The sequence below is a fragment of the Dyadobacter luteus genome, from assembly GCF_003383615.1.
GTDB lineage: Bacteria > Bacteroidota > Bacteroidia > Cytophagales > Spirosomataceae > Dyadobacter > Dyadobacter luteus.
Genome location: NZ_QNUL01000015.1, coordinates 1 through 115,343, shown reverse-complemented (window position 1 = coordinate 115,343; position 115,343 = coordinate 1). Strand labels below are relative to the sequence as shown.

Annotated in this window: 100 protein-coding genes (1 of these 100 running past the window's edge); 66 read left to right on the top strand and 34 right to left on the bottom strand. The window is 43.0% G+C overall.

The genetic code is table 11. The features are described from left to right. Positions 1–1,426, bottom strand: the start of a protein-coding gene (locus tag DSL64_RS17890; protein WP_115832291.1) for a two-component regulator propeller domain-containing protein. The gene continues 2,783 nt to the left of window position 1, outside the view; the window shows 1,426 of its 4,209 coding nt (coding positions 1–1,426); the start codon lies at positions 1,424–1,426; the stop codon falls past the left edge of the window. Positions 1,427–1,603: 177 nt separating this feature from the next. Then, positions 1,604–4,000, bottom strand: coding sequence for a TonB-dependent receptor (locus tag DSL64_RS17885; protein ID WP_115832290.1), 2,397 nt, complete (start codon positions 3,998–4,000; stop codon positions 1,604–1,606). A gap of 254 nt (positions 4,001–4,254) precedes the next feature. Between DSL64_RS17885 and DSL64_RS17880 the strand changes: the two genes are divergently transcribed. Further along, positions 4,255–5,619 (top strand): DUF6055 domain-containing protein, encoded by a 1,365-nt coding sequence (locus tag DSL64_RS17880; RefSeq protein ID WP_115832289.1) that lies wholly within the window; start codon positions 4,255–4,257, stop codon positions 5,617–5,619. A gap of 269 nt (positions 5,620–5,888) precedes the next feature. On the opposite strand, the gene DSL64_RS29300 is transcribed toward DSL64_RS17880, so the two are convergent. The 4 genes from DSL64_RS29300 to DSL64_RS17860 form a co-directional block, all read right to left on the bottom strand. Continuing rightward, positions 5,889–6,215: a transposase gene (locus DSL64_RS29300; protein ID WP_229217133.1), complete on the bottom strand. Its 327-nt coding sequence runs from the start codon at positions 6,213–6,215 to the stop codon at positions 5,889–5,891. Positions 6,216–6,488: 273 nt separating this feature from the next. Then, positions 6,489–7,922, bottom strand: a complete 1,434-nt coding sequence (locus DSL64_RS17870; RefSeq protein WP_229217130.1) for a TolC family protein — start codon at positions 7,920–7,922, stop codon at positions 6,489–6,491. Beyond that, on the bottom strand, positions 7,922–9,259 hold the full coding sequence (locus DSL64_RS17865; protein ID WP_199539429.1) for an HlyD family secretion protein: 1,338 nt from the start codon (positions 9,257–9,259) through the stop codon (positions 7,922–7,924). The genes DSL64_RS17870 and DSL64_RS17865 overlap by 1 nt, the downstream gene beginning before the upstream one ends. 2 nt (positions 9,260–9,261) lie before the next feature. Further along, positions 9,262–10,926 carry a peptidase domain-containing ABC transporter gene (locus DSL64_RS17860; RefSeq protein WP_229217129.1) on the bottom strand — a complete coding sequence of 555 codons (1,665 nt, stop codon included), beginning with the start codon at positions 10,924–10,926 and terminating at the stop codon, positions 9,262–9,264. 145 nt (positions 10,927–11,071) lie between these two features. On the opposite strand from DSL64_RS17860, the gene DSL64_RS17855 reads away from it, so the two are divergent. Continuing rightward, the gene (locus DSL64_RS17855; protein ID WP_115832287.1) at positions 11,072–11,743 is read left to right on the top strand and encodes a TetR/AcrR family transcriptional regulator; all 672 of its coding nucleotides are present in this window, start codon (positions 11,072–11,074) and stop codon (positions 11,741–11,743) included. A gap of 31 nt (positions 11,744–11,774) precedes the next feature. Here the strand turns inward: DSL64_RS17855 and DSL64_RS17850 are convergent, their stop codons facing one another. Then, a complete protein-coding gene (locus tag DSL64_RS17850) occupies positions 11,775–12,251 on the bottom strand; it encodes an SRPBCC family protein (protein WP_199539427.1) in 477 nt (158 codons plus the stop codon). A gap of 156 nt (positions 12,252–12,407) precedes the next feature. Here DSL64_RS17850 and DSL64_RS17845 point away from each other — a divergent pair, with 156 nt between their 5' ends. Then, a complete protein-coding gene (locus tag DSL64_RS17845) occupies positions 12,408–13,016 on the top strand; it encodes a gluconate 2-dehydrogenase subunit 3 family protein (RefSeq protein WP_115832286.1) in 609 nt (202 codons plus the stop codon). 10 nt (positions 13,017–13,026) lie between these two features. Then, a complete protein-coding gene (locus DSL64_RS17840; protein WP_115832285.1) occupies positions 13,027–14,742 on the top strand; it encodes a GMC oxidoreductase in 1,716 nt (571 codons plus the stop codon). Between the two features lie 67 nt (positions 14,743–14,809). Here DSL64_RS17840 and DSL64_RS17835 read toward each other — a convergent pair whose 3' ends face one another. Beyond that, on the bottom strand, positions 14,810–17,299 hold the full coding sequence (locus DSL64_RS17835; RefSeq protein ID WP_115832284.1) for a glycoside hydrolase family 95 protein: 2,490 nt from the start codon (positions 17,297–17,299) through the stop codon (positions 14,810–14,812). Positions 17,300–17,856: 557 nt separating this feature from the next. On the opposite strand from DSL64_RS17835, the gene DSL64_RS17830 reads away from it, so the two are divergent. Together DSL64_RS17830 and DSL64_RS17825 are read left to right on the top strand one after the other, a co-directional pair. Continuing rightward, positions 17,857–20,421: a TonB-dependent receptor gene (locus tag DSL64_RS17830; RefSeq protein WP_115832283.1), complete on the top strand. Its 2,565-nt coding sequence runs from the start codon at positions 17,857–17,859 to the stop codon at positions 20,419–20,421. A gap of 89 nt (positions 20,422–20,510) precedes the next feature. Next, positions 20,511–21,389, top strand: a complete 879-nt coding sequence (locus DSL64_RS17825; RefSeq protein ID WP_115832282.1) for a DUF1684 domain-containing protein — start codon at positions 20,511–20,513, stop codon at positions 21,387–21,389. Between the two features lie 701 nt (positions 21,390–22,090). Here the strand turns inward: DSL64_RS17825 and DSL64_RS17815 are convergent. Together DSL64_RS17815 and DSL64_RS28835 are read right to left on the bottom strand one after the other, a co-directional pair. Further along, the gene (locus DSL64_RS17815; protein WP_115832280.1) at positions 22,091–22,588 is read right to left on the bottom strand and encodes a hypothetical protein; all 498 of its coding nucleotides are present in this window, start codon (positions 22,586–22,588) and stop codon (positions 22,091–22,093) included. Further along, the gene (locus DSL64_RS28835; RefSeq protein ID WP_147300383.1) at positions 22,546–22,800 is read right to left on the bottom strand and encodes a hypothetical protein; all 255 of its coding nucleotides are present in this window, start codon (positions 22,798–22,800) and stop codon (positions 22,546–22,548) included. Before DSL64_RS28835 ends, DSL64_RS17815 begins: the two co-directional genes overlap by 43 nt. Positions 22,801–22,988: 188 nt before the next feature. On the opposite strand from DSL64_RS28835, the gene DSL64_RS17810 reads away from it, so the two are divergent. Next, the gene (locus DSL64_RS17810; protein WP_115832279.1) at positions 22,989–23,681 is read left to right on the top strand and encodes a DUF3800 domain-containing protein; all 693 of its coding nucleotides are present in this window, start codon (positions 22,989–22,991) and stop codon (positions 23,679–23,681) included. 47 nt (positions 23,682–23,728) lie between these two features. After that, a complete protein-coding gene (locus DSL64_RS29415) occupies positions 23,729–24,112 on the top strand; it encodes a cysteine-rich CWC family protein (protein ID WP_115832278.1) in 384 nt (127 codons plus the stop codon). Between the two features lie 167 nt (positions 24,113–24,279). Here DSL64_RS29415 and DSL64_RS17800 read toward each other — a convergent pair whose 3' ends face one another. Further along, positions 24,280–24,882, bottom strand: a complete 603-nt coding sequence (locus DSL64_RS17800) for an RNA polymerase sigma-70 factor (protein WP_115832277.1) — start codon at positions 24,880–24,882, stop codon at positions 24,280–24,282. 186 nt (positions 24,883–25,068) lie between these two features. Here DSL64_RS17800 and DSL64_RS17795 point away from each other — a divergent pair, with 186 nt between their 5' ends. The 5 genes from DSL64_RS17795 (at position 25,069) to DSL64_RS17775 (ending at position 32,902) form a co-directional block, all read left to right on the top strand. Then, positions 25,069–26,049, top strand: a complete 981-nt coding sequence (locus tag DSL64_RS17795; protein WP_115832276.1) for a FecR family protein — start codon at positions 25,069–25,071, stop codon at positions 26,047–26,049. 231 nt (positions 26,050–26,280) lie between these two features. Next, the gene (locus tag DSL64_RS17790; protein WP_158547942.1) at positions 26,281–29,577 is read left to right on the top strand and encodes a SusC/RagA family TonB-linked outer membrane protein; all 3,297 of its coding nucleotides are present in this window, start codon (positions 26,281–26,283) and stop codon (positions 29,575–29,577) included. Between the two features lie 12 nt (positions 29,578–29,589). After that, positions 29,590–30,981: a RagB/SusD family nutrient uptake outer membrane protein gene (locus DSL64_RS17785; protein WP_115832274.1), complete on the top strand. Its 1,392-nt coding sequence runs from the start codon at positions 29,590–29,592 to the stop codon at positions 30,979–30,981. Positions 30,982–30,988: 7 nt separating this feature from the next. After that, complete coding sequence (locus tag DSL64_RS17780; protein WP_115832273.1) at positions 30,989–32,134, top strand: cytochrome-c peroxidase; 1,146 nt, start codon at positions 30,989–30,991, stop codon at positions 32,132–32,134. Between the two features lie 33 nt (positions 32,135–32,167). Further along, complete coding sequence (locus DSL64_RS17775) at positions 32,168–32,902, top strand: formylglycine-generating enzyme family protein (protein WP_158547941.1); 735 nt, start codon at positions 32,168–32,170, stop codon at positions 32,900–32,902. A 5-nt stretch (positions 32,903–32,907) separates the two neighbouring features. On the opposite strand, the gene DSL64_RS17770 is transcribed toward DSL64_RS17775, so the two are convergent. Both DSL64_RS17770 and DSL64_RS17765 read right to left on the bottom strand, forming a co-directional pair. Next, positions 32,908–33,831: a cation diffusion facilitator family transporter gene (locus DSL64_RS17770; protein ID WP_229217128.1), complete on the bottom strand. Its 924-nt coding sequence runs from the start codon at positions 33,829–33,831 to the stop codon at positions 32,908–32,910. A 98-nt stretch (positions 33,832–33,929) separates the two neighbouring features. Then, positions 33,930–34,424, bottom strand: a complete 495-nt coding sequence (locus tag DSL64_RS17765) for a YdeI/OmpD-associated family protein (RefSeq protein ID WP_115832271.1) — start codon at positions 34,422–34,424, stop codon at positions 33,930–33,932. A 137-nt stretch (positions 34,425–34,561) separates the two neighbouring features. On the opposite strand from DSL64_RS17765, the gene DSL64_RS17760 reads away from it, so the two are divergent. Further along, entirely contained in the window at positions 34,562–35,353 is a 792-nt protein-coding gene (locus tag DSL64_RS17760; RefSeq protein WP_115832270.1) for an alpha/beta hydrolase, read from the top strand. Between the two features lie 49 nt (positions 35,354–35,402). Here the strand turns inward: DSL64_RS17760 and DSL64_RS17755 are convergent, their stop codons facing one another. After that, on the bottom strand, positions 35,403–36,488 hold the full coding sequence (locus DSL64_RS17755; protein ID WP_115832269.1) for a WG repeat-containing protein: 1,086 nt from the start codon (positions 36,486–36,488) through the stop codon (positions 35,403–35,405). Positions 36,489–36,519: 31 nt separating this feature from the next. Continuing rightward, positions 36,520–37,875 carry a M24 family metallopeptidase gene (locus tag DSL64_RS17750; RefSeq protein ID WP_115832268.1) on the bottom strand — a complete coding sequence of 452 codons (1,356 nt, stop codon included), beginning with the start codon at positions 37,873–37,875 and terminating at the stop codon, positions 36,520–36,522. A gap of 90 nt (positions 37,876–37,965) precedes the next feature. Between DSL64_RS17750 and DSL64_RS17745 the strand changes: the two genes are divergently transcribed. The 3 genes from DSL64_RS17745 (at position 37,966) to DSL64_RS17740 (ending at position 39,525) form a co-directional block, all read left to right on the top strand. Further along, complete coding sequence (locus tag DSL64_RS17745; protein ID WP_115832267.1) at positions 37,966–38,352, top strand: VOC family protein; 387 nt, start codon at positions 37,966–37,968, stop codon at positions 38,350–38,352. A gap of 178 nt (positions 38,353–38,530) precedes the next feature. Continuing rightward, complete coding sequence (locus DSL64_RS29180) at positions 38,531–38,797, top strand: YncE family protein (protein ID WP_199539423.1); 267 nt, start codon at positions 38,531–38,533, stop codon at positions 38,795–38,797. Between the two features lie 26 nt (positions 38,798–38,823). Continuing rightward, positions 38,824–39,525 (top strand): YncE family protein, encoded by a 702-nt coding sequence (locus DSL64_RS17740; RefSeq protein ID WP_199539421.1) that lies wholly within the window; start codon positions 38,824–38,826, stop codon positions 39,523–39,525. Positions 39,526–39,636: 111 nt separating this feature from the next. Here the strand turns inward: DSL64_RS17740 and DSL64_RS17735 are convergent, their stop codons facing one another. Both DSL64_RS17735 and DSL64_RS17730 read right to left on the bottom strand, forming a co-directional pair. Further along, positions 39,637–42,138 (bottom strand): PIG-L family deacetylase, encoded by a 2,502-nt coding sequence (locus tag DSL64_RS17735; RefSeq protein ID WP_115832266.1) that lies wholly within the window; start codon positions 42,136–42,138, stop codon positions 39,637–39,639. Positions 42,139–42,157: 19 nt separating this feature from the next. Beyond that, a complete protein-coding gene (locus DSL64_RS17730) occupies positions 42,158–42,784 on the bottom strand; it encodes a 4'-phosphopantetheinyl transferase family protein (protein ID WP_115832265.1) in 627 nt (208 codons plus the stop codon). 145 nt (positions 42,785–42,929) lie between these two features. On the opposite strand from DSL64_RS17730, the gene DSL64_RS17725 reads away from it, so the two are divergent. The 15 genes from DSL64_RS17725 to DSL64_RS17655 all read left to right on the top strand — a co-directional run bounded on the left by DSL64_RS17725 (position 42,930) and on the right by DSL64_RS17655 (position 56,842). Next, a complete protein-coding gene (locus DSL64_RS17725) occupies positions 42,930–44,624 on the top strand; it encodes a C45 family autoproteolytic acyltransferase/hydrolase (protein WP_229217127.1) in 1,695 nt (564 codons plus the stop codon). An 18-nt stretch (positions 44,625–44,642) separates the two neighbouring features. Next, positions 44,643–45,893 (top strand): flexirubin biosynthesis putative acyl-CoA ligase FlxY, encoded by a 1,251-nt coding sequence (flxY, locus tag DSL64_RS17720; RefSeq protein ID WP_115832263.1) that lies wholly within the window; start codon positions 44,643–44,645, stop codon positions 45,891–45,893. Between the two features lie 30 nt (positions 45,894–45,923). Next, positions 45,924–46,538: a hypothetical protein gene (locus tag DSL64_RS17715; protein WP_115832262.1), complete on the top strand. Its 615-nt coding sequence runs from the start codon at positions 45,924–45,926 to the stop codon at positions 46,536–46,538. Between the two features lie 30 nt (positions 46,539–46,568). Continuing rightward, positions 46,569–47,198, top strand: a complete 630-nt coding sequence (locus tag DSL64_RS17710) for a hypothetical protein (RefSeq protein ID WP_115832261.1) — start codon at positions 46,569–46,571, stop codon at positions 47,196–47,198. A 193-nt stretch (positions 47,199–47,391) separates the two neighbouring features. Beyond that, entirely contained in the window at positions 47,392–48,039 is a 648-nt protein-coding gene (locus tag DSL64_RS17705; protein ID WP_115832260.1) for a YdcF family protein, read from the top strand. A gap of 20 nt (positions 48,040–48,059) precedes the next feature. Further along, complete coding sequence (locus DSL64_RS17700; RefSeq protein WP_115832259.1) at positions 48,060–49,124, top strand: methyltransferase; 1,065 nt, start codon at positions 48,060–48,062, stop codon at positions 49,122–49,124. Positions 49,125–49,168: 44 nt separating this feature from the next. Then, positions 49,169–49,651, top strand: a complete 483-nt coding sequence (locus DSL64_RS17695; RefSeq protein WP_115832258.1) for a hypothetical protein — start codon at positions 49,169–49,171, stop codon at positions 49,649–49,651. Between the two features lie 27 nt (positions 49,652–49,678). Then, positions 49,679–50,581 (top strand): hypothetical protein, encoded by a 903-nt coding sequence (locus tag DSL64_RS17690; protein WP_115832257.1) that lies wholly within the window; start codon positions 49,679–49,681, stop codon positions 50,579–50,581. Positions 50,582–50,629: 48 nt separating this feature from the next. After that, the gene (gene darB / locus DSL64_RS17685; RefSeq protein WP_115832256.1) at positions 50,630–51,772 is read left to right on the top strand and encodes a dialkylresorcinol biosynthesis protein DarB; all 1,143 of its coding nucleotides are present in this window, start codon (positions 50,630–50,632) and stop codon (positions 51,770–51,772) included. A 66-nt stretch (positions 51,773–51,838) separates the two neighbouring features. After that, the gene (gene DarG, locus DSL64_RS17680) at positions 51,839–52,237 is read left to right on the top strand and encodes a flexirubin biosynthesis protein DarG (RefSeq protein ID WP_115832255.1); all 399 of its coding nucleotides are present in this window, start codon (positions 51,839–51,841) and stop codon (positions 52,235–52,237) included. A 4-nt stretch (positions 52,238–52,241) separates the two neighbouring features. After that, positions 52,242–53,273, top strand: coding sequence for a BtrH-related acyltransferase DarH (darH, locus tag DSL64_RS17675; protein ID WP_115832254.1), 1,032 nt, complete (start codon positions 52,242–52,244; stop codon positions 53,271–53,273). Positions 53,274–53,282: 9 nt separating this feature from the next. After that, a complete protein-coding gene (locus DSL64_RS17670) occupies positions 53,283–54,032 on the top strand; it encodes an ABC transporter ATP-binding protein (protein WP_115832253.1) in 750 nt (249 codons plus the stop codon). A 4-nt stretch (positions 54,033–54,036) separates the two neighbouring features. Then, the gene (locus tag DSL64_RS17665) at positions 54,037–55,314 is read left to right on the top strand and encodes an ABC transporter permease (protein ID WP_115832252.1); all 1,278 of its coding nucleotides are present in this window, start codon (positions 54,037–54,039) and stop codon (positions 55,312–55,314) included. A gap of 69 nt (positions 55,315–55,383) precedes the next feature. After that, positions 55,384–55,650: a phosphopantetheine-binding protein gene (locus DSL64_RS17660; protein ID WP_115832251.1), complete on the top strand. Its 267-nt coding sequence runs from the start codon at positions 55,384–55,386 to the stop codon at positions 55,648–55,650. Positions 55,651–55,654: 4 nt separating this feature from the next. Further along, positions 55,655–56,842, top strand: coding sequence for a beta-ketoacyl-[acyl-carrier-protein] synthase family protein (locus DSL64_RS17655; protein WP_115832250.1), 1,188 nt, complete (start codon positions 55,655–55,657; stop codon positions 56,840–56,842). 2 nt (positions 56,843–56,844) lie between these two features. Here DSL64_RS17655 and scpA read toward each other — a convergent pair whose 3' ends face one another. Then, positions 56,845–58,929: a methylmalonyl-CoA mutase gene (gene scpA, locus DSL64_RS17650; protein WP_115832249.1), complete on the bottom strand. Its 2,085-nt coding sequence runs from the start codon at positions 58,927–58,929 to the stop codon at positions 56,845–56,847. 9 nt (positions 58,930–58,938) lie between these two features. Beyond that, positions 58,939–60,285: a methylmalonyl-CoA mutase family protein gene (locus DSL64_RS17645; RefSeq protein WP_158547940.1), complete on the bottom strand. Its 1,347-nt coding sequence runs from the start codon at positions 60,283–60,285 to the stop codon at positions 58,939–58,941. Between the two features lie 265 nt (positions 60,286–60,550). Between DSL64_RS17645 and dnaA the strand changes: the two genes are divergently transcribed. Both dnaA and DSL64_RS17635 read left to right on the top strand, forming a co-directional pair. Then, positions 60,551–61,978, top strand: coding sequence for a chromosomal replication initiator protein DnaA (dnaA, locus tag DSL64_RS17640; protein ID WP_115832247.1), 1,428 nt, complete (start codon positions 60,551–60,553; stop codon positions 61,976–61,978). A gap of 50 nt (positions 61,979–62,028) precedes the next feature. Further along, entirely contained in the window at positions 62,029–63,021 is a 993-nt protein-coding gene (locus DSL64_RS17635) for a GNAT family N-acetyltransferase (protein ID WP_147300382.1), read from the top strand. Here DSL64_RS17635 and DSL64_RS17630 read toward each other — a convergent pair. The 3 genes from DSL64_RS17630 to DSL64_RS17620 all read right to left on the bottom strand — a co-directional run bounded on the left by DSL64_RS17630 (position 62,978) and on the right by DSL64_RS17620 (position 65,658). Next, positions 62,978–63,772, bottom strand: a complete 795-nt coding sequence (locus DSL64_RS17630; protein WP_115832245.1) for a DUF3108 domain-containing protein — start codon at positions 63,770–63,772, stop codon at positions 62,978–62,980. The genes DSL64_RS17635 and DSL64_RS17630 overlap by 44 nt on opposite strands. A 15-nt stretch (positions 63,773–63,787) precedes the next feature. Continuing rightward, entirely contained in the window at positions 63,788–64,825 is a 1,038-nt protein-coding gene (locus DSL64_RS17625; protein WP_115832244.1) for an aminopeptidase, read from the bottom strand. A gap of 86 nt (positions 64,826–64,911) precedes the next feature. Further along, positions 64,912–65,658 carry an acyl-CoA desaturase gene (locus DSL64_RS17620; RefSeq protein WP_115832243.1) on the bottom strand — a complete coding sequence of 249 codons (747 nt, stop codon included), beginning with the start codon at positions 65,656–65,658 and terminating at the stop codon, positions 64,912–64,914. A 393-nt stretch (positions 65,659–66,051) separates the two neighbouring features. Between DSL64_RS17620 and recA the strand changes: the two genes are divergently transcribed. Continuing rightward, positions 66,052–67,122, top strand: a complete 1,071-nt coding sequence (recA, locus tag DSL64_RS17615) for a recombinase RecA (RefSeq protein ID WP_115832242.1) — start codon at positions 66,052–66,054, stop codon at positions 67,120–67,122. Positions 67,123–67,200: 78 nt separating this feature from the next. On the opposite strand, the gene DSL64_RS17610 is transcribed toward recA, so the two are convergent. From DSL64_RS17610 to DSL64_RS17585, 6 genes are all read right to left on the bottom strand, one after another. Next, entirely contained in the window at positions 67,201–68,736 is a 1,536-nt protein-coding gene (locus tag DSL64_RS17610) for a sigma 54-interacting transcriptional regulator (RefSeq protein WP_115832241.1), read from the bottom strand. Between the two features lie 14 nt (positions 68,737–68,750). After that, positions 68,751–70,322, bottom strand: a complete 1,572-nt coding sequence (rny, locus tag DSL64_RS17605) for a ribonuclease Y (protein WP_115832240.1) — start codon at positions 70,320–70,322, stop codon at positions 68,751–68,753. Positions 70,323–70,472: 150 nt separating this feature from the next. Continuing rightward, positions 70,473–70,784 carry a cell division protein ZapA gene (locus DSL64_RS17600; protein ID WP_115832239.1) on the bottom strand — a complete coding sequence of 104 codons (312 nt, stop codon included), beginning with the start codon at positions 70,782–70,784 and terminating at the stop codon, positions 70,473–70,475. Next, entirely contained in the window at positions 70,781–71,125 is a 345-nt protein-coding gene (locus DSL64_RS17595; RefSeq protein WP_115832238.1) for a hypothetical protein, read from the bottom strand. Before DSL64_RS17595 ends, DSL64_RS17600 begins: the two co-directional genes overlap by 4 nt. A gap of 120 nt (positions 71,126–71,245) precedes the next feature. After that, positions 71,246–73,660 carry a phenylalanine--tRNA ligase subunit beta gene (pheT, locus tag DSL64_RS17590; protein WP_115832237.1) on the bottom strand — a complete coding sequence of 805 codons (2,415 nt, stop codon included), beginning with the start codon at positions 73,658–73,660 and terminating at the stop codon, positions 71,246–71,248. A gap of 217 nt (positions 73,661–73,877) precedes the next feature. After that, complete coding sequence (locus DSL64_RS17585) at positions 73,878–74,525, bottom strand: DUF1684 domain-containing protein (RefSeq protein ID WP_115832236.1); 648 nt, start codon at positions 74,523–74,525, stop codon at positions 73,878–73,880. 189 nt (positions 74,526–74,714) lie between these two features. Between DSL64_RS17585 and DSL64_RS17580 the strand changes: the two genes are divergently transcribed. The 7 genes from DSL64_RS17580 (at position 74,715) to rodA (ending at position 84,056) form a co-directional block, all read left to right on the top strand. Beyond that, on the top strand, positions 74,715–75,092 hold the full coding sequence (locus DSL64_RS17580; RefSeq protein ID WP_115832235.1) for a response regulator: 378 nt from the start codon (positions 74,715–74,717) through the stop codon (positions 75,090–75,092). A 5-nt stretch (positions 75,093–75,097) separates the two neighbouring features. Beyond that, positions 75,098–75,859: an MBL fold metallo-hydrolase gene (locus DSL64_RS17575; protein WP_115832234.1), complete on the top strand. Its 762-nt coding sequence runs from the start codon at positions 75,098–75,100 to the stop codon at positions 75,857–75,859. A 58-nt stretch (positions 75,860–75,917) separates the two neighbouring features. After that, positions 75,918–77,888, top strand: a complete 1,971-nt coding sequence (locus DSL64_RS17570) for a glycosyltransferase family protein (RefSeq protein ID WP_147300381.1) — start codon at positions 75,918–75,920, stop codon at positions 77,886–77,888. Positions 77,889–77,987: 99 nt separating this feature from the next. After that, positions 77,988–79,070, top strand: a complete 1,083-nt coding sequence (locus tag DSL64_RS17565) for a PLP-dependent cysteine synthase family protein (protein WP_229217126.1) — start codon at positions 77,988–77,990, stop codon at positions 79,068–79,070. A gap of 51 nt (positions 79,071–79,121) precedes the next feature. Continuing rightward, the gene (locus DSL64_RS17560; protein WP_115832232.1) at positions 79,122–80,699 is read left to right on the top strand and encodes an NFACT RNA binding domain-containing protein; all 1,578 of its coding nucleotides are present in this window, start codon (positions 79,122–79,124) and stop codon (positions 80,697–80,699) included. Positions 80,700–80,851: 152 nt separating this feature from the next. Then, positions 80,852–82,744, top strand: coding sequence for a penicillin-binding transpeptidase domain-containing protein (locus tag DSL64_RS17555; RefSeq protein WP_115832231.1), 1,893 nt, complete (start codon positions 80,852–80,854; stop codon positions 82,742–82,744). Between the two features lie 19 nt (positions 82,745–82,763). Continuing rightward, the gene (rodA, locus tag DSL64_RS17550) at positions 82,764–84,056 is read left to right on the top strand and encodes a rod shape-determining protein RodA (protein WP_115832230.1); all 1,293 of its coding nucleotides are present in this window, start codon (positions 82,764–82,766) and stop codon (positions 84,054–84,056) included. A gap of 165 nt (positions 84,057–84,221) precedes the next feature. Here the strand turns inward: rodA and DSL64_RS17545 are convergent, their stop codons facing one another. Further along, positions 84,222–84,602 carry a DUF423 domain-containing protein gene (locus tag DSL64_RS17545; RefSeq protein ID WP_115832229.1) on the bottom strand — a complete coding sequence of 127 codons (381 nt, stop codon included), beginning with the start codon at positions 84,600–84,602 and terminating at the stop codon, positions 84,222–84,224. Between the two features lie 161 nt (positions 84,603–84,763). Between DSL64_RS17545 and DSL64_RS17540 the strand changes: the two genes are divergently transcribed. Beyond that, positions 84,764–85,807, top strand: coding sequence for a glycosyltransferase family 9 protein (locus DSL64_RS17540; RefSeq protein ID WP_115832228.1), 1,044 nt, complete (start codon positions 84,764–84,766; stop codon positions 85,805–85,807). A gap of 14 nt (positions 85,808–85,821) precedes the next feature. Here the strand turns inward: DSL64_RS17540 and DSL64_RS17535 are convergent, their stop codons facing one another. After that, on the bottom strand, positions 85,822–86,484 hold the full coding sequence (locus tag DSL64_RS17535; RefSeq protein ID WP_115832227.1) for a YggS family pyridoxal phosphate-dependent enzyme: 663 nt from the start codon (positions 86,482–86,484) through the stop codon (positions 85,822–85,824). Positions 86,485–86,624: 140 nt separating this feature from the next. On the opposite strand from DSL64_RS17535, the gene DSL64_RS17530 reads away from it, so the two are divergent. The 4 genes from DSL64_RS17530 (at position 86,625) to rplI (ending at position 88,846) form a co-directional block, all read left to right on the top strand. After that, positions 86,625–87,566: a DUF8428 domain-containing protein gene (locus tag DSL64_RS17530; RefSeq protein ID WP_115832226.1), complete on the top strand. Its 942-nt coding sequence runs from the start codon at positions 86,625–86,627 to the stop codon at positions 87,564–87,566. A 156-nt stretch (positions 87,567–87,722) separates the two neighbouring features. Next, a complete protein-coding gene (gene rpsF / locus DSL64_RS17525; RefSeq protein ID WP_115832225.1) occupies positions 87,723–88,118 on the top strand; it encodes a 30S ribosomal protein S6 in 396 nt (131 codons plus the stop codon). A gap of 3 nt (positions 88,119–88,121) precedes the next feature. Continuing rightward, positions 88,122–88,373: a 30S ribosomal protein S18 gene (gene rpsR / locus DSL64_RS17520; protein ID WP_015811483.1), complete on the top strand. Its 252-nt coding sequence runs from the start codon at positions 88,122–88,124 to the stop codon at positions 88,371–88,373. A 20-nt stretch (positions 88,374–88,393) separates the two neighbouring features. Continuing rightward, a complete protein-coding gene (rplI, locus tag DSL64_RS17515; RefSeq protein ID WP_115832224.1) occupies positions 88,394–88,846 on the top strand; it encodes a 50S ribosomal protein L9 in 453 nt (150 codons plus the stop codon). A 170-nt stretch (positions 88,847–89,016) separates the two neighbouring features. Here rplI and lysM read toward each other — a convergent pair whose 3' ends face one another. Next, positions 89,017–89,475 (bottom strand): peptidoglycan-binding protein LysM, encoded by a 459-nt coding sequence (gene lysM / locus DSL64_RS17510; protein ID WP_115832223.1) that lies wholly within the window; start codon positions 89,473–89,475, stop codon positions 89,017–89,019. Positions 89,476–89,688: 213 nt separating this feature from the next. Here lysM and DSL64_RS17505 point away from each other — a divergent pair, with 213 nt between their 5' ends. Beyond that, positions 89,689–91,320 (top strand): glycerol-3-phosphate dehydrogenase/oxidase, encoded by a 1,632-nt coding sequence (locus tag DSL64_RS17505; RefSeq protein WP_115832222.1) that lies wholly within the window; start codon positions 89,689–89,691, stop codon positions 91,318–91,320. Positions 91,321–91,360: 40 nt separating this feature from the next. Continuing rightward, positions 91,361–92,413, top strand: coding sequence for a beta-ketoacyl synthase chain length factor (locus DSL64_RS17500; protein ID WP_115832221.1), 1,053 nt, complete (start codon positions 91,361–91,363; stop codon positions 92,411–92,413). A gap of 29 nt (positions 92,414–92,442) precedes the next feature. On the opposite strand, the gene DSL64_RS17495 is transcribed toward DSL64_RS17500, so the two are convergent. From DSL64_RS17495 to DSL64_RS17485, 3 genes are read right to left on the bottom strand one after another with little or no spacing between them, the layout of a single operon-like run. Beyond that, the gene (locus DSL64_RS17495; RefSeq protein WP_115832220.1) at positions 92,443–93,684 is read right to left on the bottom strand and encodes an NAD(P)/FAD-dependent oxidoreductase; all 1,242 of its coding nucleotides are present in this window, start codon (positions 93,682–93,684) and stop codon (positions 92,443–92,445) included. A gap of 2 nt (positions 93,685–93,686) precedes the next feature. Next, complete coding sequence (locus tag DSL64_RS17490; protein ID WP_115832219.1) at positions 93,687–95,216, bottom strand: phytoene desaturase family protein; 1,530 nt, start codon at positions 95,214–95,216, stop codon at positions 93,687–93,689. A gap of 16 nt (positions 95,217–95,232) precedes the next feature. After that, positions 95,233–99,093 (bottom strand): trifunctional MMPL family transporter/lysophospholipid acyltransferase/class I SAM-dependent methyltransferase, encoded by a 3,861-nt coding sequence (locus DSL64_RS17485; protein ID WP_115832218.1) that lies wholly within the window; start codon positions 99,091–99,093, stop codon positions 95,233–95,235. A 148-nt stretch (positions 99,094–99,241) separates the two neighbouring features. Between DSL64_RS17485 and flxA the strand changes: the two genes are divergently transcribed. The 17 genes from flxA (at position 99,242) to DSL64_RS17400 (ending at position 115,170) form a co-directional block, all read left to right on the top strand. Continuing rightward, complete coding sequence (flxA, locus tag DSL64_RS17480; RefSeq protein ID WP_115832217.1) at positions 99,242–100,771, top strand: flexirubin biosynthesis tyrosine ammonia-lyase FlxA; 1,530 nt, start codon at positions 99,242–99,244, stop codon at positions 100,769–100,771. Next, positions 100,768–101,499: a flexirubin biosynthesis SDR family reductase FlxB gene (flxB, locus tag DSL64_RS17475; protein WP_115832216.1), complete on the top strand. Its 732-nt coding sequence runs from the start codon at positions 100,768–100,770 to the stop codon at positions 101,497–101,499. The genes flxA and flxB overlap by 4 nt, the downstream gene beginning before the upstream one ends. 3 nt (positions 101,500–101,502) lie before the next feature. Then, positions 101,503–102,720: a beta-ketoacyl-[acyl-carrier-protein] synthase family protein gene (locus tag DSL64_RS17470; RefSeq protein ID WP_115832215.1), complete on the top strand. Its 1,218-nt coding sequence runs from the start codon at positions 101,503–101,505 to the stop codon at positions 102,718–102,720. Positions 102,721–102,933: 213 nt separating this feature from the next. After that, positions 102,934–103,179 carry a phosphopantetheine-binding protein gene (locus DSL64_RS17465; RefSeq protein WP_229217125.1) on the top strand — a complete coding sequence of 82 codons (246 nt, stop codon included), beginning with the start codon at positions 102,934–102,936 and terminating at the stop codon, positions 103,177–103,179. A 3-nt stretch (positions 103,180–103,182) separates the two neighbouring features. Then, a complete protein-coding gene (locus DSL64_RS17460) occupies positions 103,183–104,097 on the top strand; it encodes a lysophospholipid acyltransferase family protein (RefSeq protein WP_115832213.1) in 915 nt (304 codons plus the stop codon). Further along, positions 104,094–104,513, top strand: coding sequence for a hotdog family protein (locus tag DSL64_RS17455; protein ID WP_115832212.1), 420 nt, complete (start codon positions 104,094–104,096; stop codon positions 104,511–104,513). Before DSL64_RS17460 ends, DSL64_RS17455 begins: the two co-directional genes overlap by 4 nt. A 96-nt stretch (positions 104,514–104,609) precedes the next feature. Continuing rightward, positions 104,610–105,023 (top strand): acyl-CoA thioesterase, encoded by a 414-nt coding sequence (locus DSL64_RS17450; RefSeq protein WP_115832211.1) that lies wholly within the window; start codon positions 104,610–104,612, stop codon positions 105,021–105,023. A 60-nt stretch (positions 105,024–105,083) separates the two neighbouring features. Next, the gene (locus DSL64_RS17445; RefSeq protein ID WP_115832210.1) at positions 105,084–106,163 is read left to right on the top strand and encodes a beta-ketoacyl synthase N-terminal-like domain-containing protein; all 1,080 of its coding nucleotides are present in this window, start codon (positions 105,084–105,086) and stop codon (positions 106,161–106,163) included. Further along, positions 106,160–106,774: a hypothetical protein gene (locus DSL64_RS17440; protein ID WP_115832209.1), complete on the top strand. Its 615-nt coding sequence runs from the start codon at positions 106,160–106,162 to the stop codon at positions 106,772–106,774. Before DSL64_RS17445 ends, DSL64_RS17440 begins: the two co-directional genes overlap by 4 nt. A gap of 30 nt (positions 106,775–106,804) precedes the next feature. Beyond that, positions 106,805–107,074: a phosphopantetheine-binding protein gene (locus DSL64_RS17435; RefSeq protein ID WP_115832208.1), complete on the top strand. Its 270-nt coding sequence runs from the start codon at positions 106,805–106,807 to the stop codon at positions 107,072–107,074. A gap of 25 nt (positions 107,075–107,099) precedes the next feature. Further along, positions 107,100–108,284, top strand: coding sequence for a beta-ketoacyl-[acyl-carrier-protein] synthase family protein (locus DSL64_RS17430; RefSeq protein ID WP_115832207.1), 1,185 nt, complete (start codon positions 107,100–107,102; stop codon positions 108,282–108,284). Positions 108,285–108,298: 14 nt separating this feature from the next. Then, on the top strand, positions 108,299–109,264 hold the full coding sequence (locus tag DSL64_RS17425) for a beta-ketoacyl synthase chain length factor (RefSeq protein ID WP_229217124.1): 966 nt from the start codon (positions 108,299–108,301) through the stop codon (positions 109,262–109,264). A 19-nt stretch (positions 109,265–109,283) separates the two neighbouring features. Next, positions 109,284–110,024: a polysaccharide deacetylase family protein gene (locus DSL64_RS17420; protein ID WP_229217123.1), complete on the top strand. Its 741-nt coding sequence runs from the start codon at positions 109,284–109,286 to the stop codon at positions 110,022–110,024. Continuing rightward, positions 110,011–110,640, top strand: a complete 630-nt coding sequence (gene lolA2, locus DSL64_RS17415; protein ID WP_115832204.1) for a flexirubin biosynthesis/transport protein LolA2 — start codon at positions 110,011–110,013, stop codon at positions 110,638–110,640. The genes DSL64_RS17420 and lolA2 overlap by 14 nt, the downstream gene beginning before the upstream one ends. 87 nt (positions 110,641–110,727) lie before the next feature. Next, positions 110,728–111,084 carry an ApeI family dehydratase gene (locus DSL64_RS17410; protein WP_115832203.1) on the top strand — a complete coding sequence of 119 codons (357 nt, stop codon included), beginning with the start codon at positions 110,728–110,730 and terminating at the stop codon, positions 111,082–111,084. Positions 111,085–111,121: 37 nt separating this feature from the next. Next, positions 111,122–112,285 (top strand): DUF2062 domain-containing protein, encoded by a 1,164-nt coding sequence (locus DSL64_RS17405; RefSeq protein WP_115832202.1) that lies wholly within the window; start codon positions 111,122–111,124, stop codon positions 112,283–112,285. A gap of 260 nt (positions 112,286–112,545) precedes the next feature. Then, positions 112,546–115,170, top strand: coding sequence for a sodium-translocating pyrophosphatase (locus DSL64_RS17400; protein WP_115832201.1), 2,625 nt, complete (start codon positions 112,546–112,548; stop codon positions 115,168–115,170). Positions 115,171–115,343: the final 173 nt, after the last annotated feature.

Sequence of the window (115,343 nt, the reverse complement as noted above, 5' to 3'; positions counted from 1 at the left end):
CACGGACATCATTTACCGGCGGGCTTCCCGGTTGGGTAGTATTACCGGGAAATCGGGTAAAGGAATCGTTATCAGCATTGTATAGAAATAAACCTTTGGAATAACTTCCAAACCAAAGATTGCCTTGCCTGTCGCGATGAGCTGCAATGATTGCTCCATCCGTGAGGCTGCCAGGCCGACCGTCCACCTTGTAATGTTTGAGTAACTGCCCCGAAGGAGTTGTTTTGTATATGCCATCACCGTCTGTCCCCAGCCAGAGATTTCCCTGTTTGTCAGTACACATTCCGTAGAACCTCAGATAGGCCTCCGCCCGTGAATCGGCAATTCTTTTCTGGAAAAGGGTGAATTTCTCGGGAATGCTGCCTATCATGTACACGCCTTCGCCGTATGTACCCAACCAAATATTCTGATATTTATCAAGAAACATGGTCTGAACCGAGCGCTGCGTAATTCCTTCGTTCTGCGTGTTTTTGACCAGAATGAATTCATACTGAGACACAGGTTTACTATGGAACTTGTTCAGGTCAACACTGTAGACACCTCCATCCTGCACGCCCACAAAGAGTATACCTGCCTTATTTTCCAACAGAGACAGATAAATGTTGCTTTTGTGGAAAGTAGAAATGTTGATCTGATAAAATCTGCTTTCCTTTCGCTGGTATACAAATAATCCTTTTGCGGATGCAATCCATATATTTTTGAAATGATCCTCAAAAACCTGATGAATACGTGTTTTGGGAAGAATGCTGAAATCTATCCGGGATTTCTTCAGATTTCTCTGAGCGTCGGTTTCAAAGAGTTCAACACCGGTTTCTCTGGTACCCAGCCAAAGCAATCCATGAGAATCCTCAAAAATATTCAGAATGGAATTGGTTTGTAATCCGGGCAGATTCTTTTGGTCATAAAATCTATACTTTTTGTTTTTCTTGTTAAAAGAAGCAAATCCGGATCCGTTTAATGATATCCATAAATCTCCGTTTCTTGCCTTTGATATATCGCTGACATCATTATTGATTCCCCTTTTCTGGGAAGAAGGAAGGTATCTGACAAATTTTTCCCGGCTGGTAATGAACTCGCTCATACCATTTCTGGAGGAAATCCAGAGGGTACCGTCCGGATCTGCAAGAATGGACTTTACATAATTTCCTGCTATACTGTTGGTATCCTGTGGATTATGTTTGTAAACCTTGAAGTCGTGTCCGTCGAACCGGTTGAGTCCATCGCCGGTAGCAAACCATAAAAAGCCCTTATTTCCCTGGGCAATGTCATTTACAACGCCATAGGAAAGCCCCTCCTGAATACCGTAGCGCGATACTTTTCCTAATCCCTGTGAGAAGGACTGGCAGAGCGTATGAAGTAGAATGAAGGTAATCCAAATGAATCTGTTAAAGCGCCCCGTCTTCCTCGTCCTGTTATTGTTTGTCATTGAAGCTGATACCGGCCTTGCGGCCCTCAATATAAATACGATACAAATTTATATACGTTTTCATATAACGAGGCGGATCGTAGAAGAATTCTTAGAGCGTTAAAAATATGTTTAAAAAGCAACAGGCAGCTACCAAGAGCTGCCTGTTGTAAAGTCTTATTTTGATTTCATAATGAATCAACCGTTGCCTTCTCCGGATTTCTTATCATCATTGCTGATTTTCTTTTTCTGACGTGGTGATCCGTTCATTTTACCGAATTCATATTTGAGATTAACTCTCCAGCCCCGGCGGTACATGGCTACATCCTGAGTTTGCCGGAAATTGGCACCGTTAAAGTCATTGCGCCACTTGATAGTATCGTTGAACGGATTGTCATAACCGACACCGATGGTGGCTTTTTTCTTCAATATTTCTTTTTGTACGACCATATTGTAAAATCCGAATGCGCCGAACCTGCCCTGAAGATTCACTTTCGCAGAATTATAGAAGCCAAAGAATTGCGCTTTGAAACCTTTACCCAGATCAATGGTGGAATTCAGGTTGATGCGGTACATCCAGTCTGCATTACGGGCTTGTAATTCTTTGCTCTCTAAAATGTTATAAAAGAGGTTTAGCGAGCTATTCACTGACCATTTTTTCGTGATTTTTGTATTGGCACTCAGGTTTACTCCATAAGCCGAATTTTGCGCAACATTCTGGAACAACTGCAACAATACCCCTTCACTGTCTACCGTACTCACACTCTCGATGGCATTGTTGGTTTGTCTCAGGAAAAATGAAGCATTCAGATTGGTTTCCTTGATGTTAACCGTGTAATTGGCTTCCAGAGAGTGCGTTAGTTCCGGTTTGAGATATGGATTCCCTCCATATTGATTTTTAGAATCCGACTGATTGATATAAGGATTCAAAAAGAAAAACTGGGGACGCTGAATACGCTGTGTATAGCTGAAACGAACCTGCTGGTCTTTGGGAAGGCTTTTTGAAAGACTGATATTGGGAATGAAGTTGCCGTATGAGTTTGAGAATGAGCTGGTCTGATTCAAAAAGTTAGCCTGTATGAAAGTTTGCTCATAGCGCGCGCCGAGATTAATTCCCCATTTCTTTTTGGGCGTACGGCTGTAAACGAAATAGGCGGATGCCACTTGTTGTGCATAATCAAAAACATCTGCCAGTGACGGAATATTAACAAAGTCCGTGGAACCGTCCTCTGCCCTGGCAATACGGTAGTCGCTGAGAATGCCTCTGAATATGGCTTTTGAACCCATTTCAATCGTGCTGATGCTGTCGATCGGATTGGTGAAATCCAGCTGAATAGTCCCTTCCTTATTATTGCTGATATTGTAGCTCTTTTCCCTGAAATAGGTCAGATTAGACTCATTTGCCAGATCTGACCAATAGTCGCTGTCTTCCTCTTCAAAAGAGTACATCATCAGCAGATTAAGCTCCTTTTTAGGTTTCTTAAATAATCGGGTATAATCCAGATTTACAGTAGCTCCGGCCCAGTCATAAGTACGGCTCATATCGCGTTGGAAAAACTGAATCAGGTTTCCCTGGCTGATTTCCCGGAAGTTGATATCAAACCCATTGGTATTGATACCATTGTAGTAATTGAGCCCTGCACCAAGGCGGTTCAGGGTGTCGATATCCCAGTCCACATTCAGGTTGCCATAAAAATTCTTTCCTGAGCCGGCAACAAGTTGTCCCTGATTCTGATTGCTGCTGACACCCTCACTTTCAAAGTTTCGGATAAGGTCGATTGTCCTTTTATTTTTCCAGTCGCTGAAACCACCGTTGGCAGCGATAGAAATACTTTTCATTCGGTGATTAATAGAACCATTGTACCAGTTATTCCAGCGGCTGAAGTTGGGGCTGATCGATCCATTGGTTCCCTGCAAGCTATTCTTTTTGGTGATGATATTGATAATGCCGGCAGTCCCTTCTGCATCATATTTTGCAGAAGGCGAGGTGATTACCTCCACTTGTTTGATGATGTCTGCGGGGATCTGTTTCAATGCATCCGAAACACTTCGTGCTACAATGCTTGAAGGCTTATTATTGATCAAAACTTTGATGTTACCGCTACCGCGAAGCTGCACATTGCCTTCTATATCCACGGCTATAGAGGGGATACGTTTCAATACATCAGTCGCATCACCTCCTTTGATACCAATATCCTTTTCCGCATTGTAGACCATACGGTCGGAGCGTTCTTCGAAAAGACCTTTTTGTTCGGTTACGGTTACTTCATCCAGTTTTTTTGTATTGGACACCACCAGGATTGTGCCCAGGTCGAGGTCTTTGGTTACATGAACTTTTTCAACGATTTTGGTGGTGTAGCCCAATAATGAAATCTGAAGTGCATAATGGCCAGGCTCCACTTTGTCGAAGTGGAATCTGCCTAGGGAGTCGGCAGTTGTTCCTTCAAGGATTTTGTTGTTTTTCATCAAAGCAACTGTCGCGAATTCAGCGGGTACTTTGCTGGAGGAGTCGGCTAAAATGCCGGTTAATCGGGACTGTTGGGCGAATGCCACAGAAGTAAAAAGCGCCAGAATTAGGGCTGGTAGAAATTTCATGGTAACATGGTGATTAGGGGTTAGTTTAACGAAATGGTGCGTGTGTGTCCAATTGATGGAGTAAGGACACTTTAGTTTCTCGAATGTTGCAGACTGTGTGAAAAAAACCTATAACCGGAAATTTGAACCCTCGCAATTGGCTGAGATTAACCGATATAACGCGGATTTTAACCTATCCGCCAGCGGTTAAAGTGAGAGATATTGGAAATGCTATATTTATGAGATTAAATCATTTATTTCTCTATATAGCACAAATGGAAAGTAAAATTTTTCTGAAAGCCGCCGCCGTCCTATTTTATATTGGTGGGTTAGTCGTCACGCCTGTGACGTCTTTTGCAGATGGCCATGACAAGTCGAAAGAGGTAACGAAAGAAAAGGAATTGTATATTCCTGCAAAAGTAATGAAGGTGCCGGACGGTAATGACTATACCAATGATGCCAGTGAATATAGTTTCAAGCGTATGGTTCAATCTGATAATATAGCGATTTTCTGGAATAAGGAATTTGGGCAGGACCCCACAAAAAATCCGAACGAAAAAGCACGGTTTGATCCGAAGGCTGCGCTCAGAGAGTGCGAACGCTTCTATGATTATTACGTGAATGATCTTAAAATTGTTCAGAAAGGCAAATCGCTGACGGATCAGTACAAGATGATTCTTTATGTGTTCGGAGGGGAAGAACAAACAGCATTTGGCGGAGGTGTTGAGAATAAAATAGGAATTCTGTGGACGCCGGCTGTGCGTATGTCAAAAGCACCTTATGGGGCGCTGGCTCACGAACTGGGTCACGCTTTTCAATATATGGCGAGTTCTGATAACAAAAAGGGACCTCGTGGGCCTATCATGGAAATGTCTGCTCAGTATATGCTCTGGCAGGTTTATCCGGAATGGATGACATTTGAAAATTACCACCTTGTGAACTTCATGAAGAAAACGCATTATGCCTTTCTTCATCCTACCAATATGTATCACTCCCCATATGTACTTGAATACTGGTCGGAGAAGCATGGGAAGGAGTTCTTTGGGAAATTGTGCAGAGAAACAGAACAGGGAGAGGATCCTGTGGCAACCTATAAGCGTATTACTAACACAGATCAGGACAAGTTCAATGATGAAATTTTTGATGCTGCCCGTAAATTCATGACCTGGGATTTGAAGAGGGTCGAAAAAGTGGCCGCTCAATATGCAAATCAGCATACAACCAAATTGAACGAGGTTGGAGACGGATGGTATAAAGTGGATTCTACCAACTGTCCGCAGAATTATGGGTATAATGGTATCCCATTGCAGGTTCCGGCTGGGGATGCAAAGCTTCATCTGAATTTTAAAGGAATGGCCGGTGCCCCTGGATATGCGAATGTGAAAACAGATAAAGCGGGATGGCGTTATGGTTTTGTGGCGCAGAAGAAGAATGGAAGCAGGGTATATAGTGATGTATACAAAAATGCAGAAGGAGAGGCAGAGTTTGCAGTTCCTAAGGATACTGAGCATCTGTGGTTAGTTGTAAGCGGAGCTCCTGCAGAACATTGGGCGATACCGTTTGGGAGACAAAAATCGCCATCACCGGAAGAGCAGTGGCCGTATCAGTTTAAGTTGACGGGGACGAAAGTTTTGCGCTAACCCTGATTTGTAATCGGGGTTGCATGGTTTAGCGTTTGCAACGCGTATATAAAAATTGGCATTGCAAACGCTGAGCCTCAGCCGACCCGATTATAAATGGTGTCAAGGTGAATCTCCAGCGGCTCTATATCAACTTTACATCTAAATATCCTTTTTGACCACAGTAGTTTTTTGCTGAACTAAAAAGGTAATGCTCTGCCTCTTCAATAATCAGTGCCCGAACCGGATTCTGATGAATGTAGTAAAGTTTTTGCATAGCAAACTCATAATTAAAGCATTCGGTAGCATGATTCCCATCTTGCCAAAATTTGTACTCTTTGACATTGGTTTTGAACTTTCTGGCATATTGAAATCTGTAAAGCATCCAATCTCTCCTGCTTTCTGATTCTTTTCGATGTAAATTTCTTGAAATCCCGGATGATGTCTGAAAGTTGAAACCCCTCCTTTGCGGCTGTGAGCATATGCAGATGATTGGACATAAGGCACCAGCCATGTATGATCAAGCCCTTGTTATTCTGACAATACCTGAGAGCTTCAACAATGATGAATCGGTATTCTTTTCTCGAAAAAACGTCTACCCAATCAACTGCTGTCATTGTGAGGAAGTAATTTCCATTTTGATTTCGTATAAAATATTGAGATGAGGCCATGATGGGAATTTTAGGTTCATGGCTATGACGTTACGTCGGAGGATTTGTAACTCGCTAACCCCGATTTGCTATCGGGGTTAGCTGGCTTAGCGTTTGTAACGCTTTTATAAAATTTGCATTGCAAACGCTGAGTCATAGGCGCCACGATTGCAAACTGGGTTAAGTCGCGTTACAAACGCTAAGCCTTGTCCGACCCGATTACAAATCGGGCCGAGCGCGCTACAATGCCAGCAACCCCGCGCTCCATTGCAAGGCGTAAATTGTTTTGAAATACTTTGTCTTCAATTCCAGCAATTTTTGTTGCGCTTCGAGCGCTTTATTTTCTCTGGTATTGATCAGGAACAGCGAACTTTCTCCACTCTCCAATTTCGCTTCTTCTGCTTGTACCAGGCGCTGATAGTTGATATAGTTATTGCTTTGCAGGGCGATCTGGTTGCGCAGGTTAGTGAGTTCGTTGTAATAGCTTTTTACCTTAACCTGCACACTTAGCCTTTTCTGATCAAGGTCGAGTCTGGTCGACTCAATTTTGATCTTCGCTTTTCTGTATTCCCCGCGTCCTTCAGAAAGACGGAGAGGCAAGGCAAACTTAAATCCGTAGCGGTAGTTGTTATCAAAAAATGGCGTCAGATATTCACTGCTGACAATGCCGTAATCTTTACTCAGGTGATTGTATGTGAAGTCAGCTTTAGGCAAAAGCATTTGAAATTTCAGCTTCTTTTCAATATCAAGTGCATCCAGTTTAAAATCATATATCTGAAGCTCCGGATGACTTTTGTTGGCCACACTCAGCAGTTCTTCCAGACTCGTATTGAAGTTTTTGACGGCCTCTTCATTTTCCCAGCCACCTTGTGGAATAACTGTGACCGGCAGGTCATAAGGCTCAGTATCTTTTGTCCATAAAAAGGCAGATAATTCAAGGCCGGTATTCTGAAATTCCAGCCATCGTTCATTTTGCTGATACTGAAAACTTTGTAGCTGGGCCAATGCTTCTACGGTATCAATTGCGGCAGTTTCGCCATTTTGAAAAGACTGGCGTACGAGGTCAAGCCTTCTTTGGTTGATTAGTACCGTATTTTCTACAATTTTAAAGATTTGGTAGGAGCGGACCCATAGCCAATACGCGTCCATAGCGTCCATCAGCAGGTTGTTGACTACCGCCCGTTGTTCCGTCACGGCCATGGTGTTGAATATGCGCGCTTGTTTCAAAGCAGCTCTTCGCTTATCCATTAGTAAATCTTTGGCTAATGGCACGGTTACGCCTATGTAACTTGATTTTCCGGCGGTCATGGTAGGATCCAGCCGGCTTCCACGCAGATTTTCGAGTCCGCTTTGTATTTCAATCCCAAACCAGGTGGGGATGGTGATTTGGGGGGAAGTTTGCTGGTAATAGTTGGTCCCGGCAAATCTCTTGCGGGAAAGGTAAGCGCTGATTACCGGATCAAATGCGCCGCGGGCCACGAGCAGTTCAGCCTTGGCTTGATCAATATGTAAGTCGGTCTGCCTTGCAACCGGATGATGCTTCCGTACAATTTCCAATACCTCTTCTGCATTCAGTTCCGGTATGGAATCACGGGTCTGGCCTGCACTACGCGTATATAGCATGCAGGCTAGCAGCAGCACGACCGTAAAGACAATTTTATGAATATGTAACATTACTTGATTTTCACTTTTTCGTTAGCCTTCTGCTCCTGAAGGTTGTAATAGTCGGGCGGGAAGCCATTGATATTCCGCCATAGCTCGTACCAAACCGGTACGTCTTTTAGCAAGGCAATGCCCTGAGCTCCTGTTCCCAGTTTGAGTTGAGCGGGCCATTTTTTGTCTTCTGTATCGTCTTCTTCTACCAATACGCGGAACATACCGTTTGGACTTATCGTGTTTTCATAAGCCACAATTTTCCCACCAAAGGTTCCGTAGCTGTTGTTGGGCCATCCACTGAATACAATTGCCGGAAAACCGTCAAACATAAACCGTACTTTTTGTCCGACGCTGATCAGCGGTAAGTCCACCGGCTCGACATACATTTCTACAGCGTAGTGTACACGTGTTGGTACTATAACAGCAATGCGTTCTCCGTCTTTAAGTATTTCGCCGATCCCCGCTTTATTAGCCTGTACGATCTGACCGTCCTGTGGAGCCAGAATCGTGTACATATCGTTACGAATGATATAATTGCTTACCTGATTTTCAAGTTTTGCCACTTCAGCTTCTCCTGTCGTAACATTACTCATACTCTGGAAACGATCTCCTTCTGTTTTGCTTATTTTTTCCGCGTACTCCTGTTTTACACTGTTCTGCTCAATACGTGTATTGATGACCTCCTGCTGGGTTTGTGCCAGTTTGTTATCTACCATTACACGCTTGGCCAAAGCATTCTGGAAAGCCAGGTTACGCTGTTGCAGCTGGGTTTGAGATACCAGCCCATCTTCATACATCTTCTGCTGGCGCTCGTACTGGTTTTTGGCTAGTTCGTATTCATTTGTAACAGCTTCCAGTTCTGCTTTCTCTGATGCGAGTTTGTTGTCCAGCTGTTTAAGTTTGTTATTTAGCTGATCAATTTTTAGTTTCTCTGATTCCCTCAGCGCTTCCATCTGAACCGATGCCGTTGCTGCTTTCCTTTCATAAAACTCAATCGTACCTTTTTTCGCTTCAAGCTGTTCACGTGTCCGGCCAATCAGGTTGGGATCAAGGTAATCTTCCTTAATCTCGGAAATGTGCATGATGGTATCACCCTTTTTTACGAATTCACCTTCCCGCACAGCCCATTTTACAATTTTCCCCGGGATAGGAGAGTTGATATTCTGTGCTCTGTGTTCCTGGTAAAGCGTTGTGATATTTCCCTTTGACTTGATGTTCTGTGTCCACGGCAGAAACAAGATCGCCAACAGGAACACGAGAAAAGCAAAGGACCATTTCGCTACTTTACTATCTTCGTTGATACGATATATCTGATCGAAGGACCTCAGAGGAATCTGATATTTTGCCTGATCCATTCTTAGTTGTTTTTAGTGATGTTTACAAATCCAGCCTGAAGAGAAAGTGTGTAATCGCTTTCTTCTACGAAATCTTTGTCCTGTGTGGCAACGATTACGGTCACATGCGGAGGTCTGTTTTTTAGATACGAAATCAGGTGCTCTCTGGTTTCCGGCCCCATGTGATCCCATGGTTTTTCCAGGATCAGCACGTCAGGTTCGGTAACGAAAGCACGAAGTAGCAGAATGCTTCTCAGCGTACGCCCCACCAGTTTCTTACCATTCGGATTCACGATGGTGTCGAGTCCTTTAGGTAATTGCTTGATGTATTCGATAAGACCGGTTTGCTGAGCCAGGTCAATGATGTGTTCGTGCGTTACCGCCTTGTTACCCATGCTGATATTTTCGAAAACACTGCCTCCGAATATTTCTTTCTGGTTCAGGTACAGACCAAAATGCCCGCGAAGCGACTTGTTCTCATAGTTGGTCAGCGGTATATCGTTAACATTAAATATACCCTCAAAATCCCTGTAAACGCCGGCGAGTAACTTAAGGAGTGTCGATTTTCCTGTAGATTCTCCTGTCGCAATGGCAATTTTGCTACCTGCCGGAATTTTCAGACTAAGATTCTGTACGATTTTTCGCGTGCCAGGGAAACCAAACGTAAGATTGTCTAATTCGATATTCAGTCCGTTTTTTACCTGGCTTATATCCAGTCCGTTATTGGACTCTGTCAGCCCTTCCGTTACAGATGCCAGTTTTTCAAGGCCAGTTACTACGTCATAAACGCTTTCAAGGCTTACGATCAGTTTTTCAACGGCTCCGATCACCGTAAGTACGACGATCTCGGCGGCGATGAATTCACCAATATTAAGTTGCTGGCTCAGCAAAAGATAAGTACCTACCGAAAGCATGGCCAGGGTTATCGCTACCTTGAAGAAAACCAGTGTCTTGAATTGAAACAACAGTACCCTGAAGTGATCCGTACGCGAGTTCAGGTATTTGGTGACATAATTGTCAGTGTTGGTCAGATTGAGATAAGAATTCCGGTTTACTTTGAAAGGCGTAATCACACGTGCCATTTCTGTAAGCCACTCAACGGTCTTGTATTTGTACTTACTTTCTTCCAGACTTGAATCCAGACCGTCCTTACCTGTCATGTAAAAGATAAGCCATAAGATCAGCAAGAGGAATAAGCCGAATATGATAAAGAATGGGTGGTAAATGCCCAAAAGCAACAGGCCGAACACAATCTGAATACTGGCAACTGGCACATCTAATAATAATTTCGACAGCCCCTTCTGAACATTCAGGGTATCAAAAAACCTGTTCACCTTTTCGGGGAGATAAAGGTTATCTGTTTTGATGAGATCAAATCGCGGAATGATATCGGCAAATTCGAAAGCATTTCTTGCAAAGATCTTTTGCTGGATTTTTTCGATAATCTTCATCTGATTAATCTGGAAAATACCTACCGCTGCTACGCCAAGTACAACAAGAAAAATCAGTACATATATTGAAGTCACCATAGCTGCGCCCAGTACAAAGCCGATAATGGCTTGAATTCCTACGGGTACGCTGAGTTGTCCGAGTCCACTCAGTATGGCATAAAAGTATATCGATACTATTTCGGGTTTCTCCAGCTTTATGAGGCTCCAAAGCCTTTGTAAGGGAGTCATTTTTTTCATGAAGCGGTTTTTTTCTACAAATATAACATTAGTAACGAAAAACAATAGTAATACTATTGCATAAAGTAGTTATAATATTTCTAATGATATTTTAACTTTTGTCCGTAGAATTTTTGCAACTTTGCAGAAACATTATTCACGCGGCATGGAATTTCAACTTACTTTTCACCTTAATGAGAATATCTATCTTCGGGATCCAGAGAAGAGCGAGATAGGTAAACATATTGTAAAAAGTGCGATTGATTTAATTTATGATCTTGGTTTTGAGCATTTTACATTTAAGAAGCTGGCGGTAGAAATTCATACAACGGAGGCTACTATTTACCGCTATTTTGAAAACAAACACAAATTGTTGCTGTATATCCTTAACTGGTATTGGAGCTACATGGAATTTCTGCTGGTGTTCAAATTGCAGAATGTGGAGGATAAAAAAGTAAAATTAAAAACCATTGTAGAGCTCCTGACGCATGAACTACCTGAGAGTTCGGGGCAGCTTGACTACAACAAAAAGTTTCTTAACCATATCGTCATTTCTGAAAGCAGCAAGGTGTATCTGGTGAAGGAAGTGAGCGAGTACAACAAAAACGAGGTTTTTAAACCCTATAAAGATCTTTGTGCAAAAATTGCCGGAGCTATTACGGCTTATGATCCTGAATACGCATATCCTTATTCTCTGAGCAGCACGCTCATAGAGACGGCACATCATCAACAATTTTTCTGTCAGTTTCTGCCCAAACTTACGGATGTCAATCCGCAGAACAAGAGTGAGTTTACTTCTGATTTTCTGACCGATCTGCTTTTTAAAGTTTTGCACTAAACCGTTTTATCGGTTATTACACCATCTTATATTAAGCTCCATGGTCGGATACTTCCTTCGGGAATTTATCTGCGATGAGATTCAGATTGATGTTAAATTCCAGCCATGCTTTTGCTCCATCCAGTACTGTTGTAAATCCGCCCGTACTATCATTGATAACAGCCCAAAGCTCAGATCCTTGCTGAGAAAAACCAGTGTTGGTGATGCTTACATAAGTGGAGTTGTCAGACAAGGATTGGAATGAGAAAACCACTTTGGTAGCAGGTTCACCCCAACTGATGACGATTTCTTCGTCCGGTTTAATTTCTTCGATATGTACCTCTGTCGACACATTGTACATTTCCCATTCCCAGACTATTATTTTACCTGCCTCCAGTTTACCACTTCCTTTTGTAAACCAAAAATTCCTGGTGATTTCAGGATCGATGAACGCATTGAACACTTCATGCACAGGTTTTCTGATGCGCATCTGAGCTGTTACGGTCGGAGTTTGATCTGTGCTGGGCATCCTTCGGAGCAGGTTATGTTAAATTTCGTGTAATTATAGTCAAAATTCAGTAAATGAATCGGTAGAATCGGGAATACTTGTGTTTTATACAATTATTAAAACACAAAAGTATTTTGCTTTAATACCATTTGTTGTAATCACCTGAACTATACAATCATGAACAGACGGGAAGTACTTAAAAGCGTCGCAATAATGCTGGGAGGTGCCTTTTCGGCTCCTACCTTACAGGCGATGGATGCATGGGAGCAACGAAACCACCACTCGGGAAAGAGCTCCGGAGCCGAATTTTCTAAAGCACAAGAGCAGATTATTGCTGAAGTAGCGGAGATTATCATTCCCCGCACGGATACGCCGGGTGCTGCCGACGCAGGTGTACCCGTATTTATAGTGATGATGTTGAAGGATTGTTACCGCAAACCTGAACATGAAAGCTTTGCGTCAGGTTTACAGGATCTTGAAAAGAGTCAGTTTCTGTCGCTCAACAAACAACAGAAGGAAACAGCTATTCGCGATCTGGAAGCCAGAACCGTTGAGTTGATGAAAGAATATCAGGTACAGCAGACCAAAATGGGCGATAATGAAGACCGTGAACAAATGAAAGAAGTGGCAAAGGGTTTGCCGTTCTGGAGACTGATGAAGGAACTTACCTTGCTCGGGTATTTCACTTCGGAGGCGGGAATCAAGGGCTCCTTCGAGTATGTGCCTATTCCCGGAAAGCTGGAACTTATCAAACTGAAACCTGGTCAAAGGGCTTACGCTTATTAAACTCACCACCATGAACTTAAATTTACAAGTTAATAAAACGCACACCTTTGATGCTATTGTAGTAGGGTCGGGGATGACAGGCGGCATGGCTGCCAAAGAACTTACTGAGAGAGGGCTAAAGGTTTTGATGATTGAGCGGGGGCGGGAAATCAAGCATATTGAAGATTATGAAACTGCCATGAAGGCTCCCTGGGATTTTGAGCACAGGGGAAAGGTTTCTATTCATTCGGCGGAGGAATATTGGGCTAATAATCGCTTCGGCTCATTGGCGAATGAAGAAACCTCTCCGTTTTTTACAGACGACAAAAAGAATCCATACATAGAAAAACGTCCTTTCGACTGGATCAGGGCTTATCATACGGGAGGGAAATCGATGCACTGGGGACGTCAGTCATACAGGATGTGCAGGGAAGATTTTGAAGCCAATGCGAAGGAGGGAATCGCTGTTGACTGGCCGATCCGCTATGATGACCTGGAGCCATGGTATACCCACGTTGAAAAATTTGTCGGTATCAGCGGACAAAAGGAAGGCTGGGATGTACTGCCCGACGGCCATTTTCTTCCTCCCATGGCTATGTATGCACCTGAGCGCCATTTTCGGGATCAGATGAAAAAGAGCCTTAACCGACCGGTCACCATAGGTCGTATTGCCAACCTGACCCAGCCACAATCCTGGCATACCGAACTGGGGCGTGCTGCTTGCCAGTACAGAAGCAAATGTGCCAGAGGATGCCCTTACGGAGGATATTATAGTTCTATAGCCGGCTCAATACCGGCAGCAAGGAAAACGGATCGGCTGACGGTATTACACGATACCATCGCCACAGAGATCTTGTATGACGAAAAGACGCAAAAAGCAAAAGGTGTGCGCGTAATCAATCAGCATACAATGGCGGTGGAAGAATTCTTTTCCAAAATCGTTTTCCTGAATGCAGGCTCCATGAATACAGCCGGGCTGATGTTGAATTCGGTTTCAAACCGCTTTCAGAATGGTTTCGGGAATGACAGCGATCAGGTGGGCCGTAATATTATGGATCACCATTTGGGGGTAGGAGCTAACGCAACGGTGGAAGGGTTTAACGATGATTATATATTCGGTCAAAGACCTACTGCCTTGTATATTCCTCGTTTCCGGAACTGGAAAAGTGATAAACAGGATTTTCTTCGTGGTTATGGTTATCAGGGAGGAGCGAGTCGTGCGGATTGGAAAAGGGGGATAGGTCAGGATGGCTTTGGTGCATCCTTTAAAGAAGATCTTACGCGACCGGGAAATTGGAACATCGGTTTCGGAGGTTTTGGTGAAGTACTGCCTAATCCTGAAAACAGGATGTTTCTGGATAAAGAAAAGAAAGACAAATGGGGAGTACCGATGATCGTCTTTGATGCTGCTTTTGGCGAGAATGAAATCGCCATGCGAAAAGACATGATGCGCTCAGCGATGGAGATGCTGGAAGCGGCTGGTTTTAAAAACATTACTGGCAACAACAGACAGGATACGCACCTGGGATTGGGTATTCACGATATGGGTACTGCCCGTATGGGAAAAGATCCGAAAACATCCGTCCTCAATAAATACAATCAGGTTCATGCAGCCAAAAATGTGTTTGTAACGGATGGCGCTGCAATGGTTTCATCAGGTTGTGTGAATCCTTCTATCACCTATATGGCTATGACCGCACGTGCGGCGGATCATGCTGTGAAGGAGCTGAACCGGAAAAATTTGTAAGTGGATATAAAGTAAAATCCCCGCCGTCCTGATAAAGGAGTGGCGGGGATTTTTGTATATCTTGAATTTAAAGTGCTGTAACCTGATAAGTCTTTCCAGCTTGCGTTTTGAAGGTATATACAAATCCCGAATCCGTCTTTTCTTCCTTCGCAGTTACTCCGGTAAATTTGACAGGCTGCAAAGTTTTGATTACACACTGATCACCATTCAGTGATTTGATGGAAGATGAAACCAGTTTCCCGCTTTTCCATTTCATATCGACTTCAAATCCGCCACGCGCTCTGAGTCCTTTCACAGAACCTTCTCTCCAAACTGAAGGCAATGCAGGTAAAAGCTGTATTTCTTTCAAATGGCTCTGAATCAGCATTTCGGACATACCTGCGGTTCCGGCAAAGTTACCGTCGATCTGGAATGGCGGGTGTGCGTCAAAGAAATTAGGATAAGTTCCGCCACCTTTTGAGCTGCCGTCAGCGTTCACATATTGCATCAATTGGCGAATCAGTGTATAGGCGTGATCTCCATCCAGGAGTCTCGCCCAGAAGTTGATCTTCCAACCTTTACTCCATCCCGTTCCGGCATCACCCCTGATGGCAAGCGTACGTTTGGCCGCATTGAAGAATTCAGGTGTTGCGGGCGATATCTGGCGTCCGGGATGTAATCCGAACAGGTGAGATACGTGGCGATGCAGCGTATCTGTTTCAGGGAAATCCTTATACCATTCCAGTAACTGTCCTTTACTTCCAACCTTTAATGGATAAAGTTTTGCACGTTTGTCAATCAGTAATTTTCTGAATGCATCGTCATTGCCCAACACTTCAGCCGCATCAATCAGGTTGGAAAACAAATCATAGATAATGGACATATCCATAGTGGTCGCTACCGATACTGCCGCTGGTTTTCCATTTGCATCGCGGAAAAGGTTTTCGGGAGAGGTGGAAGGAGCAGTGACAAGGTATCCGTCTTTATCTTCCACAAGCCAGTCGATGCTGAACAAGGCAGCCTCCTTCATTACAGGATAGGCTTTTTGCTGTAAAAATGTCTTATCTCCAGTATAACGGTAATGCTCCCACAGATGCTGGCAAAGCCAGTTGCCGCCCATATACCAGTTGGCCCATACAGGATCACCGGCACCAACATCACCTACAGGATTGGAAAGTCCCCATATATCCGCATTATGATGTGCTACCCAACCTTTTGCGCCGTAAAATTCCTTTGCAGTTACTTTGCCAGTCTCCGAAAGGTCTTTGATCCAGCTCATCAGCGGCAGGTGCATTTCTGAAAGGTTAGTCACCTCTGCCGGCCAGTAGTTCATCTGGGTATTGATATTGATTGTGTAATTAGAGCTCCATGGCGCGCGAAGTTCCTTGTTCCATATACCCTGCAAGTTGGCTGGTGGTGTTGCCGGTAGGCCATATTGCGCGGGTCGTGATGAGGAGATCAGTAGGTAGCGGCCAAACTGATAATACAGCATCTCAATACCGGGATCGTAATCTCCTTTTGAATATTGCTGCAAGCGTACATCGGAAGGAAGTTTGATATTCGGGTTGTTTGCCGTGGTGTCGCGTACATTCAATACCAACCGGTTGTAGTAGGATTGATAGTCGGAGGTGTGCGATTTGAGCAGGACTGGGTAGGTCTTTTTTAAGGCTTTATCCAGAAAAGATTTGGCCAGCGCATTCTCGTCTTTTCCTTCCTTGCCAGGACATTTATCAAAACCATTAAAACTGGTGGCTGCAGCTACATAGAGTAATACTTCTGTAGCACCATTTACTGTGATTCCACTTGTATCAGTAGAGATCTGTCCACCCTTGTTTACGGCTTTCATACGGAATTGAAATCTGGGCCCATTACAGCCAGATGGATCTTCGTAAATGATGGGTTGCTGATCCTTCGGATTGTAATAACTCGGGTTCACGTGCGCAGGCGCTTTTCCTTTCAGAACCAGCTCTTTGGTTTGAGAGGCTTCCACTGTATACTTCAGCTGGCTTGTTGCTGCCACTTTAAAGTTTAGTTGTCCGGGTTTGGATGCTGTAAACCGAACCAGCATTACGTTGTCGGGTGCAGAAGTGAAAATTTCTCTTTTATATTCTATACCATTGATTGTAAAGTGAGTAGTTGCCGTTGCATTTGCAATATCCAGGTCGCGGTAATACGCAGTTGGTTTTGCATCTTTGAAATCCTGAGTGATGGAAATATCACCCATCGGCATATAAGATTCCGTATATAAGCCCTGCATCTTTTTGGTAAGCTCATTCGCTTTCTGGTAATCCTGGTCTTCCAAAAGTGCTTTGCGTACCTGCGGGAGATAATCTACAGAAGCTGTGTTTACTTTGGTTTTCACCGGTCCACCCGACCAAAGCGTACTTTCATTCAATTGAAGTAATTCTTTCTCCACGCCTCCGAAAACCATAGCGCCGATGCGGCCGTTCCCGACCGGAAGTGCTTCAACCCAGTGTTTTGCAGGTTTGTCATACCAGAGTTTGGCATTGTTACTTTCTTGTCCGAAGGCTGTCAGGCAAGCGGTAAGCGACGCAGCCAGCATTAAAGTTATTTTCATACAGGTAAGTTATGTAAGGTCGTTCCTTTCGGAATATTGTCCGAAAGCGGATTGAATTGAAGGGCAAATTACCGTATTTCTTTCAACCTGATGTGTAGTAACAGGAAAGAATTTGCCTCTTAGTTCCTGTTTTTTTCGGTTAATAAATGTAACCGTTTAAAGAAAAGTAACTGTCTCTTTTTTCCTCAAATATGATTTTAATGCTATCTTATCTGAAGGTGAAGTCTTATGGAAACAGGCATTTGTTAGCATTTTGGTGAAAATTTATAAATTATTTTTAAAATTTAATTATCTGTAAATCAATTAATTGATTGTTAAAATTTTCAATACCTATAAAATCTACCAATTTTATATAGTATATATAAAAACAGATTGTACATTTGCATGAGAATCAAGATAAATTAGCATTTATGAAAAAACAGTTACTTCACCCTGCTTCCTGTTGCTGTTGTTAGCACCACATTCAAAGAATTGCGTCGAGGCGTGATTCTGCCGGTTGACACCAAAGCCGGTCAACACAAACAGAGAAGAAAAACACCACCAAAAAAATCATCCTAATGAAACAAGTTCTTAAGTCGGCCTTCCTCCTGACGGCATTGATCTTTCCGCTATTACTGTCTGCACAGGACAGAACTTTGATTAATGCCAACGTTACCGGTAAAGTATTGGATTCACGCAGCAACGAACCTCTTATCGGAGCGACTATTACCATTAAAGGAACTACCAACGGCGACGTAACTGATGCCAACGGGGAGTTCGAACTCGTTACAGGACAGACACTTCCTTTTACTTTGATCGTAACGTATGTAGGTTATTTGAAAAAAGAGGTTCTGATCAATGACAAGAAAGTAGAAATTCGTCTAGATCCTAACAATACACAACTGGAAGACGTTGTAATTTCATCACGTCGCCGCCAGGAATCGGCACAGGATGTACCAATTCCTATTTCCGTGATTGGCGGTACGCGCGCAGAAGACGCGGGTGCTTTCAACGTAAACCGTTTGAAAGAGCTTGTACCAACTGTACAGCTTTACGCCTCCAACGCACGTAACACAACTCTTAACATCCGTGGTTTGGGATCTACTTACGGTCTTACTAATGACGGTATTGACCCGGGTGTAGGATTCTATGTGGACGGTGTTTATTACGCTCGTCCGGCGGCAACAGCCTTGGATTTTATTGATATTGAGCGCGTTGAAGTACTTCGTGGTCCACAGGGAACACTTTTTGGTAAAAATACAACAGCAGGTGCGTTTAACATTACAACCCGTGGAGCTAGTTTTGATCCGGGTGCCAGCTTTGAGCTGAGCTATGGGAATCTAGGTTTTGTTCAGGCAAAAGCTTCTTTGACAGGGCCGATCAGCAAAAAACTGGCTGCACGCGTTTCTTTCACAGGTACACAACGTAACGGTACTTTCTACAACGAGCATACGCAATTGCCGATCAATGATATCAATAATATTGGTGTAAGAGGTCAGTTGCTTTATAAGCCAAATGACAACATAAATATTACATTAATCGGAGACATTTCTGATCAGAAACCAACTGGTTACGGATGGCCGGTAGCAGGGGTGGTAACCACACAAAGAGCTGCTTATCGTCAGTTCAACGCGATTATCAAGGACCTTAATTACGAGATTCCTTACAAAAGTGCATTCGAACGTAAGTTAGATCTGGATACGCCTTCGAAAGCAGATAACCAGCTTGGGGGTGTCTCTGTAAACGCAGATATCAAAATCGGAAACGGTACACTTACTTCTACCACAGCATGGAGATATTGGAAATGGGTTCCTTTGAATGACCGTGACTACATTGGTTTGCCGGTATTTACGATTTCTTCTGGTAACTCCAAGCATGACCAGTGGTCTCAGGAGATCCGTTACTCAGGAAAGATTTCTCCGAAATTGAGTGGGGTTGTGGGAGTATTTGGTTTATGGCAGGATCTTACTTCTGATCCGGTTCAGACAGAAGAAGCAGGTTCTGCTCAATGGAGATTTGCTCAGAGTTCAACAAGTGCATTGTGGGCAACTCCGGGATTGTTTGACAACTTCGGTATTCGCACTACCAACCGTATCAAAAGTACTTCAGTGGCTGCTTTCGCACAGGCTGACTGGGCTATTACTGACAAACTTCATGTACTACCAGGTGTTCGTTATAACTACGACAAAAAAGTGGTTGACTACAGCCGTGTAGCTTATGGCGGTTTGCAAACAACTGACCCTGCACTGTTGGCATTGAAAAACGGTGTTTATTCTAACCAGGCATTCAATACGGATTACGCAGAAGGAAATTTCTCAGGACAGGTTTCTGTTCAGTATAAAGCAACAAACAAGGTAAATGCTTATGCAACTTACTCGATTGGTTACAAGCCAATTGGTGTGAACGTGGGTGGATTGCCAAGTGCAAACGGACAGGTTTTGATTGATCTTGCAAGAGTGAAGCCTGAGTACGTAGCGCACAAAGAAATTGGTATCAAAACCAAACCGTCTCCTAACTCGGTGTTGAACCTTACGTTCTACCGTTCTGACATCGACGATTTCCAGACGCAGGTGCAAACTCCGGAGCCTGGTGTGAACCGTGGATACCTTGCTAATGCTGAGAAAGTACGTGTGCAGGGAGCTGAATTGGATGGAAATATCCGTTTTGGTGCTTTCACCTTCAATGCTGCTGTTGCATATACAGATGGTAAATATGTGAAATTCACGAACGCGCCTGTTCCTCTTGAAGAAGTAGGTGGGGCTGCAGCATTCAAAGACATTTCAGGTGGTCGTCTGCCAGGTATTTCGAAATGGTCGGGATCTGCAGGAGGTGAAGCTGTTGCAAAAGGAACTTTCCTTGGATTGAAAGGTAACTACTTCGTAGCTGCCGATGTATTCTACCGCTCAGGTTTCTCATCGAGCCCGTCACCATCTCAATATCTCAACATTGACGAATATTCTCTGACGAACGGCCGCATTGGTTTCAGAGCATCGAACGGAGTTTCTTTCTTCCTGTGGGGCAGAAACCTGTTTAACAAAAATTATTACGAACAACTATTGGCTGCTCCTGGTAGCTACGGACAATATGCCGGAATCGTAGGTGACCAACGTACCTACGGTGTAACAGTAAGATATTCATTCTAATCCAATGAGTAAAGACTGATGTCAGACCGGGAACCATGACTTCCCGGTCTGACTATTTGTCAATTAAAAATCAACTGACTTCTATTACTATGAAAAAATCAATCTTTGCAGTTTCCTGGCTGTTGCTTGGCGTTGTGTTATTTAGTTTCAGAGGAGATGCTGCTTATGAGAATCAGATCAAAGAGTGGCATAAAAAACGGGTAGAGGGTCTGAAAGCAGAAGAAGGCTGGCTTAATCTTGCGGGTTTATTCTGGCTGGAAGAAGGTGTGAATACCTTCGGAGGAAGCTCAGAAAATGACATTATTTTTCCGCAGGATCACAGTAAACCAGCTCTGGGTAAAATTATCCTGCAAAACGGACAGGTAACGCTTGAAGCTGATAAAGATGCTGAGATTTTCAATGGTACAGAGCCTGTTGAGAAAATAACGCTCTTCCCGTATCAAAAACCCGTGGTGGTAAAACATCAGTCACTGCGCTGGTTCATCATCAAAAGAGGTGATAAATATGCGGTGCGTCTTCGGGATCTGGAAAGCCAGACATTGAAGGATTTCAAAGGTATTCATACCTATCCGATCAATGAAAACTGGAAGGTAAAAGCGAAACTGGAAAAGACAGAAGGGAAAAAAGTTGCGATTACGGATATTACCGGACGACTTTCACAAGAGGATTCTCCAGGTACTTTGGTTTTCAATATCAAAGGAAAGGAATACAGACTGGATGCAGTTGGAACCGAAAAGAACCTTTTCATCATTTTCGGGGATGAAACAAACAAGAAAGAAACTTACGGTGCAGGTCGTTTTGTATATGCTTCTGAAAAAGCGGAGGACGGTTCCTACTGGTTGGATTTCAATAAAGCGACCAATCCTCCATGTGCGTTCTCACCGTATGCAACCTGCCCGTTACCTCCCAAGCAAAACAAACTTGCCGTGGCGATTACAGCAGGCGAGAAGCGGTTCGGAGATCATTGAGCAGATATTTAAAACTTAGTATAGGAGAAAAGGGGTAACAGCTGGTGATCAGCAGTTATCCCTTTTCTGTTTTTTACAGGAAGCAATAAGCGCATCCATCTGTTGCAACGTAAAACCTTGCGGAATAATGGGGTTGTAAATTAGTGAAAGTATCTCTCTGAACTCAGGTTTTCAGCTGATATTGCCTTGATCATTGACTCGGCAACTTCCAGCTTTCCGCTATTGAAGGCTAAAAGACAGTAAAGAGAATTGAATGCCTTGTTGTTAAATTGGTTCTTGAGTCGATGATCAGATTTTTTCGGAAATCTTATTTCTCCTTTAAAACGCCCGACAAATAGCTTAGGATAAAAGGTCATATTTGTTTTAATATCGATTTCTTTGATATCTGAATTGTTGTAAAGAATATCAATCGAGGGGACATGAGATGATAGGGAATGCGATCCAATCGCAAGTTTTAAGTTTTGCCCAGTAATACTATTTAAGTTTTTGATAGCGATGTTCCAGAAGTTAAGATCTTCCTCTTACCCCTGAATATTGACGAAAACTTCCGTAGGATACTTCTTTAATGATTTGTCGATAAAGCAATGATCCCGAATGAATTCCACAGTCTGCTAATGGGTATTTTATTCTCCTGCACGTAATGCATCAATTTCAGTTCACTGTCAACGGTGTAAAGAATATCGCCGAAGTAACTTTCAAAATCAGCTCTGTCCAGATTGTCCGGAGTGGAAGAGTGGTAAAGGAAGTACGCTTTTATCTATATCCGATAATGTAGCAGTAACATTGTCTCCCGCATAAAATCTTTTGTGATACACATTCCAGCTACCTCCCAATATCCCCAAACTTTTTGTCAGATCCTTGATAATATTGCTGCGCCTTATGGTGGCAACATCCACATTGCCAGACAATTGATTGTTTGCAATACCGTCAACAATGCCTATAGAAACGTGTCCGATATCTTCCCGCCAGTTTACAATGATTGGATTATGCTTTTCACCTATTTGGTCAATTTCCAGTTTCTCCTGAACGTATATTTTATTTCCAAAGAAGATACGGATATTGGCAAATAAGGGATTGTCTGTCAGCGCTATGTTAATTGGAAGCCCTATTTGGTCCAATTCCCTCAAAGCGGCTGTAATGTCAGCTGAATCATTTTTCAGTAAATTTCCATCCAGGGATACAGCAACATCATTTTCCATTTCTGAACTGTACTTCGCTTGTCGTTTGTATTCATACGAAACGCTGTTTCATAGAAGTAGTTAATGGTTTCGAGAGAGAATGATTCCTTTATTTTCTGAAAATCATTTGACTTTATATCCTGCTTGCACTGAGATAGGAGCAGGAATACCAGATAGGGTAGTAACTTTTGAATGACGAACTGGGTCAGATGAGGACGTGTATAAGAAAGCAAAAGTTTTGGTTTAAATACTTAAAAGGAATTGATATGAAGAAGTTATCATGTTGAAAATCAGTATGTAGTTCTATCTGTCATACTTTTGCTTTTGAATACAATTTGTATATTATTATCTTTGTATCGCAGTTGGGAGGTTTGACTTAATCAGATCGTGAGAACATGGTTTCTCCTCGGCTGCCTTTTTTATGCACCTACTATACCTTGATGAAGCTGGGAGTGCAGGAGACGCTGGACAAACTCATTTTGTTTTAGCGGGGGTCTCTCTTTTTGAAAGACAAGGATATTGGATTGCTAATGAGCTTGATAAACTTGTTTCAAGCATTAATCCGGCAGACCCAGCGCCACTGGAGCTTCATGGAAGTCCGATGTTTGGCGGCAAGAAAATATGGAGACAGTATCCAAAAGAGCAGCGTTGGCATATCATAAAAGAGGCGTTAGAAATTTTGGCGCGTTCTCACCACTCAAATAGGATTTTTGCCTGCGTTGTTAACAAACAAAACATTTCACCTGCGGATCCTGTTAATTATTCTTTTGAACAAGTAGCAAGTCGCTTTGACCAGTATCTTTCCCGATTACATAAAAATAATGATTCACAAAGAGGAATAATCATTTTTGATAAGTCTACTTATGAAAGTACCATTCAGGGCCTTGCCACAGACTTTCGAACCATTGGTCATCGTTGGGGGGTATTGAGAAATCTGTCAGAAGTTCCTCTTTTTCTGGATTCGAAAGCATCTCGTTTGATACAACTTTCAGATCTGATCGCATATTCGCTTTTTCGGAAGTATGAGTTCGGGGATGATCAATTTTATTCAATTATTCAGGATAGATTTGATGAGGTGGGTGGGATAAAACATGGACTTTGTGAAAGAATATAGAGTTAGCTTATGTTGCTTTTGTGCGTCAATTTGCGATATTCAATACCATGGGAGCAGCTAAAACAATTACAACCAGCCACGCCACAGCTGCTTCCTGCTCTCGCTGCCAGCAACCCATTCAATGCCTCGCCTCCGACATCGCTCAATGCGAATGCTCCAAAATTCGTCTGCAACCGGAGACCATCCGTTTTTTGGGAAAGACAAATTATGGTTGCTTATGTAATAGTTGTTTGTCTGATGTGAATCAGCTAGTTACTGCTTCGAAAGACATTGCTATTTCCAAAAGTGGATCTGAATTGATTGAAGGCGTCCATTACTATATGGAAGGACCTTATCTTGTATTTACCGAACTGTATCATATTCAAAAAGGCTATTGTTGTCGCAATGGTTGCAGGCATTGTGCGTACGGTCATGTTCAGGATAAGTCGTAGCAAGGATCCAATCACCATTTCACAGGACTTTAACTTTCAGGTAAGATTGGGGTAATACTGTATAACGACCTTTGCGCTCAGGCATTGGAAATAATAGTAAGGCTTCTAGTGGATATTGAAGTTACAAACAGGGAGCAGTTTTGCTCTCTTTTTGTTTGTATGGAGTTTCATTCTACGATCGACCACAGTATAATAGCGATGGGAAGATATTCACCCAAAGAAATTCTCAGCAAACGCAGTGCCTTTCTCATGTGCTGCTCTACGGTATTTTCCGAAATCTGCAGCTTTTCGGCAATCTGGCTATTGGATAAAAACTCCTGACGACTCAGTTTGAAAACGTGCCTGCACTGCGGAGGTAAGGTCTCTATAGCCAAAACCAGTTGTGTTTCAAGTTCTTTGGCATGTAGCTGATGGAGCAATGTGTCGTCGGTGCCGGTGGCCGTGGTCACCGCAAATTCTTCATACCGTTTACTGACCAGTTCACGCCGGTAATAATTGTAAATACTGTGTTTCAGACTGGTATGTAAATAAGCTTTCGGCGAATCTATTTCAGGAAGCTTATCACGGTTGCTGATCATTGAAAGAAACATTTCCTGAACAATGTCCTTTGCTGCTTCTTCGTCATTTATTTTTTTACATGCTACACCCAGCAACTGCACGATATGTCTTTTATAAAAAGTTTCAAATGCAGCATCATTCCCCTGTTTCCATTGCAGGAGCAACTCTGAATCTTCGTGTCTGGTAAGTGTATTGATAATCTCTGAGTGCAAAAATGATTTTACAAATGTAGCTTATTTAGAAAATGTCTAAAAAAATATTTTGATTTTTCTGATTTAATATAACTATTCCAATTTTTAACATGTATAGGTAATGATATTTGGAAAAAGTCTAAAAATAATCAAGCCGGGAGTAACGGTAATAGAAGCAAAAAGTGTCTTGTATTTAAAAGCCACAAAATGGAGCACAGCAGACTCGTTTACTTATTGGAGCAATATGACCGGGGCGATACCACGGAGCAGGAGCTGGACGAGCTGGAAAACTGGTATGATCAATTAGGAGCGTCGGATCATTCTTTCAGGGAATGGCTGCGAAAGGCAGGCAGCGAGGCAGCGCTGGCAAGTGAGCTTTATGATGATCTGATGAGTCGTAAGGTGCCATCCGGAAAAATAGTTCAGCTCAGGCCACTTCGCAATTGGTGGAGACTGGTGGCTACACTGGCAGGAGTTGTGTTTTTACTTGGCATTGGTTACCGGGTATTGCAACATAACAAGACTGACATAAATACCATATCCTTTGTCACTCCGCAGTCGGCAAGCGATTCGCGCCATTTTATGCTACCCGATAGCAGCCGGATTCTGCTTCAGGCAGGAAGTGAAGTTCAATATGAAGACCATGAAAATGAAAGGACAGTAGCTCTGGAAGGCGAAGCTTATTTCGATGTTCAGCATAAACCGGAAAAACCTTTTGTAATACGTGCAGGTGATATAACTGTCAGAGTAGTGGGCACTGCTTTCAACGTGAAGGCCTATCGGGATCAGAATAAGGTAACTGTAGCCGTAACAAGGGGAAAGGTAAAAGTGGAAAAAGGAGACGAGCTTTTAGGAATATTAATACAGGATCAGAAAATCGTATATGATGCCAAAAGCCGGAATGCAGAAACACATACTAACGAAGAAGAACAGGATCCGGTAAAACGAAGGATGGAGTTTGAGTCAGTATCGTTTAAAACCATAGCCAGGCAACTGGAGCAACGTTATGGTATAACCATCAGATTTGGAAATAAGGAGCTGGAAGGTTGTCCGGTGACTGCCTCTTTTCAGGGAACAGAAACTATTCAGGAAATATTGGATGTACTTACCGCAACCAGAGGAGCCACTTACAAGATTGAAAATAAAGGAAAACTGATTGTGGTGGAAGGCAAAGGATGTGGTCTGTAAATGACAGATGCCTAATGAAATACGATAATGCGAATTACAAATAAACCCAAATAAAAACAAACCCTTCCGCCGGCAAGCATTGAAGGGTTCGAGCTAAATAAAATCTCTCAATTCTACTAACTTTTACAAAGTATGCAAAAATCCCATGCGTATGCAAGGCGATTGCTCCTTATGTGGCATTCGTCGGCTAGTCGCCTGCGCTTTTCATTACGCTACAACCTGGTGTCGATTATGAAATTAACTTTTTACTGGTGTGCAATTGTTTTGGTAACGAGCCAAACCTTGTTCGCAGCAGCAACGGCAGCTCAAAGTATCAAAGAGACCGCTATATCCATGGAGTTAAAAAGCAGTTCGCTCAAAACTGCATTGAAAAAACTGGAGAATGCTTCTGGTTTTAGTTTGGCCTATCCGTCTGAAAAAGTGGGACAATACAGGTCAGTAACGCTCAACAGGGAAATGAGATCCGTACATCAAACTTTGAAGGAGTTGTTGGCTGACACAGATCTTGACTTCCGGCAGATTAATAGAAGTATCATTCTTTTCGAAAAAGTAAAGGAAGGAGCTCATCTGGTAAATACATCAGAAAATGCGGTACAATATGTATTGCAGGGAAGGGTGGTCGCGGCTGAAAACGGGGAAGTTTTGCCGGGAGCAACAGTTTTGGTTAAAAATGAAGAAAACGGTACTACTACAAATAAAAACGGTCATTTCAGTATTTCTGTAGCCGGAAATCGTGCGAACCTGGTTGTGTCATTTATAGGTTACCGTTCAGTGGATACATTGGTAACGCTTCCGTTGCAATTCGAATTGGTGATCAGGCTGAACAGAGATATTACAGTACTGAGAGAAGTGGTAGTATCTACCGGTTATTTCGAGACTACCAGGGCGATGAGTACCGGAAATATCAGTAAGGTCACAGCCGAAACCATTGAAAGACAACCACTAGGGAATCCGCTCGCTGCATTGCAGGGAAGAATGGCAGGTGTTTTTATCAATAATACTTCTGGTATACCGGGCGCCGCTGTGAATGTGCAGATCAGAGGTACGAATACGATTGAATCAGGTAGAAACCCACTTTATCTGATTGATGGGGTGCCCGTGACAAATACGGCATTGAACCGTTTTCCCGCAGCACAGGGACCTGTTGCTTTTGGAGGCGGGATGAACCCTTTGAGTGCGATCAATCCGGCGGATATAGAAAGCATCGAAGTCCTGAAAGATGCGGATGCTACCGCTATATATGGTTCGAGAGGTGCAAACGGAGTTATTTTGATCACGACAAAAAAGGGGAAAGCCGGAAAGACAAAGGTGGAACTTGATTTCTATACGGGCTTTTCCAAAGCTACGCGCACGCTGAATGTGTTGAGTACTTCTGAATATCTCGATTTAAGAAGAGCTGCTTTTGCTGCAGATGGTATTACGCCTAATTCCACGAATGCACCGGATCTGGTGGACTGGAATCCTAATCAGCATACAGACTGGCAAAAGGAATTGATGGGAAATAAAGCACCTGTTCACAATGCACAGTTGAACATCTCAGGAGGAAATGAAAATACAAGGTTTTTGTTTGGAACCAGTTTCCGCAATGAAGGTGCAACGCTGATCGGAGATAACTTTGATAAACGCGGAAGTGCGCATTTGAATCTTCAGCATACATCTCCGAATAAGAAATTCAACCTGAACACGACACTTACGTACGGGGTGGATCATCTGAAAACAACTGGTTTTAATCCATTTTCGTATCTGCTGACAAGCCCGAACCTGCAGATGTACGACAGCACCGGAACCAAACCTTTTTGGTTTTCAACTTCTACCAATCCATCTTCATACAAATTCGTGGATGTACAGACCAAAACGGATAATTTTATTGGAAACACTACATTACGCTATCAGCTACTCAATGGCCTGGAGGCTAAAGCGGATATTGGTTATACGCGGATGAATGTGCGCCAGACGCAGAAGATTTTTTCGAATAATGTCAACCCTTTTTCCAGTTCTTCTTATACCAATGAATCCTATTTGGCGAGCACACAAATGGGTACCATCAGCGTGGAGCCTCAGCTGAATTACACTGTGCGGATGAACCGCAGCTTGTTTTCTGCCTTACTGGGGTCAACTTATCAGCACACCACTACCACGCTCGACTATTTCACAGGTCGGAACTTTCCGAGCGATGCATTGATGGGCAGTTTTGCAGCGGCAGCAGTGATAGCCGATAAAGGGTCGAACCGGGAAGAATATAAATATCAATCCGTGTTTGGAAGGTTGTCTTATACCTGGGATGATAAGTATATCCTGAACGGAACGGTAAGAAGGGATGGATCGTCGCGATTTGGTGAAGGTAACAGGTTTGGTAACTTCTGGGCAGTAGGAGCGGGCTGGATATTCTCGAACGAGGTTTTCATCGCACAATTGCTTCCGGTAATGACTTTCGGTAAACTTCGTGCGAGTTACGGAACTACGGGTAATGATCAGATCGGGAATTACCGTTATCTGGAGACGTATTCAGCAACTGGAATTTCTCCGTATATGGGCGTAACAGGCATTGTGCCAAGTCGCGTTGCTAACCCGAATTACAGCTGGGAAGTGAACAAAAAGATGGAATTCGGATTAGAAACTGCATTTCTGAAAAACCGTCTGGGGGTAAATGTTTCGTGGTACCGCAACAGATCAAGTAATCAACTGGTAAGTTATCCGCTTCCGAGCCAGTCGGGATTTTCGTCTTACCAATATAACCTGCCTGCTTTGGTAGAAAACAAAGGATGGGAGTTTGAGATAACATCTCAGAACATCACACACGGCGCACTGAAATGGACAACCAGTTTCAACCTTACAACATTAAAAAATACGCTTCTCGAATTCCCTGGATTAGCTTCTACAACCTATGCCAATAAGTTTGAAATCGGCCAGTCTGTGAATGTTTTCAGAGTCTATAAGTTTAAAGGAATCAACCCTGACAACGGCTTGGCGATGGTAGAAGACAAAAATGGCGACGGAGTATTTAATGCCGGAAATGACTATTTCTCAATAGGAAGTGACGATCCCAAATTTTATGGAGGATTGGGTAACAATTTTAAATTCAAAGGTTTGGAACTGGACGTCTTCTTTCAGTTTTCCCGCAAGCCTGTCGACTATGGTTATCTGTGGTCGTATTATACTCCGGTGGGAGGAAGAGAAAACGTGAAGCGTGAACTGGCTCAGGATTACTGGACTACACCGGGACAAATCGCGACCCGTCCGAGACTTACGAATTCTACCTCAACAGAAGCAGGAAGGAATTACACCGGACAATATGCCTACTCTGATGCAGCCTTTAGTGATGCTTCGTACATCCGTCTGAAAAACCTGTCGTTGTCGTACAATTTGCCTGCGAAATGGTCGAATACGTTGCGGATGGAGAACATTAAGTTTTATGTACAAGGGCAAAATCTGCTGACGATCACGAATTACGATGGTCTGGATCCCGAGACACCGAGGCTGACACCTCCAAGCAAAACCTTCATTGCAGGTATTCGTCTGACACTTTAAAAATCGGCTATCATGTTATTTCAAAATATTAAAAATACAATTTGTAAGGGAGCACTTTCGCTGGTTTGCCTTACGTTCACGGTTTCATGCGAAAGTTTCATTGAGATAGATCCGCCTGCTTCGGATCTTACTGTAGATGTGGTTTTTGCAGACCCTAAAACCGTGGAAGCGACGGTTACGGGACTATATAGCAGCGCTTTTATTTCAGGGAATTTCTGGCATTATGCCCCACATTTTTATGGCGGGATGATTGCCGACGAGATCTATGCAAGAACGGCAACGGTTTTTGATGACCTTCGATATAATACTTACAATCCAAATATTGCTACCTATGGTTTGTTCTGGTCCAATGGTTACAAAATCATTTATCAGGCCAATAGCATCATCAATGGATTGGAAAAAAATACAGTGGTAAGTGAAGCTCTAAAGCAGCGTTATACTGCTGAGGCCAAATTTATCCGGGCATATATGTACATGCTCATCGCTGGTTATTACGGCGATGTTCCTCTGATACTGACAACAACCATGAGTGAAACTTCCGTAGCTCCCCGAACTCCCAAAGCCGAAGTGATGGCACAGGTGATTAAGGATATTCAGGAGGCCGAAACAGTACTGGCAACGGTTGCTATGCCGACAACGAAGGTGAATAAACTGGCGGCATCCGCTTTGCTGGCAAGAGTATACCTGTATGAAAGAAACTGGGATCTGGCGATACTAAAGGCGACGGAAGTACTTGCCGGAAGTGCAAAACTGGAATCAGATCTGAACAAAGTATTTTTGAGAACCAGCACTGAAGCAATCTGGAAGATCAGTAGCCAGAACAGTAATCCCTCACTGATTGATCGAACATCCTACGCACAAATGATTGTGCCATCGGAAACGGGTTTGCCTACGTATCCTAATTATACTTCCTTGTACAGAAGTTTCGAAAAGGGCGATAAGAGGAAAGAGAAATGGATTGGCTACCGAATCAGCGGTACTGATACGCTTACTTTTTCCAATAAATACAAACAACGGGCTACGCCGGCTGACGCAAGCCTGGCAGAGGATGCGATCATCCTCAGGTTGGGAGAACAATATCTGATCCGTGCAGAGGCAAATATTCAAAAGGGGAATCTGAAAGAAGCGGTTGCAGATATCAATGTATTGAGAAAACGGGCCGAATTACCCAATCTTCCTGAAACGATGACACAGGCACAAATGATTCTTCAAATAGAAAAAGAAAGACGTGCGGAGTTGTTTGTAGAAGGTCATCGCTGGTTTGATATCACAAGAACTGGTCGGGCAGATGCCGTATTCGGTGCTGAGAAGCCAACCTGGAAATCACACGCAGCCTTACTGCCTATTTCCCGTGCCGATATGGAAAGCAATCCGAAGCTGATTCAGAATCCGGGTTACAATTGATAGTAGTATGACTTCAAAATTCATTCTTACAATGGCAGCTATTTCGGTGGCTGCCATGTTTGTTGCCACTGTTTCGGATAAGCCCTATTTTGCCGAAGACCGGTATCTGGATTCGTTGAGAAAGGTTTATTCACGCTCTTCCGATCGCTGGCCTGCGCCGCATATCGACTCAGGAATTGTGTTCAGAGAACTGGGTATTTTGCCTGAGCCACCATTGAGAGTAGATCTGGATTCAGTCAGATATCTGGTTGATTTGGGGCGAACGTTGTTTTTTGATCCGCGTCTGTCCGGCTCCAACCAGATATCATGCAGCAGTTGTCATAATCCGGATCTTTTCTGGACAGATGGGCGCAAGCTGGCTCTGGGGCACGATCATCAGCGCAATATCCGAAGTACACAAACGATCGAGAATGTATGGTTTCAGAAGAAATTATTCTGGGACGGTCGGGCTGCAACCTTGGAAGAACAGGCGCGTTTGCCCATAAGCGCTGATGTGGAAATGCATCAGGAAATCAAAAAGATACCAGGCAAACTGAGAAAGATCAAAGGTTACAGACCATTGTTTACGCTGGCTTACGGAGATGCCGGCATTACCGAAATGCGTATCCTGAAAGCTTTATCCATATTTCAGCAAACGGTATCCAGCAACTACACTTCCTTCGATTTTTTTCTGGCAGGTATGAGTAGCCGGCTCACAGACCAGGAATTATTTGGCTTGCACTTATTCAGAACCAAAGGGCGTTGCATTAACTGTCATAACGGCCCACTATTGACTGATGGACAGTTTCATAATTTGGGACAAACCTTTTATGGTGATTCTCTAAAGCAGGATTTGGGCTTGTATAACACTACCAAAAATCCGGAAGACGTAGGCAAGTTTCGGACGCCTGGCTTGCGTAATGTCATGCGTACACATCCATGGTTTCACCGCGGGCAGTTTACGCATTTGGTACCGATGATGGTTTTTTACAACGCAGCTTTCAACATAACGCCGCCTACTGTTGAGCAATTGAAAGATCCAATGTTTCCCAAACTCTCACCACACATCAAACCGCTTGGACTTACCGGTGCCGAGCAATCCGCGATTATTGCTTTTCTGGAATCGCTCACATCCAATCCGGATGATACAGACCCGCCGGTATTGCCTAAATGAAAGGCTTGTTATTGATCTGAAAAAATGAAGAAAATGAGAAATTTTATATACCGCTTATTTCTCTTGCTATTTGTAACTGAGCAGGGTTTTGCCCAGCACTATCCGAACATGGTGGATGTTGCCGGTGGTAGTTTTTGGATGGGCGATTCCTTACAGGATGCAACCTCAGGCAGGCACGAAGTGGTACTCAGTCCATTCCGGATCGCTGCCACAGAAACAACCGTTGCACAGTGGCGGGTCTATTGCGAAGCTCTAAAGATAGCCATGCCTTCACCTCCCGGCTGGGGTTGGCAGGAAGACCACCCTATTGTAAATGTCAGTTGGAATGATGTCGGCAAATACATGGAGTGGCTTTCAAAACAAAACGGAAAGATATACCGGCTGCCTACAGAAGCTGAATGGGAGTTTGCAGCAAACGGCGGCAATAGTACCGTTTTTAGCGGTTCTGACGATATAGAGGAAGTGGCCTGGTTTGTGAAAAATGCGGGGAATCAAACACATCCTGCAGGGAGTAAAAAACCGAATGCATTGGGACTTTATGATATGAGTGGTAATGCTGCAGAGTTTTGCCAGGATAGGTTTGGAAGTTACACAAGCAGGAAAGTGACGAATCCCAAAGGAAATCAGACGAGCTTTTTCAGAATGGTACGTGGCGGGAGCTGGTACAATACAAGCACATTTTGCACTAATAAACATCGTGAAAAAGTGGCTGCTACGCCACGGTTTGACTATATTGGTTTCAGAATCGTGGAGGAAATTTCAAAATAACCGGATCATATCATCCACTTCCGTTCGGTTGTGAAGGAGATCGTCAGCCACATCGGAAAACTGCCTTTGATCTGATCATACAATTCCTGGCGGAGTACGTCTAGCTCCGCCACTTCCATAGCAGACAAGGACATGGGAAGTAAAAAATCGATTTCTACAGTATAGCTGCTGCCCGTTTTGGCCACGCGGACGAGCGAATCAAGAAATCCCTGATCAAGCACCATTTTTTCGGCTGCGTTATGAATCCGTTCTTCCACTTCATCATCCGGAGCAAACTGAAGCAATTCTCGTATATTTTTGATGAAAGTCTGAGCCGGAATCCGGAGGAAAAGTATGGAGATAATCAGAACCATGCCTGGGTCCAGGTAGGGAGTGATATAGTCCAGAGAAGTATCTTTGAGAAAATACCCGAGCGACAAACCGATCAATACACCCAGACTCAGCAGTGCATCCAGCTGCCATTCCGTAGATTCAATACGCACATATTCTGATTCCAGTTTTGCTGCTTTGTTTTTAAAGAACAACCACAATCCGAAACACCCGAGAATTGAAGTTATCAGATAGGGGAGAGCAACGCCGAGTTCCACTACTTTTCCACCATCAGTAATGTCCATAATGGATGTTGCCAATGAATAGAGGCAAAGAAAAATAATGACTGATGATTGCACTGTGATGGCAAAAGGCTCGAACTGAGACCGGCCGAATGGCAGATTTTCGTCGTCAGGTTTGCGGATAAAATTGCTTACAAACAGTGAAACTCCCGACAAACTGATACCGACCATGGAGAAGAGCGCATCAAAAATGATCGATTTGGAATCTCCGAGAATACCTGTGATAATCGCCCAAATTGTAAGAACGGAACCAATAGACATAGAAATCTTGATAAGCTTACGCTCTTCCAGCCTTCTGTATCTTGCATTCAGTTTCATGATGATGTTGCCCTGTTCCGGATATCCGGCAGTACAAAGCTAACGGAATGTATACCGATTCTAATATTAAGTTTTCAGGGCTGAATTCGAAATCATGATCACGGTTTAGCCTTGTGAAGTGTCTGTCCGAGCAAAGCCATATTCACAGTTTTGGCAAGACGTTCAATTTTGGTTTCCTCCTGTTTTGCATTGTAAATCCATTCGATAAACTGGCGCTGAATGGCTTCGCTGTACGACATGAAGTTTTTGTAAGCTTCCGGTTCGTCGGCCAGGCAAAGTTTCAGCTCTTCGGGAATATCCATCGGAAGGTCATCCGCGTAAAGCGTAATATGTACCTGATCACCTTCTGCTTTCCCGATCTTTTTACGGATCTCCGCTTTCACCGGGAGAAATAGCTTGCCATTTCCCATCTGCATCAGGTTGTAAGATTTGATTTCATAGTCATCAATCGTACCACGTACTCTTACCAAACCGAAATACTTATGTTTATCCGGAGCGATTTCAGAAATGACTACGTACGTCCAGCCACCTTTGCCTGCCTGTTTTTCGAGCATGTATAATTTATCGACTAATGGTTTATCCGGCGCATTCATAACAGGATCGAAAATATGATAATCAGGGTAAAGAAGTAAACCACAACTCAGAGCTATAACCCCAAATATTGGCTTGGTTTTTATATAATCGACTCAAATTTATCAAAAACTGATTGTCAAAACTAAAAACCAATGTTATGAAAAAGACGATTGTTTTTATCCATGGAATGTTTCAGAATTCGCGCAGCTGGGACAAATGGGTAGCGTATTTTAACGAAAGAGGCTACAACTGTATAGCACCGTCATGGCCCGATCATGAGGGCGATCCGGCAACATTGAGGGCGAACCCTCCCGCAACTTTGGGTGACCTGATGCTCGAAGATGTGATCAGCGCTATCGAGCAGGTTGTGATCAGCGCAGGTGGCGGGGAGGTTGAGGTAAAAGACAAACCGATTGTAATAGGGCACTCCGTTGGCGGATTGCTAACGCAGATCTTCGTAAACAGAAATCTGGTGAGCGTAGGTGTACCGATTTGCTCCGTGGCTCCGAATATGATGATGACGCTCGACTGGCCATTTTTCAAAAATGTTGCCGCTATTACGAATCCGTTTAAAGGAGATGAGCCATTTAAGCAGACACCCGAAAGTTTCCACGAAGGGTTTTGCAACACACTGGATGAAGCGGCTGCACGGCGTGCTTATGACGAAACCGCAACGCATGATAGCCGGAATGTCTTACGCGGATGCCTGGGTTCTGCCGGACAGGTCGATTTGGATGTTCCGCATTCGCCATTGCTTTTTATAGGTGCAGAAGAAGACCTGATCGTACCTACCGAACTGGTGGAAAAAAACAGCAAGGCTTACACGGATGATATAAGTGGCGGTTCATTTTTTCGTGAGTTTGACAACCGTTCTCATTATATATGTGGAGAGCCGGGTTGGGAAGAAGTGGCGGCCTACATTCATAACTGGTTGGAATCGCAGCAATAAAACTATAGTTGTCACACAGGAACAGTTCTACACGGGAACTGTTCCTGTTTTATCTAAGTCTTTCAGTGCTGAGAGATACACTTATCAATTTGTAACCTGAATCCGTACGAAGGAATGCGAGATGATCTTGCTTTACTCCGACTCCCTTACCATGACTGATTACTATATTTTTAACAGGATACCGGTTTTCGAGCGCCTCGTTGCAATTATTGAGGTAAGATGAAAACAATTCAGATTCGAACAGAAAGGGGTTCAGACTTTCATTGAATATATCATACTGGCAATCAGGTGCGTTCAGTCGCGCCAATAGTTTTTGCAGTATATTAAAGTTCTGCTCTATAAAAGTCTTTCCGTTTTCTGAAATCCAGCCAGAGGACTCATCCCAATATTTTATTTCCTCGAAAGTTGCTTTGTGAAAGGATGATTCACTTCTCTCAGTCAGCAGGGTGGTTTTAAGCCATAATTTGAATTCGGCATCGGTATCAATGAATCCGTAATATTTGCCATTCAATCCTTTAAAGTATTTTCTTTTATGATCATTTCCCGGCTTGTCTGAAACCTGTAAGGTATGTAAGCTGATTGGATCTTCGACTTCAAAATTATCAATCAATAGCTGGTTGGTGGTGTCAATCAGTATATACTTTCCGCCTTCCCACATCGTGTGCTCACCATCAGGAGATTGCTTCTTATTGGCTCCTGAAAGTGCGATAATCAATCCGTTTTCAACTCGGGATAAATCATTGTACACGGCTGGAATCGCTATGTTTCCTGATTTGTTCAAAAGACCAGCTCTATCCGTTTTCTGATCACGAAAACGGATAAATCCTTCACTTTCACAATCAAGCGTATTGTCGAAAACGTACATGCTATCGCGGGCTGTAACCCTGCCGGATTTGCTCAGATAATAGCTGCTTATTTTCCCCGAAACCTGCTCGTGCACAGCAATAATATCGTCAAACTTTCGAGCAGGAGAGTAGGTTTCAAACCTGGGAGGAATGCGAATATGGTCATTCTTATCTTTGTATCCTATCAGAGAGCTGTTCGCATTCATGAAGGCAGTCCAGTAACTTTGTTCCTGAGCCAGCAGTGTTCCGGGTGACAAAAAAAACATACAAATGATATACTGCAATTTCATAACAGGCAATACAGAGTTTCTTTTTCCAACGTCATTCTACACCATGAAGTTGTCGGGGGATGGTAAAAATCTCCTTTTGCCGGCCATTAATATAGCGAAAACCGTTTTTGTCAAAATAGCCGTCTTCTTCCAGCATAATCCTGATGGTTTTATTCCATTCTTTAAGCTGAACGGCGACATTCAGCTCAATCGAATAGGCTGTATTTTCATGCAACGGATAGTCGCCTGTACCTTTTACGGTTTTCTGGTTATCCCACATACCTATGGCAGGTCCGGCGGCGTGTCCGTGTGAGCCAATGGGATGTGAGTATATAGAGCCTGTAATGCCTTCGCTTTCGGCTTGTTTGAGCGCTTCCGCCAGCATTTCGTTACCTGTTTTACCTGCTTTAAAGCGTTCAGTAAGAATGTCCTGCAAGCGGTTTCCTTGTGCAAATGCTTTTTTCAGGTACTCAGGAATCTCTTTTTCACCAGGTTTTAAAATGTAAGCATGTTGCTGCTGGTCGGTGTTAAGCCTGAGATAAGTAATCCCAAAATCGACATGAATGAGATCGCCCGGCATAATTGGCTGCGAGCCGGGGCGCTTGGCAAATGTTCTCAAATGATCAAAATTCTTGTCATCTGCCCGCTGAATATCAACCGTAGGATGAAACCATGTTCCCAATCCCAGATCAGTCACACGCTGGCGGAGGTACCACACCACATCATCGGTGGTAGTAACACCCGGCTGAATTACTTTTTCAGAGAACGCTTCATTGATAATCTCATGAGAAATACGGCATATCATAGGGTATATGGTCATTTCTTTTTCTGTGCGCGTTTCAAGCCACCCAATAGAAAGCTTTTCTCCTGACGTAACTTTTGCATGGTACTCTTTGGGAAGCTTCTGCATAAACTCCTCCCGTTCGGTAAAGGTGAGTCCATCGGCATGTGCATACGTAGCAGAATAGTTTAGTCCGATCTTTTTTGGATTTTTAGCTTTAATCACTTTCATCAAAGCATCCCATTGGTCGGGATTAGAGCTGATATCCCATTCGCCTGTCAGGAGTGTGCCAACGTCGTAACGTGCTATAGCAAGTTTGTCCAGCGGTTTTCCGTTTCCGGGATCATAAAAAACCATTATGGTTCTTCTTCGTGCCGACAACCATACACTGGGTAGCATCGTTTTCATGACCGGGTCTTCATTGTATTCTCTTGAAATAATAATCCACATGTCAATTCCTTCCCGTCTCATCAATGCGGGTAAAAGATTTTCGAAGCGGTCTTCCAGAATATTATCGATTACTGCAGCGCGTTCCCTTTCAGGAAGTACAACCGGAATTTTCTGAGAAAAGGAATGGTAAAAAGGCAGGATGGCAAACAGAAGTGAAATACGTAATGCTTTGATCATAATAGGAGTAGTTACATTGAGTATTTCAATATAGGTAAAAATGGGTTGACAGATTACGTTTAGTTGCAGATATTGAGGCAAAAAGATGATATGAAAGATAAAAAGAGATCTAATCCCGTCGTGTATTTTGAGATTCCTGTGCAGGATATGAGCCGTGCTGTTGCATTCTATTCCAAAGTATTCGGATTTGAATTTGAAAGTGAGGTCATAGACCACAACGAGATGTCTGTATTTCCTTTTTCAGAAGATAGCTCCGGTATTTCGGGAGCTTTGGCAAAAGGAGAGATATATAAACCTACCATTGATGGTGTACTGATTTATTTTAAAGCAGAAGATATTGATACGCTACTGGACCTTGCTGTGGCAAACGGGGGAGAAGTGTTGTATACCAAAACATCCAATGGAGCCTATGGATTTGTGGCTGAGTTCCGGGATAGTGAAGGAAATCGTATTGCGCTGTTGATGGACGCCGTATAGATAGCATTAAGTCAGAGTGTGGATCCGGTTTTAATTATATGTGATAAAAAAAATGCGGCAATGCTTCGGGTAAAGCGCTGTTTAAGCTACTACCTGTAAAAAAGGAGTTTTTAATTTTTAAAACATTCATAAGGCAATTCGCAAGATATTTATCACTGCATGCCTGGCAGCGTTCGTGATGGCTGCAAATGCTCAAAAGAAACCTGAGCCTACTTATAAAATCGAAGGGGTACAAAAAATTAATGCTGAAGTGTATCAGTTGGTACATAATCCTACCAACGGAAATGTGTACGTGGTAGGGCCAAAAGCTGGCTTCAATAAGAATGCTGAGAATTTTGTGTATGTGCTGAACGGTTCAAGTCTGGCGGTGATCGATTCGATTAGTCTGGGTAAAAAACTGCCGTTCGGTATTGCCATCAACAACAAGAAAAAACACTTTATGTAGGTCATGCTACGCAAAATGCTGTTAGTGTGGTAGATATTAAATCGAAAACACAAAAGGTTATTGAAGGAGGCCATGAAAAAGGTAAAATCCGGGAGCTGGCGGTAGACGAAAAACGCAATCTGGTTTACGTTTCGGATCATGGGCACTCTTCCGTATGGGTGATCGACGGCGCTACGAACTCGCTCAAAGCACCTCTCGAATATCCTGATTCTTATTTGTTGGGTTTGAATGTAGATGCTGATCGCGGCCAGATCTACACAACGGACAGCAACACGATGGAAGGAAATATTCTGGTTTTTGATTCAGAAAAAAATCAGTTGGTCAATAAGTTTAAAACATGGTCGTATTGCCCGCTCAATATCGCAATTGACTATAAAAACAACCGCCTTTTCGTAAGTCAGTCTAACGACAATAACGTGACGGTTATAGACGGAAATACAGGAGAAATCATCAACAAAATATATCTGGGTTATGACACATCGCCAATCGGGCTGGTGTATGACGAGAAACTGAATGTGGTCTATACCGCAAACAGAAGTAAAAAGGAAGTAGCCGTAATCGACGCGAAGGAATATAAAGTCATTGAAAGAATTCCGACGCTGGGGCTTCCGAATACAATCAGCCTGGATAAAAAGACAGGGGCTATTTATGTAACCAATAAAACAAGCCGTACGCCCGACGAAAAATTGACCAACACCAATGCCGTAGTGAAGATCACTAAGATTTGATGTTGTTGATTTGTGATAGTTAATGTGTTTAGTAATGTAAAGAGACCGTCACCTGCTCAATGGTGACGGTCTCTTTTTTGGTATTGAGGAATGGATTTTAGGAATAGAAAACTATTTTTTCCCCACAGAAATCATGTTGGCAAACAATCGGTAAGCACCTGTAACACCGGAAGGCAGTTCGCGGAAAAACGAAAGTCCTGTGTAGATGTAGTGCCCTTTTCCATATTGCGCGTAAAGCAAACTTCCTTCTTTGATCGTTTCGTCTGTATCGTTTCCAGCCAGCAGAGCCTGATATTTGGTTTTATCCCAATCCTGACCAAAATACAAACCTCTCTCCTGAATCCAGCCATCGAAATCTTTTTGCGTGATTTTGTTGGGATGATTCAGCAAGGTGTGATTTGGAATCAGGAATTTGATAGCGGCATCTTCTTCTGTAATTCTGTCACGGCCTGTTGTAAGCGGATACGGTCCGATATTGGCGACTTTTACGCTGCCCGGGATCGTGTACTGAACAATCATCGTTCCTCCGTTTTTGACATATTCCATCAGTTTGGACTGGTAATGAGATAAATAACCAACCGTGTTGTAAGCACGTACCCCAATAACAATTGCCTCATAGGAAGAAAGATCTTTAGCCAGTTCAGAAGCGTCGAGCATGGTTACCTGGCAACCGATCTGACGCAATGCTGTCGGTACATCGTCGCCTGCGCCGGCAATGTATCCGATGTTTTTGACTGTGGTACGTACATCTATTTTGGCCAGTTTGGCTTCGGCATCGGGGAAAATCGTTTGGCTTGGAATGTGATGATAAGAAATGGTTCTGATGGATTTAGTGTAAGTTTGTCCGCCTACTTCTGCCGACGCCGTCATACCTACTTCCTGATCTTTGGCAGGCGGAATCACTTTAAAACTGAAATTCTTAACCTGGTTTTTATCCTCAATACTGAATGGTGTAGAGGCAGGCTCTGTTTTCCATCCTGCAGGAACATTCAGTTTTACGGTTCCGCTTACCTTGCCTTTCTGTGCTTCAACTGTAACATTCACGGTTTTGGCAGCTGCTGAGGCGAAAATATATACAGGTTCACTGATGTTGACGGTAACAGCCGGACGTATTTCGAACGGGCGATATATCTCGCCTTCTGCCGGGTCGGTAAATTTGTACAACCAGGGTCGGGTATATGAAAATTGTTGTCCGTCGATGTCAAATACAAAAGTGGTGACCGTTTCAGGACGATTCTCCGGATAGCCTATGTCGCGTTGGTCGTCAATTTGAAACATACCTTTCACGATGGGTTTTTCAAGCCAATAAGGTTGAGAAATCTTCAGATTTTTGGGTATCAGCGGATTCACCGCAAACCGGTTTTCGTCTCCCTCTTTTAAGCTCAGATTCAGTGTACTGTCTTTGCTACTGCCTGTCCAGCGAACGGAAACCAGTTTCACCGGATAACCGCTTCTGTTGACTACACCAATGTTGACCTTCTCATAATCGCCAGGCGTTGCCGAAAAGCTTACCGGATTACTTTCAAACCACAAACCTGCACATTGTATGATCAGATCCTGAACTTCCTGTATTTTAGATTTGACATTGATGTCAGAGCTGTCGAGTTTAGCCAGTTGCCGGTTCAGTTGTAAAAGAGCAGGAAGTGACGCCTTAGGATCATTTACACTATAATTTTTGATCAAAGCAGAAACCGTTTCCTGTACTTGTCCGCTGCCTGGAATCCGTTTCCAGGTCAGGTCGATTCCGTCGAAAACGCTTTTGGATGCAGGTTCTCCCGCTTTATGCAGAAAGTAATCAATCCGCTCTCCGCGTGCAGGTGCGCTTCCGAATCCCTGACTTTTATGCTGACTGCGGCTCAATGCTGAAATCTCGGAATACGATGTTCCTAACAATGCATTGTAACCATTTATCGGGATCGATATATAGGTGCTTTTCTCATCGGCAGGTGCTTTGTTTGTGAAACCCGGCGAGAATGTATTCCAAACCAACCTTTTCGCCTGCCATGTTTTTACATATTTTAATTGATCAGGAAAGGCTTTTTTATCTGCAGCCATCTCAAACGCTTTTTCTCCCAGATAAGCAGATGTCTGATGATGACCATGGCCTGCACGCGGATCCGGCGGGAAGCGGGTAATGATCACATCCGGCTGAAATTTACGAATCAGCCATACTACATCGCCCAGCACTTTGTTTTCATCCCAGAAATTGAGCGTTTCTTCCCTCGTTTTGGAAAATCCAAAATCATAAGCGCGGGAGAAATATTGCTGAGCACCATCTATTTTACGTGCTCCCAAAAGCTCCTGCGTTCTGATCACACCAATATTATAACCCTGCTCTGCGCCGATCAGGTTTTGCCCGCCGTCGCCACGGGTAAGCGCCAGATAACCGGTTCGGACCAGCTGGTCTTTGGACATGTAAGTCAGCAACAATGTGTTTTCATCATCCGGGTGGGCGGCTATGTGGAGCACGGAGCCTACCACATTCAGTTTTTTGATATTCTGAAAGATTTCCGCGGAAGAGAGAGAAGGAACCTGCGCCAGCGTGGGCCATGCTGCAAGTAAGGAAAGTAAGTTGAGGATAGGTTTTACAAAGGTTTCAGGAATGTACTTCATAGGGATAAATGATGCTGTTTCAGAGTGTTCTGGTGAGTATATAGTCGCCGAATTCTTCGTATTCCACGCGTATACTTTGTTTCTGACTGTAATGTAAAATATTAACCTGAATTGTGCCAGATTGGTTGCGGGCAAAAGGTAACAAAGTCACATCTTCCTTGAAATTAAGCTCCGGATCGCCGAGGTATTTAAACACCGCCTCCTTCACCGACCACACAATATGGAGCAGGATGTTGTCCGTGATTTCAAAATAGCTCAGTTCGGTATCATTCATGTAAAAAGCAACGCCCTTGCTGATATCAGGTTTCAATTTCTGAATATCAATGCCAACCGGTTTTATGCTGTCGATGTAAACTACGGCGTACCCGGCAGAGTGTGAAATGGAAATATACGCTTTACTATTCACTAAGTAAGGTTTTCCATGAGCGTCATAGCTTAGTCCGGTATTGTAAGGAAACATGGTTTGCAAAAGATTTCTGGTCGCAAGCCATTCTTTTTTCTTCCTTTCGCTCCGTTTGTTCACCAGCACCGTCTCCTCTTCGCCTGTCAATGTCAGCTGTTGCCGGAGAACATCTTCAGCTTCGGTAATTTCCCAAAGACCCAGCCGAGCAGTTTTCGATACTTTTTTTATATAGACAAGACCCATTTATTTCTAATTTTGACCACCGTAGGAGACCGGAGTTACTGATGTAAAGTTATTCCCAGAGCTCGTATATGAAAAAGTTTTTCGTGTAAGAGATTTATTCGGCGCCCGGTGCGTTTGTTTGGAAGTGTGTTTCTGTATTTGAAAAATGATGTTGATCAAAAATAAAGTAGTCAGGAAAGCCGGAAAGATCCTATTGATTTTCCTGCTGCTTATGGCTTTTCTTTTCGCTCTGTTTATCTGGTGTATCCGTATTCCGGCACCGGAAATAGGTAGTGCCAAAACTGTCGCAAGCTATAAGCGTATCCAGGTAAGTGAAAATCATTACCAGGTCGATAATTGCTGGCTGCGCAAAAATGAACACGGGATTTGGGAAATGTACCTGGAAGGCTCACCGTACGAGAGGGGACTGATATACGGAATCCTGGCAAGGGAACTGATGGAAAAGCAGGAGGTACATTTCGTGAATCAGATCAATGAAATGATACCGAATACTTTCTTTTTGCAGATATTGAGAGGATTCGTAGGGTGGTTCAACAGAGACATTTACAAATACATTCCTGAAGAAAACCTGCAGGAAATATATGGCGCTTCCCAATCTTTTTCAGACAAATACAACTACATCGGTCCTAAGTATTACCGCATACTGAACTACCACGCAGCGCATGATATTGGTCATGCACTTACGGACCTGAACATGGTGGGCTGTACTTCTTTTGCTGTGAAGAACCAATTCTCTGCTGACTCATCCTTGCTGATCGGAAGAAATTTTGACTTCTACATGGGCGATGCATTTGCTGAGGATAAGCTGATCGTATTCATGAATCCTGATAAGGGCTACAAATTTGCTTCTTACGCCTGGGCAGGGCTAACAGGCGTTGTGTCCGGCATGAACGAAAAAGGGATCACTGTCACACTTAACGCTTCAAAATCTGACATCCCGTTTGCAGCCAAAGAGCCTATTTCTTTGTTAGCACGGGAAATTTTGCAATATGCCGGAACGATAGAAGAGGCGAGAAAAATTGCTGCAAAAAGTGAGACCTTCGTTTCTGAATCATTACTGATTGGCTCAGCTGCTGATCACGATGCGGCGATTATTGAGAAGTCTCCCGGCAAAATGGACGTTTACCAGCCCGCAGGAGATCAGCTGGTATGTGCTAATCACTATCAGAGTAAAGCTTTCGTGAAAGATTCGGTCAATATAAAAAACATACAATCGAGCGATTCACGCTATCGTTTTGAGCGTATGAACGAATTACTTTCCCGTTCTTTTCCAATAGATATCAAAAAAGCTGCGGGAGTTTTGCGGGATAAAAATGGTGTGAATGATAAGTTTATCGGGTATGGGAATGCCAAGTCGCTGAACCAACTCATTGCACATCATGGTGTTTTGTTTAAGCCCGAACAAGCTAAAATCTGGGTTTCGACGCCACCGTATCAGTTAGGGGTATTTATTTGTTATGATCTCAATAACGTTTTCGGAAATGCGAAGACATTTCATGCGATTGATTCGCTAACTGTAGAAAGCGATCCTTTCCTGAATACGGCAGATTACAAAAAGTATGAGGCCTATAAAGTCACCAGGCAGCATATTAATAAGTTTGTAATGCTGGGCATTCCGTTTGACCTGAGTGCAGCAGCGGAAAAGGATTTTATAAGTAATAATCCGGAAAGCTATGTGACCTATATGGCATTAGGGAATTACTTTGAAGCGCGAAAGGAATATCCGAAGGCAATTGCCTATTATAAGCGCTCGCTGACGCACGAAGTGGCTTCGGAAAACGAAAAAAAGATTATACTTGATAAAATAGAGGCTTGTAAAAACTCGCTGGCCAAAGCATAATTACATTACAGTCAAGTCATGAAAAACGAAATACCTGATACACGATTACCATCACTTATCGAATACGTTGCCGGGCACTCGCCTTATTACCAGCGAATATTCAGTGAACATACTATTGATTACAAAACGATTCAGTCGGCTTCTGATCTGATACAACTTCCGTTTACTACGAAGGATGATCTGGCGCGTGAGAATGATGCTTTTTTATGCGTCCCTAAAAGCCGTATTGCTGATTTTGTAACGACTTCTGGAACCATGAGCGATCCGGTTGCTTTTTATCTGACGGATTCGGATATTGAACGACTGGCAACTAATGAGTCAGAATCTTTCCGTTGTGCTGGTGGCGGTGCGGATGATATTTACCAACTGATGACCACCATCGACAAGCGTTTTATGGCCGGATTGGCCTATTGGATGGGTGCGCGGAAAATAGGAGCCGGAATGATCCGCGTAGGGCCGGGGGCACCGTTTCTACAATGGGAATCAATCCAGCGTTTTTCTCCGACGGTGTTAATTGCTATTCCTTCCTTCATTCCCAGATTGCTGGATTACGCCGAGGCCAACGGAATAGACTTTGCAGCTTCAAGTGTGAAATCCGTAATCTGTATCGGAGAACCTATCCGGAATGCCGATTTTACCTACAACGAGTTGGGGAAGCGTATCACTTCTCAATGGGATATCAAATTATACTCTACTTATGCATCCACGGAAATGGGGGCAGCCTTCACGGAATGTGAATATGGAAATGGCGGTCATGTTAATCCTGACCTGTTGATACTGGAAGTGGTGGATGAAGACGGAAATGCAGTGGGGGAGGGAGGATTAGGTGAAGTGGTCGTTACAACGCTTGGCGTGGAAGGAATGCCTCTGATCCGTTATAAAACAGGAGACCTTTGTCATGTATATTATGAACCGTGTAAATGTGGGAGAACCAGCGAGCGTTTGGGCCCGGTGGTGGGAAGAAAGCAGCAGATGATCAAATTCAAAGGAACGACGATATTTCCACCAGCCATTTTCGATGTGCTGGATATGGTGAAGGAGATAGAATTGTATCAGGTTGTGATTTCGAAGAACGAATACGGTAACGACGAAATTACGGTTCTGTTACCACTCAATTTATCCAACCCAACTTTCAGAGAAATGCTGCATTCGCTGTTTAAATCTAAGCTTCGGGTGTCGCCGCAGCTTGAATTTATTACCGCTCAAGAACTCAATTTCAGAATATACAAACAGGAAAAACGCAAACCTGAAAAATTGATATATATTTGATTTGTCTCTAACTCCTAACAAATTCACAATATGAAATCTTTGGTGTTTGCTGCCTCTGCGGTGGTATCTTTGTGCCTGTCTGATGTTTCCTTTGCTCAGCGTGTTGATTTGAAATCGGGGAGTGTGGATGCACTTTCTGGTGAAAAAAATGTGAACATTGAGTACGATTATTCTTCCTTCGGTGTAGGGAAGTTTGCTACGGAAAAGGAGTACCTCGACAAGAAAGCTGCGGAGTATAATGCCAAGGAAGCCGGCAAAGGAGATGCCTGGCAAAAAGACTGGGTAGATGATCGTAAAAATAAATATGAGCCCAAGTTCGAGGAGTTGTTTTCGAAAGGATTAGCGGACAAAGGCCTCACGGCTGTGCATGGCCGGCCGGATACAAAATACACCTTTATAGTGAAGACCAAGTTTGTGGAGCCGGGTTTCAATGTAGGCGTTGTGCGTAAAAATGCTTCTGTCGATTATGAAATAGAATTGGTAGAATCTGCTAACAAATCCGCAAAACTGGCGGAAATTGTTCTGGCAAAAGTGCCGGGCGGTCAATTTGGCGGATATGACTTTGATACCGGCGTTCGCATAGCGGAATCTTATGCGAAAGCGGGCAAAAGTTTAGCGGCGTTTCTGGATAAAAAATTAAAATAGCCATCTGATTAATTGAATTAAACACATAAAATGAAAAAGTTCTTTATTGCAGGCCTTCTGGTTTTAAGTTTCGTGCAGAGTTACGCACAAAACACTCTTGCTGATGTTTTCAATGGAAAAGCAAAAGTTGTTTTTCTTGGATTGGATTTTACGCATGCGAAGTATATTGGTAGTCCGGGCTTTACAGATCCGAATGCGATCCAGAATCAGCATATGGTGAGCTGGAATACGCTGATTGAGGCTGAACCCAAGAAGTTCTCTCTTGAAAAGCCGCTTAAACTGAGAGCCGATCAATACAGCGCAAAAGTTGCGGACATGATCAAACAGAACAAGAATGCGAACGTAGCTGATAACATCATCAACGAATCTTATACCTTGACCGAGGATCAGGCCAGAAAGGCGGTTTCTAAATATGCGTTGAGTGAAAAAGAAGGTGTTGGTGTTGTGTACGTTGTAGAGAGCCTGAATAAAACCCTGGAAAAAATGACTGTTTGGGTTACATTCATTGATCTGTCAACACGTAAAGTGTTGCTGATTGAGAAAGTAGAGGGTAAAGCAGCTGGTTTTGGCTTCCGTAACTACTGGGCCGGAGCTGTATACAAGATCAACGGTAACATAGGTTCGGACTATTACAAGAAGTGGAGCCAGGCTGCCAAATAATGAGAAATAGGAAATAGTTTTCTATTTTCAGGTTTTCAAAACTGATACGAACAATAAGTTTTCCTGTAAGCTGTGAAACGTTCTTCTTTTTTGGACGTCTCACAGCTTCCTTATTTTGAAACCAATCAGCGTGAAATTCCGATATTTAGGTTTACTGCTCTTACTTATTCTGCTCTCAACCGGTTGTACGAAAATGATGTTTCGTTCGGCAGAAAAGGCATTTAAAGAAGGAATCGGTCAGCAACCTTACGATGTAGTAATAGTGCCTGGCTTTCCTTACAATGGGCAAAACTGGGACAGAGTCGTAAAAATGAGAGTGCATTGGGCCAATTTTCTATACAGGAAGGGCTATGCTAAAAATATTATTTTTTCAGGCTCAGCGGTTGCGACTCCCTATATTGAAAGTAGAATTATGAAGCAATATGCTGTTGCTATGGGTGTTGCCGAAGACAGGATTTTCATAGAAGAAAAAGCAGAGCACAGTACTGAAAATGTGTATTACTCGTTTTGCATGGCACGCGATATGGGGTTTACCAAAGTAGCGCTCGCCACCGATCCGTACCAAAACAGTTATATGTCTAAATTTGCACGCCGGTTCGAATTACCTATTGGTTTTTTACCCACGGTTTTGGATACTTTGCGGTCGTTGAAGATGGATGAACCAGGAATAAATCCTGCTCTTGCGATGAGGAAAGATTTTGTGAGATTGTCGGAACGGGAACATTTTTTTCAGAGATTCAAAGGAACGATGGGAGGTTATATCCAATGGTATGAATCCGACTTAAAGACGAAAAAGCTAAAAAGAAGATATAAAAACAGAACCCTGCCTGCCAAGGAATAAGGGAACCATAAATACAGCGAATGAAAAAGGAATTGTCGGCGATTGAAGCCAAATATGAAGCGCAAAAAATAGCTTTTGGCCCCATGTTCTTCCAGTCTGTGATTGCACTTCGCGATCTGGGTATTCTGGAGTTTATCAACAAGCACCGTAAAGGAGTAAGTATTGATACCATTGTAGAAACACTGGATGTAAGTGAATACGGAATCAATTTGCTGATTGAAGCAGCCGCAGTAATAGGCGTTCTGGAGGTTGAAAATAAGGTAGTTAAAATTACGAAAATAGGATTTTTTCTTCTGAAAGATGAAATGACGCGCATCAATGTGAACTTCATGAACGACGTTTGCTATATGGGTGCCAAGGCCATGACGGATAGTATTGTGAAAGGAAAACCGGAAGGATTGAAAGTGCTGGGTGACTGGCCTACGATTTATGAAGGACTTTCTATTTTACCGGAGCCTGCAAAAAAATCGTGGTTTGATTTTGATCATTATTATTCTGACGGAGCATTTCCGGAAGCTTTAAAAATCGTGTTCAGAAATCAGCCTAAACTGATATTTGATGTGGGCGGTAATACAGGTAAGTGGTCTTTTGCCTGCTGTGCTCATGATGCTGATGTGAGGATAAAAATACTTGATTTGCCGGTTCAGTTAAAAGTGGCGCGGCAAAATGCCACAGAAAAGGGACTGCTGGATCGTATCGATTTTCACGCAATTGACCTTTTAAATACAGAACAAAAAATTCCTCAGGGTCCCGATGTCATCTGGATGAGTCAGTTTCTGGACTGTTTTTCAAAAGAAGAAATTGTTCAGATACTCAAAAACGCCTATCAGGCGGCTTCTGAAACCACTACTTTGTATATCCTGGAACCATTTTTTGACAACCAGGCGTACCCTGCTGCCGAGTACAGTTTGGTAGCTACATCTTTGTACTTTACCATTATGGCCAACGGAAACAGCAAAATGTACAGCATTGATGTGATGAAGGAACTTGTGAAGGAGTCGGGATTTGAAGTGGTAGAAACCTATCCATTAATCGGGGACAGCTACCATTCGATTCTGGAGTGCCGGAAAAGGGCTGATGTATAGTGTCGGGTAATTTCTATCTTTGTAGTATTGATTCAGGACGGAGAATGAAAGGAAGGATTAGTTTGACGATTGTGCTATTGACTCTATTTTGTGCCTTGCAAAGTATAGGAAGGGACAGGAGTTCTTTTTTTAAGGCATTGTCGGGTCACTCCGAAGCTGGTATAAACCTGGAACTTGAAAAGCTGGAGTCGGAAGGTTTGACTTCTCTGGAGAATGCCAGGAAAGGTGCACTTTTGATGAAGAAGGCGGAGTTTTTGAAAGGGGCTGGGAATAAGGTGAAAACTTTCAAGTCGGGAGCAAAGTTGCTGGAAGCAGAGATTAGCCGGAATCCTGATAACGTAGAGTATCGTTTCATTCGGTTGACTATCCAGGAGCACGCGCCGGGAATTTTAAAATACAATAAGGATATACAATCTGATAAACAATTGATCATAAGCAACTTTAAGAAGCTTGATGAAGACTTAAAGAAGGTGATCAGGAATTATGCAGAAGATTCAAAAATTATTAAAACAGTAGATTTGCGGTAGAGGCATCTGAAATATTAGCTTGTTCAAATGAAAAAGGTGCTAGTAATAAATTATTCTCAATCGGGACAATTGAACGAAATTATCGACAATTTTTTGATCCCTTTTGAAAATGCAGAAATTGAAAGAGTTGCCATACAACCAGTGCAGCCCATTGCATTTCCGTGGACGAGTGAAGTTTTTTACAATACCATGCCTGAGTGTGTGAATGAAGAACCGGTAGCTCTGAAGCCTATTCAGTATGGATCTGAAAAATATGATTTGATCGTGTTCGGATACCAGCCATGGTTTTTATCACCATCGCTTCCGGCAACATCAATTTTACAGGATCCTTCTTTTCAGCAAAAGCTGAAAAGAACACCGGTTGTTACGGTAATAGGCGGAAGGAATATGTGGCTCAATTCTCAGGAAAGTATCAAAGCGTATATTCGCAATGCAGGTGGAAAGCTCGTTGGGAACGTCCCTCTTATGGACCGCGAACCGAATTTGATCAGTGTTCTTACCATTTTTCACTGGATGCTTACGGGCAAAAAGGAGAGAAAATGGGGTGTTTTGCCCGTTCCGGGTGTAAGCGACCAGGATATCAAAAGCGCTGATAAATTTGGCGTAATTGTAAACAAGGCACTGAGCGAGAATAATTTTGACGGGCTTCAAAAGAAAATCCTTTCTCTTGGACTGATCGATATCCCGACGGATATCTGGTTTATCGAAATGAGAGGAAAGAAGATATTCAGAATATGGGCGAGCCTGATCAAGAAAAAAGGTGTTACTGCTGAAAAGCGTGCGTTCTTCGTTAATCTGTTTAAATACTATTTGCTGATTGCGCTGTTTGTCGCGTCGCCGATCATTTTGACCGTGTATTTTATACTGATTGCCCCGTTCAGTCAGAAGTCTATAAAGAAGTCGAAAGAATATTATTATGGTGTAGACTGAGCCAGTGATCAGCAAATCATCAACCTATTAATTATTACCATTATTAAAATGTCAGAAGCATACATAACCAGAGTTTCCAAATTTCTTCCTAACGAAGGCGTTGCCAACGAGGAGATGGAAGAATATCTGGGATTCATAAACGGTAAGTCATCCAAATCGAAGGCAATTGTTTTAAGAAACAATAAAATAAAGAACCGCTACTATGCATATACCCGTGAGGGACAGCCTACTCATACGAACGCTGAAATGGCTGCGTTGGCAGTAAAAGGTTTGTTTTCTGAGAATACGAGTGAAATCAAAGAAGCAGATTTGCTGAGTGCAGGAACTTCCAGCCCCGACCAGCTTATGCCTTCACATGGCGTCATGATTCATGGCTGGTTACCTGAAACTGGTTCGATTGAAGTAGTTTCTCCGTCCGGAGTTTGCTGTGCAGGTATGCACGCGTTGAAATATGCGTATATGTCGGTAAAGCTTCAGGATAAGAAAAAGGCCATTGCAGTTGCTTCAGAGCGTTTTTCTCCCTCATTAAGGGCGGAGCAATTTGAAGAAGAAGTGCAGGAACTGATCCGCTTGGAGCAGAACCCGTATGTTTCTTTTGATAAAGATTTTCTGCGTTGGATGCTTTCGGATGGTGCCGGTGCATTTTTGATTGAAGGGAAGCCTAATGAAACCGGACCGTCTCTCAGGATTGACTGGATTGAAGGTTGTTCGTTTGCCAACGAGGAGGAAGCCTGTATGTATCAGGGTGCGCATAAACTGGAAGATGGTACTTTGAAAAGCTTTAAGGACTATTCCAATGAGGAAATTCAGTCCAAATCGGTATTTGGTATCAAGCAGGATGTGAAATTGCTCAGTGAGAAGATCGTGAGACTGGGTTTCACCAACCTGAAGGGAATATTGACAGAGAAAGGATTTGACATGAATGATGTTGATTATTTTCTCCCTCACATTTCGAGTTATTTCTTCGAAAGTAAAATTGAAGATGTACTGATTGAAAACGGTATTCCGGTTCCGAAGGAAAAATGGTTTACGAATCTGGCGACTAAAGGAAATGTTGGCGCGGCATCTATATACATGATGGTTGAAGAACTTTTCGCGAGTGGTAAACTTGAAAAGGGTCAGAAGGTGCTGCTCGCTGTTCCGGAGAGTTCAAGATTTTCATATATGTTCTGTCTGTTAACGGTTTGCTAGTAATAATTGATTAAATTGTTATCCGATTTCTCTATCTGATTCATGCTGTTTTAATAATCGTTCACTATGAAAAAGGAAGATTTGCCACAAGAACCGGGGGCATTGTCGCGCTTAACACGTGAACTTTGCTATGTCAAAAATGAAGACGGGAAATATGAAACAGCACTGAGTAAGGGCTGGGATGTGAAGAAGGAAGCGCTTGACAGTGCCTGGGATAATGTAAATGATAGGGTAGAAGAGGCGCGGAAGGCTGTGGCAAACGGGGAGAAAAGTCCGGTATACTATTTTATGGAACTCCGGCTTATGGATCTTACAGTGTTGGCAGGTTATACAGGTTTTTTTAGTTTTTTTATAAAAAGACATCTGAAACCTTCTGTATTCAAGGAGCTTAGTGATAAAAAGCTTCAAAAATATGCCAATGCCTTTGATATTACTGTAGACGAATTGAAAAATTTTAAAGGTTAAACAATTGAATACAGATATACGGACAGAAGAATTTCATCACGTTCAGGCCGCACACTGTGAGAATGGTGTGACAACGGCTCTGCTTCGTCACCACGGCCTTGATTTCATGACAGAGCCTTTGGCGTTTGGTATGGGATCAGGGCTGTTTTATATACAAATTCCATTTCTTACTATTAACAACGGTCCTGCTATTTCTTTCAGGACGATGCCGGGTGCTATTTTCGCCCGTACCTGCAAGGCACTTGGCGTGGAAGTAAGTCGCAAGAAATTTAGTAGTCAGGAAAAAGCGCAGCTTTTTCTGGATAAGAAAATAAGTGAAGGAGTGCCTGTAGGTTGCCAGGTAGGTGTATTTCATCTTACCTATTTTCCAAAAGAATACCGCTTTCACTTCAATGCTCATAATCTGATTGTATACGGCCGTGAAGGTGATCAGTACAATATCAGTGACCCTATTATGGAAGATGTAACACATCTTTCTGCTCAGGAACTTAACCGGGTACGATTTGCACAAGGGCCGCTTGCGCCTAAGGGTCATATTTATTTTCCTGAACGCATTGGCGCAATTAATGACGATCTGATCAGAAAAGGTATCGTAACAGGTATCAAGAGAAATGTCAGGGATATGTTAAGGATTCCCGGCAACTTCGCTGGTGTGGATGGTATCAGACATACCTCCAATCATATCAGAAAATGGCGTGATAAACTTGGTCTCAAAAAGGCCAGTTTATATCTCGGGCAAATCGTGCGTATGCAGGAAGAAATCGGTACGGGTGGCGGAGGTTTCCGTTTTCTGTATGGCGCGTTCCTGGAAGAATCGGCGGCCTGGTTACAGGACGATCGTCTTGCGAATCTTTCAGAAGACTTCACACGGGCGGGAGATTTGTGGCGGGGGAGTGCCATCAAAATGGCCGGAGTTTATAAAGGACGCCTTACAGAACAGAAGGATTTCGAAGAAATTGCCGATATGCTTGTGAATATCCGGGAAGTGGAAAAGGAGGCATTTCAAAAGCTTTCCAAACTTAACCTTGGGAAGTAAGATTCGAGCATGATACAACCGCCGGCAATTGAGATTCAGCAGGTTTCTCACAAATACAAATCAGCTTCAGAAAACACGCTTACAGATATATCTCTGGATATTTTTGAATCGGACGTCTTCGGTTTGCTTGGGCCTAATGGTGCCGGTAAAACTACATTGATTTCTATTTTGTGCGGCATCATCCCACATTCTTTCGGAGGAGTCAACTTTTATGACAGAGGAAAAGAAGTTTCTGATACAGAAAGACGAAGTCTGATTGGATTTGTACCTCAGGAGTATGCTTTTTACCATGAGCTTACAGCCAGGCAAAATCTGGATTATTTCGGCGCTATGTACAACCTGAAAAAAACAGATCTTGTTGAGCGGCGTGAAGAATTGCTGGAAGTACTGGGTCTTACAAAGGCTGCGGACAAAGCTGTAGGTACTTTTTCAGGTGGGATGAAACGGAGGGTGAACCTGGCGATTGGCATTATTCACAAGCCTGGAATATTGTTTCTGGATGAACCAACAGTAGGCGTCGATGTTCAGAGTAAAAACGCAATTATACGTTATCTGCAGCAATTGAATCAGGCAGGCACAACAATTGTCTACACTTCACATCATATGTCGGAAGCGGAAGAGTTCTGCAATCGCATTGCGTTGATTGACCATGGAAAAGTAATTGCTCATGGAGGATTGACGGAGCTGAAAACAGAAAACAAGGTTGGCGATTTGCAGTCACTATTTATCAAACTGACGGGAGAGGCGTATAGAGATTAAGAATATGTTTAAAGTTTACGCATCTGTTAAAAAGGAACTGCTGTTGCTGATCAACGATAAGGTTGGTCTGGCACTGATGTTTCTGATGCCATTGCTGCTTGTTTTTATTATTACAATCATTCAGGACAGCGTTTATAAGGTTGTAAATGAGAATAAAATTCCCTTGCTGGTCATGAACAGTGACAAGGGAGAACTGGGCAAAAAACTGACCGACGTGCTGACGTCATCCGGTTTGTTTGAGATTGATGGTGTGGCCGGAGCGGATGCCGGGATATTGAAAGAGGAACTGCTCGCAAGAGGAAAAATGATTGCCTTACATATTCCACCTACTTTTTCAGCCGGACTGGAGTCCAATGCCGGCGATGTGAGCCGGATTTTGATGAAAGATTTGGGTTTGGAATACGACTCAACTTCCGTTGAAACCGTCAATATTCCGGCTATTACTTTTTATAGTGACCCGGTGTTGCAGGAGAATTATACGTATTCCGTTATGGGCGTTATTCAGTCGTACCTTAGCGTGATTGAAAATTCTCTGATGATTGATAATATGTATGCAGAAATGGATCTTGGTGACAAGTCGGGCATACTCAAAGAGAGAATGATTGATAATCGCGTAAAGATTAATAAGGTAGTTGCTACCAACAATAAGTCGATGGCGGTTCCTAATTCAACCCAACATAATGTTCCCGCCTGGACCATCTTTGCCATGTTTTTCATGGTAGTTTCGCTGGGAAGTAATATTGTGAAAGAGCGTGTGAACGGAAGTTTTCTCAGGCTGAAAACCATGCCATCCAGTTTTATGCTTGTGATGTTTGGTAAAATGAGCGTGTATCTGGCTGTCGCAGTTTTGCAGGTTATTCTTACATTCTCTATGGGAATCTGGATATTGCCGTTACTTGGTTTACCCCGGCTTACACTACCTGGAAATTTGCCTGCTTTTGTTTCCGTGATCTTTATGAGTAGTATGGCTGCAGTAAGTTATGCACTTATGATCGGATCAATTGCCAGAACCCAGGAACAGGCTAACGGCTTTGGAGCAGTGTCCATTATTATCTTTGGAGCCATTGGTGGAATACTTGTCCCGACCTTCGTAATGCCATCCTACATGCAGCTGGTAAGTAATTTTTCACCATTGCACTGGTGCCTGGAAGGGTTTTATATACTATTTCTTAAGGGTGGAAGTTGGACTGAGTTATGGGGAGTATTTGTATTTCTCGGCATATTTATCCTCATTTGCCAACTTTGCACCTATTTTAAGTTGAGAATTGAAAAGATTTTATAGTTGTTGATTCTACATTTTAGATCAGCCGAATATTGAAAATTTTAAATTACTGTTAGAAATCGTTTAACCATGGATATTGAAAGTTTAAAGCCTGTTCTTAAAGGACAAATTGTACAGTATCTTAATTTGTTGGATATCAATCCGGATGATATCAAGGATGATGAACCTCTTTTTGGCGGAGACCTTGGACTTGATTCTATCGACTCCCTTGAACTGGTTGTATTACTGGAACGTGAGTATGGAATTAAGATTAACAATCCGGCAGAAGGCCGTAAGATATTGGTAGACGTGAACCACATGGCTGCCTACATTCTTGCTAATACCAAAACTGCCTGAGTAAATGGGGCGTGTAATCGTAACAGGAATGGGGATTATCAGTGCAGCCGGTAATGGCGTAGCTGAGAATTATGACAGCCTGCGCCAGGGAAAAAGCGGCGTGGGCAAGGCTACCCATTTCGAGTCGGTTTACACGGCAAGTTTACCTTTCGGTGAAGTGAAACAAAGTACTGAAAGACTTCGCGAAAAGCTCGGTTTTCAGGAGGAACCGGGATATACACGCACTGATTTACTGGCATTGACAGCCATGAATGAAGCCATTCGTGAAGCCTACCTGACCAATGATCAGATCCGGAGTTATGACACTGCTTTTATATCTGCCAGTACAGTAGGAGGAATGTGCCTTACTGATCAGTTATATCAGGACGCTAACCTCCGTTCTGGTGGTTCGGAGTACCTCGAATCTTATGGTTGTGCGGCGCATACGCTCAGGTTGGCGCAGCATTTCGGGATCCGGGGTTATACCAATACAATTAATACAGCTTGTTCTTCCTCAGCGAACGCAATTATGCTAGGCGCTCGTCTGATCAAATCGGGTCGTGTGAAAAGGGCAATTGTAGGCGGAGTGGACAGTCTGGCTAAATATACGATCAATGGTTTCAATGCACTTAAGATACTGTCTGATAATCCGTCCAAACCATTTGATGTAGATCGGAATGGTCTTAATCTTGGTGAAGCAGCCGCGTACCTTATTCTGGAATCAGAAGAAACAGCTGTTGGGAAAAAGTTTTTGGCGGAAATTGCCGGTTATGGCAACGCTAATGACGCGCACCATCCTTCAGCGATGTCCGATGAGGCAATTGGCGCCGTTGCTTCCATGCAGGCTGCACTACAAAGTGCCGGACTCCGAACTGATGAAATTGATTACGTCAATGCGCATGGGACAGGAACTCCTAATAATGACCAGGTGGAACTGGAGGGCTTAAAGAAACTTTTTGGTAAAGTTCCACTTTTTAACTCGACGAAACCATTCACTGGCCACACACTTGGTGCGGCTGGGGCCGTAGAGGCGGTTTTTAGTATTTTATCTTTGCAGCATCAGACTGTTTTTTCGGCCTTTAATGTCCAAAATCCTGTTGATCCGGAGTATCCTCCTGTTTCAGTATTGGTAAATTCGGAGTTGAAAAACGTATTGTCCAATTCTTTTGGCTTCGGTGGCAATTGTACCTCCCTTGTTTTGGGTAAGGTTTAATTTTATTTCATTAATTCTGCAAGTATTTTTTGAGCAGCGATGGAAATGATAGTGCCTGGTCCGAATATTCCTTTCACACCTGCATCATAAAGAAATTGATGGTCCTGAGCAGGTATAACCCCGCCCGCAATCACCATAATGTCGTCTCTTCCTATTTTTTTGAGCTCTGCTATCAGCTGGGGTAACAGTGTTTTATGGCCGGCAGTGAGACTGGAGATCCCCACTACATGTACATCGTTTTCGGCGGCTTGCTGAGCCACTTCCTGTGGTGTTTGAAAAAGTGGGGCAATGTCCACGTCAAAACCAAGGTCTGCGAAGCTGGTAGCAATAATTTTCGCTCCGCGGTCGTGGCCGTCCTGTCCCATTTTAGCCACCATAATTCGTGGTCTGCGTCCATCCAGCTCCGCGAACGTATCAGACATTTTCAGAGCCGTGCGGAAATTTTCGTCATCAGATGATTCCGCCTGATATATGCCCGAAACAGCGCGGATTGTAGATTTATATCTTCCGAATTTCTTTTCCATCGCTTCTGAAATTTCTCCTAATGTAGCCCGTTTGCGTGCAGCATCTACAGCAAGTGCAAGCAGGTTTGTTTCCATTTGCATACCACCAATCCCTGAACACGCTTCAGTAATTGAGGCAAGTGCTTTCTCTACTTCATTATTGTCACGTGCACTTTTTAATTTTACCAATCTTTCAATCTGCGTAGCTCTGACACTTGTGTTGTCAATTTCGAGGATTTCGAGTGGTTCTTTTTCTGAAGTTTGAAATTTATTAACTCCGATCAGCGATTCCTGCCCTGTTTCAATTCTGGCTTGCTTTCTTACGGCAGCTTCTTCGATTCTCATTTTAGGTAAACCCGTTTCAATCGCTTTGGCCATTCCGCCCAATTGTTCTATTTCTTCAATGAGTTGCCAGGCTTGCCGGCAAAGGTAGTCTGTTAGTTTTTCCACATGGTGCGAGCCTCCCCAGGGATCTACCGCTTTGCAGATACCACTTTCATGTTGGAGGAACAGTTGAGTGTTTCTGGCGATCTGTGCCGAAAAGTCGGTAGGTAATGCAATGGCTTCGTCGAGCGAATTCGTGTGTAATGATTGCGTATGGCCCAACACTGCGGCCATAGCTTCAATGCAGGTTCTGGCAATGTTATTAAACGGATCCTGCTCGGTGAGGCTGAACCCGCTGGTCTGACAATGCGCTCTCAACATCATCGACTTTTCATTTTTGGGTAAAAAACGATGAACAATTTTTGCCCAAAGCGCTCTGCCTGCACGAAGCTTTGCGATTTCGGTAAAATAATTCATTCCGATTCCCCAGAAAAATGATAATCTCGGAGCAAAATCATCAATAAGAAGCCCTGCCGCAAGGCCTGTACGTACATATTCCAATCCGTCTGCCAATGTATAGGCGAGCTCTATATGCGCCGGTGCCCCGGCTTCATGCATATGATAACCACTTACACTGATGGAATTGAATAGCGGCATGTGACGCGAAGAATAAGCAAAAATATCCCCTACAATGCGCATAGATGCTTGGGGCGGATAAATGTAGGTATTACGTACCATGAACTCTTTCAGTATATCATTTTGTATAGTACCTGAAAGTTTTTCCGGCGCTACGCCCTGTTCTTCCGCTGCAACAATATAGAATGCCATGACTGGTAATACTGCCCCGTTCATGGTCATGGAAACAGACATCTCATCCAGCGGGATTTGATCGAACAGGAGCTTCATATCCTCAACGGAATCAATAGCAACCCCGGCTTTTCCAACATCTCCTTCTACACGGGCATGGTCCGAATCATAACCGCGGTGTGTAGCAAGATCAAAAGCTACGGATAGTCCTTTTTGACCTGCTTCCAGATTTCTGCGGTAAAATGCATTCGACTCTTCGGCTGTAGAAAAGCCTGCATACTGCCGTATAGTCCACGGTTTTTGTAGATACATGCTGGCGTAAGGTGCACGAAGAAAAGGTGGTTGTCCGGCTCCGAACGAAAGATGAGGTAAAGCAGTCGGAGTTATAGAAAATAGGCCTGTATCCCGGTCTGACTGCGTTTGCTTTTGTAATTTGGTGAAATCCGGTTTCATGGCGCTGAATCAGTTTGAATACCAGGATGATGACAGATTCCGGGAAGTGAGAAGTCCATCGGCCACTTTCTTCTTAGTTGTTACTTCCACGTTGTTTTTCGAAAATGTGTTGTATCGATTGACACCCACCATCACATAAACTTCGCGCATTGCGTTAACTTTAGCGCTCCATGATGTATTTGCTAAATTCTGGACAAATCCGTTTTTGAAACTATCAATAATTCCTCCCTGGTTTTCAATTTCAAGAAAAAGATTCCAAGCCATTTCAGCCATCATTTGACTGCGGTTATCCAGAAAATAAGATCCTGAAGCAGGATCTGCGATCTGACCTATCCCACTTTCATAAGCGATAACGGAGGAAATGTTCATAGCGATTCGTTCTGAAAAGTCATTTCCGTAGTCAAACGGATGTATGGTTAAGGCGTTGCTACCGCCTGTTACCGCACTCATGGCTTCACTGGTTGCCCTGATAATATTGGTGTGCTCTGTTGTAGCTGAATAGTATAACCTGGAGGTTTCGGTATGAATAAACGGATGTGGTATTTCCGATTTTTGGCAGTGGTATGCTTCTAAAATGCGGCTATGGAGCATTCGAAGTGCTCTGAGCTTTGCGATTTCGGACAGATAATCTGTACCAATGGAAAGCGAGAAGAAAATGTTGTTCGAAGCCAATGGAGACAGCCCGGAGTCGGTGAGCTTATCCAGATAAAATACAAATGAAGCCAGTACCATAGCAAGCTCCTGTTCGGGTGTTACACCCGCCTCATGATAAACGTGACCATCAATCATGATCGGGTAGAAGCCCGGAATATTGTTGGTCGAACTACATAGCTGCGCTAATCCGGAAAGGTTCTGATCGAACCCTTTTGCACATCTCATCCAGTTGGCAAGCGGATCATTGGCAATGCCACCTTTCAGGCTCAGATGGGCACTCTGAAATGCTTCAAACAACGCTTCGGGATCCTGTTCAGAAGATATAAATACAGGTACATCTTTTTTATCAATATTGATCAGAATGTTTTCAATTTCTTCAACAGGATTATTCTCTGTTTTTAGCAAGATGGCTTGTGCTCCGGCATTCAGTTTTTCGTTGATTTTTCTTGTCTTGCCGGCGATATTTTTTATTTCGATTGCAGGCATATTAAGCCATCCGGTATCTTTTCTCTGACTATTTCTGAGTTCTGCAAAACGTAGTTGATCATACTCTTCATGTGAAAAATAGGGCAGGCATTCGTGGGGATAAAGCGGGTTACAATTTCGAAGTTCGGAAAGCGGTTGTTTGATTTCCTGTACCATCTGCTTTTCCCAGTCTGACCGATGAGAGGAATGAAATTCGGAAAACAGATTTTCGGCCATAACCATCATATTTTGATCAGAAAGTAAAAACGAAAAGTAACCGTACTGCCACGTTACAATTTTGAGGTAAGTTATGTTTTATTCATGATTTCACTTAAGAATGTTTACAAATAACAATCGCTTTTGATCACGAATGAGTATACGGCTTGAAATTACCTTGTTACGATCTTAAATTGTGCAGTATTTTCAGCAGCATGGATCAGGTTATTTTTATATCTTTGCGTCCTTTTGATTTTTAAAGAAGTACTGACTAGGGTTTTTAACATTGGAAAGACTAAGCGGATATAGGGAAGTAGATCAGGTATGGGACGCATGTCTCAGGGTCGTTCAGGAGCATGTGCCGGAAGATAGCTTTAGGACATGGTTTGAACCCATTCGTCCGTTAAAGTTGTATGGTAAGGTGCTTACCATACAGGTGCCAAGCCAATTCTTTTACGAATGGCTGGAGGATAATTACGTGAATCTGCTCAGAAAAGCACTCGACTATGCAATTGGCCGGGACGGTTTGCTGGAATATTCGATCATCGTGGACAAAGGCAACGACAAGCATCAACCGCTTACGATGAACGTGTCTACGCCTAAGTCAACTAATACTTCAAAACCTGACAATTTTTCGACGGATCCAAGGGTAGGAGCCAATGTTCAGTTGAAGGATCATGATGCCATGACTCTGGATACGTATCTGAATCCTAACTATTCTTTTGACAACTTTATTGAAGGTGATTGTAACCGATTGGCACGTTCTGCAGGTTTTGCAGTGGCCCAACGTCCGGGTCTTACTTCATTTAATCCATTAATGATGTACGGCGGTGTTGGACTAGGCAAAACGCATCTGGTGCAAGCCATCGGTAATTACATCACCAATCACTTCGATAATAAGCTGGTATTGTATGTTTCTTCGGAAAAGTTTACGAATCAGTTTATCAACTCTATCAGAAACAATACTTTGCAGGAGTTTACGGACTTCTATATGAAAGTGGATGTGCTGGCAATTGATGACGTGCAATTCCTTTCAGGTAAGGAGAAAACGCAGGATACATTCTTCCATATCTTCAACCACCTTCACCAGCTGGGTAAGCAGATCATCATGACAAGTGACCGTCCGCCACGTGAACTTCAGGGCCTGCAGGATCGTCTGCTTTCACGTTTTAAGTGGGGACTTACTGCCGATTTGCAAACTCCGGATTTCGAAACGCGTATTGCCATTCTTCAGAAAAAGATTCAGTCTGAGGGAATCTCCATCGATTATGATGTGATTGAATACGTAGCACACAGTGTGAATTCCAACGTTCGTGAATTGGAAGGTGTTATTGTTTCTCTAATGGCACAGGCTTCGCTGACGCGTCGTGAGATTGACGTTGAACTGGCGAAAAATACGCTGCGTAACATTGTCATGAATGAAGAGAAAGAGGTAACCATTGATACCATTCAAGAGGTTATTTCAGACTACTTTCAGATTACTGTGGCAGATCTGAAAAGTAAAAGCCGTAAGAAAGAAGTTGTTTATCCAAGGCAGCTGGCGATGTACCTGGCCAAGGAATATACCGAACTTCCTCTTAAGTCTATCGGCTATCACTTTGGAGGCAGGGATCACAGTACTGTAATTCACTCCATACAAAGCGTGAACCTGCTCATGGACGAGACGCCCGATGTTGAAGAGACACTGTTGAAATTACGCAGTTACTTTAAGTAAGAAGTTACGTTTCAAACGCAGTTTATTGGGTTATTTAAATCCTGACTGTGTTGGAACCTGTACTGCTCAATCGCTCCGAAATAGATTCCGGTCGCTGGGATCTTCTTATTGCTGATTCTGTAAATTCAGTTTTTTACGGTTTCAGCTGGTTTCTTGATACTGTTTGTGAAAGCTGGCAGGCGCTGGTCTGGCCTTCTGCAGAGAATTATAAGCTCGTTATGCCCCTGCCAATCAAAAAAAGATTGGGTCTCCAGGTTTTGTATCAGCCTCATTTTTGCCAGTTTCTTGGCATATTTTCTGAATCTGAAATCACCGTTGAGATTGCCGGTGTTTTCCTGGAATCCTGTATTTCTCATTTTTCTTATATCTCTTCCTACAGTTTTCATCCTGATTTGTCAGACGCAGTAGAGCCATCGCTGAAGCGTTTTTCAGCTATCTCATTTGTCAAACAGCAAACTTTTCGGAAATCATTGGCATTGAATCAATTTTACAATGCCGACAGAAAACGAAACCTGAGGAGAGGAATTGAATCGAACTGGGTGATCGAAGAGGGAATCAATACTGCTGAACTCATTTCTTTGTTCAGCATACATCATTCCGGAAATATTAAAGGCGGGGTAAGTGTACAATCGTATCGCATTCTGGAAAAACTGGTTGCAGCTTTTCGACTGCATGGAAATGCGACATTACGGTATGCCTCAGTATCAGGAAAGATACATGCGGGTATTCTTATTTTCAGATATGGAGATTATGCAGTGTATATCTTTAACGCCGCTGACGAAAAGGGCCGGAAAGGGAATGCGTGTACGGTCATGCTCAATAATTACTTCATGGAGCATGAGGGAACGGATCTGTTATTCGATTTTGAAAGTGCACAGGAGCCGCATATTCATGCTTTTTATCAGTCTTTTGGAGGAGCGGATACACCATTTGTCTCAATAAGTAAAACGCACCTTTGCTTTCCACTCAACTATTTTCAATCGCTCCGAAGATATCTGATCAGAACCAGACGGGCTCTGCTTTTAATCCTTTATAGGACTTAAGATCCATTTCAAGAGAACCAATAACGAGCTCTACCTGCACTTTTAATGGAATTTTATTCACATCGTCCGAAATCCAGAGTTTCATCGCACCTTCCCCTTTGAACAATTTATTGTCAGGGATCAGCGGATTCAGGCGTAATACCTTAGTCTTACCAAATTTTGTTTTGATCACATCCTTACCCACATATCTTACTCTGAGTTTATATACTTCTCCATCAAAAAAAGTAGGAACTTCAATAACTTCTCCCTCATTCACCCGGTCAAAATTCATGGTACGCAGGAAGAAATAACCACTGATAATATCATGTATATTGTTGGGGACATTAAAGGTTTTGGTTTCGTCTTTCACAGTCGAGATGGCAATGTCTTTGCTGTGATTGAAAACAACAGTTTCTTCTTTTCTGTATTTATTTTCCTGAATGCTTCTTTGAAACATATGTGGTACTATGGAAGTGGTGTCCACATAAGATCTCCACGTATCGCGGACTCTGGAAATAAGGTCGAACGGACCGACTGTGCGTCCGGTTACGTTAATTCTGTAACAAGGTTTATTATTGACCACGGATACATTTCTGGCAATTTCTACTTTTGCCTCTGCTGCATTGATGAAACCGTAATGCACACGATACTCTACTTTTTCTCCCAACCCAAAACTTTTATTAGGAATTACCCGGGCCTGATCAAACTGGCGGAAACCTACGAAAGCTAATGAAATGATAAGAACTGATAGTGTAATGTGTATGCGTTTCATGCCAAAAAGTTAAAATTAAAGAGAGGGATATTTGTTTTTCAGATAACCCAGATACTTCTTAAAATCGCTTCCGAACTTTTCCTCATATTCTTGTTTAAAAACATTCTGTTTCGATTTATAAGTTTGGTAGCTTATAAAATACGCATTTCCCGGTAAAAAAGATGATTGCTCCGAACGTTTGGCTTTCAACGTTTTTCCTCCGCCCATCAGTGTATCTGCGGTACTAACTATTTTTTGAATTAAATGTTTTTTAGCTGAATCCTTTTCCGGTTTGGGTGTTTGGTCTGGTCCGAATGTAATATAAAGACTATCTAATTGCTTCATCCCCCTTAACATATGTCGGGAATAGGCATCATTGTAATTTTTAGAATATTGATAGTCTGCATATTGCTTCGAATCTGCTCCGTATTTCTGTTTAAGGAAACGTGTAGCCCCTAAATCTCCGACGAAACTGGCCAGGTTTTCATTTAATTCAAGATCGTTTTTTACAAAAAGTGTTCCATGGGTCAGCTCATGAAGAATAAGATTCGCGAGGCTACCTTCCCGTCTTTTGAGCATACTGGACAGAATGGGATCCTTCAGGTAACCAAGCGTAGACCATGCTGATACTTCCCCGATATCAGTATCAAATCCTTCATCGGCAAGTACTTTTTCTTCTCTTACAGCGCGGGTGGAGTCGAAATAGCCTTTGTATGGAAAGCTACCCAGGATCGGGAAATCCCATTTGTAGGCTTTGATTCTATATCGATCGGACGCGGTAATAACCCAGATGAGCGGCTTGCCGTGCTGGTCGTAAAAAGTCGTGTAGTTTTTTGATGGGGAAAGGCCGAGAGAATCAACGCCGAATTGTTTGATTTCTTCAATAAGCCGTATTCGAGTCTTTAAGGAGTCAGGAAAGGTAGGGTCGGCCAGTACTTCACTCACATCCTTAACGTTCATGAGAATGCCGATCTGTCCTTTTGCCTGCATCCATCCGTAACTCAGCAAATCACGGTAAATAATACCAAGTACAACAACGACGCAAAGCAGGGCGACCAGGATTTTTTTTACCACGATATTCTGACTTGTTAAAACTCAAAAAAGGCCGGTGATGAACAGCCGGCCGGTTGAAAAACAAAAATATCGTATGTTTTTAGTTTTTACATATAATTCAGATCATTATTCGGTTTCAGTTTGATAATCCTGAGCTTATTTAATAGCAGAATAAATGGATAGGTCGGATCGAATTCATGCCATTTGAATCCAAAGTTGGCACGCCCCCCATATTTGTGATGGTTGTTGTGGTACGACTCACCCATCATTAAAAAGTCAAAAGGAAGAAGGTTTTTGGCCGTGTCATTGACCTCAAAATTGACATAGCCATATTTGTGCGCGTACCAGTTGATAATCGCTCCGTGAACAGGACCCATCAGAAAATGAATGGGCAGAAGCAGGTACATCCACCAATGCGTGGCAAACTGCATATAGAAAAGGACATAAAATATTCCCCATCCGAGTCGGGAAAACCAGGAATCCCCGATTTTTTCCATGAACTCCCAGTGTGGGACGCCTTTTTTAAATTTGGCTTCAATGGTATCAGTACGTCTGACAATGTTGTTGTAATAATTTTTTGTCTTCCACATCATGTCTGTCAGGCTGCTTGAAAAACTCGGAGAGTGCGGATCGTCTTCGGTATCAGCATAAGCATGATGCAGACGGTGCATGACCCCATATGCATAAGGACTCAGGAAGGATGATCCCTGGAATATCCATGTACACACATAGAATGTTTTTTCCCAAGCCGGGCTCATCGTAAACATTTTGTGTGCTGCGTATCGGTGTAGAAAAAAAGTTTGCATCAGTAACGACAGGTACCAATGCGCAATGAAAAACAATAATATGATCATAATGAAGCGAACCTAGCTTTGATAGATGAGCTGCAAAGTTATTTTTACGAAAAGTGCGGATTGATGACAAAAATCAGTTTTAAAAGAAGCATTTGACGTATACCGGGCTGTTTTTCAGAACTGAGTAGAAATGGGTACTATTTAAATTTGCTGTCATAAATTTTTTGCCAATCGATATGGTTTGATACAATTAATATCATATCTTTGTTACTGAAATTATCGATGAGCTGATTTGAGGTGTCGTTCAATGTGTTGAAACATTACCTCCATAGGCACGAAATAGATTTTGGATTTGCACTAAATAGGGTAAATTTACGTCTGTCGAGGAAATATGAAGAAGCGGTTTGTCAAAGCAACCTTAATCATAACATAAACAATTACTTTTCATTAAGTATGGCAGCACCAGCAACAACCGATAAGGAAAACAAATTAAAGGCACTACAGACTACGCTTGAAAAGCTAGACAAGACTTTTGGTAAAGGAACTGTAATGCGTTTGAGTGATACAAAAGTTCTTGATGTTCCTGTTATTTCGACCGGATCTCTCGGGCTTGATCTTGCACTTGGGGTAGGGGGAGTTCCTCGTGGGCGTATCGTGGAAATATATGGTCCGGAATCATCAGGTAAAACGACGCTTTCTATGCATTGCATAGCTGAAGCTCAGAAGCAGGGTGGCCTGGCCGCTTTCATAGATGCAGAACATGCCTTTGACCGCGTGTATGCAGAGAAGCTAGGGATTGACACAAGTAATTTACTTATTTCACAACCAGACAGCGGAGAGCAGGCACTTGAAATTGCCGAGCACCTGATCAGCAGCGGTGCTGTAGATATTATTGTGATTGACTCTGTAGCTGCACTTGTACCAAGAGCTGAGCTTGAAGGGGAAATGGGTGAAAGCAAAATGGGGCTCCAGGCACGTCTGATGTCTCAGGCACTACGTAAACTTACAGGGGTTATCAATAAAACAGGATGCTGCTGTATTTTCATCAACCAACTTCGTGAGAAAATTGGTGTGATGTTCGGAAATCCTGAAACAACTACGGGTGGTAACGCATTGAAATACTATGCATCTGTACGTTTGGACATCCGCAGAGTGGGCCAGATCAAAGAAAGCGCTGATGCGATACTTGGTAACCGCACGAAAGTGAAGGTTGTTAAAAATAAAGTGGCTCCTCCGTTTAAAGTGGTAGAGTTTGATATTATGTATGGCGAAGGAATCTCCAAAGTAGGAGAGGTAATCGACCTTGCTGTTGAGTTAGAAATTGTTAAAAAGGCCGGATCCTGGTTTAGCTACGAGGGGAACCGTTTGGGACAGGGACGCGATGCAGTAAAAGCGTTGTTGAAGGATAATCCTGAGCTGTTGGATGAGCTGGAAGCAAAAGTTCGTGCAAAAGTGAACAATGAGCCTGATTCGCTTATTGACACCAGCGAACCAAATGTGGCAGACGAAGGATCTCCTGAATAATTGTTAAATCACTCCAATAAAAATGCCCTGAAAGTTTCAAACTTTTCAGGGCATTTTTAATATAGGAAATGACAGTATTTAGAAAAGTTTACTGTCGTCGTCATCTTCGTCAAAATCGAAATCTTCGTCATCCGGTCCGGAGAACATACTGCTTACCAGATCCTGGAATTTCATACCCTGATCCAATGATTGTTTTCCGATGAGTGAGAACTCTGCCATTCCATGCAGTGCAAATTCCATCATAAACAGTTTTTCTGCCTTGTTTCCGTAGGCACTCAGCATATCCACAAAATCATCCAGTCCGTCTATACTTCCCAACCGGGCAGCATATTCACGATCAGTCATGTCACCAATCATTTCCATCTCATTGCCGGCTCCGAACCATTCAATGACCTTGGCATAGGGATTAATTTTGCTCTTCTTCGATTTTTCAGGATCGGGGAAGAAATTCAAAAACTGAGTTCTGATCGCTTTGCCAATCAGATTTTGAGCCACAATTACAGGTCCTTCTACTTCACCTTCATATACCAATTCAACCTTACCGCATATAGAAGCAACCACTCCATAAAGATCTGATATACGAACATGGGTACTCTCTTCGCCGTTGATTAGGGTGCGGCGCTCTGCAGTACTTAGCAGTGTTTCGTAGGCAGATATAGTCAAACGTGCCGAAACACCACTTTTGCTGTCAACATATTCACTATCTCTGGCTTCAAACGCAATTTGCTCTATCAGGGTTTTGATAAGGTCGTTTACTACAACTACTTCACCTTGTCCTTTTTTAACAATCGCTTCCTGTTCGGTGATCTTTCTACCGGTTTCAAGCGTCTTTGGGTAGTGCGTTACAATCTGGCTTTCGATACGGTCTTTCAGAGGTGTAACAATACTTCCGCGGTTGGTATAATCCTCAGGATTGGCTGTGAATACAAACTGAATATCCAAAGGTAAACGCAATTTAAAGCCGCGTATCTGAATGTCTCCTTCCTGCAAAATATTGAAAAGAGCAACCTGAATACGTGCCTGAAGATCGGGCAACTCATTGATCACGAAAATACCACGATGTGAACGGGGGATTAGTCCATAATGAATTACACGCTCATCAGAATAAGGTAACTTCAGCATAGCGGCCTTGATAGGGTCCACATCACCGATCAAATCCGCTACGGACACATCCGGAGTAGCCAACTTTTCAGTATAACGTTCGTCCCGGTGAAGCCATGCAATCGATGTTTGATCACCGGATTCCGCTAATGTATCCTTTGCAAAACGTGATAGTGGTTGCAGGGGATCATCATGCAATTCCGACCCTTTTACATATGGAATATATTCATCCAGAAGATTAATCATCATTCTGGCGATCCTGGTTTTTGCCTGTCCGCGTAAGCCAAGAAAGTTGATATTGTGCATGGATAAAATAGCACGTTCAACATCCGGTATTACAGTTTCTTCATATCCCCAGATGCCCGGGAACACACTTTCCTTGTTCTTAATCTTCTCTATCAGGTTATCACGAAGCTCCTGTTTGATAGAGCGGGATGTGTAACCGGCTTTCTTTAAATCACCAAGCGATTGTATTTTCAATCGCTCTGAACTACTCAGATTTAGATAAGTCATTGAAGTTGTTTGGATTATCTTGCATAAGCAACCGAACGCATCTCACGAATTACTGTGATTTTGATTTGTCCGGGGTACTGCATTTCCTTTTCAATTTTTTGAGATATATCAAATGAAAGCATTCCTGCTTTTTCATCTGATACGTTGTCCGCATCAATAATGACACGAAGTTCACGACCAGCCTGGATTGCGTAGCATTTCTCTACACCATCGAACGACAACGCCATGTTTTCAAGGTCACGCAAACGCTGGATATAGGATTCCATCATTTCGCGACGTGCGCCAGGACGTGAACCTGAGATTGCATCACAAACCTGGATGATCGGAGAAAGCATACTCGTCATCTCGATCTCGTCGTGGTGAGCTCCGATTGCATTACATACCTCCGGATTTTCTTTATACTTTTTGGCCAGTTCCATACCCAGAATTGCGTGTGGCAAGTCTGATTCCTCAGGCCATACTTTTCCGATATCATGAAGTAGACCGGCTCTTTTGGCAAGTTTGGTATTTAAGCCAAGTTCTGCCGCCATGGTAGCACAAAGTTTTGCCACTTCACGTGAGTGTTGAAGCAGGTTCTGTCCGTAAGATGAACGGAAACGCATACGACCAATCATCTTCACAAGCTCAGGATGTAAGCCGTGAATACCCATATCGATCACAGTACGTTCCCCGATCTCGACGATTTCGTCATCAATATTCTTGCGTGTTTTTGCAACTACTTCTTCAATACGGGCAGGGTGGATACGTCCATCCTGAACCAGACGGTGCAGAGAAAGACGTGCTATTTCACGACGAACCGGGTCAAATCCTGATATTACGATCGCTTCAGGGGTATCATCTACAATGATCTCAACACCTGTTGCTGCTTCCAGGGCACGGATGTTACGTCCCTCGCGACCAATGATTTTACCCTTGATATCATCATTTTCAATGTTAAAAACAGATACACAGTTTTCAATAGCATGCTCTGCAGCCGTGCGTTGTATTGTTTCGATAACGATCTTTTTAGCCTCTTTCGTAGCTGAAAGGCGTGCTTCTTCCATCGCACTTTTTACATAGGATCCGGCTCTTGTATCGGCTTCAGCCTTTAGTGCATCTACCAACTGTTCACGTGCCTGATCTGCTGTAAGGTTTGCGATTTTTTCAAGTTGTGCAACCTGCTGTTGTAAAGACTTCTCCGCCTCTTCACGCTTCTTGTTAGCTGTTTCGATTTGCTGAGACAGGTTATTTTTCTGCGATTCCAGTTCCTGTTCACGTTTTTTATTCTGATCAATGCTCTGATTCAGACTTTGCTCACGTTGCTTCAGCTTCTGTTCGTTAGTTTGAAGGATGTTTCTTTTCTTATTAGCATCTTCTTCGAACTCTGATTTCAGGCGTAGATATTTCTCTTTTGCTTCGAGAATGCGGTCTTTCTTAATATTTTCAGCTGAATTTTCAGCATTGCGGATAATTTCTGCTGCTCTGTCCTGCGCTTCTTTTTCCTTTTGATCGAAAGATTTCTGAAAAATGTATTTACCTGCAAATACACCGATACCCACAGCGATGATATCGGATAAGAGGACAATAAAAATGGATGAATCTGGCATTTTATGTAATGGTTACAATATAGTTGGCTTGTGACCGACTACCAAAGTATGAAATGCCGAACCAGTTGTGGCTGAACGATGAATTTTAGGAAGAAACAGACAAAGGTTTAGAAACGTGGGCTGATAAGCAGAAGAAATTTCTTCCCGATTTCAGCTATCAATGGCATTTGCAACGGCCGCATCCAGTTTTTCAATCCTGTCCTGAAATGCTTCCATCATACCATCCATTTGTTCCCGAATGCGTTGCAGGGCAACCATACATTCTATTGCGGTGAGACCCATGGCCTCAATATCGTCGTAACCTTTTGTCTTTGATTTATGCTGCTTTACTCGCTCCATGAATACTTCATATCCATCCCTGTAATATCTCTCCTGATCGGCTGGCACGCTCAGCTTGAAGCCTCTGTCCAGCAGTTTTATAAAGACAGAGACGTCAGGATTAGGTATGTTATTTTTTTTCATAAGCTATCTTCAAGCATTTCAATGCACTTATCGATCTCTTCTATATATCGGTCAACTGATTCTTTCAGTTCGGCTAATCCGCTCGTTGGTGTCAGTTTACTAGTGACAATTTTAGCGAAACTTTTAGACTTATTAAAGTCTTTTTCTAAAGTACCGTATTTTTTCTTTGTTTCCTTGGCTTCTTCCTTCAGCCTCATATTGGATAAACGTAGCTCTGCATTTTCGCGCTGTAATTCTGATACTGACCAGGTTAGGTTCTCTTTTGTATTGATGAGAATTTCTAATCTTCTTTCCAGATCGGCCAGTTTAAGTTCGATAATGCGTGTGCTGCTCCTTTCCATTCTTGTTCGGGTTTTAGTTTGAAGGCTTTGTCAGGTACTCAGAGAAAAGGAATTTACTTCGAAAAAATTACCAAATAAAACGTACAGGAGACATCTTAGTATCTCCTGAATAGAAAAAAGTTATTTTCGGATAATAGCATTTAGCTCACGCTCGTAGTTGGCGATTAGTCTTGACATGGTCTTATCAATCACTTTGTCGGTCAGTGTCTGTTGGTCGTCCTGCAAAATGAAACTGATCGAATAGGATTTACGTCCTTCCAGATTCACTCCCTCGTATACATCGAATACGTTTACAGAACGAAGTAACTGGCGCTCGGTTTTAAATGCAACCTGACGAAGCTCTTCAAAAGTGACTTTCTTATCCACCACCAGCGACAGATCTCTCCTTACCTCAGGGAACTTAGGCACTTCACGATATTGTACGGCACTGTCATATTGCTTCAGCATGTATTCCCAGTCAAAGTCTGCATACAAAACCGGCGCTTTAACGCTGGCCTTCTTCGTTATGGCAGATTTCAACAAACCAAATGTCACTACAGGTTTTTTATTAATGCTCAATGTAAGTCCGTATTGAAAAATAGTACCATCTGCTTCCTGCTTTTCAGTACTACGGATTTTCATCGCTGCCAGAACCTGACTTACTACAGCTGCGAGATCATGGAATGCACTTTCTTTAGATTTGGCAATCCAGCTTTCTTCCTGGGTGTTGCCGGAAAGGAATACAGCAAGTCTTTCTTTTTCTGAATATTTTTCGTTGATAAGATTGTAGGTCTTACCGAATTCAAAAAGTTTCAGATCCCGCTGACGACGGTTGATGTTGTGTTCAATTACTTCAAGACCAGAAAAAACAAGTGACTGACGCATGACAGAAAGATCTTCGCTCAGATAGTTCAGAATTTTCACTGTGCTTTGCTCAGCCTGCTCTCCAAGAAGTGCTGCGTAATCCGGCTTTGTAAGTGAATTGTTGATCATTTCATAAAAACCGTTTGCTGCCAATAACTCGGAGACACGCATTTTTAATTTTTCAGGATCGTTCACAGGAAAATCGGAAAGGTAATCAGAGCTCAGTGACTCAGAAAGTTCTACCTGGCCGAAACCATAAATTCTCAGGATTTCCTCGATCACGTCAGCTTCTCTTTGCACGTCTACGCGATAAGGCGGTACAATGGCAACGAATCCGGCATCCGTCTTTTCTTCAAGTTTGATATCAAGACCTGTAAGAATCTGTTCGATCTTTTCAGCACCTAACGATTTCCCGATCAGTCTGTCAATATTCCTGTAACTGATATTGATACTGAAATCTTGGATAGGAGTTGGGTAGATATCCGTAACTTCTGACGTAACCTGTCCTCCTGCTACTTCCTGGATCAGAAGAGCAGCACGTTTCAGTGCAAAAAGAGGCATATTAGGATCTGTTCCGCGCTCAAAACGGAAAGACGAATCAGTTTTAAGTGTAAACCGCTGCGCCGTACGTCTTACCCAAACAGGGGAGAAGTAAGCTGATTCCAGAAAAATAGCGGTTGTGGTATTGCTAACACCGGAGTCTGCACCGCCGAATACCCCTCCGATGCACATAGGAGAAGTAGCGTTGCAAATCATCAGATCCTGATCCGAAAGTGTTCTTTCAAGATCGTCCAATGTAGTGAATTTAGTGCCGGCTTCTACGGTTTTGACAATCACCTGATTGCCATCAACCTTTGCTGCATCGAAAGCATGTAACGGCTGACCCAATTCATGACATACATAATTGGTAACATCCACGACATTGTTAATGGAGCGGATACCGATGGTCTGTAACTTTTGCTTTAACCATTCAGGCGATTCAGCAACAGTAATTCCGGAGATCGTCAAACCTGTATATCTTGGGCAAGCTTCGGCATTTTCAACACTAACCCCAAATGTCAGAGACTGATCAGTAACCTTGAATTCTGCTACAGATGGAAGTTTGATTTCTCTGTCAAGTACTGCTTTCAGATCGCGGGCCACACCAAAGTGAGACGCAGCGTCGGCACGATTAGGCGTAAGACCGATTTCAATCAGGTAGTCAGAAGAGATTCCAAAATAATCAGCGGCCGGAGTTCCGTTTGGTAAATCTGTATCCAGTACAAGTATGCCGTCATGAGATGTACCAAGTCCCAGCTCATCTTCAGCGCAGATCATACCTTCCGATAACGCACCTCTAATCTTTGATTTCTTAAGAACAATCGCATCTTCGCTTCCGGTCGGGTACAAAACTGCTCCGACTGTGGCAACCACTACTTTTTGTCCGGCAGCTACGTTGGCTGCACCACAAACAATATGTAACGGTTCAGGAAGGCCTGTATCGACAGTCGTGATTTTTAAACGATCTGCTTCAGGATGTTTCTCACAGGTAAGAACTTCACCTACAACCACACCTTTCAATCCACCTCTGATGGATTCTACTTCTTCAATATTTTCAACTTCCAGGCCGGTAGCAGTCAGCAAAGTACCGATCTCTTCAGGAGTTTCGGTCAGCTCGATCAGTTCGCCCAGCCATTTGTAAGAAATTTTCATGCGATATAAAAAACGGTAAACTGTCGGTACATGTTCGAATCTGTACTGAGAGTTCCTTCATGGTTATGTTATGTGGTATTTTGGTTACGGTCAGTCTGAATTGTTCGTTAACTCAGGAATTTTGTAAGCTTCAACTTTTCTCATACGAACCGAATTGCAAAACTAATAATTTAAGTTCTAAGAGTACGGAAACGGCCCGTTGATCAGCGATTTTTATTTAATGTACGCCTTCTTCCACCTGTTCACCTGCCCAAAGAGGAATATGCAACGTATTTTCTGCCGGCGGGACAGGACATGCGTACTCAGGTTGGTAAGCACAATAAGGGCTGTACGCATTATTGAAATCGAGAATCAGTGTATTGTTTTTGATTTCTGAAACTGGATAATCAAGATAACGGCCTCCACCATAGGTTTCTTTGCCGCTCGTTTCATCACGGAAGAGTACAGAGATAACGCCTTCGCTTTTGAGCAGCAGGAGCTTATGATCCTCCCCGTTTATTTTAAAATGAGCGTAGCCATAACGTTCATACTTTTCGGAGGTGCTGTCTGTGTACGGGATAATCAATTCTTTGTCGTCCTTCATGTAAGGAGAGATTGTCGCTTTCACGCGGTACTCGGGATTTACTTTAAAATAATGTAAACCATGGAAGCTCTCCTTGTCTTTAATCGGAGAATCGGGACCGGTACGGAAAAGCTCATCTTTGGCAGCACGTTCCTTATTGATCTTTTCTATGTATTCCTGAGGGCGTGTAACGGCTATGTCTTCCGAGGATTCGGAACCGGGTAGGTTTTCGACAACGAAATAGGTGAGGATTGCAATTACCATGGCAATTGTGCTCCATCTGATTACTTTATTTTTGAACATGTTTGGTGTAGTTCGATGTACTGAATAAAGTACAAACTTACATCTCAAAGACTGGTTTGAAAATGTATAAGACGTTTATTTACTTTTTTTGATAATTTTGAAACTTGCGACCGGAATCATTTGCGATCTTGGATTAAATATGCCTAACTTGACCTTATTATTTATTAAACACAATACCTGATTCATCATATGTCATACACAAAGCGAGTACTCATTGCCGAAGATAGTTCCGTAATTCAAAATCTGGCAAGGAAGATTCTGGAATTTCAACACTACGAAATTACTTCCGTGAAGAATGGAGAGCAAGTGTTACAACTTCTTGAAAAAGAAGATTTTGATATTATTTTGCTTGATATCAACATGCCTGTGATGGACGGAATGGAATGTGCAAGAAGCATCAGGAAATTGTCGGATACCAAAAAAGCAAAAACACCGATTGTAGCTATAACGGGTAATGCTAAAAATTACTCGGAAGAAGATTTTAAAGAAGCCGGATTTGATGACGCGCTGATGAAACCATTAAATTTTGACCGCCTTGTGGAGGTAGTGGCACATTTGACGGAATAATCCGGATGAAGATTACTTTTTTAGGAACCGGCACATCGCAAGGAATACCCGTTATTGCTTGCGATTGTGCCGTTTGCCATTCTACAGACCCAAGGGATAACCGTCTTCGCACTTCCGTATGGGTGGAGACACATGGTAAATCCTTTGTGATTGATACCGGACCGGACTTCAGACAACAGATGCTGAGAGCCAACGTGCCTGACATTACAGCTGTGTTATTTACGCATCAGCATAAGGATCATACAGCCGGCCTGGACGATATAAGAGCATATAATCACAGGCAACAAAAGGATATTCCTTTGTATGGCCGCCAATCCGTTCTGAATCAGATCAAAGGAGAATTCGCTTACGCTTTTAGTGAACAACGGTATCCGGGCGTTCCCCATTTTGAACTTAATCCGGTAGAAAACCGCCCGTTTTCTATTGAAGGTGTTTCAATTACGCCAATAGAAGTGATGCATCACAAGCTGGCTGTATTTGGGTACAGAATCGGTGATTTTACATACATTACAGATGCTAACTATATTTCGGAGCAGGAACAGGAAAAAATCCTCGGTTCCCGCGTGTTGGTACTGGACACCCTGCAGAAAGAACCGCACCTTTCGCACTTTACGTTATCTCAGTCTTTGGAACTCATTGACAAACTGAACATTCCTCAGACCTACCTGATTCATATGAGCCATAAGTTGGGAAAGCATGCTGATGTAGAAGCTGAGCTCCCGCCACATGTACGCCTGTCGTATGACGGCCTGACTATTGAACTATAATTACACACACAGAACCACTAATTAAATCCGACTAAATTATACCTCTACTCAGTAATTAATGATACTTCTTTTACCCATAGCGATCTTGCTGGGCACAGCGGGTAGTTTCATGGCTTTTCATATAAATGCTAATTACCCTCTCCGGCGTTCCCTTTTGTCAATGGCGTTCGGTTTGTTTCTTTTTATTGCCTTATCCACTGAGTTTCTGAGTTTTTTTGATGCAATTACTAAGACAGGAATTACGGTTTCTTGGCTGTTTCTGAATTGTGCGCTCGGGTGGTGGTGTTTTAATTTACAAAGAAAAAATGAAGTTCGGTTTGCTGATTTGCCTCGATTGTGGGCCGGCAGATTCGCAGCATTCCGGCAGTCTCTGGGCAGTCTCACGCAGGTTGTGCTGTTTTCTGTACTGACTATTACGCTTGTCGTTGCCATTGTGGCAAAGCCTAATAATATTGATTCTCTTTGCTATCATTTGAGCCGCCTGGGTTACTGGCTACAGAGTGGGCACGTGGAACACTACGCCTCTCATATTGAGCGCGCCATATCCTTTGCTCCGTTGTCGGAGTATGTTCATTTACACACTTTTGCATTGTCGGGAGGTGACCGTTATTTTCAGCTTTTGCAATGGCTGTCATTTACCGGAATTTTGTTTTATGTATCAATGCTCATTGCACTGTTGGGCGGCAGTACTTCTGCCATGAAAATGGCTCTTTGTTTTGCCATCACTGTACCTATTGGTGTGCTTGAAGCGATGACTACACAAAATGATCTGGTTGTCTCTTTCTTCATAATTGCCGCGGTTTATTACATATTCAGCTTTCTGAAATACAGTCTCAAAACAGACCTTTTTCTCCTGGCGATTGCCGTAGCGATGGGAATCATGACAAAAGGGACGTTTGTTTTCTATACACTACCTTTTGCATTGTATTTTCTGGTTGTTTTGTTGAAACGTGGGTACTGGAATGTCCTTGTAACCACAGGTTTGATGGTTGTAATGCTGACTTTGTTATCAAATGGTCCTTTCTGGTACCGTACATTTAAGATTTTCCAGAGCCCGATCGGGACAATGAGCTCTGGGAATCAGAATGATACCAGAGATCACCGTGTGTTTGCTTCTTCAGTGTCCAAACATGTATTTCTGCATCTGGGATTTGTCTCTCCCGGCGACCGCTACAATGGATATCTGCAACAGGTTCTTACGGATTTTCATGACAGACTGGGTATTCCGCTCGACTCGCCGTCTGCAGGGATGCCTTTCAAAATGAATAAGCTGAATTTCAATGAAGACTTTGCCCACAATTTTCTTGCGATGTGGCTTATTCTTTTCGGAATGCTGGCTTTGCCATTTGGAATTATGAACTTCCAGAGCAAGCTGTATTGGTCGCTCACATTTTTTGCTTTCCTGTTCTTTTGCTATTTCATTGGCTATCAGGTTTACGGATCCAGGATTCATCTGCCTTTCTTTATGCTGATGGCCCCGGCCATTGGTCTTTTATATTCCATGCTGAATGGTATTATCCAAAAAATACTCATTCTGACACTCTGGTTGAACGCATTGCCGTTTGCCTTATTGAGTTCGACGCATCCTTTGCTTTCCACCAGGTGGTTTTTTGAAGAAGTTTTCCCGGTGATTAATAAACCACTTCAGCTTAATATTCAACCGGAAAAACTCTATAATCTTAAGCAAAAAAGTATTTTGGAGAGTACCCCGGGAGAAATGCTCTGGGGAGAGAATTGGCCGGAAATCCAGGAAATGGTAGCGTTGATTGATACTGTTAACGCTCAAAATATCGGATTTGATTTTGAAGAATATAGCCATGACTACGCGTATCAATATGCAATCAAAAAGGAAGGGCGGCGATTTGGTCACGTAATGGTCAGAAATCCTTCTGTTTCGCTGGAAGACAAAGATTTTCGTCCGGACTGCATCGTTTCTGAGCATCAAAATGCTGACATCATTGTATACAAAGGAGTAACCTATCACAGAAAATGGAGTGGAAGGGGAAGGTCGTTGTATATTCCCAACTGATTCTGAGCGGGAAAACCCAGACTATGATCGTTTGAAACCGTTGTTTTCTTGTATCCTGTGCAGGATGATTTCATCTTTGTAGAAAATATCGTTCTGCAAGTGGAATATTCAGCAAACAAAATAAGCAAAGGCACATCCTGGTTAAGTAATGCAGTTTCAATAATAGAAGCTGACTATCAGCGTTCTGCGGATACGCATCTGGTATTCGTGAAACTACCCGGATTTTCAGATATAGATTTTTATTTCAAAGACGAGTCGACGCACCCCTCAGGAAGCCTCAAACACCGGCTTGCCCGATCTCTTTTTCTATATGCGCTATGCAATGGATGGGTGCATGAAGGAACCACCATTGTTGAAGCGTCGAGTGGTTCTACCGCCGTATCGGAGGCCTATTTCGCCCGATTACTCGGCTTGCCGTTCATCGCTGTGATGCCCAAAGCTACAAGTACAGACAAGATTCAGGCTATCGAATTTTATGGAGGGAAATGTCATTTTGTGGATCATCCCGCTGAAGTATACGAGGTTTCTCACGCAATTGCCAGGGAGACGGGCGGGCATTTCATGGATCAGTTTACATTTGCCGAACGCGCAACAGACTGGCGCGGGAACAACAACATTGCAGAATCGATTTTCAGGCAGATGCAACACGAAAAATATCCTGTACCGAACTGGATTGTGACAGGAGCCGGTACGGGAGGTACTTCTGCAACGCTGGGAAGATACGTGCGGTATGAATGCCATTCAACTCAAATAGCTGTAGTTGATCCGGAAAACTCTGTTTTCTACGACTATTGGCAGCAACGGGATCAGACACTTTGCAGCCCATACGGCTCCCGGATTGAAGGCATAGGACGTCCAAGAGTAGAGCCCTCGTTTTTACCCAGTGTGGTAGATCATATGATCAGAGTGCCGGATGCCGGAAGTCTGGCTGCGATGAGAGTGCTTAGTCACTTGCTGAACAAAAAAGTAGGCGGATCAACAGGAACAAATTTCTGGGGTGTGCTGAAGCTTGCCGGGCAAATGCAAAAGCAGGGCGAAAAGGGTTCGATTGTAACACTGATCTGCGATTCGGGAGAACGGTACCTCAATACCTATTATAACGAACAATGGCTGACGGATGCAGGGCTTCTGGAAGAAGTAAAAAAGGAAGAAGCAGTTTTACTGCATTCATTGTCAAATTGATTTCCGGATAAAGCAGGGGAGAAGTCCGCTGTTTTTAAATACAATAACAAATTGCATCAGAATTATTATTTTCTAAAAAAGCTGGTTCCCCGTCTGAATAAAGAACTGACTGGAAAATTACTTGTTGAAACTTTCAGTCAGGAAAAGGACGAATTGGTTCTTGTCTTTGCGAACGCTTACTCCGAAGATTCGCTGGAAAATCCGTTTTTTATAAAAGCGATGATGCGATCTGATTTTTCGAGTTTGAGCTTTCCTGAAAAATTTGATCGGGCCCGTAAAAACAGTGTCAATCTTTTCGCAAGATTTGAAGGCCTCAGGATTGCTTCTGTCGCTACTTTTCAGAACGAAAGAGCGTTTGCTGTGAATTTTGAAAATGGGAATACGCTTGTTTTTAAAATGTATGGAAATCGTTCGAATCTGATTGCTTTTGATTCTCATGGAGCTGTTTCGGAAGTTTTTAACAATAAACTCGGAGCTGATCATCAGCTTACACTACATGATTTTAACCGACCTATTGAGCAAAGTTTCGAAGCTTATGTGGAGCAGAACCTTAGGCACGAAGCATTATTCCCAACTTTCGGAAAACAGATCAATAATTATTTAAAGGCTCAGCTTAGCGAAGCTACAGAACCCGAGGCACGTTGGGAAATCATACAGTCTGTGCTTGCTGAACTGAATAATGACACTTTTTATCTTGTTCAATACGAGCACGTTACTGCTCTTTCTTTTCTTCCCTTAGGAGAAGTAAAAGCGACATATACAGATCCGATCGAAGCTTTGAATGCTTTTTATTATGCCTTTATCCGTCTTACAGGAATTGAGAAGGAAAAAGGAGAAATTATCAGGATATTAAACAAGAGGTTGCGGCAAACGGAAAGTTTTCTGGAAAATACATTCAGCAAACTTGTTGAGCTGGAAAGTGCGATCAGGAATGACGAGCTGGCAAACATCATTATGGCCAATTTGCATCAGATCCCGGCGAGAGCGGAGTCAGTTGAATTATATGATTTTTACAGAGATCAGCCTATTCGCATCAAACTGAAAAAGGACCTCACGCCACAGAAAAATGCTGAGGGCTATTACCGTAAATCTAAGAACGAAAAAATTGAGATTGACAGGTTGAATGAAAACCTGGCCGCAAGGGAGGAAGAGAAGATACAAATTGCCGGACACCTTGCATCAATCAATACCATAGAGTTGCTCAGGGAATTGCGTACTTACATTAAAGCAAATGGATTGACCGGTGCAGCACCGAAAGGAAGTGTACCGGCAGCCGAGCTTTTCAAAAAGGTAGAGTATATGGGGTATGTGATACTCGTTGGTAGAAATGCCAAAAACAACGACTTGCTTACCAGGCAGTATGCTTCAAAAGAAGATTTATGGCTGCATGCCAGAGATGTAAGTGGCTCCCATGTTGTGATCAAAAAGCAACCCGGTAAAAACTTCCCGGCGCCGGTGATCGAAAGAGCTGCCGAGCTTGCTGCATTTTATTCCAAAAGAAAGAATGATAGTTTGTGTCCGGTGATTGTAACGGCCAAAAAATATGTGAGAAAATTGAAAGGAATGCCCGAAGGAGCCGTTACAATAGACAAAGAAGATGTGGTAATGGTTGTGGCCAAAGGGGAGTGATTTCTATAATTTTAACCAGTGCGTTAACGGTTTTACAGTATTGCGAAAATTGTGTTTAAATTCCTTGATAAAGCCACGAACCTGTCTTTGATAAGTCTTTTGATATCACGAACTTCGCGTAAAAATTGAGAGAACAGGATTATTAGTGCAGAATGCTTGAAAACCGACGCTTCGTCATCATTGGATTTTTTGCTATTGTAGGGTTGATTTATCTCGCCCGACTTTTTTACCTACAGGTATTGGATGAGAGCTATTCTATAGTTTCATCAAGCAACTCCATCAAACGTGTAATTGAAATTCCTTTTCGCGGTCAGATCTATGACCGGAATGGAAAGCTGATTGTTTATAACACCCCTGTTTACGATTTAATGGTTACTCCAAGAAAAGCGAAGGTGGAGGATACGCTTCGTTTTTGCAGGGTGTTAGGTATTGAACGAAGGGAGTTTGACAGCTTAATGAATGTGGCAAGTGTGTACAGCCGTAATAAGCCATCTGTATTTCTGCGGCAGCTTTCCAAAGAGGATTTTGCATCGATTCAGGATGTGATGGTGGATTACTCCGGGTTTCAGTTTGTCAAGAGCTCTTTGCGTACGTATACGGCTCCTACGCTGGCGAACACGCTCGGGTATGTGAGTGAGATCACCAAGAAGCAGCTGGATGCGCAGGAGGAACCCTATTACAGGCAAAGTGATTACATTGGTCAGAGTGGGGTAGAGAAAATATATGAGAATGAACTGAGAGGGAAACGCGGTACGAAGTTCGTGATGCAAAATGTGGCCGGAGTATACAAGGGACCCTGGAAAGGTGGCGAACTGGATACGATGGCAGTAGCCGGAAGCAATCTCTATTCCGGAATTGATTTGGAAACGCAGCAATATGCTGATAGTCTGATGGGACATAAGGTGGGGAGTGTTGTTGCCATTGAGCCTTCAACAGGGCAAATTATATCCATGGTTTCGGCTCCAACCTACGATCCAAATATATTGGCCAGCAGGTTTTTCTCGAAAAACTATTCAGCTCTGGTAAGAAATCCTTTTAAACCTTTGTTCAACAGACCGGTCATGGCAAGTTACCGTCCCGGATCGACGTTTAAGCTCATACAGGCATTGGTAGGTTTGCAGGAAGGGGTCGTAACTCCCGGATCGGGATTCAGTCATGCCAATTGTCCGGTAGGGTGCCACAACCACGCTGCAACTACATCGATTGCGTTGGGGGTGACGCATTCATGTAACCCGTATTTTTATCACTTGTTCCGGCGGGTAATTTATAACAATAAGATCTCCAATACTTTCAAAGCATCTGCAGCCGGGCTCGAAGACTGGCATACTCGGGTTAGTAAGTTCGGGATTGGTCAGCAGCTTGGGATTGATCTGCCCAGTGAGCGTAAAGGAAACCTTCCTGATAAAAAATACTACGATAAGATATATGGCGAAAACGCCTGGAAGTTCTCTAATATTTACTCAATCAGTATTGGTGAAGGTGAGATTTTGATTACACCATTGAAGATGGCCAACGTGGCAGCTATTATAGCGAACAAGGGTTATTTTTATACACCTCATGTTATTCACGGAGTGGGGGACCAAAAGAAATTGGATCCGATGTACACGACACGCCGTGAAACGAATGTGGATGCCCGGCATTTTGCACCCGTCATTGAAGGTATGATCGGAGCTATCCAGTCTGGTACAGCTAAAAGTGCGCGTATCGAAGGTATTACTGTTGCAGGGAAAACAGGTACCTCTCAAAACAAAAAGGGAGACGATCACTCTATTTTTATCGGTTTCGCTCCGGTTGAGAATCCTAAAATTGCTATTGCAGTATTTGTGGAGAACGGAGGATTCGGAGGGCAGGCTGCTGCACCTATTGCAGGCCTTATTATGGAAAAATACCTGACTGGTAAAGTGACCAACAAGGCATTGGAGAAAAGGATGATGGAGCTGAACCTGCTCAACAAGGTGGTACTGACTCCTGAACAACGCGCGATGCTGAAATCCGATACGTTGCGGAAAAAAGCGCCGGAAAGTAATAGTCTTCTGAAGAAATAGATCTTAAATCATTATTAGTTTGAAAGAGAAACCTGAGGGTAAGCCCATAACCAAAAATGTGGATTGGGTGGTTGTCTTGATTTACCTGGCTTGTCTTGCGATAGGCTGGATAAATATCTATGCAGCAGTATATAATCCGGAAGTAAATACCAGCATGTTCGATTTGTCTAACAACGCAGGTAAACAGCTGATGTGGATTGGAACAGCTGCGATTCTGATTACCTGTATTTTGGTGATTGATTATAAGTTTTACGAAACGTTTTCCTTCATCATATATGCGATAGTCATCTTTTTGCTCGTGGTTGTTCTCTTTGCAGGATCCAATATCAACGGGTCCCGGTCCTGGATCAAGTTAGGAGCCTTCTCTCTACAGCCGGCAGAGTTTTCCAAGCTGGCAATCAGCTTGGCTATATCCAAGTACCTGAGCGATCCGGTTATAAGTCTGAACCGTAAACTAAAGGATTACTATCCGATCATTGGTATTATTGCGCTTCCCGCATTGCTCATTCTCTTGTCTAATGAAACAGGATCAATGCTCGTTTTTGCTTCGTTTGCTATTGTGCTGTATAGGGAAGGAATGCCGGGCATTATTCCTGCTATTGGTATGATCGCTGCTGCACTGCTGATCATCACTTTGCTATTTGTAAAATGGTACATCGCCGGGGTGATTGTTATTATCGCAGGATTGGTGATCTGGCTGATGCCTGTAATGACCCGCAGAAGAGGAGGGCTATGGGCTACAATTCTGGTGGCGGGTGTGATGATCGGGATTGTTTTCGGGGTTGATTTCTTTATGAATAATGTACTTCAAAAACACCAGCGCGGCAGAATAATGGTATTGCTTGACCCGGATTCCGATCCTCGTGGAGACGGATGGAACGTGATTCAATCTAAAATTGCCATCGGGTCAGGAGGACTTACAGGAAAAGGGTTTCTGGAAGGAACGCAAACGAAGTTTGACTTTGTGCCGGAGCAAAGTACCGACTTTATCTTTTGTACAGTAGGTGAGGAGCACGGGTTTGCAGGAACGCTTGTAGTGGTGACACTTTTTGTATTACTTATTTCCAGGCTGGTCATTCTTGCCGAACGACAGCGAAGCCGCTTCGCGCGGGTATATGGCTACTGCGTTGCCGGTATTATTTTCTTTCACTTTATGGTGAATGTCGGGATGACCATAGGTCTGATGCCTGTAATCGGAATACCTTTGCCGTTCTTCAGCTATGGCGGGTCATCCCTATGGTCATTTTCGATTTTGCTGTTTGTCTTTTTGAAGATCGATGCGCAAAGACCGTTTACGCTGTCGAGAAACTGAATTAAGAATTAAGAATTAAGAATTAAGAATTAAGAATTAAGAATTAAGAATTAAGAATTAAGAATTAAGAATTAAGACTGTGCCTCTGTTGCGATCAGTATCGGGCTCAGGTGTGGCTAATGATCATGAATTATTCATTCTTCACTTTTAATTCTTAATTCCTCTTTAACTTAGTTTCGCCGCAGCAACGACCAATAGTACCCATCCCACAATCAGAGCCAGCCCGCCGATAGGTGCGGTGGCACCGAATTTAGTGATGCCTGTAAAACAGATGGCGTAAAGGGAACCCGAGAAAATAATTACGCCGATAGCAAAGGCATTTCCTGACCATCCCAGTAAACGTACCGCATCCTGTCCTGCTCCTTTCATCAAAAGTCCTACCAATACCAGGGCGATTGCGTGATAAAACTGATATTTAACAGCAGTTTCGAAGGTTTCAGCTCTGCCCGAAGCTTCCAGCATTCCTTTTAAAGCATGTGCTCCAAATGCACCGAGAGCAACTGCCAGCGCACCGAGTATGCCTCCGGCTTGTAACATAAATTTCATATATAAAGCGATTATCAGGTTTGAAGTGTGGTAATGATACATCTCCCACAGCCTGCCAAAGGTACTTTCAGATGCCAGATCAACCAACTGTTTGAAGGGATTTTATTAACTTGCGTGCCCGATTGGCAATTGTCGGTCGCCCGATTCTAAGTTTTATTTCAATGACCATATCACGATTTCGCCAGCTCTGGACACACCGCTATCATAAGTACTCTCATATTTTTAAGGCTGTCTGGCTGGGCTATATGGCTGCCCTGAAATTCCTTATTCTGAAAAGTGAACTGAAAAAAGGACGGAAGCTGATTGCTATCATCAGGACAGAACACTTTGGAGATATTGTCGCTGCTGAGCCGCTTTCCCGTCATGTACGCAGTTTGCACCCCGAAGCTTATATTGTGTGGTTTGTGAAACCTGCTTTTAGTGAGCTGGTGAGTTACAATCCTGTGATCAATGAAGTTTTTGGTGAGTTCTGTGTTACCCAGCGGCGTACACTGCTAAAGACTGGCGTATTTGATGAGGTATTCGAACTTCAGTTCAAAAACAATAATCAGTGTGCTAAATGTGATGTATTTACAGACAATCCTGTCGCTGAACAGCGTGGGATTAATGTCCTGAACTACTTTAATTTTGGTAATTTGCTGAATGTGTTTGCCAAGACATCCGGCTTATTGCCTGTTGATGAAAGCTTTGCCGGTGACGACAAACCCCGTTTGTATCTGCAGGATCAGCATCGCTTAAAAGTGGATTCTCTGGGCGTTCTGAAACCATACATTGTAATACATTGTCAATCCAACTTTGCTCCCAAGGATTGGCCAGCAGCCCGCTGGGAACAATTGATAGAATGGCTTACTGCCAATTATAACTATCAGATTGTAGAGATCGGTTTGAAGAGTAATCTGAATGTCTCTACAACTTCTTATACGAATCTCTGCGGCAAGCTTACCATACTCGAAACCGCAGAGGTGATTCGCCGCGCTAACTTTTTTATCGGTCTGGATAGCGGCCCGTCACATTTGGGTAATGCAACGGGAACGTACGGTATTATTCTGATGGGAGCACTGGTGACTTTTTCTAGTTACAATCCTTATTCGGGAGGATATGGAAGTCAGGAAAATGCGGTATTTGTTCGTAAGGAAGGACTGGCCTGTGCCGAGCTTTCTTTTGAGTTTGTACAGGATGAGGTAAAGAAGGTTTTGGATAGATAGAAATCAGCTTAGCTCTATCGGCTACCGAATATCGCGCTTCCTACACGAACCAAGGTGCTACCTTCTTCCGCTGCAATGAGGTAATCGCCGCTCATTCCCATGGATATTTCAGTTAACTCCACGTTGGAAGCATCATATTTTTTCAAGGAGTAGGAAAGGTTTTTCAGGCTCCTGAATTCTTTTCTCACCTGATCCGCATCATCTGTATTGGATGCCATTCCCATTAGTCCGACGATTTTAATATTGGAAAGTGCAGGCAGCTCCTCAGATGTCAGTATTGCAATTGCCTCCTGCTCCGATAAACCAAACTTGGTTTCTTCCATAGCGATAAAGATCTGCAGCAGACAGGGGATGACTCTGTCATTTTTCAGCGCTTCTTTATTGATCTCTTTCAGAAGCTTGTAGCTATCCACGGAATGGATCATACTTACAAACGGAGCAATGTATTTCACCTTATTGCTTTGTAGGTGACCGATCAGATGCCATTCAATATCCTTGGGCAACAAATTGTATTTTTCAGTCATTTCCTGAACCTTATTTTCGCCAAATCTGCGGAATCCTGAGTCGTAGGTTTCCTGCAAAACCGGGACAGGCTTGGTTTTTGTTACGGCAACCAGCTTTACATTTTCCTTAATTTCAAGCTCTATATTGCGAATATTCTGTGCGATTGAGGACATATTTCGTATCAACGTATTGGTAATTAGTGTATTATTGAGGCGATTTGGAGTTTTGCTCCCAGAAATCACAGGCAACTTATTTCAAAATTGAAAAAAACATAGTTCTTTTACCAACTAATTTAAAATTTAAACGCTCTTCCATGGACTATAATCAAGAACAAAAACAAGATCGGAAAACCCTGCTTTGGGCAGCACTGGCAGTATTGCTGTTGCTTAATCTGGTCCTGGTTTATTTCATTTACCACGAGAAGCAAGAGAACAATCTGAAAGACGATATTATTACAGCCAAAACCGAAGAGGTTTTATTTACAAAGACAAAACTCGATTCTATCTCCGCTCAGCTGGATATCAGAATTGCGGAAATCCAGCAGTTAGGTGGAAGTGTAGACTCACTGGTTGCACTTAAGGCGCAGTTGGAAAGAGATAAACAGGATTTGAAAAATGTAAACAAATTTGCGACAGCTGATTACAATAAAAAAATCAAATCTTATGAGGCTGTTCTGAACCAAAAGGACAGCGAAATTGCGCAGTTGAGACAAGAGTTGGGTATTGCAACTTCGAAAAATCAGCAGTTAAGTGATCAGGTGAGCGGTCTGGAATCTGAGCGCAGTAAACTGAACGACTCTGTAAGCAATTATTCTGCTGCTAATCGTGAACTGTCCGAGAAGGTGAATCTGGCATCTGCACTACGTGCTGAGAACCTGACCGTGAATGCAGTTTCTTCCAAAGGGAAAGAACGTGACGGTGGAAAATACAAAGCAAAGCGTATCGACAGGCTTAAAGTGAATTTTAAACTGGCTGAAAATGCTGTAGCGAAACAAAACGAGAAGGAAATCTATCTGCGCATCCTTGATCCAGACGGAGCAGTGCTTTCGGACATGGCTACAGGCTCAGGTTCTTTTATGTTCAATGGAAGAGAGGTGATTTACAGCTCTAAGCAAACTGTCAGTTTCAACAATACAGGCCAGAATGTAGATATTTTCTATGGCAGAGGTGGTATTTCAATGAAGGAAGGAAAATATGCTATTGAAGTCTACAGTGAAGGCTTCAAAATTGGTCAGGGAGACTTTACCGTGAAATAAGCTGTGTCAGAGCAGCGTAAGTTGATATATTTTAGTTTGAATTAGAAATAGGGCTTGGAATTATAGATTTCAAGCCCTATTTTTGCACCCTCATTTCAGTATTTGTATTGAACTGAGGAATTTTTAACAACTTTTTTATAATTAATCAATAACCGTATGTCTAAGCAATACGAAACGGTGTTCATCTTAACTCCCATTTTGTCTGAGGCCCAGGCAAAGGACGCCGTTGAAAAATTCAGTGCTATCATCACATCAAACGGTGGTGCTATAGTACATGAAGAGGATTGGGGATTGCGTAAGCTGGCCTATCCGATCCAGAAGAAAAATTCTGGTTTTTATCACATCTTCGAATACACTGCAACTGAAGGAACTGCTAGTTCTGGTAATGTAGTAGATGTTTTGGAAACTGAATTCCGTCGTGATGAGCGCGTTTTGCGTTTCATGACCATCGCTCTTGACAAGCATTCAATTGCTTACAACGAGAAGAAACGTAAGGGTCTTGTTGGAAGAAAGAAAGAAGAATCAACTGAATCAAAAACCGAAAACGCATAAGCTATGTCACTCGTAAACGAACCGGTTGAGAAAAATATTAACCGCAAAAAATACTGCCGTTTCAAAAAAGCAGGTATCAAATATATCGATTACAAGAACCCAGACTTTTTGCTGAAGCTTGTAAACGAGCAAGGAAAAATCTTGCCACGTCGCCTTACAGGTACTAGCTTGAAATATCAGCGTAAAGTATCACAGGCAATTAAGAGAGCACGTCATTTGGCATTATTGCCTTTCGTTGCTGATCAATTGAAATAAATTAGAAAGAGCTACGAACAATGGAAATCATACTTATAACAGATATAGCTGGAGTAGGATATAAGAACGATATCGTAACTGTGAAAGCAGGATACGGTCGTAACTACCTTATCCCACAAGGCTTTGCTTTATTGGCAAACGCGTCAAATCGCAAAATTGTTGCTGAAAACGTACGTCAGGCAGCTCACAAAGCTGAGAAACTGAAAAAAGATGCTGAAGATATCGCATCTGCTATCGGTGACCTGACAATCGATATCCGTACTGTAGTGGGTGAAAGCGGCCGTATCTTCGGACGTGTTACTAACACTCAGGTTGCAGATATTCTGAAATCAAAAGGTTTTGATATCGACCGTAAGAAAATTACTGTTGATGATGTTAAATCTATTGGTACTTATTCAGCACTGATTGATCTTCACAAAGAAGTGAAACACAAAATCTCTCTGAACGTAATTGCGGCAGAGGATAACAATTAATAAGGAGAAAATTTAATTTCTCACAAACGGTACGAAACGGGCAGCTCCAAAAGAGTTGTCCTTTTTGTTTATGGATAGTTTTGAAAGGTTCAGCACAAAAAAACCGAAACACCTTTAGAGCGTTTCGGTTTTAAGAGCAAGCTACCGTCGGAGTAGCTCATATTCACCGATTATAAAGAAGGAATACGCAATACTTGTCCCGGATAAATCTTATCAGGATGCGTGAGCATAGGTTTGTTCGCTTCGAAAATAATTGGGTATTTCATCATATCGCCATAAACAGTCTGGGCAATTTTAGAAAGCGTGTCGCCCTTCACAACTGTATGATACGTTGCTTCGACTGTCGGTGTAGCTACAGACAAGCGATTATCTACAACTTCAACACCTTCCACGTTGCCTACAGCAAGCGCGATTTTTTCTGCATCTGCCTGTTCAGCAACCTCACCTTCGATTGTAACGGTATCACCGGAAGTTTTTACTGTCAGGGAATTGTAAGGAAGTCCCAAGGCCTTCACGTGCGCAAGCAATGCACTGGCACGAATTGGTTCAACCTCCGGAGTGGGAGCAACAGTTTCTTCTTTTTTAAAGATTTTCTCTCCAACTCCCTTGAAAAATGACATTAATCCCATAATAATTTTTTAGTTTTTTGTAAGTAAAGTGATAAAATTTACATTCAAAACTAGTCTTATTTTAGCATTGAACAAGTGTGAGACCAATATATAACAGATAAGTAACAAATTACGTACCAATAAATTTTTTCCACACCCCATGCGTTACACTTCTATTTGTATTTTTGCAATCGGCGATAATACCATCTGCTGTAATCAGTATAGGCTCATTGTATGAATAGAAATCAATCCCTGGTTAACCTTGAAAAGGACGAATTTGATATTTGTATAATCGGAGCAGGAGCAAGCGGAGCCGGTTGCGCACTGGATGCAGCGCTGAGAGGGTACAAAGTAGCTCTTATTGACAGGCAGGATTTCGCTTCCGAAACATCCTCCAAGTCTACCAAGCTGATTCATGGAGGTGTTCGTTACCTTGAACAGGCATTCAAAAAGCTGGATTTCGCACAGCTTAAGCAGGTTCGGCATGGACTGGAGGAGCGCCATTTGGTATTAAGCAACGCCCCGCATCTAGCTCGTCCACTGGCTTTGGTTACCCCTGTAAAATCCTGGATAGAAGGTTTGTATTTCACAATCGGCCTGAAAATGTATGACAGCTTCGCTTCTGATGATACATTGCCGAAGAGCAGATGGTTGAAGAAGTCAGAACTGCTTAAAGACGTACCCACACTTAATCGTAGCAACATTCACAGTGCAGTTTTGTACTACGACGGTCAGCTGGACGACGCCCGGTATTGTCTTGCATTGGCGCAATCTGCCTCCGAAGCGGGCGCGGTAGTAGCGAACTATGTAGAGGTAACCGGATTCGATAAATCTGAACAAGGTAAACTAAAAGCAGTTCAGGTTCGTGACAGACGGTCAGGAAGGTCATTGTCTATCAAAACAAAACTTGTACTGAACTGTACAGGCCCGTTTTCAGACCATATCCGTTTGATGGGGAATCCGGCTCTGCCCGAAAGGCTACGGCCCAGTAAAGGCGTTCACGCTGTGCTTCCTTATGATACACTGAATAGTGATTTCGCGATGCTGATCCCCAAGACTTCTGATGGAAGGGTCGTGTTTGCTATCCCGTTTGAAGGAGCTATGATTCTTGGTACTACGGATACTGAATGTGATAGTATTGATCAGGAACCTGTGCTGAATGCTGTAGAAAAACAGTATCTGGCTGATACGCTCAATCCTTATCTGGAAAAGAAAATAGATATATCAAAGTTGACCGCGGGGTTTGGGGGGCTTCGTCCTTTGCTTTCTGCTGAGACCAGTAAATCTACCAAAAGCCTGCTTCGGGATCATGAGGTAGAGATAGACCCTGTTTCGGGTTTGGTGAGTTTGCTCGGAGGGAAATGGACCACTTACAGACTGATGGCGAAGGACGCTGTTGACCAGATCGATCTCCTTTTCAATCAGAGAAATGAGTGTACCACACAAAGCCATAAGTTAGCAGGCGGAGCAGGTTATCAATATGAAAATTATAAGAAACTATCTGCGCAATATGGTTTGCCTGTGGATGTTTGTCAGCATTTGGTGAAAAAATATGGTTCGCGGGCTGAACAGGTTTGTATCCTGACAGCGCACGACGCGAGCCTGAAAGAGCGGATTGTTCCGGCACATTGTTTTATCAAAGCCGAAGTGATTTATACAGTAAGAAATGAAATGGTGGAAACACCGAGGGATTTTCTGGCAAGGCGTACGAGGCTGGAAATTATTGACTGGAAAGCAACGTTGGCCGCTTTGCCTGTTGTGGCTGTCCTGATGGCGGAAGAGCTCCACTGGACAGAGGAACAAAGAGCTTCTGAAACAACGACTTATCAGCAAATCCTGAACAAATTTATGGCGGCGGCTGAATGATCATACCGACTGCTATAAGACAAAGTGAGTTTTAAATTTTATGTATATAACAGCATCGGCTTGCATTTCAGCACAGAAGTCCTTTGACAGTTCCTTCTGGAATGGTGATATAATCAGTTACAAAGGAAATAGATACACCGCCGTAGAGCCCTCTTATGGTACGCTCATTCCGGCAGGATTACTGCGAAGAATGGGTAAGGCGGTACGAATGGGAGTGGGGGCAGGTTTGCCATTGATTCAACAAAATCCGGATTTAGGAGGTATTATATTAGGAACTGCCAACGGCGGTCTGGAAGATTGTCTCAAATTTCTGAACCAGATCGTTGACTACAATGAAGGCACGCTCACGCCCACCAATTTTGTTCAGAGTACTCCTAATGCAGTAGCGGGAAATCTTGCGTTGATGAGCAAAACTACTACCTACAATACCACACATGTACACAAGGGACTGGCATTTGAAAATGCGATGCTGGATGCTTTACTTTTGTTAGAAGAGGGTAATGCTGATTCGGTGCTGTTGGGTAGCGTGGACGAAATATCAGAATACAACTACAATATTGATTATCTGAACGGTTACTACAAAACCTACGAGGCGTCTTCTGAAACAGTGTTAACAGACAATACGCCAGGATCGGTATGCGGGGAGGCAGCAGTGATGTTTGTCGTGAAGAGTTTGCAATCGGATCAATCCCTGGCAAAAATTGTAGATGTAGACCAGCTGGGTCAGTCCGATTCTGATGAGATTTTAATCCGGCTCAGCCATTTTTTGGAAAAGAATGAGGTGTGTGCGGATGATATAGATGTTTTGATTGCCGGGTACAGCGGGGATAATCGCACCGATTATTTATATGATCAGGTGCGGGAGCACTTTTTCCGGGAAACGGACATTTATACTTTCAAGAATTTATCCGGAGATTATCCTACCGCAACAGCATTTGCCACCTGGCTTGGAACGGGAATTCTAAATGGTGAGCAGGCGCCGGCTTCGTTGATATTGACTGAAAACTGCAGAAAAGAGCGTCCTGAGTATGTTTTGATTTACAACCATTACCAGGGAGTACAACATAGTTTTATACTGTTGAAAGCAGTCTGAATACAACTGCCTTCAACAGCAGATATGTGTTATTCCTGGTCCTCCTGTGCTTCTTTCATTTTAATAACCTTTGCAAGGGTAGGTAATATCGTGTCGTGTTTTTTCACGAATGGGTTTGTCGTATCCCATACATAACCAGCCAGTACCGAACATATCTGGTTTTTGATTTCCAGGTCGATATGTTTTGCAAAAACAATAGATTGGAAATCACCCGAATACCATCCGGTTACGTAGCTTCTGAATACGTTTATTCCGTTTTGAACCACATCTTCATATTCTGTTTTCCAGTTCACATTTTCTCCCTGCAGGTGCTTGTGCGTCATTTTTGCTGAGAGCAGGCCCGATGCAGTTGCGAAGGTCACACCGGATGAGAAAATAGGATCCAGGAACTCGGTGCTATTGCCGGAGAGTACGAATCCATCGCCGAACATCGTTTTCACACCTACCGAATAACCCAGAATATTACGGGGCTCAAATTTCAGTTCCGAGTGTTCAAAACGTCCGTTGAGGTCTTCGAAATTGCGAATGAATTCTTTGTATTTTTCTCCATTGTTGGCAGCCATGTCTTCAATTTTTTCTCTGTCGCCCACAATACCTACAGAAGTAGAGCCATCCGAAAAAGGAATCGCCCAAATCCAGGATCTGTTGTTGTCGAAGGAATGGACAAAGATATTATTGCTGGTTGTTTCTGTACGTCTGTTATCTTCCAAATGCGCAAATACAGCTCCGCGTGGAGTGAAGGACGATGGTTTACTCAGATCAAAAAGACGCGGTAAAACTCTACCGTAACCACTTGAATCGATAATAAATCGTGATTCAATCTGATGAATTTTCCCTTCGGCATCACGGTACTCCGTAATCTGACGTTCCCTGTTTGCATCCACGCTCAACACCTCACATTCAAAATTCACACTTACTCCTTTAGCTCTGGTTGCTTCTGCAAGTGCCAGGTCGAAATCGGCTCTCTTTACCTGCCAGGTATACGACCAGCCATTGGTAAACTGCTCTTCAAAAAGAAATTCACATCTCTTTTCTCCACGCATGAAAGCAGCTCCCGTTTTCTTCTGAAAATGTTTAGCTTCAATTGCTTCGCGCAATCCCGATTCGGTCAAATGCTCCATACAGCACGGCAGCAGACTTTCTCCGATCTGGAAACGTGGGAATTTTTCTTTTTCCAGAATGGTCACTTCATAACCTTGCTTTCTTAGATATGATGCGGCAACAGTACCAGCGGGGCCTGCACCAATTACGAGTACGTCAATTTTTTGCATGATCAGGCATTTACAACTTTTTTAATAAGTTCATTTTTATCAACGAATGCAAAGCAGGTTACGAAAGCACTTACAGTGACACCCAGTATTCCGTGCATGGAAATGTTCTGTCCGGTCAGATGCAGGTTCGGAATTCTCGTTCTTGTGTTCACCTGGCTACGTGCCGGGGAATTTGAGTTTTTGGAGATTCCATATAATGAGCCGTCTTTGTTTCCTATATAGTCCCTGAAAGTCAGCGGAGAAGCACTATGTACATGCTTTATTTTCTGACGAATACCGGGGAAAACCTGTTCGATTCGGTTTAATACTTTTTCTTCTCTGTCTTTTTTAAAGGCTTTATAAAGCGCTTCACGGTCTCCCGGAGAAGCTATTGTACTGAAAGTGTGCGCCCATTGTTCAGTTTCACAGCTTTTCATATACGTCATGATTGACATTGATTCCGCAAACTTAGTATTTCTTGACAAATAGGGTGTACAAATGAAGTACGTTTGTGGCCAGGTTTCTTCTTCGTAGTCAATACCGTCCCACACATCTTCAATATGGTGCTGGTAAATATTATGATTCAGGTATTCGAATGAATTTTCCAGAAACGAAACATGAACCAGAAAGGTCGAGATTGTATTCGGAAGGGTCGTAATCCTGTTTCGGTAGACACTCAGAAACCGGTCTGGTCCAAAAATATCAATGGTTACGGCGGGATGCACGTTGGAGATAAACTGCTTTCCCCTGACAACCTCACCATTTTCCAGCTCTACATGGCTGATATTTCCATCTTCATGATACGACGCACCAACTACTTTTTTGTGTTTATGTATTTCACCACCAAGTTCCCTGATCCGGCGACTCATCAGAATGGCAATTTGCGAACCACCATCAGCAAATTTATATGCGCCTGACAGATAGCTGTTGACGATTAGGGCATGTACATAAAAAGGTGTTGTCTCTTTCTCTCCGGCATAGAGCTGGTTGGAGCCTGCCAGCACATTCTGCAGACGCTTATTGCTTGTGAGAGAAGCAATGTATTCAAAGGCATTAAGTTGGAGCAGACTCTGATCTGTCTGGTAACTTTCTCCGGTTGTTCGCAGGTTGTAAAGCGGAAATTTGCTGCAAACTTCTTTCAGTTTTGCGCAGTAGGTTTTAATAGCCTGAGCCTCCTCCGGGAAGTAGCCAATCATCTTTTCTTCAAAAGCTTTATGGCCTTGCGGATAGTCGTATTCCTTTCCATCATCAAAGCGGATGACGTCAAACCCGTCTTCGTCAAGTCTGTGAAGCTTAAGCTGATCTAAAATTTTGAAATACCTGAAAAACTTGTTCAGATTTTCTCCATCGTTCATGCTGCCCACATAATGAACCCCTGTATCGAAGATGGTTTTATCCCGGCTGTAAACTTGTAAATGACCGCCAATCTGATGGTTTTTTTCAAGAATAACCACGCTGTGCCCTTCCGACGCCAGAATGTAGCCACAAGCCAGTCCTCCCAGACCGCTTCCGATAATTACGAAGTCAAATTCCTTTTCCGTTAATTGTGGCATAGTGCTGCTGAGGTAATCAATAGAGGTTGATAGCGGATGTGGGGGAGATCTTTCTCAAAATGAAAAGTACGTTGGAAGTCGTGCCGGAATGTTGCTGCATTTCAAACGTCAATCCGTGGGAGGCCGCAAAGTCGCGGATATCCTGTGACGAAAAGAAATGAAAAGCTTCCATTTTTTTATTAAAAGAAAAAAGTCCGGTAGAAAGCGCCTCTGTACGTTCAGTGTTGCGATGTTTTTCCTGCTGATCCGTGATGCCATCACGTATGAAAAGTATGCCATTCTCCGACAACGCACGTTCACACTCAGCCAACAAAGAAAACTGTTTTTCCTGTGATATATAATGGAGCACATCATTTAAAAATATGACATCCTGTTGTCCAAGATCCAGATACATCACATCCGCAGAAACAAAACTGAGCTGGTTCGTTTTGTTATAACTGTTTTTTGCAATTGTTATTTTAGCCTCGTCATAATCCACACCTCTTACCACGCGCCCGGCATTACAATAATGCAGGTAAAAGGAAAGATAGCCGTAACCGCAGCCAATATCCAGGATGTTTTTCCGATTTTCGATCAGCGTATTGTAGTAGGCGAAATTCTTTTCCTCCAGCCTCCATTTCGCTTTAAAATACCATTCGAGTACTGGACCTTTAAATACATAATTGGTAAAGATACGGTGCTTCAGATAGCGTGTATCTTCCATTTCTGTTTTATACCTATCGTATTGAGATTTGAAGAACTGGGAAATACTTTTGGTTTTATCTCGCAGGGTATTACCCCATTGAGGATCATTGTAATGAATGCGAGGAAGCAAACGGACATTCAATGCGCCGGGTCTGATCAGAAAATCTCCTTTGGGCAAAACTTCATGAGCTCCGTGGATAAGCAATGGTTGAATATCAAGCCCGAGTTGTTCTGCAAGGTAAAATGCTCCTTTATGAAATCGCCCGATTGTGCCGTCTTCAGATCTAGTTCCTTCCGGGAATACCAGGAGTGAATAGCCGTCAGCCACAAGCTGCCGCATTTTTTCTATGTTTTGTTCCGGACCATCGTCGGTATATACATAACCCGCGTAGCGGATGATAGGACCAAAAAAGGGCGATTTGTAAACCCAGCCTTTGACCATCAGCACGATCTTCGGATTAAGCATGATGGCCAGAAGTATATCCAGAAACGAATTGTGATTTGCGATCAAAATCACCGGCTTGTCTGTTACGAGATTTTCTGTACCTGAAATATTTTTTCTGACATGAGGACCTGAATAGATCACCGTTTTGGCATAAAAAGACAACGAGTTGTTAATCATTGCTTTTTTCTTCTTTTTCGAAACAGGTAGCAGCAATATAGTCACCAGTTTGGAATGTAAAAACAGGCAACCGGACAGGAAATAGGTAAAGCTGGAAATACTGATCAGAAATGGAAGCAGGGTAACCGGTGGACGTTTTCTCTCAATTCTATCCTGTACAAATAAGTCAAACAGGATGGGCTGAAGGGTGAATGAGATAATTAAAATACAAACAATTCCCAGTACACTTACCAGCGCAATGGAATGAATTGCAGGATGTTCGGCAAAGAAAAGAGCTCCGGTTCCTACAATGGTGGTGATGGCAGAAAGAAGAATCGCAGATTGATAGGACCGAAGTGTTTCGCGGCCGGTTTTGTATTTGTTCAGTAAGCCGTCTGTTACAAAAATGCTGAAATCGTCACCCAAGCCAAAAATAAATGTAGTGATAACGACATTGACAAAGTTGAACTTGATACCCAATAAAGCTGCTATGCCGAATATCCATATCCAGCTGATGGCCATGGGAAGAAAGGTGAGCAGGGTAAGTTCGATCCTTCCGTAAACGATCAGTAGAGTAAAGAAGACGATAGAAGCAGAAATCAGCAGAATGAAGTTGAAATCTTCCTTCACCATCGTCAGAAGTGATTCTGCCATTTCCCCCCGGTCGAATACCGAAACGCCGGCGATAGACCTCAGTTCTGATTTCACAAGCGTCAGCTGCGACTTTGGAATTGTAATGGTCGTGATCCAGGTTGTACCAGTCGAATCGGTAGCTGAGAGATTAGATAAACCGAGCTGTTTTAACAACTCATCTTCATCCGTTGGATACCTCATGGTACCATTAATCCAGTTCTTAAACGGATTAAAAGCATCTATACTCAATCCCGTTGTTCTGATAGCCCGATCCATGGACGAAAAAGTCTGTTTTTTTCGCTCGCTGCTCCAGAATTCGTTCCACTGTTTGTTTCTTTCTAAAGCAGTTTTGTTTGAAAGAATCAGCGCTCCGGATGAAACAAAGTTTTTGATCTTTCCTCTGAGTTTGAAGCTTTTTGCTTTTTCATAAACAGCAAGATTAATATCCGCTGCCGCTTCCTTGTCTTTTGAAGTGGCAAAAACATATATCCGCTTATCCAGATCCGGATTAATTCCTGTCAGGCTTTCCTCTCTCTTTTTCAGCTCTTCGTCCTGCATGCTCAGGTTATCGAAGCTGCTGTCAAATTCTGTAAAACGTGCAAAATAGAGGAAAACGATAGTAAGGACACCTATGATAGTTAGAATAGCAGGTTTAGCCTTTCGGGGAATTTCCGGTATGCGAAACAGCTTTGCCTCCTCCGGAATTTTTCGATAGTCAAATTTGAAAAAATCCAGTACTATGGGAAGTCCAATGACTGTGAAGACTGCAGCACCAATAAGACTTAAAGCAGCAAAAAGTCCGAAATCCTGCAGGACGACGGAATTGGTAAATTGTAGGGCAGTAAATGCCAAAATGGTAGTAAGGCTTCCCGTTAGCAATGGCGCACTGACTTCCCTGATCGTTGTCCCTGTGGAGGCGGTATGCCTCAGATGGGTAAAAAAGTGGAATGCGTAATCCAGCAATATGCCAAAAATAACTGCGCCGGTGGCCAGTGAAATTCCTGATATTTCCGGTCTGAGAAATCCTATTATTCCCAATGCGAAAATTCCCCCGAATAAACCGGGGAGAATAATGTAAACAGGGATGAGGATTTTTCTGTAATAAACAATAAGTATAAGTACGATGATGACCAGGGCGATCACCATGGTTCGGGTTGAATCCTGTTTCACCTGAATCGCATTTCTGGCTGCGATTTCAAATGTGCCGAAATATGACAATTCATGATGCGGGTGTGCGGCGTTCCACTTCGCACTCAGGCTTTCAAGTTGGTGAAAGAGCGCCACGTTGATTGCCGAATTGCCGGAGTCATAGGAAGTGGAGGCGGTTACGATAATATGTCTGCGATCCGCCGAAAACATGACCCCATCTACTACAGTCATACCCGAGGCATTGTTGAGCGCATTCAGCTGCTGGAAGTAACGGGTGGTAATGCCGAGAGGGTCATTAATAACGAATTGTTTAATGAAGTTCCCACCCGGCGATATCAGCTGATTATAGGTAGACGTAACTGAACTTCTGATAGAATCGGGCGCGATTTTTTGGCCTATATACCTGTAATAAGACGAATCAATCAATTCCGGAAAACGGGAATAGGTGTAATTATAGACGTCTTGCTGAATATCCGGTCTTACTGCCTGAATGTTTTTGATGTATTTGCCAGGTATGAAGGAAAGAGAATCTGCCAGACTCTCTACGAGTTGAAGCGCTTCATAAGATTCTGTTTCCGGGTCGTTTTCCAGAGAAAATACAATTTGATTGATGATGTTTTTGTTATCAATCAATTTTGTGAATTCTTCAAATTTGTCACCTTTGGGCAAGGTGGAAAAAATGCTTTCTGTGACACGGAGTTGGGAAATTCCATAGCCCAAAACTCCGATCAAACCGATCAGGAATAGAAAAAAAACAGCTTTGTGTCTGGAAAGGAGCAGATTTAGCCTAAATAATAATTCTCCGATCATGAACTGGTTAAACGTGAGTGTCTGGCAAAATTAAGGAAATGTAGGTGTTTGCCCAACTTATTAATGTTCAATACCGATCAGGTAGCGAGCTTGTCAAAGCGGCAAAAAAAGATTTATTTTACACGTTATTTAATTTCACTATCCGTAAATGAATAGTATTTCGTTAGCTCATGTAGAGCAATATGCGTTTGAAAAGAAAGAATTTATACTCGCGGAAGATGCACTCAACAAAGTTTCTGAGTCTTTTGCTTTTCTGACAGACTTCTCAAAAGATAAAATTATATATGGTATCAATACTGGTTTCGGGCCAATGGCGCAGTACCGTATTGAATCAGATAAACTGAATAGTTTACAGTACAACCTCATTCGCAGCCATTCCAGTGGGGTGGGGCGCCCACTCAACGAGATTTACGCCAGAAGTGTAATGGTCGCTCGTCTGAATGCTTTTTTGCAGGCCAATTCCGGTATAAGTTCAGGTGTGATCAATCAGTTGGTTACTTTTTTGAACCATGGTATTGTTCCCGAAATTTTCGAACACGGAAGTGTAGGAGCAAGCGGGGACCTTGTTCAACTTTCGCATTTGGGGCTCAATCTGATCGGAGAGGGACACGTGTACGAAAATGGTGTAAGAAAGAAGACTGCCGAAGTGCTTGAAAAACATGGTATTAAGCCATTACAACTGGAACTTCGTGATGGGTTGGGGCTTATCAACGGAACTTCCTGTATGACAGGGATTGCTGCCATTAACCTGATCTATGCCAACAGGCTTGTAGAATGGTCAATTGCTGCTTCTTCCATGTTGAATGAAGTGATCGAAGCGTTTGACGATTCATTTTCGGAGCAGCTTAATGCGGTTAAACATCACAAAGGGCAACAGCAAGTAGCGGCCAAAATGCGGGAGTTCGTAAAAGGAAGCGGGATGATCCGTAACCGTGAAGAACTTTTCAAGGACAATACTGCCATGCAACGCGTGGAATTTGAAAGGAAAATTCAGGAGTATTATTCAATACGCTGTGTCCCTCAGATCATCGGACCTGTGGTAGATACGATCAGGTATGCGCAGGAAGTTGTTGAAAATGAGCTTAACTCAACCAACGATAATCCTATTGTGAGTCCGGAAGAAAGTAATGTTTTCCATGGTGGAAATTTCCATGGGGACTATATTTCTCTGGAAATGGATAAAGTGAAAATTGTACTCACGAAGCTTTCTATGCTCATGGAGAGACAGCTGAACTTCCTCATGAACAGCAAACTGAACGGGAAATTCCCGCCGTTCCTGAATGCCGGCACATGGGGACTGAATTTCGGCTTCCAGGGAGTCCAATTCACGGCTACTTCCACCACGGCAGAAAACCAGGCTTTGTCCAATTCTGTTTATGTACACAGTATTCCGAATAATAATGATAATCAGGATATTGTGAGCATGGGTACCAACAGTGCCGTACTAGCCAAGCAGGTTTTGGAAAACTCCTTTCAGGTGATGTCCATCCATATTATGGCGATATGCCAGGCGATCGATTTACTTGAACCAGAAGAAAAAGAAAGACTTTCGCCGAACGCGCTGTCAGTTTATAACCAGATCAGAAAGATGGCGAGCTTTGTAAAAGACGATCTGCCACAGTCAGAAAGTATCACTGCGGTTTATGAATACATCAAAGAAACCCCTTTCCAGTTATGAGTTGCGCATTAGTGACCGGAGCGTCGAGAGGTTTAGGCAGGGCTATTGCGGTTCAACTGGCTCTTGATCACGGATTATATATCCTGGTCAATTATTCCAGTAATCTTGCCGCGGCGGAAGAAACGCTGGCGGAAATAAGGGCAAATGGCGGTGACGGAGAATTACTTCAGTTTAATGTCCAGACGAAGCAGGAAGTGGATGAAGCATTAAATACCTGGCGGGAGAACAATCCAGAGCGGTTCATCAGCGTTTTGGTCAACAATGCCGGCGTGACACGCGACGGACTGTTTATGTGGATGCCTGAAAGTGATTGGGATGAGGTAATGAATATTTCTGCCAAAGGCCTTTTCAACGTTACTCAAAATGCAATTCAACAGATGTTGAGAAAACGTTCGGGGCGTATTGTGAATGTTGCTTCAGTATCTGGCATGAAAGGAGTAGCAGGGCAAACCAACTATTCTGCTGCGAAGGGAGCGATTATATCGGCAACCAAAGCATTGGCACAGGAAGTGGCGAAGCGAAAAATAACTGTGAATGCCGTAGCGCCGGGATTTATCATCAGTGACATGACCAAAGAATTGAATGAGGCCGAACTGAAGCAGATGATTCCGATGAATAGATTTGGAAAAGCAGATGAGGTGGCACATTTGGTGAGTTTTCTTTGTTCAGATAAAGCCGCTTATATCACCGGTGAGGTAATCAATATTAACGGAGGGATTTACTCGTAACGAATGAATCAGAGAGTTGTAGTAACCGGAATTGGTATTTATTCCTGCCTTGGTGAGAATCTCGCTGAGGTAACAGATTCATTGTATAAGGGTAAAAGTGGAATTGTTTTTGACCAGGTAAGGAAAGATTTCGGATTTCGCTCTGCGCTTACCGGTATGGTGAAGGAGCCCGATTTGAAATCGTACTTGTCGCGCAGGCAGCGGCTTGGAATGCACCAGCCGGCTATATATGCCTATATGTCAACCCGCGAGGCACTGGAAATGTCGGGTCTGGATATTGACTTTCTGGACAAAACAGAGACCGGCATCATTTTCGGTAACGACAGTACAGCCGCCTCTGTAGTTGAGGCTGTTGATAAAGCACGGGAAAAGCAGGATACTACATTGATTGGCAGTGGTGCTATTTTTCAGAATATGAATAGCACTGTGAACATGAATCTTTCCACGATTTTCAAGCTGAAGGGAATCAACTTTACGTTGAGTGCCGCTTGTGCCTCTGGCTCACACTCCATAGGAATGGGCTATCTGATGATCAGTCAGGGTTTGCAGGAACGTGTCGTTTGTGGTGGAGCGCAGGAAATTAATCCTGCTTCCATGGCTAGTTTTGATGGTTTAGGTACATTTTCGGTGAATGAAGCTGAGCCGGCAAAAGCGTCGCGACCTTTTGATAAAAATCGTGACGGGCTTATTCCCAGCGGTGGTGCGGCGACGATTATTCTTGAATCCTACGAAGCTGCGGTAAGAAGAGGCGCACCAATTCTGGCCGAACTGGTAGGATATGGTTTTTCTTCCAACGGCGATCACATATCGAATCCAAGTAAAGAAGGACAGATTCGTTCTTTGGAAATGGCATTGAAACAGGCCGGGCTACAGGCCGGAGATATTGACTATATCAATGCACACGCCACTTCCACGCCGGTTGGTGATGGTATTGAGGCCCAGGCCATCTTTGAAGTTTTTGGTGCAGAAACCCCGGTCAGTTCTACCAAATCGCTTACAGGCCATGAATGCTGGATGGCAGGTGCCAGCGAGATCGTTTATTCATTGCTGATGATGCAGAACGACTTTATCGCACCCAATATCAATTTTGAAAATCCGGATGAAGATTCCGCCCGTATCAATGTGGTGGCGGAAACTGCCAAACAGAACATCGATTGTTTTTTATCGAATTCTTTTGGGTTCGGAGGGACGAACTCTACACTTATCCTCAAAAGAATTTAACCCTCACTTATCGAACGGAAGGAGGTGCCATGGATAATTTGGTACTTTTGGTAAATCGAATTTGCACTAATCGTGTAAGTGCATTGTTGTAGAACAAGCTTTTGTGAGACTTTCCTTTGATGCGGTAATTATTGTGTTAAAATTTGGATACATTATGAAAGTATCAGAAAAGAATAAATTAATTTTGCTGCCATGTATGCTAAAGATGTTAAGATGAATTTGGAAGAAGTTATTGAAGAGACCAGGGATTTTTTGTCTGAGGAATTTGAGGTAGACAGAGACTTGATTCTTCCGGAAAACAGCCTGAAGGAAACTTTGGATCTTGATAGTCTTGACTATGTAGACCTGGTTGTACTGATCGAAGAAAATCTAAATATTAAAATAACAGGAGAGGATTTCAAAGGAATTGAAACCTTCGGAGATTTCTACGGTCTCGTTCAGAAAAAACTGGCGCTGTAGGGCATGAGCCAATCGCCCGACAGGCCTGGTATCGATACTAAGTCAGAAAAAAGTGCCTGGGATGGAAAAACCAAAGGCACTCTTGCAGGTTATAAAATCTTCTTTTTTTTTATACGCTTCCTCGGGTTGGGTTTTGCCTACTCGCTTCTGCGCATTGTTACCTACTATTATTATCTTTTTGCTTCCAAACCACGGAATGTGCTGATGGATTTCTATCAGCATACACTTCATTTCTCTCATTCCGAAGCTAAAAAACTGGCACGTAAAAACTTCTACATCTTCGGGCAGACACTCGTGGACAGAACGGCTTTTCTGCTCGGTAAGCATGAGAAATTTTCACATGTTTTTGAAAATGAGCAATATCTGATTGATATTCGAGAACAGGGAAAAGGCGGGATTTTGCTTAGTGCGCATTTGGGTAATTGGGAAACTGCCGGAAATCTCCTGAAAGGCCGTATTACACCCACGATCAATATTGTGATGCTGGATGCGGAAGTCGAGAATATTAAAAAGTTCATGGAAATGGCGACCGGCGGTTCCAGATTTAAGATTATTGCGATTAAGGATGATCTTTCCCATGTGATTGCGATACGTAATGCATTGATAAATAATGAATTCGTAGCCATTCATGCAGACCGTTACATGGAAGGAGCACGCTTTATAGAACTCGATTTTCTGGGTAAAAAAGCCCGTTTCCCGCATGGGCCTTTTGTGATTGCTTCCAAGTTTGATGCCCCCATTACTTTTGTTTTTGCTGCCAAGGATCGTACGCACAGTTATCATTTGAGTGCCACTGCGCCAATTCAGGAGAAAATGAAGCCGGAACAGATTGCCGCTTTGTACGCTGCTGAACTGGAAAAAAAAGTGAAGCAATATCCGGAGCAGTGGTTTAATTATTTTGATTTTTTCAAACAATGATTGTTTCCCAAGAACATATACAGGATTTTTTGCCGCACCGGCCACCGTTTTTGATGATAGACGGCCTGTTAGCTGTAACTGCCGAACGATTCGAGTCTGTCTTTGAAATTACAGAGCACAATGTGCTTGTATCAGATGGTGAATTTAAGGAAAGCGGGATCATAGAAAATATAGCGCAAACTTGTGCCGCCTCATTCGGCTACCTGGACCGGGAACAGGAAGGGGAGCCAAAAATCGGTTTTATTGGTGCAATCTCCAGAGTGCAGGTACATGCATTACCAGCTCTGTCTTGCCGTATCAATACCATTGTTGAACCTACCCACAGGCTTGGTAACATCGTGATGGTTTCAGGTAAAAGCTATCTGAATGGAAATCTTTTGCTGGAATGTGAGATGAAGATCGTAATCTCTGAATAGGATTTTAAAATACCTGAGATTACCCCATTTCGACCCCGGAACTTGCGAGAGGTGACAAAAATCGCTAATCTTGCCATCCCTAATTTGATTAAATATATGCTTTCGTCGGAAATTGAAATTGATATAAGGTTTAGTGAAACTGATGCAATGGGTGTGGTGTGGCACGGTAACTATCTGAAATTCTTTGAAGATGGGCGGGAGCATTTTGGGAAAACTTACGGACTTGAATACCTCACCATTTTTGATTCCGGTTATTTCACGCCTATCGTAAAATCTGAAATAGATCACAAGGCGCCGGTTTATTACGGTCAGGTGATCAAAGTGATTACAAGATATATTCCTGCCAAGTCGGCAAAAATTCAGTTTGAATATGAAGTACACAATGTAACCACAGGTGAACTTTGTGCTATTGGTAAAACGATGCAGGTTTTTCTTGATCGTGAAAGCAGAACATTGGAATTATTGACTCCCGATTTTTATCGTACCTGGAAGCAAACCCACAATCAATAATTTGATCACTATATTTGTGGTTCCGAACCGCGCGCGTTGCATATCCCGTTTAATACTTTTATGATTTACATTGGTGCAGAAGAAATAATCAGTCCGCTGGGTACGAATGCGGAAGTCAATTTTTCTGCACTTAAAGCTGATGTATCCGGCATTTCACTTATGCCCGGGGCAGGATTTAACCATACAGATCTTCATCTGGCGAAAATTAAAGATCTTGATCCGGCTCAATCGTTTGAAAAACTGATTGTTACGATAATGAACTCGCTCTCTGAAAGGATCGATAATTCCATTATCCGATCAGATCGTACCCTGGTCATTTTGAGTTCTACCAAAGGGGGGCTTTACGATGATATTCAGGACCCCTTCAGAGCGGTTAATGAAATTCTGATTTCCGGATTTCAACTGGCACATGTCCCTGTTGTGATTTCCAATGCCTGTATATCCGGTGTTCTGGCGATTAATACGGCCGGGAATATGATCAAAGCCGGGTTGTATGAACATGTGATCGTGATTGGGTGTGATGTCGTGACTGATTTCGTAGTGTATGGCTTCCAATCTCTGTTTGCGATCAGCAATCAGCCCTGTATGCCTTTTGATCAGAACAGAACAGGCGTCACCTTAGGTGAAGCTTGCAGTGCGGTTTTGGTTTCGAATACAACATCTGTTTTCAAGCAAAAACCTTATTCTCTATTGACGGGAACTTCGGCTAATGACGCTAACCATATATCCGGTCCTTCGCGGACAGGTGAAGGTTTATACAGAAGTGTGAAGAGGACTTTGGAAAAAAATGCCGTTCAAGCGGAAGAAATAGATTTTATCTCTGCCCATGGTACCGGGACATTGTACAACGATGAAATGGAATCCATTGCTATGGACAGGTTGGGACTGACTGCGGTTCCGCTGAATAGCTTTAAAGGATATTTCGGGCATACTTTAGGTGCGGCAGGAGTTTTGGAAACGGCTGTCTGTTTGCAAATGATGCGTCATAGTACTTTGATCAAAAGTCGGGGTTTTACCGATCCGGGAACGTCTGTCCCACTTCACATTGTGACTGAAACCAAGTCAGCCCCTTTAAAAACGATTTTAAAAACTGCCTCGGGTTTTGGCGGTGGCAACGCCTCACTGCTTATCCGTGAATGAAAAATTTTATAACAACATATTGTCATATTTCCGGTGATACCTGCTCTTTAAATGGCAAGGTACTAGCTACTTTGGATACATCATCGGAAGATGGCTGGCTGAAACAGTTGTATCGTTACAGCAGGCAAACCTATCCTAAATTTTATAAAATGGATATGTTGTCTCAGATTGGTTATCTGGCTTCTGGTTTCATCAAAAGCAATCATGTAACGGAGCTTTCAGAATATGCAGATGATGAGATTGCGCTCGTTTTTGCCAACCGGTTTTCCAGCGCGGAAAGTGATATTCGGTTTCAGAAATCTTATCAGGAGCAAAAGGCACCAAGCCCGGCTATGTTTGTATATACGCTTCCCAATATTGTGATGGGGGAAATAGCGATTGCCAACAAATGGTATGGTGAAAATATGTTTGCCGTTTTGCCTAAATTTGATGCTGATTGGTACGTTAATTATAGCCAGATACTCTTGCAGGCAGATGCCAAAGCTGTATTGGGTGGTTGGATAAATATCTCAGAGGAAAAACCGGAAGCTTTTGTGTTTTTGGTTGAGGCAGCAGAGTCCGGAGTAGAGTTTTCTACAGATAACCTACATAGCCTTTCAGGAATAGACTAAATTAATTTTTACACTATATAGATTCCAGTGATGGATAGTTTGAAGGAAGATTTAAAAAAGCAAATTATTGCGCAGCTGAACCTGGAAGATGTTCAGGTTGAGGATATTGATGACGAAGCCCTTTTGTTCGATGCGGACGGACTGGGACTTGACTCCATTGATGCATTGGAGCTGATCGTATTGCTGGAAAAATACTACAGTATTCAGGTTACCAAGCCGGAAGAGGGTAAGGAAGCATTCAGGTCTATTAATTCGATGGCTGAATACATTCGTAAAAGAAAGGCAGAATCCGTTCTTTAAGTTTCGTTCTGACTTCAATTGATTCATGGGTGTTCAAATTACAGGTATTGGCATAGTTTCGGCGATCGGTAAGACGGTTGCTGAGAATCTGGGTGCATTAAAATCAGGGAGATCAGGAATTGCTCCTGTTCAGTATCTTAAAGAACGCCCCGAATTGTTGGTAGGAGAAGTGAAAATCGGTAATGCTGAACTGATTGACAAACTGGCAATTAATAATCCCAATATTTCAAGAACCTCTCTACTCGGCTTAACCGCTGCACGCGAAGCCTGGGGGAATTCACCGCACCATAGTGGTATTCGTACAGGAATTATTTCATCTACTTCGGTAGGAGGTATGGATCGCAGTGAATGGTTCTACAGAGATTTTCTGAAGCAAGGCAATCCTGATTACGAGGTATTACTTTGTCATGATAGTGGAAATACTACTGAAAGAATAGCCAGAGAACTTGGTATTTCGGGCTACATCAATACCCTTTCTACGGCTTGTTCATCCGGCGTGAACGCAATCATGTTAGGAGCAAGATTAATTCAGCAGGATAAGCTGGATCGTGTGCTGGTAGGAGGTACCGATGCCCTGACGAGCTTTACTGTCAACGGCTTTAAATCCCTCATGATTTATGATGATGCCTGGTGTCGCCCTTTTGATGAATCCCGAACGGGTCTTAATTTGGGGGAAGGAGCTGCTTTTTTACTATTGGAAAATGATAAAAGCGCTGCGATTTCAGGAAACAAAACACTTTGTTATGTAAAAGGTTGGGCTAATGCTGCCGATGCTTATCACCAGACCGCTTCATCTCCTGATGGAAAAGGAGCAACAATGGCCATACAAAAGGCGATTAAACTTTCCGGAGTTGGTATTGATAAGATTGATTATGTCAATGCGCACGGTACCGGCACGAAAAATAATGATTTGTCGGAATCTGTGGCTCTGAAAAATGTATTTGGTGATGCGATTCCCCCATTCAGCTCTACAAAACCATTTACCGGGCACACATTGGCGGCGGCCGGAGCAATAGAATCTGTTTTTTCAGTATTGGCTATTCAGCATAATCTGATCTATCCAAGTCTGAATTTTACCACGCCCATCGCGGAGGCCGGGCTTATTCCCGTTACTGATCTTATCACAGATCGCGAAGTAAATACAGTTTTGTCCAATAGTTTTGGCTTCGGTGGCAACAATTCTTCCGTTGTATTTTCAAGTACTCTTTAAATTCTGATCAGGCATTGGTTTATATTTCAGCAGCTTCCGGTATCACGCATCAGCCTACGTTCAAAAACGCAGGATTTTCTGCATCTCTGGACACTATTTCTTCTGATACTGAACTGGTCAGTCCCAATTATAAGGATTATATCGATGCCGGTTTGCTCCGGCGTATGAGTAAGATTCTGCGGATGTCGGTAGCTTGTGCCAAGGAATGTATTCAGCAAGCTGGTGAAATACATCCGGACGCGATTGTCGTCGGAACGGGTTTAGGTTGCCTTCAGGATACGGAAAAGTTTCTGAATACTTTCTTAAGTGTGGAAGGTCTGTTGCCGCCGACTTCATTTATACAATCGACGCATAATACCATTGCAGGACAAATTTCGCTGAGTATCGGAAATCATGGCTATAACATGACGCATACTCAGAATACGCTGTCTTTTGAGCATGCACTCATTGATAGTATAATGATGCTGGCTGAGGGAGATGCGCATATATTGGTGGGTGCTGCCGATGAGCATATCTCGTTCCTGGATTCAGTAGCTGAGCAGCTCGACGTAACCCTTCCTGTTGCCATGACATCCGGTTGTTCGTTTTTTGTTTTGTCCAAAGAAAAAACGGATCAGACATTAGCGAAGCTGACGGCCGTAGAGACCTATGGCGAAATCCAAAAACTGGAAGAGCATCTCAATAATTTCTTTGAATCTAATTCTATTGATCCTGCCAGGCTGGATCTGGTTCTGTTTTCCGGATTGGATATAGATGCCTGCGGTCAGGTGTTACATTATCTTACTAGTCGAGGTGTTAAGGAAGATCAGATTCAGGATTACCTGATTTACTCGGGTATTTATCCGACTGCTTCGGCATTTGCAGTTCATTATGCAGTTGATAAGATTGGCCAGGATCCATCATTGAAAAATGTGCTGGTATGTAATTGTATGAACCGGCGAAATCTGGGATTAACTTTAATTCAATCCGTTGAAGCATAATATTTTCACATTTACAATCTTGACCGCCATTGTTTTGAGTGGCGTGATCTTCTGGGAGACTGGCTTGGTATGGTTTGTAGTGGGCACACTCGGTTTGATCTATCTTACTGTAATTGCGTATGGATCTTACCAGATACAAGCTAATTATTTCATTCATTCCATCAATAAAGGGAGAAAGAAGTCTGTTGCATTGACATTCGACGACGGTCCCGATCCTGAATATACCCCGCAGATTCTGGATATTCTCAAAGAGAAAAATGTAAAAGCAACGTTCTTTGTGATCGGAAAAAAGGCTGAACGGTATCCTGAGCTAGTAAAGCGAATAGACGAAGAGGGGCATATTGTTGCCAATCACTCCTACAGTCACCATTATTTTCTGCCATTTTTTTGGTCTTCCGGTCTTACAGATGACTTAAGCAAGTGTAATGAGGCGATTGAGCAGATTATTTCTAAAACACCTTTATTTTTTCGTCCTCCATTCGGCGTAACTACTCCCAGATACAGTGGCGCAATTAAAAAGAACGGATTGTCATCAATAGGCTGGTCATTACGGACGCTTGATACAAAAGCGAAGACGAAATATCAGCTGATTGATAAAGTGATTTCGCTGCTTAAAAAAGGAGATATTATTTTACTTCATGACCGGCTGAGCGTAACCTGTGAGGCGCTTCCGGATATCATTGAACACATTGCCACACGTAAACTCACAATAGAACCGTTACCAGTGGTGATCAATAAAAAAGCGTATGCAGAAAGTTAGTTGTCTCTTATTTCTTGTACTGAGTATTTGGGTAAACGCACATGCTCAAACTTTTAAGCCAGTGTCGGATCCTTCAAAGGTATTGGCAGCTTTGAAAAAGTCCTCTGAATCTGCGACTTCAGTCCAGGCGGATTTTGAAGAGGAAAAGACCATGGCTGTTTTGAAAGAACCCCAACGCTCATCCGGCGTTTTCTATTACCGGAAAAATGACAAGATGCGTTGGGAGCAGCAAAAACCGACAAAATACATCATCCTGATTGACGGCGATAAATTGCGTGTGCAGGAAAACGGAAAAGAGAAAAATGTAGGGCAGGCAGGTAGAATGGCGGCACAAATACGTAATCTTATGCTGGGCCTGGTGAATGGCAATTTCCAGAATTCGAAGGATTTCAGTCAGACAGTTTCAGAAAGTACAAGTGCCTATCAGATTTCGCTGACACCTTTGAATAAGCGGGTGAAAGGAATGTATAAGCAGATTGATCTCGTATTTTCCAAAAATAATCTGAGATTGAAAGATTTGACATTTTACCAAAAAGATGGTGACAAGAGCGTGATGAAGTTTACCAATGAAAAAGTAAATCAGCCGATTACAGACCGAATTTTTTCGGAATTGTAAAATGGTTTTCTGCTCTCGATCAGTATAACTGACAAGTTTCTCCATGCTGAAAGCCACTTGCTTACAGCTCTTTAAATCAAATAGAAAGTGTTCCTGAACAATTTATTTTCCATACAGGCGATTACACAAGATAATGGTCTCATTACGGCAGAGATCTCTCTCAATGCTGAGCATGAGATATACAATGGTCATTTTCCTGGTGTTCCGGTAACTCCGGGAGTGGTTCAGCTGGAGATTGTGAAAGAGATTCTGCAGGTGTCCCTGAAACGTAAGCTGCGAATGAAAGCCATGCGGACTTGCAAGTTTTTACAAATCATTAATCCACAGGAAACAACTTCACTTACAATTTCAATTAAATTTACTGAAGGTGAGCAGCTCGAAGTGGTAGCGTCCGGCCAGAACACGGAACATACTTTCTTCAAAGCGCAGCTTGCGTATATCTGAGATTTATTCGGACATATTTTTTACAATCACATCCATAATGACACTGAGAGATATCAACTGTTGCGTACTGATTCCTACTTACAACAATCAGAAAACGTTACAACGTGTCATTGACGGGGTGTTGGAATATGCCGATGCAAAAGATGTCATAGTTATCAATGATGGTGCTACAGATGGTACCGCTGATATTCTTGCCAGCTATGCCAATCGTATACATGTATTAAAAAATGAGTCTAATCAGGGCAAGGGATTCTCGCTTCGCAAAGGCTTTAAGGAAGCCATCCGGCTAGGCTACGACAATGTCATTAGTATAGATTCCGACGGTCAGCATTTGCCGGGTGATATACCGCTTTTTATAGAGGCGGCTCTGGCGCATCCGGGAGCATTGCTCATGGGATCAAGAAATATGGAACAGGAGGGTGTTCCGGGCAAAAGTTCGTTTGGTAATAAATTTTCCAACTTTTGGTTCTGGTTTGAAACGGGACTGACTCTGCCTGACACGCAAACTGGTTTCCGGCTTTACCCGTTGGAGCCATTGAAGAAAACCAGACTTTTTACGACCAAATTTGAAACCGAGATTGAGGTCATCGTCAAGTTGGCATGGAAGGATGTTCCGGTCCTCCCAATCAATATCAGAGTCATTTATGACAAAAATGAAAGGGTAACTCATTTCAGACCATTTCGTGATTTCACCCGAATCAGTATTCTGAATACCTGGTTGGTTACACTGACTTTGCTATGGTATCTGCCCCGCAGGATTTTTCTTTATATCCGAAAAAAGGGGTTGTGGAAACTGATCAAAGAGGAGGCGATAAAGCCAGGAGAATCCAATTTTAGTAAGGCAATTTCGATAGGTTTTGGTTTTTTTATGGGTATAGTGCCCATTTGGGGATTTCAATTGCTGATTGGTATTCCGTTGTCGATGTACTTCAGAATGAATAAAGTTCTTTTTATAACTGCCGCTAATATCAGCATCCCGCCTATGATCCCGCTGATCATTTTTGGCAGTTACAAGCTGGGCGGACTATTTTATCAAAACGGACTACAGCTCACTGATATCTCCGATTTGACATTGGAATCTATTCATGTGAACTTCGTTCAGTATTTCTTAGGAGGAACCGTGCTTGCCATTGCTGCCGGCTTATTGGGTTTTCTTTCTTCATTATTGCTCTTCAATATCTTGCGTAAGCCACAAAGCTGAATTCACGGGCTTTGTTTTTCTGATTTTTAAAAGATTCAGGTTCATGCTTGCTCCCATGCAGACCGAAATGGGTTTGCAGGTATCTGTCTATTGTTCAGTATTTTATGTGTCATTTTAGCTTTTAATAAAGCTTTGTTTCGTGAAATGTTTATAAAAAACATTGAAATTGATCTAAAATAACGGTTTTTGAATTTTGATATGAGGTGTCATTCTCTATATTTACGTGATTTTCAACTGTTAACATAATTAATTGAACGCGCATGAGTAACATTACGTATTTGGTTCCGGCGTTGGGCATCATTGGCTTGCTGGTTATGTTTTTTAAAAGGGGATGGGTTGTTCGTCAGGACAGCGGTAGTCCCGAAATGAAAGAAATTGCAGATGCCATTGCCGACGGAGCACTGGCATTTTTAAAAGCCGAATGGCGGGTTTTGATCGTCTTTGGTATTATTGTCAGTATTCTGCTGGGCTACTCCGGTACCCTTGTTGAAAATTCCAGTGTATTCATTGGTGTTTCATTTCTGGTCGGCGCATTTGTTTCTGCTTTTGCCGGGTACATCGGGATGAACATCGCTACCAAATCTAATGTCCGCACTACACAGGCGGCACGGACCAGTCTTACCAAAGCTTTAGAGGTTTCTTTTACCGGTGGTTCCGTGATGGGAATCGGGGTGGCAAGTCTTGCAGTAATTGGCTTGGGTGGGCTATTTATAATTCTTTATTCCGTTTTTGTGGGCGACAGCACCGATGTAAATGGATTAGGCATGGAAAAAGTGCTGGAGGTATTAGCGGGCTTTTCTCTGGGAGCTGAATCCATTGCCCTTTTTGCACGGGTAGGAGGAGGGATTTATACAAAAGCTGCTGACGTAGGAGCCGACCTTGTAGGAAAGGTGGAAGCTGGAATTCCTGAAGATGATCCGCGTAACCCTGCTACGATTGCCGATAACGTAGGAGACAATGTAGGTGATGTGGCCGGGATGGGTGCAGATCTATTTGGTTCGTACGTGGCTACCATTTTGGCTACAATGGTATTAGGTCGTGAAATTGTTGCTCAAACTGCAGATAACTTCGGTGGAATTGCTCCGATACTTTTGCCAATGGTTATTGCCGGGATTGGATTAATTGCTTCGATTGTGAGTATGTTACTGGTGCGGGTGAGCAACGATCAGGGAGACGTGCAGGGAGCGCTTAACCGCGGAAACTGGGGTTCTATTTTACTAGTGTTGGTGGCCAGTTATCCGCTTACAATCTGGATGTTGCCTGAAGGTATATTGAGCATCAGAGGAGTTGAATTTACACCAATAGATGTATTTTGGGCTATTTTGCTGGGATCTATTGTGGGGGCGATTATGTCGACTGTTACAGAGTATTATACTGCCATGGGTAAGCGTCCTGTACAGTCTATTGTGAATCAGTCTTCTACGGGTCATGCAACCAATATCATCGGTGGACTTTCGGTAGGTATGGAGTCTACCGTTATTCCTACACTTGTATTGGCGGCGGGTATTTTTATCAGTTATGAATTTGCAGGATTGTACGGAGTTGCTATTGCTGCGGCAGGTATGATGGCGACTACTGCGATGCAGCTGGCTATTGATGCATTTGGTCCAATAGCAGATAATGCGGGTGGTATTGCAGAAATGGCCTATTTACCGGAAGAAGTACGTGGCAGAACGGATATATTGGATGCTGTAGGAAATACAACCGCGGCTTCCGGAAAGGGCTTTGCAATCGCTTCTGCTGCGCTTACGTCGCTTGCGCTGTTTGCGGCGTTCTGTGGTGTGGCCGGCATTAGTTCCATCGATATATACAAAGCCAATGTATTGGCTGGTTTATTTGTCGGGGCGATGATTCCGTTCATTTTCTCTTCGCTGGCTATTGCTGCTGTAGGTAGAGCTGCCATGAAAATGGTGGAAGAGGTACGTCGTCAATTCAGAGAGATTCCCGGAATTATGGAAGGAAAGGCCAAGCCTGAGTACGATAAATGCGTAGCGATTTCAACTGAAGCTTCGATCAGAGAAATGGTGGCACCGGGTCTCATTGCATTGCTTGTACCTGTTATTGTGGGTTTTTTGTTTGGTCCTGAGGTATTGGGAGGAACGCTGGCAGGTGTAACAGTATCCGGTGTATTGATGGGTATTTTCCAGAATAATGCCGGTGGAGCCTGGGACAATGCCAAAAAGTCGTTTGAGAAAGGTGCAGTGATCAATGGTGTGACTTACTACAAAAAATCAGAGCCGCATAAGGCAGCTGTTACAGGTGATACGGTAGGGGATCCGTTTAAAGATACTTCGGGACCTTCGATGAATATCCTGATCAAACTGATGTCTATTGTATCACTGGTCATTGCACCACATATTGCAGAAACAAAAATAAGTCATGGAGACGAAATCATTGAGGAGATTATCGAAGCCAATATTCCTGTTGTTGAAACTGCCACTCTGGATTTGAATGGTACAAGATTGAATATTGCGGCAACCGGTAATCCAGTAGAGACTTCTTTGCTTGAATTCATCAAATCTGACAAAGCAGCTGACAAGGAGACATGGTTTGATTTTGATCGACTGTTGTTTGAAACCGGCAGTGATAAATTGAAATCCGAATCGCAGGAGCAACTTGAAAACGTAGCTGAAATTTTGAAAGCTTATCCAGCGGTACATGTGAAGCTGGGCGGCTACACTGACAATACTGGTGATTCAGTGGCAAATCTGAAATTATCCATGGATAGGGCTTCCTCCGTCAAAAAAGCTTTGACAGATTTAGGAATAGATCAGGCTCGTCTGGAATCAGAAGGGTATGGAGAGGAACATCCGGTAGCCTCTAATGAAACGGAAGAAGGAAGAGCGCAGAACCGCCGTATTTCGATCAGAGTGACAAAGAAATAGGGTTTCAGAATTATTGTAAACCGAAAGCGCCTGCACTGATTTAAGAGATCGTTACAGGCGCTTTCGGTTGGAGTGATAACATAGCGAGCTGTCCCCTGAGATAGCTAAGACAAAGTCAAGGAAAACGTATGATTTACGCTGCCCTTTTATGAACAAACTCGTTATCGTATGCT

Excerpts from the sequence above, each read along its gene's own strand:
- DSL64_RS17885 (WP_115832290.1), bottom strand. The coding sequence starts at position 4,000 with ATGAAATTTCTACCAGCCCTAATTCTGGCGCTTTTTACTTCTGTGGCA.
- DSL64_RS17880 (WP_115832289.1), top strand. The coding sequence starts at position 4,255 with ATGGAAAGTAAAATTTTTCTGAAAGCCGCCGCCGTCCTATTTTATATT.
- DSL64_RS29300 (WP_229217133.1), bottom strand. The coding sequence starts at position 6,215 with ATGACAGCAGTTGATTGGGTAGACGTTTTTTCGAGAAAAGAATACCGA.
- DSL64_RS17870 (WP_229217130.1), bottom strand. The coding sequence starts at position 7,922 with ATGTTACATATTCATAAAATTGTCTTTACGGTCGTGCTGCTGCTAGCC.
- DSL64_RS17865 (WP_199539429.1), bottom strand. The coding sequence starts at position 9,259 with ATGGATCAGGCAAAATATCAGATTCCTCTGAGGTCCTTCGATCAGATA.
- DSL64_RS17860 (WP_229217129.1), bottom strand. The coding sequence starts at position 10,926 with ATGAAAAAAATGACTCCCTTACAAAGGCTTTGGAGCCTCATAAAGCTG.
- DSL64_RS17855 (WP_115832287.1), top strand. The coding sequence starts at position 11,072 with ATGGAATTTCAACTTACTTTTCACCTTAATGAGAATATCTATCTTCGG.
- DSL64_RS17850 (WP_199539427.1), bottom strand. The coding sequence starts at position 12,251 with ATGCCCAGCACAGATCAAACTCCGACCGTAACAGCTCAGATGCGCATC.
- DSL64_RS17845 (WP_115832286.1), top strand. The coding sequence starts at position 12,408 with ATGAACAGACGGGAAGTACTTAAAAGCGTCGCAATAATGCTGGGAGGT.
- DSL64_RS17840 (WP_115832285.1), top strand. The coding sequence starts at position 13,027 with ATGAACTTAAATTTACAAGTTAATAAAACGCACACCTTTGATGCTATT.
- DSL64_RS17835 (WP_115832284.1), bottom strand. The coding sequence starts at position 17,299 with ATGAAAATAACTTTAATGCTGGCTGCGTCGCTTACCGCTTGCCTGACA.
- DSL64_RS17830 (WP_115832283.1), top strand. The coding sequence starts at position 17,857 with ATGAAACAAGTTCTTAAGTCGGCCTTCCTCCTGACGGCATTGATCTTT.
- DSL64_RS17825 (WP_115832282.1), top strand. The coding sequence starts at position 20,511 with ATGAAAAAATCAATCTTTGCAGTTTCCTGGCTGTTGCTTGGCGTTGTG.
- DSL64_RS17815 (WP_115832280.1), bottom strand. The coding sequence starts at position 22,588 with ATGGAAAATGATGTTGCTGTATCCCTGGATGGAAATTTACTGAAAAAT.
- DSL64_RS17810 (WP_115832279.1), top strand. The coding sequence starts at position 22,989 with ATGCACCTACTATACCTTGATGAAGCTGGGAGTGCAGGAGACGCTGGA.
- DSL64_RS29415 (WP_115832278.1), top strand. The coding sequence starts at position 23,729 with ATGGGAGCAGCTAAAACAATTACAACCAGCCACGCCACAGCTGCTTCC.
- DSL64_RS17795 (WP_115832276.1), top strand. The coding sequence starts at position 25,069 with ATGGAGCACAGCAGACTCGTTTACTTATTGGAGCAATATGACCGGGGC.
- DSL64_RS17790 (WP_158547942.1), top strand. The coding sequence starts at position 26,281 with ATGAAATTAACTTTTTACTGGTGTGCAATTGTTTTGGTAACGAGCCAA.
- DSL64_RS17785 (WP_115832274.1), top strand. The coding sequence starts at position 29,590 with ATGTTATTTCAAAATATTAAAAATACAATTTGTAAGGGAGCACTTTCG.
- DSL64_RS17780 (WP_115832273.1), top strand. The coding sequence starts at position 30,989 with ATGACTTCAAAATTCATTCTTACAATGGCAGCTATTTCGGTGGCTGCC.
- DSL64_RS17775 (WP_158547941.1), top strand. The coding sequence starts at position 32,168 with ATGAGAAATTTTATATACCGCTTATTTCTCTTGCTATTTGTAACTGAG.
- DSL64_RS17770 (WP_229217128.1), bottom strand. The coding sequence starts at position 33,831 with ATGAAACTGAATGCAAGATACAGAAGGCTGGAAGAGCGTAAGCTTATC.
- DSL64_RS17765 (WP_115832271.1), bottom strand. The coding sequence starts at position 34,424 with ATGAATGCGCCGGATAAACCATTAGTCGATAAATTATACATGCTCGAA.
- DSL64_RS17760 (WP_115832270.1), top strand. The coding sequence starts at position 34,562 with ATGAAAAAGACGATTGTTTTTATCCATGGAATGTTTCAGAATTCGCGC.
- DSL64_RS17755 (WP_115832269.1), bottom strand. The coding sequence starts at position 36,488 with ATGAAATTGCAGTATATCATTTGTATGTTTTTTTTGTCACCCGGAACA.
- DSL64_RS17750 (WP_115832268.1), bottom strand. The coding sequence starts at position 37,875 with ATGATCAAAGCATTACGTATTTCACTTCTGTTTGCCATCCTGCCTTTT.
- DSL64_RS17745 (WP_115832267.1), top strand. The coding sequence starts at position 37,966 with ATGAAAGATAAAAAGAGATCTAATCCCGTCGTGTATTTTGAGATTCCT.
- DSL64_RS29180 (WP_199539423.1), top strand. The coding sequence starts at position 38,531 with ATGGCTGCAAATGCTCAAAAGAAACCTGAGCCTACTTATAAAATCGAA.
- DSL64_RS17735 (WP_115832266.1), bottom strand. The coding sequence starts at position 42,138 with ATGAAGTACATTCCTGAAACCTTTGTAAAACCTATCCTCAACTTACTT.
- DSL64_RS17730 (WP_115832265.1), bottom strand. The coding sequence starts at position 42,784 with ATGGGTCTTGTCTATATAAAAAAAGTATCGAAAACTGCTCGGCTGGGT.
- DSL64_RS17725 (WP_229217127.1), top strand. The coding sequence starts at position 42,930 with ATGATGTTGATCAAAAATAAAGTAGTCAGGAAAGCCGGAAAGATCCTA.
- flxY (WP_115832263.1), top strand. The coding sequence starts at position 44,643 with ATGAAAAACGAAATACCTGATACACGATTACCATCACTTATCGAATAC.
- DSL64_RS17715 (WP_115832262.1), top strand. The coding sequence starts at position 45,924 with ATGAAATCTTTGGTGTTTGCTGCCTCTGCGGTGGTATCTTTGTGCCTG.
- DSL64_RS17710 (WP_115832261.1), top strand. The coding sequence starts at position 46,569 with ATGAAAAAGTTCTTTATTGCAGGCCTTCTGGTTTTAAGTTTCGTGCAG.
- DSL64_RS17705 (WP_115832260.1), top strand. The coding sequence starts at position 47,392 with ATGATGTTTCGTTCGGCAGAAAAGGCATTTAAAGAAGGAATCGGTCAG.
- DSL64_RS17700 (WP_115832259.1), top strand. The coding sequence starts at position 48,060 with ATGAAAAAGGAATTGTCGGCGATTGAAGCCAAATATGAAGCGCAAAAA.
- DSL64_RS17695 (WP_115832258.1), top strand. The coding sequence starts at position 49,169 with ATGAAAGGAAGGATTAGTTTGACGATTGTGCTATTGACTCTATTTTGT.
- DSL64_RS17690 (WP_115832257.1), top strand. The coding sequence starts at position 49,679 with ATGAAAAAGGTGCTAGTAATAAATTATTCTCAATCGGGACAATTGAAC.
- darB (WP_115832256.1), top strand. The coding sequence starts at position 50,630 with ATGTCAGAAGCATACATAACCAGAGTTTCCAAATTTCTTCCTAACGAA.
- DarG (WP_115832255.1), top strand. The coding sequence starts at position 51,839 with ATGAAAAAGGAAGATTTGCCACAAGAACCGGGGGCATTGTCGCGCTTA.
- DSL64_RS17670 (WP_115832253.1), top strand. The coding sequence starts at position 53,283 with ATGATACAACCGCCGGCAATTGAGATTCAGCAGGTTTCTCACAAATAC.
- DSL64_RS17665 (WP_115832252.1), top strand. The coding sequence starts at position 54,037 with ATGTTTAAAGTTTACGCATCTGTTAAAAAGGAACTGCTGTTGCTGATC.
- DSL64_RS17660 (WP_115832251.1), top strand. The coding sequence starts at position 55,384 with ATGGATATTGAAAGTTTAAAGCCTGTTCTTAAAGGACAAATTGTACAG.
- DSL64_RS17655 (WP_115832250.1), top strand. The coding sequence starts at position 55,655 with ATGGGGCGTGTAATCGTAACAGGAATGGGGATTATCAGTGCAGCCGGT.
- scpA (WP_115832249.1), bottom strand. The coding sequence starts at position 58,929 with ATGAAACCGGATTTCACCAAATTACAAAAGCAAACGCAGTCAGACCGG.
- DSL64_RS17645 (WP_158547940.1), bottom strand. The coding sequence starts at position 60,285 with ATGGCCGAAAATCTGTTTTCCGAATTTCATTCCTCTCATCGGTCAGAC.
- DSL64_RS17630 (WP_115832245.1), bottom strand. The coding sequence starts at position 63,772 with ATGAAACGCATACACATTACACTATCAGTTCTTATCATTTCATTAGCT.
- DSL64_RS17620 (WP_115832243.1), bottom strand. The coding sequence starts at position 65,658 with ATGATCATATTATTGTTTTTCATTGCGCATTGGTACCTGTCGTTACTG.
- recA (WP_115832242.1), top strand. The coding sequence starts at position 66,052 with ATGGCAGCACCAGCAACAACCGATAAGGAAAACAAATTAAAGGCACTA.
- DSL64_RS17610 (WP_115832241.1), bottom strand. The coding sequence starts at position 68,736 with ATGACTTATCTAAATCTGAGTAGTTCAGAGCGATTGAAAATACAATCG.
- rny (WP_115832240.1), bottom strand. The coding sequence starts at position 70,322 with ATGCCAGATTCATCCATTTTTATTGTCCTCTTATCCGATATCATCGCT.
- DSL64_RS17600 (WP_115832239.1), bottom strand. The coding sequence starts at position 70,784 with ATGAAAAAAAATAACATACCTAATCCTGACGTCTCTGTCTTTATAAAA.
- DSL64_RS17595 (WP_115832238.1), bottom strand. The coding sequence starts at position 71,125 with ATGGAAAGGAGCAGCACACGCATTATCGAACTTAAACTGGCCGATCTG.
- pheT (WP_115832237.1), bottom strand. The coding sequence starts at position 73,660 with ATGAAAATTTCTTACAAATGGCTGGGCGAACTGATCGAGCTGACCGAA.
- DSL64_RS17585 (WP_115832236.1), bottom strand. The coding sequence starts at position 74,525 with ATGTTCAAAAATAAAGTAATCAGATGGAGCACAATTGCCATGGTAATT.
- DSL64_RS17580 (WP_115832235.1), top strand. The coding sequence starts at position 74,715 with ATGTCATACACAAAGCGAGTACTCATTGCCGAAGATAGTTCCGTAATT.
- DSL64_RS17575 (WP_115832234.1), top strand. The coding sequence starts at position 75,098 with ATGAAGATTACTTTTTTAGGAACCGGCACATCGCAAGGAATACCCGTT.
- DSL64_RS17570 (WP_147300381.1), top strand. The coding sequence starts at position 75,918 with ATGATACTTCTTTTACCCATAGCGATCTTGCTGGGCACAGCGGGTAGT.
- DSL64_RS17555 (WP_115832231.1), top strand. The coding sequence starts at position 80,852 with ATGCTTGAAAACCGACGCTTCGTCATCATTGGATTTTTTGCTATTGTA.
- DSL64_RS17545 (WP_115832229.1), bottom strand. The coding sequence starts at position 84,602 with ATGAAATTTATGTTACAAGCCGGAGGCATACTCGGTGCGCTGGCAGTT.
- DSL64_RS17540 (WP_115832228.1), top strand. The coding sequence starts at position 84,764 with ATGACCATATCACGATTTCGCCAGCTCTGGACACACCGCTATCATAAG.
- DSL64_RS17535 (WP_115832227.1), bottom strand. The coding sequence starts at position 86,484 with ATGTCCTCAATCGCACAGAATATTCGCAATATAGAGCTTGAAATTAAG.
- DSL64_RS17530 (WP_115832226.1), top strand. The coding sequence starts at position 86,625 with ATGGACTATAATCAAGAACAAAAACAAGATCGGAAAACCCTGCTTTGG.
- rpsF (WP_115832225.1), top strand. The coding sequence starts at position 87,723 with ATGTCTAAGCAATACGAAACGGTGTTCATCTTAACTCCCATTTTGTCT.
- rpsR (WP_015811483.1), top strand. The coding sequence starts at position 88,122 with ATGTCACTCGTAAACGAACCGGTTGAGAAAAATATTAACCGCAAAAAA.
- rplI (WP_115832224.1), top strand. The coding sequence starts at position 88,394 with ATGGAAATCATACTTATAACAGATATAGCTGGAGTAGGATATAAGAAC.
- lysM (WP_115832223.1), bottom strand. The coding sequence starts at position 89,475 with ATGGGATTAATGTCATTTTTCAAGGGAGTTGGAGAGAAAATCTTTAAA.
- DSL64_RS17505 (WP_115832222.1), top strand. The coding sequence starts at position 89,689 with ATGAATAGAAATCAATCCCTGGTTAACCTTGAAAAGGACGAATTTGAT.
- DSL64_RS17500 (WP_115832221.1), top strand. The coding sequence starts at position 91,361 with ATGTATATAACAGCATCGGCTTGCATTTCAGCACAGAAGTCCTTTGAC.
- DSL64_RS17495 (WP_115832220.1), bottom strand. The coding sequence starts at position 93,684 with ATGCAAAAAATTGACGTACTCGTAATTGGTGCAGGCCCCGCTGGTACT.
- DSL64_RS17490 (WP_115832219.1), bottom strand. The coding sequence starts at position 95,216 with ATGCCACAATTAACGGAAAAGGAATTTGACTTCGTAATTATCGGAAGC.
- DSL64_RS17485 (WP_115832218.1), bottom strand. The coding sequence starts at position 99,093 with ATGATCGGAGAATTATTATTTAGGCTAAATCTGCTCCTTTCCAGACAC.
- flxA (WP_115832217.1), top strand. The coding sequence starts at position 99,242 with ATGAATAGTATTTCGTTAGCTCATGTAGAGCAATATGCGTTTGAAAAG.
- flxB (WP_115832216.1), top strand. The coding sequence starts at position 100,768 with ATGAGTTGCGCATTAGTGACCGGAGCGTCGAGAGGTTTAGGCAGGGCT.
- DSL64_RS17470 (WP_115832215.1), top strand. The coding sequence starts at position 101,503 with ATGAATCAGAGAGTTGTAGTAACCGGAATTGGTATTTATTCCTGCCTT.
- DSL64_RS17465 (WP_229217125.1), top strand. The coding sequence starts at position 102,934 with ATGAATTTGGAAGAAGTTATTGAAGAGACCAGGGATTTTTTGTCTGAG.
- DSL64_RS17460 (WP_115832213.1), top strand. The coding sequence starts at position 103,183 with ATGAGCCAATCGCCCGACAGGCCTGGTATCGATACTAAGTCAGAAAAA.
- DSL64_RS17455 (WP_115832212.1), top strand. The coding sequence starts at position 104,094 with ATGATTGTTTCCCAAGAACATATACAGGATTTTTTGCCGCACCGGCCA.
- DSL64_RS17450 (WP_115832211.1), top strand. The coding sequence starts at position 104,610 with ATGCTTTCGTCGGAAATTGAAATTGATATAAGGTTTAGTGAAACTGAT.
- DSL64_RS17445 (WP_115832210.1), top strand. The coding sequence starts at position 105,084 with ATGATTTACATTGGTGCAGAAGAAATAATCAGTCCGCTGGGTACGAAT.
- DSL64_RS17440 (WP_115832209.1), top strand. The coding sequence starts at position 106,160 with ATGAAAAATTTTATAACAACATATTGTCATATTTCCGGTGATACCTGC.
- DSL64_RS17435 (WP_115832208.1), top strand. The coding sequence starts at position 106,805 with ATGGATAGTTTGAAGGAAGATTTAAAAAAGCAAATTATTGCGCAGCTG.
- DSL64_RS17430 (WP_115832207.1), top strand. The coding sequence starts at position 107,100 with ATGGGTGTTCAAATTACAGGTATTGGCATAGTTTCGGCGATCGGTAAG.
- lolA2 (WP_115832204.1), top strand. The coding sequence starts at position 110,011 with ATGCAGAAAGTTAGTTGTCTCTTATTTCTTGTACTGAGTATTTGGGTA.
- DSL64_RS17405 (WP_115832202.1), top strand. The coding sequence starts at position 111,122 with ATGACACTGAGAGATATCAACTGTTGCGTACTGATTCCTACTTACAAC.
- DSL64_RS17400 (WP_115832201.1), top strand. The coding sequence starts at position 112,546 with ATGAGTAACATTACGTATTTGGTTCCGGCGTTGGGCATCATTGGCTTG.